A 112,236-nucleotide genomic window follows, 5' to 3' on the forward strand; every position below is an offset into this window, starting at 1 on the left:
CTTGAACTGCGTCGTGTACTTGCTCATGAAAAAGCCCCAAGAGTTGGATAGGTGTCCAACTTTTGGGGCGCACTTCAATTATCAGACGACTGATCCACCGCTATCGGGGGCAAGCCCCCTCCCACAGTGGATCGCGCGGCGGCAGCTTTGGGCCTAATCCGCTGGATACAACTTTTGGGCCTGAAGTAGTGTTCGAAAAAGCGCCACCGGCATAGAACACTGACTTGCAATGCAATCCCAATGTGGGAGGGGGCTTGCCCCCTCCCACAGTGGATCGCGCGGCGGCAGCTTTGGGCCCAATCTGCTGGATAAGACCTTTGGGCCTGAAGTGGTGTTCGAAAAAGCGCCACCGGCACAGAACACTGACTTGAAATGCAATCCCAATGTGGGAGGGGGCTTGCCCCCGATGACGGTGTGACAGTCATTTTTCAGACGACTGATCCACCGCCATCGGGGGCAAGCCCCCTTCCACAGTGAGTGACCTCAGTACACGTCGCGGCGATAGCGGCCTTGTTCGATCAAGCGCTCCACCGCCTCGCGGCCGAGGATATCCAGCAGCGCCTGGTCCACCCCGGCAGCCATGCCCTGCAAGCTCCCGCACACATAGATCGCCGCGCCATCGGCCAGCCATCTACGTAGCACGTCGGCCGATTCGCGCAGGCGATCCTGCACGTAGATCTTCTCCGCCTGATCGCGGGAGAACGCCAGGTCCAACAGCGCTAGATCGCCGCTGGCGAGCCAGCCTTGCAGCTCGTCCTGGCACAGGTAGTCGTGGGCGATATTGCGTTCGCCGAACAGCAACCAGTTACGTTGCTGGCCTTCGGCAATGCGCGCTTTCAGCAAGCTGCGCAGGCCGGCCAGGCCGGTGCCGTTGCCCAGCAGGATCAGCGGCACCGGCGCGTCCGGCAGGTGGAAGCTGCTGTTGCGCCGCAGACGCAGGCTGATCGCGCCGCCGAGAGCCGCGTGTTCGGTGAGCCAACCCGAGCCCAGGCCCAGGCGGCCGTCGGCGTGGCGTTCCTGGCGCACGATCAGTTGCAGCACGCCGTCGCTGGCAATCGAGGCGATGGAGTATTCGCGCATGCTCAGCGGCACCAGAGCATCCACCAGCGCTTGGGCGTGCAGGCCGACCAGATGCGCGCGGTTGTCCGGCAATTGGCGAGTGGTCAGGGCCTGATCGAGCGTCTGTGCCAGCCCTTCGATGAGTACGCCGTCGCTGCCTTGCAGGCCCAGGCCCGCCAGAAAGTGCTCGACTGCCGACGCGGGATTACGCGGCAGGATTTCCACCAGGTCGCCAGCGTCCCAGTGCTGCGGCGACGTCGATGTGAGGCCCAGCAGGTACACGCCTTCGCCTGCGCTGCCGGGGTTGAGCAGGGTGCGCTGGCTCAGTGTCCAGTGCTCGTACTGGGCGCTGGGCCAGGCGGCGGCGGGGGCGTGGCCGGTCAGTTCGCCCAATTGTTGCTGCCAGTGCAGTAGGGCTTGGGTATCGCCGCTGTCCACTTCCACCGGCGCGAACAGCGCCGTGCCGCCCTGGTTGGTCAGCCAGAAATGCAGGCGTCGGGCGAAGCCGCAAAAGTGCTGGTACTGACGATCCCCTAGGGCAAGCACCGCGTAGTTCAAATCGTTGAGCGACAGAGCCTGGCCAAGCACGCCGCGCTCGAAACCACGGGCGCTGTCGGGGGCTTCGCCGTCGCCGAAGGTGCTGACCACGAACAGCGCGTTGTGCGCTTGGCGCAGGTCGTCCGCATTGACGCTGCCCAGTGCCTGCACCTTCACCGGCAGGCCAGCCGCCTGCAATTGCCCGGCGGTCTGCCAGGCCAGTTGCTCGGCGAAACCGCTCTGGCTGGCAAAGCCGATCAGCCACGCCGGTGCGTCGCTGAGGTTGGCGCTGAGGCGCTGGCGGGCGTCGCGCACTTGGCGTTTTTTGCGACGGCGATCCAGGTACAGCAACCAGCCGGTGATAAAGAACAACGGCATCAACAGCGAACTGACGGTCAACACGATCCGCCCGATCAAGCCAAAGTAGCTGCCGGTGTGCAGGGCATAAATGCTGGTCAGTAACTGAGCCTTGAGGCTCTTGTCGGCGTAGCGATCGTGGGATTTGACCTCGCCGGAGGCCGGGTCCAGGTTGATCTGGTTGAGCGCGCGGTCATGGGGCGAGTCGCTCAGCAGGTAATACACGGTGGCCGGTTGCCCGGCAGCGCCTGGCATGCGGATGTTGTAGGCGCTCAGGTCCGGGCCGGCGTTGCTGTAGAGGCTGCTCCAGATCGCGTCGTAGTTGGCCACCGGTGCAGGGCCTGTCGGCGCTGGGCCGCGCGTGCGTACCCGTTCGTTCTGCGGGGCATCGGACAGCAGTTGGGTCAGCCCTCGGCTGTACCAATCGTAGGACCAGGACAACCCGGTGAGTGCCGCCAGCAGGTAAAACAGCAGGCACCAGGTGCCGAACACCGAATGCAGGTCCCAGTTGAAGCTGCGGCCCTTTTTGCGCCAGTCCAGGGTCAGCCAGGCGCGCCAACTCGCCACTTGGCGCGGCCAGCGCAGGTACAGGCCGGAGAGGCAGAAAAACACCAGGATCAGGGTGCAGGCGCCGGTGATCTGCCGGCCGGTTTCGCCTATGGCGAGGAAGCGGTGCAGTTGCAGGACAAAACCGAACACATCCTGGCCCATGGCGTCGCCCAGGTACTCGCCGGTGTACGGATCGAAGTAGCGCATCTGGCCACGTCGCTCACCCGGTGGCGGGGTAAAGGCCACGCGCGCGGCATTGCCGCTGTCACGTTCCACCCACAGCATCGCCACGGTTTTGCCTTCGGCGGCTTCGAGCTTGCGCACCAGTTCGGCCGGTGGCAGCACCCCGGCTTCGCGTTTTTCCACATGCAGGACGCTGGGGTTGAGGGCCCGCAGTATTTCATCTTGGAACGACACCGCCGCACCGGTGATCCCCATCAAGGCCAGCACCAGCCCGGCAGTAATGCCGAAAAACCAGTGCAACTGAAACAGGGTTTTCTTCAACACGTCGGACCGCCTCGCTCATCGGGATATAAATGCCACGGCGCGCATTATGCCGTGGGTTGTCGAGAAACTTTGTTGTTTAACACGCAAAAGCCCCACGCATTCGATGCGTGGGGCTTATGGGCCAGCGTTTAGAAGTGGAAGCTGGTGGTCAGCAGCGCCGTGCGACCGGCCGCCTGGTTGGCGAAGTGGGTCGAGAAGGCTTTGTCGTAGTAGACCTTATCGGTCAGGTTCTGCACGTTCATTTGCAGGTCGACGTTCTTGGTCAGCTTGTAGCTGGCCATGGCGTCGTAGCGGGTGTAGGACGGCACATACACGGTGTTGCCCACGTCGCCGTAAACCTGGTCGACATAGAACGCGCCGCCGCCAATGGTGAACTTGGGTGTAAGGGCATAGGTGGTCCACAGACTGAAGGTGTTCTTCGGCGTGTTGGGCATCTGGTTGCCTTCGTTGGAACCGGCGCTGATCACCCCGTTGCGACCGTTACGGCCAGCCTTGACCAGTTCGCTGTCCAGGTAGCTGTAGCCGGCGAACACTTGCCATTGCTCTGTGATTTTGCCGCTGGCGGACAATTCCAGACCATCGACCCGAGACTCGCCGGCGTTCTGGTAGGTGAGGGCATCCACCAGAATGCGCGTGTTTTTCTTCTCGGTGCGGAACACGGCGGCGGTCAGCGAGAGGCGGTCGTGGAACAGGTCCCACTTGGTGCCCAGCTCATAGTTGACGGTTTCTTCCGGTTGCAGATCGCTGGTGGCGGCGCCGGCGGACAGTGGGTTGCCGTCCGAACCTTCGCCGACCAGGCCGCCTGGCGGGGTGGCTGAGGTGGCATAGGAGGCATAGATGCTGCCGTTTTCCAGAGGCTTCCAGACCAGGCCGGCCTGCCAGTTGAAGAACTGGCTGTCGTCCTTAATTTTGCTGCGTGCCTTGACCGTCGCACTAGGCACCGCATTGGTGTTGGCTTCGGTGTCGAAAGTGTCGTAGCGCAGGCCGACGTTAAGCAGCCATTTCGGGTCCAGTTCGATGGTGTCGAACACGTACGCGGCGCGGCTGGTGGCTTTGGTGTTGGTGCCGTTGTAGTTGCGGGCGACGGAACCGGTCCAGGCATCGTCCGGGTTCGGGTTGCTCAGCGACGTGCATTGGCCGCCCAGGCCGCCTTTGGCCACGGTGCAGATCGGGTTGGCGTTCGGGCTCACGGTGTAGCTGCTGACGCGGGTTTCTTCACCGGTGAATTCCAGGCCGGTGGAGTAGGTGTTTTTGAAGCCCAGGGCCTGGAAGCTGCCGAACAGGTCGGTCTGGTTGGTGGTCGTGGTGGTGGTGGACACCCGCGAGTTGGCACGGCGCCACACGGTGCCGAATTTGTTTACGTTGAGTTTGCTGTCGTCCGGCTGGGTCAGTACGTAGTCCTGGCCAGTGCTGCCGTGGCGCAGGGTGTTTTTCAGGGTCATGTTGTCGTTCAGATCGTGCTCGATGGAGAACGTACTGATGTCGGCGCGGGTCTTGCGGAAATCGCGGCCTTTGAGGCCGTAGAAGTTATCGCTGTCGCCGCCGTCGTTGGGTTTGTCGTGGACGTGGGCGGTGGCGGTGGCCGAACCGTAGCCGTAGGGAATCCCCGAGTCTGGCAGGTCGTCGCTTTCCAGATGGTAGTAGCTGAGGTTGACGCGGGTGGGGGTGCCCAGGCCGAAGGTCAGCGAAGGCGCAACGCCCCAGCGGTCGTAGTTCACGGCATCGCGCCCGGCCACGTTCTGCTCGTGGCTCATCAAGTTCAGGCGGAATGCGGCGCTGTCGTCGAGGAACTGGCGGTTCACGTCGAGCACGTAGCGGCGGGTCTGGTCGGAACCGTAGGTGAAGCCGCCGTTGGTGAAGTCCCGTGCCTGTGGGGTCTTGCTCACCAGGTTGAGGCTGCCACCGGCCGAGCCACGCCCGCCGAAGGAGGAGTTCGGGCCTTTGCTGACTTCGATGGATTCGATGTCGAAAATCTCACGGCTCTGGCCGCCGGTGTCGCGCACGCCGTCCAGGTAGGTGTCGCCCTGGGCATCGAAACCGCGGATAAACGGACGGTCACCCTGAGGGTTACCGCCTTCACCGGCACCGAAGGTGATACCCGGTACGGTGCGCAGCGCATCCTGCAACGAGGTAGCGGCGGTGTCCTTGAGTACTTGCTGCGGCACCACAGTGACCGAGCGCGGTGTGTCCACCAGCGGTGCGGTGTATTTCTGCGAGGCAGCTTTTTCCACTTGGTAAGAGGTGTCGTCCTGTTCCTGGCCGGTAATGCTGGTGGCGCCCAGAGAGATGCTATTGCGCTCGCCTTTTTGTTCGGTGTCTTCAGCCGCTTGCGCCAAGTGGGCGGCAGAGCTGGCGCTCAGAGCGACGCCTATGGCCGAGGCCAGCATGCGTGGTGAACCGGCAGAGGTTTTTGTTGAAGTGCGCGACATGACGTGTCCTTTCCCCAAGGATGTGAGGCGGCGGAATATAGGGTGAACACGACTTTCTATCAATTGCGATACATTGCTAATTGCACTGAATTTACATTCTTTACACTTTTTGCTTACGGTTTTTACGATCTCATCCGTCCTTGGGTTTTACAGCGTGGATAAGAATCAATACCATTGGCGTCCCTCCGCACCCAGGTACTGCCCCATGCTGCTGCACATTCCCGGCCTGTTCTCCCGCGAGGAGGTGCAGCGCATCCGCCAGGCCTTGGAAAACGCCGATTGGGCCGACGGTAAAATTACCGCCGGGCACCAATCGGCCAAAGCCAAACACAACCTGCAATTGCCCGAAGGCCACCCCTTGGCCAAGGAAATCGGCACGGCGATGCTCGAACGCCTGTGGCAAAACCCGCTGTTCATGTCGGCGGCGTTACCGCACAAAGTGTTTCCGCCGCTGCTTAACTGCTACACCGCCGGCGGCAGTTTCGACTTTCATATCGATAACGCCGTGCGCCAACCCAAGGGCAGCCCTGAGCGGGTGCGCACCGATTTGTCGTCCACATTGTTTTTCAGCGACCCCGAGGACTACGACGGCGGCGAACTGGAGATCCAGGACACTTTCGGTGTGCAGCGGGTCAAGTTGCCGGCCGGCGATATGGTGCTGTACCCCGGGTCCAGCCTGCACAAAGTCAACCCGGTGACCCGGGGGGCGCGTTACGCCTCATTCTTCTGGACCCAGAGCCTGGTGCGCGAAGACAGCCAGCGCACATTGCTGTTCGAGATGGACGGCGCGATCCAGCAATTGACCCGGGATGTGCCCGATCACCCGGCGTTGATCCAGCTCACCGGCACTTATCACAACCTGCTACGTCGCTGGGTTGAGGTTTGATATGAGCTTTTTGTTGCGTCGCCAAGAGGTGCTCACGGTCGAGCAATTGCAGAGCATGCTTGATGACTCCCCGGTGCGCGCCGCCCAGGCGATCCTGGTCGCGGCGAAGGAAGGGGTGGTGGATGCCCAGGCGTTGCTGGGGCAGATTCTGCTGGACGGGCGCGGTATCGAACGCGATCAAGCGCTGGCGCTGCGGTGGTTTCGCATTGCGGCACAAGGCGGGCAGTTGATGGCGCGCAATATGCTCGGGCGTTGCCTGGAACACGGCTGGGGTTGCACCGTCGACGAAGCGGCGGCCGCGCGGGAATATCGCCAGGCTGCCGAGGCGGGGTTGGACTGGGGGTTGTACAACTACGCCAACCTGCTGGCCACCGGGCGTGGTGTTGCACAGGATCAAGCCCAGGCATTGGCGTGCTATCGCCAAGCGGCCGAGCGGGGTCATGCCAAGTCGATGAACTTGCTCGGGCGGTATCTGGAGGAAGGACAATTCTGCCCACGGGATCTGGAAGCCGCGCAGCAGTGGTATCGCCGTTCAGCCGAGGGCGGGGATTTTCGCGGGCAATTCAGTCATGCGGCGGTGCTGGCGGATAATGGCCAGATCGAAGCGGCGTTGGCATGGCTGCGCAAAGCGCTGGCGGGCGGGAATCTGAAGTTTCTGCGGGTGGCCCACACGGCGCTGGCGGCTACGGATGACCCGAGGATCCGGGCGATGGCGCAGGCTTATCAACAACGAGCCCGACAGTTGGAAAACCTATAGGAGCGAACCGCTCGCTCCTATAGGAAGCACGGCTTAGACGTAGTAGGACTTCAATGGCGGAAACCCATTGAACTCAACGGCGCTGTAGCTGGTGGTGTACGCACCGGTGGACAACCAGTACAAACGATCACCGATCGCCAGGTTCAGCGGCAGGCCGTACTTGTAGTTTTCGTACATGATGTCGGCGCTGTCGCAGGTCGGTCCAGCGATGACCACTTCTTCCATCTCACCTTTCTTCTCGGTCCAGATCGGAAACTTGATGGACTCGTCCATGGTTTCGATCAGGCCGGAGAATTTGCCCACATCCGTGTACACCCAACGCTCGACGGCGGTGCGGGATTTACGCGCCACCAGCACCACTTCGCTGACCAGAATGCCGGCGTTGGCGATCAACGAACGGCCGGGCTCCAGGATGATTTCCGGCAGATCGTCGCCGAAATCTTCCTTGAGGAAGCGGATGATTTCCTCGGCATAGGTTTCCAGGCTGTTGGTGCGGGTGATGTAGTTGGCCGGGAAGCCGCCGCCCATGTTGATCAGCTTGAGGTGGATGCCGTCTTCTTCTTTCAAGCGCTCGAAGATCACTTTGACCTTGGCGATAGCCGCGTCCCACACGCTGATATCGCGCTGTTGCGAGCCGACGTGGAACGAGATGCCGTACGGCACCAGGCCCAGGTCACGGGCTAGGATCAGCAGGTCCATGGCCATGTCGGTCTGGCAGCCGAATTTACGCGACAGCGGCCAGTCGGCTGTGGTGGAGCCTTCGGTGAGAATGCGCACATACACTTTCGAGCCCGGCGCGGCCTTGGCGATATTGCGCAGGTCGGCTTCGGAGTCGGTGGAGAACAGACGCACGCCCTTCTCGTAGAAGTAGCGGATGTCCTTGGATTTCTTGATGGTGTTGCCGTAGCTGATGCGGTCGGCGCTGACGCCACGGTCCATGACCTTGTCCAGCTCGTAGATCGAGGCGATGTCGAAGCTCGAACCTTTGTCTTTCAACAGGTCGATGATCTCGACGGCCGGGTTGGCCTTGACCGCGTAATAAACCTTGGCGAATTCGAAACCGGCGCGCAGGTCATCGTAGGCCTGGCTGATCATCGCGGTGTCGATCACCACGAATGGGGTTTCTTGCTTGTCGGCGAACGCCTTCATTTTGTCAAAAGTGGCGCGCGCGAAATAATCTTCGACGTTGATCGACATGCTGGGAACTCCTAAGGGCAAACTGTATTGATCAATGGGTACAACTGAACGTCCTCCGTATCCCCACTTTGGTTCGCCTACTTCCCAAGGCATGTCGCCGAAAGCAAAAAGGCCATGGGATAAGCTGCCCTTGGCCTTGCTGTCTCGTCGTCAGTACTTGAGCCGGATGGATCGTTTCCAGCATGGACGTTCGGCGCGAACTTTAGGGCGTGAGGGGCCATAGATCAACTAAAAATGTCGCGTTTTTGCACGCGTTCGTCGCGCTGCGTTGTGCAGCTACTTATGTAACCGACCGGTGTGACGGAATGATGTTCCCCGCATGGGGGTAATTGAAGGTATTTCCCTGACAGATCACGGACCCAATATGGGAGGGAGCAAGCCCCCTCCCACATAAGATCAGGCCAGGGCGGCCTCGGCAGGGGAGACGATGCTGGTCTTGCCCCCACGGGACTTACCGGAGCTCAGGTACTCGGCAATCGACTCTTGCGTCACTTCCCCCAAGAACACCCGCTCGGCATCCATCACTGGCAACCACGAGCGATTGAACTCGTACATGCGCGACAACAGGATGCGCAAGTGCTCGTCGTACGCCGCCGTGGCGTTGAACTCACGCAGGTACTGGCCGCAAGTGCCGGTCTGACGGTGCAGGTCGCGACGGCGCACATAGCCCAGTGCCTTGTTCTCGGCGCAGGTCACCACCACGTAGCGACGGTCGTGCTCGTCCATCAGTTCCAGCGCATCGGCCACCGGGGTTTCCGGGCTCACCGACGGGGCGTTGTCCGCCGCGTCTTCGGCCTTGACCAGCAGCAGGCGCTTGAGGGTGCTGTCCTGGCCCACAAAGTTGCTGACGAACTCGTCGGCCGGGTGTGCCAGCAATGTGTCCGGGTGGTCGATCTGCAACAGTTTGCCGGCGCGGAAAATCGCGATCTTGTCGCCCAGCTTGATGGCTTCGTCGATGTCGTGGCTGACCATAATCACCGTCTTGTTCAGCGCCCGCTGCATCTCGAAAAACTCGTTCTGGATCATCTCGCGGTTGATCGGGTCGACCGCGCCGAACGGCTCGTCCATCAGCAGCAACGGCGCATCCGCCGCCAAGGCGCGGATCACGCCGATCCGCTGCTGTTGGCCACCGGACAATTCACGCGGATAGCGATGCAGGTACTGCTTGGGCTCCAGCTTGATCATGCTCATCAACTCGCGGGCGCGGTCGTGGCATTTCTGTTTGTCCCAGCCGAGCAGTTTCGGCACGACCACGATGTTCTCTTCGATGGTCATATTGGGGAACAGGCCGATCTGCTGGATCACGTAGCCGATGTTACGGCGCAGGGTCACTTCGTCGAGGTCGGTGGTGTCTTCACCGTTGATCAGGATCTTGCCCGAGGTGGGTTTGATCAGGCGGTTGATCATCTTCAGCGTGGTGCTTTTGCCGCAGCCCGATGGCCCGAGGAATACACAGATCTCGCCTTCATTGACGGTCAGGCTGACATCGTTGACGGCGGTGACGGTTTTGCCGTTGCTTTGGAACGTCTTGGACAGGTTTTGAAGTTCGATCATTTGAGCAATCCTTTTGGAGTCAGCGAGCGTTGCAGCCATTGCAGAAGCAGGTCGGCGAAGATGGCCAGCAGGCTGACCAGCACGGCGCCGACGATCAGCATCGACATATCGCTGCGGCTGATGGAGGCCAGAATCAGTACACCCAAGCCACCGGCACCGATGGTGGCGGCGATGGTCATCACACCGATGTTCATCACCACGGCAGTGCGCACGCCGGCGAGGATCACCGGCACCGCGATGGGCAACTCGACCATGCGCAGGCGCTGGCCGAAGGTCATGCCGATGCCTTTGGCGGCTTCGCGAATGCCCGGCTCCACGCCGGTGAGGGCCAGGTAGGTGTTACGCATGATCGGCAGCAGGGAGTAGAGGAACACGGCGGTAATGGCCGGCATCGGCCCCAGGCCCTGACCGAATTTGGAGTAGAACGGCAACAGCAGGCCGAACAGGGCGATGGAAGGCACCGTCAGCAACACGGTGGCGCTGGCTTGCAGCGGGCCGGCCAGCGTCGGGAAGCGCGTCATCAGGATGCCCAGGGGCACACCGATAAATATCGCCAGGATCACCGCGATACCGACCAGGGTGATGTGCTGCCAGGTCAGGTGCAGGACTTGGGCCCAATCAAGATGGGAAAAGGCGTTCAGGAATTCCATGTCTTCTCCTCGTTAGTTGATCGGATGCTGGCGCAGAAAATCAGCGGCCACGACGGACGGGCTTTCGTGATCGACATCGACCCGCGCGTTGAGTTGGCGCATGGTTTCGTCGTCGAACAGCGCGGCCAGCGGCTTGAGGTCGGCGGCCAGTTGCGGGTGCGCGTCCAGGTAGGCCTGGCGCACTACCGGCGCGGCGGTGTAGTCCGGGAAGTAATGCTTGTCGTCCGCCAGCAGTTTTAATTTGAAGGCGTTCAAGCGACCGTCGGTGGTGTAGACCAGGCCGGCGAACACTTGGCTATTGCGCAGCGCGGTGTAGACCAGGCCAGCGTCCATTTGCCGGGTGTTTGCGCGGGTCAGGTTCATCTCATACAGCTTGACCATGCCGGCCAGACCGTCGGAGCGATTGGCGAACTCGGTGTCCAGCGCGACCAGGCGATGTTCCCGGGTGTTTTCCGCCATCGTCTGGGTGAGGTCGCTGATGCTGTTGATCTCGGGATGTTCCTGCGCGACCTTCTGTGGCAACGCCAGGGCATAGGTGTTGCTGAAGCGCGACGGCGCCAGCCAGATCAGGCCCTTTTTCGCGTCGAGTTCTTTGACCCGAGCGTAGGACCGTTCGCTGTCGAGTTTCTCGTCGATGTGGTTGTAGGCTACCAGCGACACACCGGTGTATTCCCATAACAGGTCCAGTTGCCCGCTTTCCTGGGCACTGCGCGCCAGGTTGCTGCCAAGGCCGCCGGTCACTTGAGGGGCATAGCCCTTGGTGCGCAAGTATTGGGAGGTTATCTCGGCGAGCAGGGTCTGTTCGGTGAACACCCGGGCGCCGATGCGGATTACCGGTTTTTCTGCGGCTTGTGCAAACCCTGCGCACAGCAGGACGCAGCTCAATATCAGTGTCAGCTTTTTCATGTGAATTCCTTTGCCAAGCCTTAAGACGGACGCAACCCGCGTTCCAGCCAGAGGCGGCTGGCCATGGTCACCAGACCGTCCAGCAACAAGGCCAGCAGTGCCGTGCATGCGGCGCCGAGCAACAGTTGCGGCTGATTGTTCAGGGCGATGCCGGGGAAGATCAGACTGCCCAGGCTGTTGGCGCCGATCAGAAACGCCAGGGGCGCGGTGCCCACATTGATCGCCAGCGCCACGCGCACGCCGCCGATGATGATCGGCACGGCATTGGGCAACTCCACGCGAAACAGCACCTGGCGCGGGGTCATGCCGATGCCGGTGGCGGCTTCTTTGAGCGAGCCTTGAACGTTTTTCAGGCCTTCGTAGGTGTTGCGCACGATAGGCAGGAGGGAGGCGAGGAACAGCGCGAAGATGGCCGGGCCGCTGCCGATGCCGAGGACGCCGAGGGCGATGGCCAGTACGGCCAGGGGAGGGACGGTATTACCGATGTTGAAGATCTGCATGAAGCGTTCTGCGCGCCCGACCATGTGCGGTCGACTGAGCAGGATACCGGCGGGGATGCCCACAACGAGGGCCGCCAGCATGGAGACTAGAACGAGAACTAAGTGAGCTTGCAGGTAAAACAACAAATCGTCGCGGTACAACTCGATCGTGTTGATGCCGATCCAGTGGATCAGCAGGGCCAGGAGCGCGACGACAACCGCGCCTCCTATCAGCCCTTTGCCATAGCGAATAGCCACAGGCGGACTCCTTTTTTCTTCTGTCGACGAACACATTCCTGCGTGGCATGCCATGGCTGGCTGTCAGCGAAAAGTGAACGCGAAATGCAGCTCGCCAATGCCGTCAAAAGCGGCATGAGTTCGAGCCATAAGCGCAGCCTCGTCAGGCTAACTTGCTGATTTTTCAGCCCCTGTTACGAGTGCGATAGCAGGGGAGTGGACGTCTCTACCTTTTAAAAGGTTCCACACTTGGCACCATTTAGCCACCCCTGATCGGGTGAACGGTGGTCCGTCACCTTGGGTTTGCGCTATACTCGCCGCCCTTTTTTGACTCACCTGCCAGGCGATTTCCCATGACCCACCAGGCCGCCGAAGTCGCGAAACGCCGCACTTTCGCCATTATTTCCCACCCCGATGCCGGTAAAACCACCATCACCGAGAAGCTCTTGCTGATGGGCAAGGCAATCGCAGTGGCCGGCACGGTGAAATCCCGCAAATCCGACCGCCATGCCACCTCCGACTGGATGGAAATGGAAAAACAACGGGGTATCTCCATTACCACGTCGGTCATGCAGTTCCCGTATCGCGATCACATGGTCAACCTGCTCGACACCCCGGGCCACGAAGACTTCTCCGAAGACACTTACCGCACCCTGACCGCGGTGGACTCGGCGTTGATGGTGTTGGACGGCGGTAAGGGCGTCGAGCCGCGCACCATCGCGCTGATGGACGTGTGCCGTCTGCGCGATACGCCCATCGTCAGCTTTATCAACAAACTCGACCGCGATATCCGCGACCCGATCGAGCTGCTCGACGAAATCGAAGCCGTATTGAAGATCAAGGCCGCGCCGATCACCTGGCCGATTGGTTGCTACCGCGACTTCAAAGGCGTGTACCACCTGGCCGACGATTACATCATCGTCTACACCGCCGGCCACGGGCATGAACGCACCGAAACCAAGATCATCGAAAAACTCGACTCCGACGAAGCCCGCGCCCACCTGGGTGACGAGTACGACCGCTTCGTCGATCAGTTGGAGCTGGTGCAGGGCGCCTGCCATGAATTCAACCAACAGGAATTCCTCGACGGCCAGCTGACCCCAGTGTTCTTCGGGACCGCCCTGGGCAACTTCGGCGTCGACCATGTGCTCGACGCCGTGGTGGACTGGGCCCCGCGCCCGCTGCCACGGGTGGCCAACGAACGTACCGTGGAACCGGTGGAAGAGAAATTCACCGGCTTCGTGTTCAAGATCCAGGCGAACATGGACCCCAAGCACCGCGACCGTATCGCGTTCATGCGCATCTGCTCCGGCAAATACGAAAAAGGCATGAAGATGCGCCACGTGCGCACCGGCAAGGATGTGCGCATCGGCGACGCCCTGACGTTCTTCTCCTCCGAGCGTGAACAGCTCGAAGAAGCCTACGCCGGCGACATCATCGGCCTGCACAACCACGGCACCATCCAGATCGGCGACACCTTCACCGAAGGTGAAGCGTTGGGCTTTACCGGTATCCCGCACTTCGCCCCGGAACTGTTCCGCCGCGTGCGCCTGCGCGATCCGCTCAAATCCAAGCAATTGCGCCAAGGCTTGCAGCAACTGGCGGAAGAGGGCGCCACCCAGGTGTTCTTCCCCGAGCGCAGCAACGACATCATCCTCGGCGCCGTGGGTGTGCTGCAGTTCGATGTGGTCGCCAGCCGCTTGAAAGAGGAATACAAGGTCGAATGCTCCTACGAGCCGATCACCGTGTACTCCGCACGCTGGATCGAATGCGCCGATAAGAAAAAGCTGGAAGAGTTCTCCAACAAAGCCGTGGAAAACCTCGCGCTCGACGGCGGCGGGCACCTGACCTACCTGGCCCCGACCCGCGTCAACCTGGCGCTGATGGAAGAGCGCTGGCCGGACGTGAAATTCCGCGCGACCCGCGAGCACCACTAAACAACATGTGGGAGGGGGCTTGCCCCCGATAGCAGTGTGTCAGCCCTGAATGTACTGGCTGACACACAGCTATCGGGGGCAAGACCCCTCCCACTTTTTTTACCGCGTTGTGTCTAACCGGAACTTGGATAGGCGGAAATTGGCTGTTGGCGGGCCAAATTGTGGCGAATTTGCCAGCACATCTTGGCCCAGATGTGGGAGGGGGCTTGCCCCCGATAGCAATGTGTCAGCCCTGAATGTACTGGCTGACGCACTGCCATCGGGGGCAAGCCCCCTCCCACTTTTTTTACCGCGTTGTGTCTGCCCGGAACTTGGATAGGCGGAAATTGGCGGTTAGCGGGCCAAGTTGTGGCGAATTTGCCAGCACATCTTGGCCCAGATGTGGGAGGGGGCAAGCCCCCTCCCACTTTTTTTGCCGCGTTGTGTCTAACCGGAACTTGGATAGGCGGAAATTGGCGGTTGACGGGCCAAATTGTGGCGAATTTGCCAGCACATCTTGGCCCAGATGTGGGAGGGGGCTTGCCCCCGATAGCAGTGTGTCAGCCCTGAATGTGCTAGCTGACACACAGCCATCGGGGGCAAGCCCCCTCCCACATTTTTTTCCACCAGGCGTTAGATTGGCGAGAACCCGGCATCCGGTCTAGCGTTTAACCACCGACTGCAAAGGAGACCACCGTGCGAAAGGCTCAACGCGCCATATCCCTGCTGTTGCTGGCCTGCCTGTGGCTGACGACCCTCCCGGCACTGGCTGACGCAGGCACGCCTCAGTGGAAAGACACCGGCCCGGTCACCAAGAAAAAGCAGAAAGAGGTCAATTCCGGCAGCTGGCAACCCCAGGCCCAACCGGCTCCCAAAGAGGACGCAGAAAACCCCTACAACGAAGGGGAAGACAGCGAAACCTATGACGATGGCGACCAATAGCCGCAAAAAGAAAGCCCCTCCCGCCAGGCTGATGCGCAACCTGATGGGAAGGGCTGTGAAACTCTGCTACTGATCGGTCCGGCGCGCTCAGGCGACGAATTGTTCCGCGTAGTGGCAAGCCACCTGACGGTTATCCAACGCTCGCAATTGCGGCTCCTCGGTGCTGCAACGCTCGGTGGCGTACGGGCAGCGCTTGTGGAACGCGCAACCCGGCGGCGGGTTCAAGGGGTTGGGCAACTCGCCGACGATTTTGATCTTCGGTTTGTTCGGATCCGGATGAATGGTCGGCGTGGCCGACAGCAGCGCCTGGGTGTAGGGGTGCAGCGGGCGCGCGTAAATGTCTTCCTTCGGGCCGACTTCCACCGGGCGACCGAGGTACATCACCATCACATCGTCGGCAACGTGTTGCACCACCGCCAGGTTGTGGGAAATGAACACGTAGGCCGTGTTGAATTCCTGCTGCAGATCCATGAACAGATTGAGCACCTGGGCCTGGATCGACACGTCGAGCGCCGAGGTCGGTTCATCCGCCACCAGCACTTTGGGTTGCAGCATCATCGCCCGAGCCAGTGCAATCCGCTGGCGCTGGCCGCCGGAGAACATGTGCGGGTAGCGCTGATAATGCTCGGGGCGCAGGCCCACTTGCTTCATCATTGCCTGCACTTTCTCGCGGCGTTCGGCGGCGGACAGGTTGGTGTTGATCAGCAGCGGTTCGCCCAGTTGGTCGCCGACTTTCTGCCGTGGGTTCAACGAGGCGTAAGGGCTTTGGAACACCATCTGCACGTCTTTGCGCAATTGCTTGCGCTGGGCCTTGTCGGCACCGGCGACTTCCTGGCCGGCGATTTTCAGCGAACCCGAAGACGGTTCTTCAATCAGCGTGAGTGCGCGGGCGAGGGTGGACTTGCCGCAACCCGACTCGCCGACTACGGCGAGGGTCTTGCCGGCTTCCAGTTCGAAGGACACACCATTGAGGGCCCGCACGGTGGCGTGGCCCTTGAACAGGCCACGGGACACTTCGTAGTGACGGGTCAGGTCGCGGGCGGTAAGAACGACGGCCATTACGCCACCTCCTGGTTCAAGGGGTAGAAGCAGCGCGCGAGGCTGTTGGTTTTAGGATCGAGGCCCGGGCGCTGGGCACGGCAGGATTCCTGCACATACGGGCAGCGCGGCGACAGCAGGCAACCCTGCGGGCGGTCGTAGCGGCCGGGCACGATGCCAGGCAACGTGGCCAGGCGGGTGGCGCCCAGGCTGTGCTCGGGGATCGCCTTGAGTAGCGCTTCGCTATAAGGGTGCGCGGGAATATCAAACAGTTGCGGCACCTGGCCAACTTCCACGGCTTGGCCGGCGTACATCACGCACACGCGCTGGGCGGTTTCGGCCACCACGGCGAGGTCGTGGGTGATCAGCACCAGGCCCATGTTCTGCTCTTTTTGCAGGGCCAGCAGCAGGTCCATGATCTGCGCCTGGATGGTCACGTCCAACGCGGTGGTCGGTTCGTCGGCGATCAGCAGTTTCGGCTCGCCGGCAATTGCCATGGCGATGGCTACGCGCTGGCTCATACCGCCGGACAGTTGGTGCGGATAGGCGTCCATACGGCTGGCGGCGCCTGGGATCTCGACTTTTTCCAACAATTCGATCGCGCGTTTGCGTGCCTGTTTGCCGGACATTTTCAGGTGCAGGCGCAGCACTTCTTCAATCTGGAAACCCACGGTGTAGCTGGGGTTCAGCGCGGTCATCGGGTCCTGGAACACCATCGCCAGGTCTTTGCCGACGATCTGGCGACGTTGACGGCTGCTCAGCTTGAGCATGTCCTTGCCGTCGAAGGTCAGCGCATCGGCGGTGACGATGCCGGGATGCTCGATCAGGCCCATCAGCGCCATCATGGTCACGGATTTCCCCGAACCCGACTCGCCCACGATGGCCAGTACTTCGCCCTTGTCCACGGACAGGTCGAGGCCGTCGACCACCGGCACGGCGGTTGCGTCGCCGAAGCGTACGTTGAGATTCTTGATTTCTAACAGTGACATGGGAATCTCCTCAGGCGGCGTTCTTGAGTTTCGGGTCCAGCGCATCGCGCAGGCCGTCACCCATCAAGTTGATTGCCAGCACGCTGAGCAAAATGGTCAAACCAGGCAGGCTCACCACCCACCAGGCGCGTTCGATGTAGTCACGGGCCGAAGCCAGCATGGTGCCCCACTCCGGGGTCGGCGGTTGTACGCCAAGGCCGAGGAAGCCCAGCGCCGCGGCATCGAGGATCGCCGAGGAGAAACTCAAGGTGGCCTGCACGATCAGCGGCGCCATGCAGTTGGGCAGCACAGTGATGAACATCAGGCGCGGCAGACCGGCACCGGCCAGGCGCGCGGCAGTCACGTAGTCACGGTTCAACTCGCCCATCACCGCAGCACGGGTCAGACGCACGTAGGACGGCAGCGACACGATGGCGATAGCGATCACGGTGTTGATCAGGCCAGGGCCGAGGATGGCAACGATGGCCACGGCCAGCAGCAGCGACGGCAGGGCCAGCATGATGTCCATCAGGCGCATGATGGTCGGGCCCAGCAGACGCGGGAAGAACCCGGCGAACAGACCCAGCAGGATGCCCGGGATCAGCGACATCACCACCGACGACAAACCGATCAGCAGCGACAGGCGCGAACCCTGGATCAGGCGCGAGAGCAGGTCACGGCCCAGTTCGTCGGTGCCCAACAGAAACTGCATCTGCCCGCCCTCCAGCCACGCCGGCGGGGTGAGCAGGAAGTCGCGGTATTGCTCGCTGGGGTTATGGGGCGCGACCCACGGGGCGAAGATCGCGCAGAACACGATCAGCAACATAAACAGCAGGCCGGCAACCGCGCCTTTGTTTTTGGAAAAGGCTTGCCAGAATTCTTTGTACGGGGACGGGTACAGCAGGCTTTGATCGACTGCTGACACTGGAGTAGGTGTGGTCATGGTCATGATCTCAGCGCTGGTGACGGATGCGTGGGTTGGCGAAGCCGTAGAGGATATCCACCACGAAGTTCACCAGGATCACCAGGCAGGCGATCAGCAGGATGCCGTTCTGCACCACCGGGTAGTCCCGCGCGCCAATGGCTTCGATCAGCCATTTACCGATGCCGGGCCAGGAGAAGATGGTTTCGGTCAGCACAGCGCCGGCCAGCAGGGTGCCGACTTGCAGGCCCACTACGGTCAATACCGGGATCAGCGCGTTGCGCAGGCCGTGCACGAACACCACGCGTGTCGGCGACAGGCCCTTGGCCTTGGCGGTGCGGATGTAGTCTTCGCGCAGCACTTCGAGCATCGACGAACGGGTCATCCGCGCGATCACCGCCAGCGGAATGGTGCCGAGCACGATGGCCGGCAGGATCAGGTGGTGCAGGGCGTCGAAGAACGCGTCCGGCTCGTCAGCCAGCAGCGTGTCGATCAGCATGAAGCCGGTGCGCGGCTCGATGTCGTAGAGCAGGTCGATGCGCCCGGAAACCGGGGTCCAGCCCAGGCTCACCGAGAAGAACATGATCAGGATCAGGCCCCACCAGAAGATCGGCATCGAATAGCCCGCCAGGGAGATGCCCATCACCCCGTGGTCGAACAGGGATCCTCGCTTGAGTGCCGCGATTACCCCGGCCAACAGGCCCAGGACGCCGGCGAACAACAGGGCGGCCATGGACAGTTCCAGGGTCGCGGGGAAGAGGGCGGTGAACTCGGTCCACACGCTGGTACGGGTGCGCAGGGACTCACCAAGATCGCCCTGGGCGAGCTTGCCGACATAGTCCAGGTATTGCGCATACAGCGGCTTGTTAAGGCCAAGGCGTTCCATTGCCTGTGCGTGCATCTCGGGGTCGACGCGGCGTTCGCCCATCATGACTTCTACGGGGTCGCCGGGAATCATGCGTATCAACGCAAACGTCAGCAACGTGATGCCGAAGAACGTGGGGATCAATAACCCCAGTCGGCGGGCAATAAAACTAAACATCTTGTGGTGTACCTCAATCAGCCGGTTAGGCAGGTTCGGCACCGCCCATGTCGACGGTGCCGAGCGTTTTTCTTATTTACTTCACCTGGGTGGTGGCGAAGTTATTAGTCGTCAGAGGGCTTTGGGTAAAGCCTTCGACGTTCTTGCGCATGGCGGTAAACATTTTCGGGTAGGCCATGGGAATCCACGGTTGGTCTTTCTCGAAAACATCCAGGGCTTGTTCATAGAGTGCAGCGCGCTCAGCGGGTTCAGCGTCAGCGCGGGCCTTGTCGATCAAAGCCTGAAACTCTTTGTTACACCAGCGGGCGTAGTTTTCGCCGTTTTTCGCAGCATCGCAACTCAGGTTCGGCGTGAGGAAGTTATCCGGGTCGCCGTTATCGCCGGCCCAGCCCGCGGACACCATGTCATGCTCGCCAGCTTTGGCGCGCTTGAGCATCTCGCCCCATTCCATGACTTTGATGTTCACTTTCAGGCCGATCTGCGCCAGGTCTGCCTGCATGCGCTGGGCGCCGAGCATCGGGTTGGGGTTGGTCGGGCCGCCGCCGTTACGGGTGAACAGGGTGAACTCGGTGCCTTCCGGTACGCCAGCTTCCTTGAGCAGGGCGCGGGCCTTGTCCAGGTCGCGCTCAGGGTTCTTCAACTTATTGTTGAAGCCCAGCAGGGTTGGTGGATACGGGCCGGTGGCGTCGATGGCGTTGCCTTTGCCATAGAGGGATTCGTTGTAGCCTTTCTTGTCGAACGCGATATTGATCGCGTGGCGCACCCGCGCGTCGCTCATGTACTTGTGGGTGGTGTTCAGGGCGGTGTACGCGGTGGTCATCGCCGCCAATTCCGCCACTTTCAGGTTTGGGTCGGCCTTCACGCTCGGCACGTCGTCGGGCTTGGGATACAGCGCGATCTGACATTCGTTGGCCTTGAGCTTTTGCAGGCGCACGTTGTTGTCGGTGGTGATCGCCAGGATCAGCGGATCGGCCGGCGGCTTGCCACGGAAGTACTCCGGGTTGGCCTTGAAGCGCACCTGGGCGTCCTTGGCGTAGCGGGTGAAGATGAACGGGCCGGTGCCGATCGGCTTGCTGTTCAGCTCATCGGTCTTGCCGGACTTGAGCAACTGGTCGGCGTATTCGGCGGAGTGAATCGAGGAGAACGCCATGGCCAGGTCGGCCAGGAATGGTGCTTCAGGACGGGTCAGGGTAAAGACGACGGTGTGATCGTCGGTTTTCTCTACGCTCTTGAGCAGTTCTTTGAAGCCCATGCTCTCGAAGTACGGGTAGCCCACGGTGGACTTGTTATGCCACGGGTGATTCGGGTCCAGCTGGCGCTTGAAGCTCCAGAGCACGTCGTCGGCATTCAGGTTGCGCGTGGGTTTGAAGTAATCGGTGGTGTGGAACTTGATGTCTTCACGCAGGTGGAAGGTGTAGGTCAGGCCATCGGCGCTGATTTCCGGCAGATCCTTGGCCAGCGCGGGAACCACTTCGGTAGTACCGGGCTTGAAATCCACCAGACGGTTGAACACGGTTTCGGCCGCGGCGTCCGCGGTGACGGCGGTGGTGTACAGGACCGGGTCAAAACCCTCCGGGCTGGCTTCGGTGCAGACCACCAGGGGTTTGGCCGATACGCCGATAGCTGCGCTCAATAGCGCGGCGGCAACGGCAGCTTGTAGCGGGAGCATTTTCATTCAGAGCCCTCTGCAATCGATGGGACCAGACAAGCGTAGACGGCAGGCTCTTCCTGAGCCTGCCGTCTGCCTGGTGCTAATTAAAGAATGTTGAATGGGATGGTGGTGACCAGACGGAACTCTTTGATGCTGCCGTCCGCCTGGAACTCGCTGCCACGGTGCTCCACATAAGTCGCGCGCACGGTCGTGGCTTTGAGTGGGCCGCTTTGCAGGGCGTAAGAGGCGCCTACACCGTATTCCTGATGCTTCTCGCCGTCTTGGGACTGGATGCCGTCGTAGGCGAACTTGGCCCGGCCGTTGTTGCCGGTGTAGTGAGTACCGTCGATACCCCAGCCGCGAGCCGAGTAGGCGTTGAATTTCAAGCCTGGTACACCGTACTCCGCCATGTTGATGGCGTAGGCGACCTGGAAGGACTTCTCGTTCGGGCCGTTGAAGTCCGAGGTCAGGGAGTTGGCCAGGTAGATGCCGTTGGTTTCGTGCAGGTAGTCGAAGTACTCGTTACCGTTCACTTGCTGGTAAGCGAAGGTCAGGCTGTGTGCCTGGTGAGTCAGGCCCAAGGACAGGGAGAAGGTATCGTTGTCGATTTCCCCCATCTCTTTTTTGCCTTCATCGACAGTCTTGTAGTAGTTGAAGCCGGTGGTCAGCCCCAGTTGCTGAGCGTCGCCCAATTCGTGGGTAGCGCCGAAGTAGTACTGGTTCCAGAAGTCTTTTACGTTGGCGGCGAAGAAGCTGGTTTTCAGGCTTTTCAGCGGCTGGTAGTTCACGCCCAGGGTCGATACTTTGTCGGTTTCCTGGGTGCCGTTGCCGTATTCGCTACGGAATTTCGACAGGCTTTGTTCGGTACGTGGCGAAACGCGATCGAAGATACCGCCCTGGAACGACAGGTTGCTGAACTCTTCGCTATTGAAGCTCACACCTTCGAAGCTCGATGGCAAAGCACGGTTGCCGATGGTGTCGACGATGCCGCTGCTGAAGTTCTGGCGACCTGCGGTCAAAGTGGTGTTGGACACGCGGAACTGCACGTTGGCCAGGCCCAGTTTGCTCCACTGATCTACGGCGTTGCCGTCGGAGTCGGCTAGGGTACGGTTGGAGCCGCCCTTGATGTCACGCTTGCTGCGATCCAAGACCAGCGCGTTGTAAACCGCTACTTCTGTCTTGACACCGACAGTGCCCTGGGTGAACCCCGAGCTAGCGTTAAGGATAGTGCCCTGCACCCAGTTGGTACGGTTGCGGTCGGTGCGAGTTTCGCCGTGTTTCTCGTAGGAGAAGGTGCCGCCACGGTATTTGCTTTCATGGGAGTACCAGTTACGCGTGGTGCCGCCCAGGCTGAAATCTTCGATAAAGCCTTTGGCTTCGCTTTGCGCGCTGGTGCCGGCCAATGTCGTCGGAACGAAGTCCTGGCTGGCCGGTTCTGCGTAGGCGGTGGCCGTGATGCTGCTGATGGCCATAGCCAGAAGCACTTTGCTGCTCAGTTTCATGGGTGGAGCTCCTTTGGTTCTCTTTTTTTATGCCGGTCTTTTTAGGTGAACCGGCTATTGGTGTGTAACTCGTTCAAGCTGTTGCAAACGTTTGCCGTAGGAAAAATCCCAATAAAAGGCTGCACGTTTGCAGCAGGGCAGCCTTCGCCCTGCGCAATCCGGTTATTTTCTTATGGGGTAATACTGACGCCCGAGAACACGTTGCGGCCGAAGGGGCTGACTTTGAACCCTTCGACTTTGACGCTTAACGGCTGGTTGACCGTCGAGTGGGCGACGGGCGTGATCGGCACCTGCTGCTTGAGCAGTTGCTGCGCCTGTTTGTAAAGAACAGTCCTTTGTTCACGGTCGGTTACGACCTTGGCTTGCTTGATCAGCTTGTCGTACGCCGGGTCACACCACATCGAGTAGTTGTTCCCACCGATGGCGTCGCAGCTGTAGAGGGTGCCCAGCCAGTTGTCCGGGTCACCATTGTCGCCGGTCCAGCCAATCAGGCTGACATCGTGCTCACCGTTCTTGGTGCGCTTGATGTATTCGCCCCACTCGTAGCTGACGATCTTGACCTTGAGGCCGATCTTGGCCCAGTCGCTTTGCAGCATCTCGGCCATCAGCTTGGCGTTGGGGTTGTACGGCCGTTGCACCGGCATCGCCCACAGGGTGATCTCGGTGCCTTCCTTCACGCCGGCGGCCTTGAGCAGTTCCTTGGCTTTTTCCGGGTTGTAGGCGGCGTCTTTGATGGTGTCGTCGTATGACCATTGGGTCGGCGGCATTGCGTTGACCGCCAGTTGCCCGGCGCCCTGGTACACGGCATTGAGGATGCTTTGCTTGTTCACCGCCATGTCCAGCGCCTGGCGCACTTCAAGCTGGTCGAAGGGCTTGTGACGCACGTTGTAGGCGATGTAACCGAGGTTGAAACCCGGTTTGGTCAGCAATTGAAGGTTCGGGTCGGCCTTGAGCGCATCGACGTCCGCCGGACGCGGGTGCAGGGTTACTTGGCATTCGCCGGCCTTGAGTTTTTGCACGCGCACCGAGGCATCGGTGTTGATGGCGAAAATCAACTGGTCGAGCTTCACGCGGCTCGGGTCCCAGTATTGTTTGTTGGCCACGTAACGGATCTGCGAGTCTTTCTGATAACGCTGGAATACGAACGGCCCGGTGCCGATCGGCTTCTGGTTGATGTCGCTGGGCTTGCCTTCCTTGAGCAATTGCTCGGCGTATTCGGCCGACAGAATCGAGGCGAAGCTCATGGCGATGTTTTGCACGAACGCAGCGTCCACCGTGTTCAGGGTCATCACTACGGTATACGGGTCGGTTTTCTCGACCTTGGCGATGTTCTTGTTCAGGCTCATCCCGTTGAAGTACGGAAACTCGGTGGGGTAGGCCTTGCGGAACGGATGATCCGGGTCAAGCATGCGGTTGAAGGTGAACAGCACGTCGTCGGCATTGAAGTCCCGCGTCGGCTTGAACTCCTTGTTGCTGTGAAATTTCACCCCTTCACGCAGATGGAAGGTGTAGGTCAGGCCATCTTCTGAAATATCCCACTTGGTCGCCAACCCAGGTACTACGTTGGTGGCGCCTTTCTCGAACTCGACCAAGCGGTTGTACAGCGGCTCGGCCGCGTCGTTGTCGGTGGCGGTGGTGTACTGCGCTGTATCGAACCCTGCGGGGCTGCCTTCGGAGCAGAACACCAGGCTCTTCTTGTCGGCGGCTTGGCCCATCGTGGCCACAGCCAGCAGGCTGGTGCCAAAAATTGCGGATAGAACGGTGGTATGGCGCATGACGATCCCGATCCTTGTTTGTAGTTGTCATCAGCGAGCAATCGCCCAGCCTTTCGGACTGGGAGACATCACTGATCCCACGCACAGCAAGTGCCTTTCCCATATAGCTACCGCTGCTGTCCTACGACGTTATGGGTCGCGGAGTTCGCAGTAAATGCGCCAAATCGGATTGACCTTGTAGGCAACGGAGTCGCGGACCGCAGTTCGTTGCTGTAGGACGCAACGGATGCGAGCGTGGTCTGTTTCCTACTGGTCTGGCGGATGCAATAACGGCGACGTTATGAAACGTCGCCGTCACTGGTCCTTACTTGCCGCTTACGCTCACGCCATAGAAGGAGTTCAAGCCAAACGGGCTGATCTTGAAGTCCTGTACGGTGTTACGCATGGGTTGATACACCGTCGAGTGCGCGATAGGTGTCATCGGGACTGCATCTTTGAGGATATGTTGCGCCTGCTTGTACAGCTCGGTGCGTTTAGCGACGTCGGAAGTGGCCTTGGCCTCTTTCACGATGCCGTCGAATTTCTTGTCACACCACTTGGAGAAGTTGTTACCGGCCAGCGAATCGCAGCCGAACAGCACGTTCAGCCAGTTGTCCGGGTCACCATTGTCGCCGCTCCAGCCAATGATCATGGCCTGGTTCTCGCCGCCTTTGGAGCGCTTGATGTACTCGCCCCACTCGTAGCTGGTGATCTTGACCTTCAGGCCGATCTTCGACCAATCGTTCTGCAGCATTTCTGCCATCAGTTTAGCGTTCGGGTTGTACGGACGCTGAACCGGCATGGCCCACAGCACGATCTCGGTCCCTTCCTTGACGCCGGCTTCCTTGAGCAGCGCCTTGGCTTTCTCAGGGTCGTACTTGGCGTCCTTGATGGTGGTGTCATAGGACCACTGGGTCGGCGGCATGGCGTTGACGGCCAGTTGGCCCGCGCCTTGGTAGACGGAGTCGATGATCTGCTGCTTGTTCACCGACATGTCCAGCGCCTGGCGTACGCGCAGGTCAGCCAGCGGGTTGGGCTGGTCGCTGCCTTTGACTTTGTCCATGACGTTGTAGGCCACGTAGCCCAGGTTGAAACCAGCCTGGTGCGGCAGTTTCAGGTCCTTGTCTTCGCCCAGCGCCTTGAGGTCGGCCGGACGTGGGAACAAGGTGATCTGGCATTCGTTTTTCTTGAGCTTCTGGATACGCACCGACGGGTCAGTGGTGATGGCGAAGATCAGGTTGTCGATCTTCACGTCTTCAGGCTTCCAGTAATCCTTGTTGCCGGTGTAACGGATGTTGGAGTCTTTCTGGTAGCTCTTGAACACGAACGGGCCAGTGCCGATCGGCTTCTGGTTGATGTCCGCTGGCTTGCCTTCTTTCAGCAGCTGGGCCGCGTATTCCGCCGACTGGATCGACGCGAAGCTCATGGCCAGGTTCTGGATGAATGCCGCGTCCACGGTGCCAAGGGTGAACTTGACGGTGTGGTCATCGACTTTCTCGATATTCTTGATGTTGGTGTCCATCCCCATGTCCGTGAAATACGGGAACTCGGTGGGGTAGGCCTTACGGAATGGATCGTCTTTGTTGATCATCCGATTGAAGGTGAACAGTACGTCGTCAGCCGAGAATTCACGAGTGGGCTTGAAGTACGGGGTGGTGTGGAACTTGACGCCTTCGCGCAGATGGAAGGTGTAGGTCAGGCCATCCGGGGAGACGTCCCAACTGGTGGCCAGGCCAGGTACCACGGCGGTGCCGCCGCGTTCGAACTGGCTCAGACGGTTGAACATGGTCTCGGCCGAAGCATCGAAGTCTGTTCCGGTGGTGTACTGGCCTGGATCGAAACCGGCCGGGCTCCCTTCGGAGCAGAACACCAGGTTAGTCGCCGCATGGGCGAATGGGGCCGCGGCCATAAGGCCCGCGCTCACTAATAACGGAAGGACTGCGTGTTTAAGCATGTTGGCCTCATGATTTGTTGTCATTTTTGGTGGTGAGGGCGACCTCGTGAGTCGGCCTGCCGATACTTATGCAGGCGCCATACCCAATGCAAGACGTTGAGCTGTTGCAAGACGCAAAGAGTGGTACGAGCGTACAGGAATGTCGCAATTATGAAAGTTTTGACATATTTGCGCCTGTTTTGAGGGTTTTTTCGGTGCGCGGCTTGCACCAAGAAAGGCCAACCGAGGCGTCTAGCGCACTCGATTGGGGCGTCACTGTTACTTCTCCAGACTCACGCCATAAAAGGGCGTGAGCCCAAAGGGGCTGATTTTGAAGTCTTTGACTTCCTTGCGCAGAGGTTGGAAAACCGTCGAGTTCGCAATAGGCGTTATAGGTACTTGTTCCTTAAGAATTTTTTGTGCCTGTTGATACCACTTGATGCGCTGCGCGCGGTCGTTGCTCACTTTGGCCTGCTGCACCAGTTTGTCGTACGCCGGGTTACACCATTTGGCGTAGTTGCTGCCCTTGACCGCGGCACAACTGTAGAGCACGCCGAGCCAGTTATCCGGGTCGCCGTTATCGCCGGTCCAGCCGTAAATCATCGCGTCGTGCTCGCCATTTTTGGCCCGTTTGATGTACTCGCCCCATTCGTAGCTGACGATATTGGCGTTGATGCCCACCTTGGCCCAATCCTGTTGAATCATCTGGGCCGACATGCGCGCGTTCGGGTTGGATGCGCGTTGTACGGTCATCGCCCACAGGTTGAGGGTGGTGCCGGGTGCAACCCCTGCTTCTTTTAGTAGCGCCTTGGCTTTGACCGGGTCGTAGGGCGCGTCCTTCAGCGATGGGTCATAAGACCACTGGGCCGGTGGCAGCGCGTTCTGCGCCAATTGTCCGGCACCTTGATACACCGCTTTGATAATCGCCTGCTTGTCGATGGCCATGTCCAGAGCCTGGCGCACTTTCAACTGATCCAATGGCGGATGCGTCACGTTGTAGGCCAGGAAGCCCAGGTTGAAACCGGCTTGTTGCAGCACGCGCAGGTTCGGGTCCTGTTTCATCACCTCAATGTCGGCAGGGCGCGGATAGCCGCTGACCTGGCATTCGCCGGCCTTGAGTTTTTGCAGGCGCGAAGCGGCGTCGGGGGTAATCGCGAAGACCAGGTTGTCGAGCTTCACATCCTCGGGTTTCCAATACTGTTTATTGGCCACGTAGCGAATCTGCGAGTCCTTCTGATAACGCTTGAACACGAACGGCCCGGTGCCCACCGGCTTCTGGTTGATATCTTCGGCCTTGCCGTCTTTCAACAACTGGCCCGCGTACTCGGCCGATTGCACGGAGGCAAAGCTCATGGCCAGGTTCTGCACGAACGCGGCGTCGACGTTGTTCAGGCTGAAGCGCACGGTGTGCTCGTCGAGTTTGTCGACGCTTTTGATCGTGGTGTTCAGACCCATGTCGGTGAAGTACGGCGACTCGGAAGGATAGGCCTTGCGGAACGGGGTTTCGGCGTCCAGCAGGCGGTTGAAGGTGAATAGCACGTCATCCGCGTTGAAATCACGAGTGGGTTTGAAGAAGTCAGTGGTGTGGAACTTGACGCCTTCTCGCAGGTGGAAGGTGTAGGTCAGGCCGTCGTTGGATACCTCCCAGCGGGTCGCTAACCCAGGCTCGACCTCAGTGCCGCCACGCTTGAACTGGGTCAGGCGATTGAACACGGTTTCGGCGGACGCATCAAAGTCGGTGCCACTGGTGTATTGGCTAGGGTCGAACCCGGCGGGGCTGGCTTCGGAGCAATAGACCAGAGTGCTGGCGGCCTGGACCATCGGCATAAAGGCCAGCAGGCCGGCGGCGAGGACGAGCGGTTTTAAGGCGATTTTTTCCATGTAGACCCCTGAAGTGGCAGGCGTATGAACGCTGCTCAAGCGTAACGGCGGTGACCGAGGTTACCGCCGTTCGGGGGATCAGGTAAGTGGGCTGTGTGGCGACACTTCGACTACCCGGCGACCGCTACTTCGATTTGAGTGGGCGCATCTTTGTCGATCGTGAACATACTATCCAGTTCATTGCCTTCCCGGATCGTGAAAGTTCTCTTGATGGTCACTTCCACCCCCGGAACGCGGTTGACATCGTTTTCCGGATTGGAGAGGTGCCCTTTGGACGTGATCTCGACTTTCGTTAGATTGTTGGACCGGTCGTGATAGATGTGAAACTGGGTGTCGTCAGCGCCAAAGTAGTAGCCATCCTGCAATACCGAACCGCCGTTCAACTCAATGGTGGCGGGGGCTATTGAGCCTTGATGGGCGACTTCGGAAATGCGTGCACGCAGGTCGTCATCCGGAATGGCGCTCTCAAACTGACTGAGCCGCGCTTGCCTGATACCTTCGGCCGAGTTCGCCGTGGCATCCAGTCGCAGGGTTTTGGTCAGTCCATTTTCTGTTGTGGTGACGGTGTAGGGGTTGCGGTTTATATCCAAAACAAAGTTGGGTGAGTATTCGTTGGGGCTGTGCTCCGTGGGCTGCGCCTTTTCACCCGCGCCAACGGAAAACTCAGTTTCGTCGACATTCCATAGAACCTTGAAGTTTGTTTTGGGCTGGCCTTCTTCAGCCTCAAAATTGGAAATGGCGAAGTCGTAGTGGGTTCCCGCGTTGGGTTTCAAGAATTCATCGACTCTTTCGGAACCTTTCATGGGGCTGCCTGTGTAATCGCGGAAATGACTGGCAAAGGAAGGTGGGGACTTCGGGTCATCGCTGGGGGTGGGTGACTGGTCGCGCGTCCAGGGCCAGCGGATGCCTCCGCTTCCTTTGGCCGGCGTCCATTCGCCATTGCCCGAAGAGTGGACGGTCATCACAGGCCGTCTGGTTTCGGGGTCAATAATCTGCACGTAATTGTTGCTCAGCTTGAAGTCCCCTCGGATCTCGTACACCTTTTTGATGCCTGTTGCGTCGGTGTAGCGGATCAACCAGCGGTCGGCGCCTGTGCTTGCATCCTTGATCTGATAAATGCCCTTGGCGTTGGGGACAGTGTTTTCAATCAAGTGCTCTCCATCCGGTACCGCGTGCTGGCTGATTTGTCCCGCTTGGCTGGGGCGCAGCCGGTTGCCGGGCGGTGTCTCATCCGGAACAACGATTTTACCGGTATTCGTTTTGGGCTTGGATGTGTAGACGAGTTCAAAGTCGTTTGTCTGCGGGTTTTTCTTCCATGCGTAATTTCTCGCGCTCGGAAGGCCACCGCCTTTGAGGACGTCACCCAGCCCGGCTTCTACAGCGACTGGAGCAATTTCATGGGCCAATTGCAGGCCTGAGAGGACCGCGGCCGCACCGCCTCCCACACGATCTTCTGCCGTCATCCCATCGAGGGCATCGTGGACGCCGAATACAATATTGCCGGTGTTACCAATGATGGGGACGTAGCCGAACGTATTGCCCCAAAAGTCTTTCGCGGACTTCCAGTCTTGCTGTGAGGAGCCGAATACTTCCGTCTGATCGGACCATAACGCATTCTTGGCATTGACCGCCTGATAGTGGGAGGCAACGCCGTTGTTCAAATTGCCAAACTTCAACTGGTAATCGCCACCGCGGGCGCGTGTGTAGTTGAATAGTTGCGCAGCCGGTATTTGCTCATCCGAGAGCAAGTTGTGGTATCCGGGGAAGTAAGCCTTTTCACCTGAGATCAGCGTATCGAGCACATACCTCGCACTGGGCCAGTGGGCATCCTTGCCGCTTTGCGTATCTCCGGTATTAAAACGATTCAGTAAAGTGGAGTAGTTGTCTTTGGCCCAACGCGCAAAGTCTGCATCGCCATGTAGCTCGCGGACGGAACCATTCTTGATATCGATCATTAATCCCTGGTTGGGCCGGTGTTCATAATTTCCATCGTAAGGAGTGTAGGGAATAAAGGCATACCCGGACATTGGATAACCATACACATTTGGAATGATGACCTGCGAGTTTTTATCCAGCGTACGCGCTACCGCTTGTTGTCCTGCAGGGCTCAGTTTTTGAAAGCTTTCCGTGTTATTGCGCAGGCTTTGCAAGGTGCCTTTTACAGCATAGGCATCCGCTTCTCCGGAGATGGCTGCCAAGGGGCCGGAAGGGTCGCGCATAGGTTTTGAAACTTCATTTTCCCAATGGTTTTGCAGGCTTCTACCCACCGTCTCCAGGTCGTTGATCTTGCTCTGATCCTTCGACGCTATTTCCATAAAGTTGAAGTTGATAGGACCGCCCCGTTGGACTCTATCGTGTGCTAAAGCACCCGCGGCAATTTCCCATGCGAAGTAGGTGCGCTGCGATGTGCTGATCAGGGTTTCCGGCTTTCCCTTTCCCGTATAGGCAGAGAACGTCACTGTGAATTGTTCGTGCGGGTCGTATCCGGCGGCCAATAAACCACCGCTGAAGTAGCCTGCGGGCTCCATGAACATGCGGGCGTTCTGGAACCTGACGCTGCTTTCACCTGGGCGAATACTGGGTATATTTCCAAGCAGCATCTGAACGCGAACGGAATAGTCTTTGATGCGCTGCTCGCGCTCTTTCAGGGTGTAGCCAGCCGAAGGCGCAGAGACAGCACTGAAGCCATAAATCACGTTTTCTTGCACGGTTGTTTCAGGATGACTGGCCGTGGCTGGACCTGGCGCTTGCGATGAGCGGCTTTTGTCTTGCTCGCTGGTCGTGCGTTGAGAGGACGGGGGGCTGATTGCAGGGGCATGAGGCCTGTGTACGGTCGGTGGACTCACAACTGACTGTATGTTCATTAAAGGCTCACTTTATTCGTGGGGGCGTGATGGCATCGGTGTGCCGGCTGCTTTATCAACTGCGAGTATCTTGAGGCTGGGTCAGATCACATGTTCTGTCGTCTTCATTGGATTCACTTTCGCAATCCCATCATCCCTATGAGCGCTCGAATAAAGTTGCCTCTATGCCTGTCTGTCAGACATAGACGTTGCACCGCTCTCCTGATGGTGCTTGGTGACCCTGTCCTTGGATTTAATTTCTTCACTGAAGTGTTTTGCGTTTGTGCTTCAGGTGCTCTGTGCTGGAATAGCGAGTGGCATGAAAAACTCCTTTGAGGGTGGTCGATCAACTGGCCGCTGAGTTGGATTCAGCCTCGCTTAACTATGTGGCGGCGCGTAGAGGAGTGGTTCAACTTTTATGGATGGGCAGTGATGTTAGCCTGACAATATAAGTAAAGGCCTACTGGGTTCTGGGTGTGAGCTGCGCTGCTCATCAGCTTGTTTAATAACGCTGAGTTTATTGACGGAGGGTTTGTCTGGCGTGTTCGCTGAACGATATGCCATGGATAAAACGGCAGGCCAAAAAAACGGCCCAGCTATCAGGCTGGGCCGTTTTTGTGGATTGCAACAGTTACTGCAAGACTTCGATCACTCCATCTGCGCTCATGTTGACCTGGCTGGTACCGGCCTCGACTTGCGGCGTCGGAGCCGAATCCATCGCCGCGGCTTTCATCATCATCCCGCCTCGTTCGTAGGGTTGTGGATAACCATTGGTGTTGAAGTTCAGGTTGACGATTTTGTAGCCCTTGCCACCTAGCGCATCGGTGACCAGTTGCGCGCGCGCTTTGAACGCCACGACCGCGTCCTTGAGCAGAGCGTCTTCGCTGGCCTTGCGGGTGGCGTCGGCGATGGCGAAGTTCATGCTGTCCATTTTCAGGGTGTTCAGCAACTCGCCCGTCAGTTTGGACAGCGCCGGGAAATCCGCACTTTCCAGGCGCAGCTCGGCGCGCTCGCGCCAGCCGGTGATTTTCTGGTTCTTGTCGTCGTAGATCGGGTAGCTGTTACGACTGCCTTGACGCAGAGTGACGGCCTTGACTTCGCGGGCTTGGCCCAACGCTGTGTTCAAGGTAGTGGTGATGTCGGCTGCGAGTTTGGCGGGGTCGGCGTTTTGAGCTTCGGTGTAAAGGGTCACGATCATCTTGTCGCGGGCTACTTCCTGGCTGGCCTCCGCGCGCAGGGAGATCTGGTTGTAGTGCAGTTCATCGGCCGCCATCGCCGAAAGGCTGGCCAGGGTGCTGGCGCTAAGGGTTAGAACGGCGGCGCTGCGAATGAAACGAGACATAAAAGCTCCTTGGGTTGATCCTGTGGATATGACTGTAGACGTTGATGTCGGGTTCTTCGGGTTTACACATTCCCTACAGGTTGTCGTGTGGGCGACGAACGGTCATTCAGTGTGCCTGCGTCAAAGAGCCACACACGCCGTGCCAGCCGGTCTGCTTCGTTTATACTCCTGCCGATCTGCCTGCAGCACTCATCGGGAGAGCTCATGCTCGCCGCCGTAAAACTGACTTCCGCCACTCGCCAGAACCTCTGGCGCCTGACGTTCATCCGCATCCTGGTACTGGCCGCTCAGGCCGGCTCGGTCGGGCTTGCCTATTGGTTCGATCTGCTGCCGCTGCCGTGGCTGCAACTGGGCGTGACGTTGGGTTTTTCCACCGTGCTCTGTGTGTTTACCGCCATCCGGCTGCGCACCACCTGGCCGGTGACCGAGCTGGAGTACGCCCTGCAACTGGCTTGCGACCTGTTTATCCACAGTGTGTTGCTTTACTTCTCCGGCGGTTCCACCAACCCCTTCGTTTCGTATTACCTGGTGCCTCTGACCATCGCCGCCGTGACCTTGCCGTGGCGCTACTCGGTGGTGCTGTCCGGGATCGCGCTGACCCTCTATACCCTGTTGCTGGCTCAGTTCTATCCGTTGCAGACGTTCCCTATCGCTCGGGAAAACCTGCAGATTTACGGGATGTGGCTGAGCTTTGCCCTGTCGGCCGCCGTGATCACTTTCTTTGCCGCGCGCATGGCCGAAGAACTGCGCCGGCAGGAAGAACTGCGCGCCATTCGCCGTGAAGAAGGCTTGCGCGACCAGCAATTGCTGGCCGTGGCCACTCAAGCGGCCGGCGCGGCTCACGAATTAGGTACGCCGCTGGCGACCATGAGCGTGCTGCTCAACGAGATGACCCAGGACCATCACGACCCGGCGCTGCAAGAGGATCTCGGCGTGCTGCGCGAACAGGTCAAGCAGTGCAAGCAAACCTTGCAGCAACTGGTACGCGCCGCCGAAGCCAACCGCCGCCTGGCGGTGGAGATGCAGGACGTGACCCAGTGGCTCGACGAAGCCCTGAACCGCTGGCACCTGATGCGCCCCGAGGCCAGTTACCGATTCCATCTACTGGGCCAGGGCCCGGTGCCGCGCATGGCGCCGCCGCCGGACTTGACCCAGGCGCTGCTCAACCTGTTGAACAATGCCGCTGATGCCTGCCCCGAAGGCCTCGAAGTGCAGTTGGACTGGGACACGGAAAACCTCACCATCAGCATTCGCGACCACGGCGCGGGCGTGCCGTTGGCCATTGCCGAGCAGATCGGCAAACCGTTTTTTACCACCAAGGGCAAGGGCTTCGGCCTCGGTCTGTTTTTGAGCAAGGCCAGCGTGACCCGCGCCGGCGGCTCAGTGAAGCTCTATAGTCATGAGGACGGCGGCACGCTCACCGAGCTGCGCCTGCCCCGTGTCGCACGAGGAGATATCGATGAGTGATGAGATCCAAGTCGAAGGCGAAGAACTGCCGCACCTGCTGCTGGTAGATGACGACGCCACATTTACCCGCGTGATGGCGCGCGCCATGAGCCGTCGCGGTTTTCGCGTAAGCACCGCCGGTTCCGCCGAAGAGGGCCTGACCATCGCCCAGGCCGACCTGCCGGACTACGCCGCGCTCGACCTGAAAATGGACGGCGACTCCGGCCTGGTGCTGCTGCCCAAATTGCTGGAATTGGACCCGGAAATGCGCGTGGTCATTCTCACCGGTTACTCCAGCATCGCCACGGCGGTCGAGGCTATCAAGCGCGGTGCCTGCAATTACCTGTGCAAGCCGGCGGACGCCGACGACGTGCTCGCCGCGTTACTGTCCGAACATGCCGACCTCGACACCCTGGTGCCGGAAAACCCGATGTCGGTGGACCGCTTGCAGTGGGAGCATATCCAGCGCGTACTCACCGAGCACGAAGGCAATATCTCCGCCACCGCCCGTGCTCTTGGCATGCATCGCCGGACGTTGCAGCGCAAGCTGCAGAAGCGTCCGGTACGGCGCTGAACCCCGACTGAACGAATCGCTTCAGCTTGTAGGACGTCCTGAACCGATCGCCTATGATCGGCTCAAACGCCTGTGATGTTTTTCCTACCGAGCCTGAACGATGAATCAGAACGCTGAGTACTCCGCGGTCAATGACGCGGTCCGTGGGCAATTCTTTCGCCGAACCTGGGCAATGATCACGCCCTATTGGCGCAGTGAAGAGAAGGGCAAGGCCTGGTTGTTGTTGGTGGCGGTGATCGGCCTTTCGCTGTTCAGCGTAGCGATCTCGGTGTGGATCAACCATTGGTACAAGGACTTCTACAACGCCCTCGAAAAGAAGGACACGGCCGCCTTTTGGCAATTGATCGGTTATTTCGGTGCGATTGCCGCCGTGGCGATCCTGGGCGCGGTGTATCGCTTGTACCTGACCCAGATGCTGACCATCCGCTGGCGCGCCTGGCTCACCGAAAAGCACTTTGCGCGCTGGCTTGCCCACAAAAACTACTACCAACTGGAGCAGGGCGGTTACACCGATAACCCGGACCAGCGGATTTCCGAAGACCTCAACAGTTTCACCACCGGCACCTTGAGCCTGGGGCTCGGGCTGTTGCGTAATGTCGTGAGCCTGGTGTCATTCTCGATCATCCTGTGGGGTGTTTCGGGCAGTATCGATGTGTTCGGCGTCACCATCCCTGGTTATATGTTCTGGTGTGCATTGTTGTATGCCGCCGTCGGCAGTTGGCTCACCCACCTGATCGGACGACGCTTGATCGGCTTGAGCAATCAGCAACAGCGCTTCGAGGCGGACCTGCGTTTTTCCATGGTGCGTGTGCGCGAGAATGCCGAGAGCATTGCCCTGTACAACGGCGAACCGAACGAGAATCAGCGTTTGAGCGAACGCTTCAGCAAGGTTTGGCATAACTTCTGGGACATTATGAAGGTGTCCAAGCGCTTGACGTTTTTCACCGCCGGCTACAGCCAGATCGCAATCATCTTTCCCTTCATCGTCGCCGCGCCGCGTTACTTCACCGGCAAGATCGAGCTAGGCGAGCTGATGCAAATCAATTCGGCGTTCGGCAACGTGCAGGATAACTTCAGCTGGTTTATCAGCGCGTACACCGAGCTGGCCAGCTGGCGCGCCACCAGCGATCGTCTGTTGAGCTTCCAGCAGGCCATGAGTGAAAACGAGCAGCGCCCGGCAGCCATTGACGTCAGCGCGGAGGGGGAGCGCCTTGTGGTGCAAGGGTTGGGCATGAACCTGGCGGACGGCCGCCATCTGCTGACCGATGCGAACATGGTGGTTGAACCGGGCCAGCGTGTGATGCTCAGCGGCCGCTCCGGCAGCGGTAAAAGTACCTTGCTGCGCGCGATGGGGCATTTGTGGCCGGCCGGCCACGGCAGCATTCGCCTGCCGGCCAAGCGTTACTTGTTCCTGCCGCAAAAGCCCTACCTGCCAATCGGCACGTTGAAGGCTGCGTTGAGTTACCCACAGGACGACGGCGTCTATTCGGCGCAACGTTATGCACAGGTCTTGCAAACCTGCCGTTTGCCGCATCTGGTGGACCGTCTGGATGAGCCCAACCACTGGCAGCGCATGCTTTCACCGGGCGAGCAGCAGCGCGTGGCCTTCGCCCGCGCGTTGCTGTATGCACCGCAATGGCTGTACATGGACGAAGCCACATCGGCGATGGACGAAGAGGATGAGGCCACGCTGTATCAAGCATTGATCGATGAACTGCCGGGGTTGAGCATCGTCAGCGTCGGCCATCGCAGCAGCCTCAAGCGCTTCCATGGCCGGCATGTGCGGATCGAAGGCGGTTGGCTTCAAGAACAACCCGTGGCCTGAAGCCCACTATTCCGAAAAACGAGGCCCAACAAAAAGCCCGGTTGATCATCGATCAACCGGGCTTTTTTGCGGCTTGAAAAGATTTACTTCTTCAAGCCGTAATGCTCATCCAGCATGCCGGGGGCATCCGCCGTTTTTGGCGCGTAGTCCCGTGGCGGTTCCTGATTTTCCCGGGGCGGGGTCAGGCGTTCCCGTGGTGTTTGCGGTGCATCGGAGTGCAGCGCGGCCAGCAGGCGCTGGCGGGTAATATCGTCGAGGGCCAGGCGGTTAGCGCCATCGGCGAGATGATCCTGTACTTCCTGGTAGCTCTGAGTGAGCTTCTTGACCAGGGTCGCAGTGCTATTGAAGTGGGTAACAACCTCGTTCTGATAACTGTCAAAACGTTCCTGGATGTCATCGAGCTGACGCTGCGTGCGGTTAGGCGCGGCATTCGGCAGCAGGCGAGCAACCAGGAATCCAATGGCGACACCGGCAACCAGGGCAAGAGTCGGCAACAACCAAACTAAGAGCGAGTGTTCCACGAGTCCTTCCTCTATAAACGGCTTTGCTTTACGTTAACGGCTCGGACCTGCGCTGTATACCGCGATTAAGCTCGCAATGATGTCATGCACAGATTTTTAGCTAGACGAGTCGACCCATTGAGAGGTCACGGAGTTCATTCCTTGCTCATGCGTGAAACCCCCGTTTTGATCGATGGCCCGGTAGGCCAGTTGGAAGCCTTGTACCTGGATCAGCCCGAAGCACGTGGCCTGGCGCTGATCTGCCACCCTAACCCGGTGCAGGGCGGGACCATGCTCAATAAAGTCGTGTCGACCCTGCAACGCACCGCCCGCGATGCCGGTTTGATCACGCTGCGTTTCAATTACCGTGGCGTCGGCGCCAGTGCCGGCACTCACGACATGAGTACTGGCGAAGTGGACGACGCCGAAGCGGCCGTCACCTGGCTGCGGGAAAAACACCCGGACCTGCCGATCACCTTGCTCGGGTTTTCCTTTGGTGGCTATGTGGCGGCGAGCCTCGGCGGGCGCCTGGAGGCCAAAGGCGAAAAACTTGCGCACCTGTTCATGGTCGCCGCTGCCGTGATGCGTCTGAGCGATAACGATGTGCTGCCCCAGAATTGCCCGTTGACCCTGATCCAGCCGGAAACCGACGAAGTAGTCGACCCGCAGTTGGTTTACGACTGGTCCGCCGCGTTGAAACGTCCCCATGAGCTGCTGAAAGTGGCAGAATGCGGGCACTTTTTTCACGGCAAGCTCACCGACCTCAAGGATCTGGTGCTGCCGCGTCTCTCGAATTGATAGCAGTCTGATAAGCGATTACCCATGACGACTCGTACCCGTATCCTCACCGGCATCACCACCACCGGCACGCCGCACTTGGGCAACTACGCCGGTGCGATTCGCCCGGCCATCCTCGCCAGCCAGGATGCCAATGCCGATTCCTTCTACTTTCTGGCCGACTACCACGCCCTGATCAAATGCGATGACCCGCAGCGCATCCAGCGCTCGCGCATGGAAATCGCCGCGACCTGGCTGGCCGGTGGCCTGGATGTGAACCGGGTGACGTTCTATCGCCAGTCCGACATCCCGGAAATTCCCGAGCTGACCTGGCTGCTGACCTGCGTCGCCGCCAAGGGCCTGCTCAACCGCGCTCACGCTTACAAAGCGTCGGTGGATAAGAACGTGGAAGCCGGCGAAGACCCGGATGCGGGCATCAGCATGGGGCTGTATAGCTACCCGGTGCTGATGGCGGCGGACATTCTGATGTTCAACGCGCACAAGGTGCCGGTGGGCCGCGACCAGATCCAACACGTGGAAATGGCCCGCGACATCGGCCAGCGTTTCAACCACCTGTTCGGCAACGGTAAAGAATTCTTCACCATGCCCGAGGCGTTGATCGAAGAAAGCGTCGCCACCTTGCCGGGCCTGGACGGCCGCAAGATGTCCAAGAGCTACGACAACACTATTCCGTTGTTCACCAGCGCCAAGGACATGAAAGACGCGATCTCGCGCATCGTGACCGACTCGCGTGCGCCGGGCGAAGCCAAGGACCCGGACAACTCGCACCTGTTCACGCTGTACCAGGCGTTTGCGACTAAAGCGCAAGAAGAAGAGTTCCGTGGCGAGCTGCTGCAAGGCCTGGGCTGGGGCGAGGCGAAGAATCGTCTGTTCCAACTGCTCGACGGCCAGTTGGGTGAGGCCCGCGAGCGTTATCACCAATTGATGTCACGCCCTTCGGACATGGAAGACCTGCTGCTGGTCGGCGCCAAAAAGGCTCGCGCCGTGGCCGCACCGTTCCTCGCCGAGTTGCGTGAAGCGGTAGGCTTGCGTTCGTTCGTCAATCAGGCGGCCGCGCCGGTCAGTGCCAAGAAGAAAGCCGCCAAGACGGCGCGCTTCGTCAGCTTTCGTGAAGACGACGGCAGTTTCCGTTTCCGCCTGCTGGCCGCCGATGGCGAGCAATTGCTGCTGTCACGCAACTTTGCCGATGGCAAGGCGGCGGGCGCGGTGACTAAACAACTGCAAAGCGGTCAAGCGTTGGACGTACGCACCGAAGGTCTGCGTTTCAGCGTATGGCTGGACGGCGCCGCGGTGGCCGACAGCGCTGAGTTTGCCGACCCTGCGTCGCTTGACGCGGCCGTCGAAGCCCTGCGCATCGCATTGACCCCCCTCGAGGATTAACCCGACCAAGGGTTGATTGCCATTATCCAGGGCCGTCGTTACAGTGACGGCCCGTTTTTGTTGCCTTGCTAACGAAATTATGACGCCCCTAGAACGATATCAAGCTGATCTGAAACGCCCTGAATTCTTCCATGATGCGGCCCAGGAAACGGCGGTGCGTCATTTGCAGCGCCTGTACGACGACCTGCTCGCGGCCTCGCAAAGCAAGCCGGGGATGCTCAGCAAGCTGTTTGGCAAGAAAGACCACACGCCGGTCAAAGGCCTGTACTTCTGGGGCGGCGTGGGCCGTGGCAAGACTTACCTGGTCGACACCTTCTTTGAAGCGCTGCCGTTCAAGGAAAAAGTCCGCACCCACTTCCACCGCTTCATGAAGCGTGTGCACGAAGAGATGAAGACCCTGCCGGGCGAGAAAAACCCGCTGACCATCATCGCCAAACGTTTTGCCCAGGAAGCCCGGGTGATCTGCTTCGATGAATTCTTCGTTTCCGACATCACCGACGCCATGATCCTCGGCACGTTGATGGAAGAACTGTTCAAGAACGGCGTGACCCTGGTCGCCACCTCGAACATCGTGCCCGACGGCCTGTACAAAGACGGCCTGCAACGTGCGCGCTTCCTGCCGGCGATTGCGCTGATCAAGCAACACACTGAAATCGTCAACGTCGACAGCGGCGTCGACTACCGCCTGCGTCATCTCGAACAAGCGGAGCTGTACCACTTCCCGTTGAACGAAGCCGCCCACGAAAGCTTGCGTAAGAGCTTCCGTGCGCTCACGCCGGAATGCACCCAGGCGGTGGAAAACGACAAGCTGGTGATCGAGAACCGCGAAATCATCGCCCTACGCACCTGCGACGACGTGGCCTGGTTCGAGTTCCGCCAGCTGTGCGACGGCCCACGCAGCCAGAACGACTACATCGAATTGGGCAAGATCTTCCATGCGGTGATCCTCAGCGGCGTGGAACAGATGAGCGTCACCACCGACGATATCGCGCGGCGCTTTATCAACATGGTTGACGAGTTCTATGACCGCAACGTCAAGCTGATCATCTCGGCGGAAGTCGAACTCAAAGACCTCTACACCGGCGGTCGTTTGAACTTCGAATTCCAGCGAACCTTGAGCCGCTTGCTGGAAATGCAGTCACACGAGTTCCTCTCGCGCGGCCACAAACCCTAAGTGTGAGAGGGGGCTTGCCCCCTCTCACATTGGTTTAAGCAGCCTGCTGGAACTGCTGGCGGTATTGGTTGGGCGACAACTCAGTGTGCTGCCTGAACAGCCGCGCAAAGAAACTCGCATCGTCGTAACCCACCTCATAACTGATGGTCTTGATGCTCTTGCGGCTGCCTGAGAGCAGGCCCTTTGCCGTCTCGATGCGCAACCGTTGCAGGTAATGCAGCGGCTTGTCACCGGTGGCGGTCTGGAATCGCCGCATGAAGTTGCGGATGCTCATGCCGTGTTCCCGGGCCACGTCTTCGAAGCGGAATTTGTCGGCGAAGTGTTCTTCGAGCCAGTGCTGGATCTGCAGGATGATCACGTCCTGGTGTAACTTCTGCCCGCCAAAGCCAATACGTCCAGGCGAATAGCTGCGCTGCACTTCATAGAGAATGTCCCGGGCCACGGCCTGGGCAATGTTGGCGCCGCAGAAGCGTTCGATCAGATAGATATAGAGGTCGCACGCCGAGGTGGTGCCGCCGGCGCAGTAGAGGTTGTCGGCGTCGGTGAGGTGCTTGTCCTGATTGAGTTGCACCTTGGGGAAGCGTTCGCTGAAGGCGTTGAAGAAACGCCAGTACGTAGTGGCTTCCTTGCCATCGAGCAGGCCGGCTTCAGCCAGCCAGAACACCCCGGTGGCTTCGCCGCACAGCACGGCGCCGCGTGCGTGTTGCGCGCGCAGCCAAGGCAGCACTTGGGGGTAGCGGCCGCACAGGGCGTCGAAATCATCCCAGAAGGCCGGCAACACGATGATATCGGCGTCTTCCAGCCCGCCGTCCACCGGCATGATCACATCGCTGAAGCTGCGCACCGATTGCCCGTCGGGGCTGACCAGGCGCGTTTCGAACGCGGGTGTCAGGCCCAGGCCTTGTTGCTTGCCATAGCGCAGGCTGGCGAGGTGGAAGAAATCCTTGGCTTGCATGAGGGTTGAAGCGAATACCCGATCAATGGCCAAAATGCTGACGCGCCGCAATGGCGTGGAGATTTGGTTAGACATAATTTCAATTATTCTTATAGGGGAAAGTGGTCACCAGACGGCTGGATCGTCTTATTTTTTGTCGCATGTGTCCAGTGTCCCGTGATGCTTTGGCGGCATAGGCTCTGTGGGCTCGTCCTTGTCCGACAATCCAAACAGGTGCGCCATGATCCCGAGAACCTTGTTCAGCCCCGACCACGAACTCTTTCGTGAGAGCGTGCGCACTTTTCTGGAAAAAGAAGCCGTGCCGTTCCATGGGCAGTGGGAAAAGCAGGGCTATATCGATCGCGACCTGTGGCGCAAGGCGGGAGAGGCCGGCATGTTGTGCTCCCACTTGCCGGACGCTTATGGCGGCTTGGACGCTGACTTTCTCTACAGCGCCGTGGTGATCGAGGAGATCGGCCGGCTGGGGCTGACCGGCATTGGTTTCTCCCTGCATTCGGACATTGTTGCGCCTTACATCCTGCACTACGGCAGTGAGGCGCTGAAGCATAAATACCTGCCGAAATTGATCTCTGGGGAGATGGTCACCGCCATCGCGATGACCGAGCCCGGCGCAGGCTCCGACCTGCAAGGGGTCAAGACTACCGCCGTGCTGGATGGCGATGAGTATGTGATCAACGGCTCCAAGACCTTTATCACTAACGGCTATCTCGCCGATCTGGTGATCGTGGTGGCCAAGACCGATCCCAAGGCCGGCGCCAAGGGCACCAGCCTGTTTCTGGTGGAGGCCGATACGCCGGGCTTTGCCAAGGGCAAGCGTCTGGAGAAGGTTGGCATGAAGGCGCAGGACACCTCGGAACTGTTCTTCCAGGATGTGCGAGTGCCCAAGGAGAACATCTTGGGCCAGGCGGGGATGGGCTTTGCCTATCTGATGCAGGAGTTACCGCAGGAGCGTTTGACGGTGGCGATCGGCGCGCTGTCGTCCGCCGAGGCGGCGTTGGCGTGGACCCTGGAATACACCCGCGAGCGCAAGGCGTTCGGCAAGGCGATTGCCGATTTCCAGAACACCCGTTTCAAGCTGGCGGAGATGGCCACTGAAATTCAGGTCGGTCGGGTGTTTGTCGATCAGTGCATGGCGCTGCACCTTGAAGGGAAACTTGACGTGCCCACCGCCGCAATGGCCAAGTACTGGGCCACCGACCTGCAATGCAAAGTGCTCGACGAGTGCGTGCAACTGCACGGTGGCTACGGCTTTATGTGGGAATACCCGATTGCCCGCGCCTGGGCGGATGCTCGGGTGCAGCGGATCTATGCGGGGACCAATGAGATCATGAAGGAAATCATTGCGCGGTCGCTTTGATTTTTGCTGATTTTGAATGCGTCATCGGGGGCAAGCCCCCTCCCACATTGGAATGCATTTCAATGTGGGAGGGGTGGTGCGACGATTGGACTTGCCCCCGATAGCGGTCTACATGCCAATTAAGGCGCCGGGTTCGGATGATCCTTCTGAATCGCCTCAATCCCTTCCAGTACTTCCTTCGATAGCTTCAGATCAGCACTGGCAATGTTGCTGTCCAGTTGCTTCAGGCTGGTGGCACCGATGATATTGCTGGTCACGAATGGCTGTTGCGTCACGAAGGCCAAGGCCATCTGCGCCGGGTCCAGGCCGTGCTCGCGCGCCAGTGCCACATAGCGGCTGCACGCCGCCTCCGACTGCGGGTTGAAGTAGCGGCTGAAGCGGCTGTATTCGGTCAGGCGCGCCTTGGCTGGGCGAGCACCGTTTTCGTATTTGCCGCTGAGCATGCCGAATGCCAGGGGCGAGTAGGCCAGTAGCCCGCACTGTTCGCGAATCGCGACTTCCGCCAGGCCCACTTCAAAGCTGCGGTTGAGCAGGTTGTACGGGTTCTGGATCGATACCGCGCGCCTCCAGCCGCGGGCTTCGGCCAGGGCCAGGAATTTCATGGTGCCCCACGGGGTTTCGTTGGACAGACCGATGTGGCGGATCTTGCCGGCCTTGACCTGTTCGTCCAGCGCTTCGAGGGTTTCCTCCAGCGGCGTGAGGTCGTCTTCGTCCTTGTGCTTGTAGCTCAGTTGGCCGAAGAAGTTGGTACTGCGCTCCGGCCAGTGCAATTGATACAGGTCGATCCAATCGGTTTGCAGGCGCTTGAGGCTGGCATCCAGCGCTTGGACGATGTGCTTGCGGTTGTGGCGCAGATGGCCGTCGCGAATGTAGTCGATGGTGTTGCCGGGGCCGGCGATCTTGCTTGCCAGAATCCAATCGGCACGGTCGCCGCGGCTTTTGAAGTAATTGCCGATGTAGCGTTCGGTGGTGGCGTAGGTATTGGCTTTGGGCGGCACGGGGTACATTTCAGCGGTGTCGAGAAAGTTGATCCCCGCGGCCTTGGCTCGCTCGATCTGTGCGAAGGCCTCTGCCTCGCTGTTCTGCTCGCCCCAGGTCATGGTGCCCAAGGCTATCGCGCTCACGTTCAGATCCGTACGGCCCAGCTGTCGATAATCCATCGGGTGCTCCTTCGGGAAAACAATCATAAAAGCAGGTTGAATTTTTTTTCGCAATCTGCATAATTGCCCACCTCTTTCTGCAGTGGAAGTGATGCGCCGCCTGCCGAAGAATCTTGCCGTTGAACGGACGCGCCGACCCGAGCCCCCGATAGCGTCTGTATCCGGCTGCCTTTGACTTGTCAAAGTACGCACTATTCAGTAAGATCCGCCGTCTAATTTACAGGGCGGCCCCTGAGGCTATTAAAGAATGACAACTTTTACTGCAAAACCGGAAACAGTTCAGCGCGACTGGTTTGTCGTCGACGCCGCTGGTCAGACCCTGGGTCGTCTGGCCACTGAAGTCGCCAGCCGTCTGCGTGGCAAGCACAAGCCTGAGTACACCCCTCACGTCGATACCGGTGACTACATCGTGATCATCAACGCTGAGCAGGTTCGTGTAACCGGCAACAAAGCAAGCGACAAAATGTACTACCGTCACTCCGGTTTCCCAGGCGGTATCAAGTCTTCCAACTTCGAAGGCCTGATTGCCAAGAAGCCTGAAGCCCCGATCGAAATCGCGGTCAAAGGCATGCTGCCGAAGGGCCCACTGGGTCGCGATATGTTTCGCAAGCTGAAAGTCTATGCGGGCGCTGTCCACCCTCATGCTGCTCAGCAGCCCCAAGAACTGAAGTTTTAACGGAATAGTTCATTATGTCGGCGACTCAAAATTACGGCACTGGCCGTCGCAAAACCGCAACCGCTCGCGTTTTCCTGCGTCCGGGTACTGGTAACATCTCGATCAACAACCGCTCCCTGGACAACTTCTTCGGTCGCGAAACTGCCCGCATGGTAGTTCGTCAGCCGCTGGAACTGACCGAGACCGTTGAAAAGTTCGACATCTACGTCACCGTTATCGGTGGCGGTGTAAGTGGTCAAGCTGGCGCAATCCGCCACGGCATCACTCGCGCTCTGATGAGCTACGACGAAACCCTGCGTAGCGCTCTGCGCAAAGCTGGCTTCGTGACTCGCGATGCTCGTGAAGTTGAACGTAAGAAAGTCGGTCTGCGTAAAGCGCGTAAGCGTCCGCAGTACTCGAAGCGTTAATTCGCTTTACGTTCCAGAAGAACGCCCAGCCTCCTTGCGGAGCTGGGCGTTTTTTATTGCCTGCGATTTATGCATAAAAATTGGCGTGACAACTTGCCACATCCGTAGACCCCCTATACTACAAGGCCTGGAGCCGGAGCTCCGGGTAATTCCCTTGTCAGAGGTGGGGCTTTTCATTACCATTCGGCAAAATTTTTATAAGTTCAGATTTAATACTTAGTAGACGCCTGATTTAACAGGCCAAAAAGCTGATGGGAGAGGACTGAATGAGCAATGACGGCGTGAATGCAGGCCGGCGTCGCTTCTTGGTAGCAGCCACATCCGTGGTGGGTGCTGCAGGAGCGGTGGGGGCTGCGGTCCCGTTCGTGGGGTCATGGTTTCCCAGTGCCAAGGCGAAAGCCGCAGGTGCACCGGTGAAAGTGAATGTCAGCAAGATCGAGCCAGGCCAGCAGATGATTGCTGAGTGGCGCGGTCAGCCGGTATTCATTGTTCGTCGTACCGAGGAAATCCTGGGAAATCTGAAAAAGATCGAAGGTCAGCTGTCTGACCCGAAATCCGAGAAATCCGACCAACCCGCCTACGCCAAAAACGAAGCACGTTCGATCAAACCAGAGATTCTTCTGCTGGTCGGGCTGTGTACCCACTTAGGTTGCTCGCCTACCTTCCGCCCGGAAGTAGCCCCTGTCGATCTGGGCAAGGACTGGGTCGGCGGTTATTTCTGCCCGTGCCACGGTTCTCACTATGACCTCGCTGGCCGTGTCTACAAGTCTCAGCCTGCTCCATTGAACCTGCCCGTGCCACCGCATACCTACGAAACTGACGACCTTATTGTCATTGGCCTCGATAAGGAGAACGCGTGATGAGCAAGTTCATGGATTGGGTGGATGCGCGTTTCCCCGCCACTAAAATGTGGGAAGACCATCTCAGCAAGTACTACGCTCCAAAAAACTTCAACTTCTTCTATTTCTTCGGCTCCTTGGCGTTGCTGGTGCTGGTCAACCAGATTGTCACCGGCGTGTGGCTGACCATGAGCTACAACCCTTCGGCGGAAGAGGCATTCGCCTCCGTCGAATACATCATGCGCGACGTCGAGTACGGCTCGATCCTGCGACTGTTGCACTCCACCGGCGCTTCGGCGTTCTTTATCGTGGTCTATCTGCATATGTTCCGTGGTCTGCTCTACGGGTCCTATCAGAAGCCGCGTGAACTGGTGTGGGTCTTCGGCATGCTGATCTACCTGGCGCTGATGGCCGAAGCCTTTATGGGCTACCTGCTGCCGTGGGGCCAGATGTCGTACTGGGGGGCCCAGGTGATCATCTCGCTGTTCGGCGCTATCCCCGTGATCGGCAATGACCTGACCCAGTGGATTCGGGGTGACTACCTGATCTCCGGCATCACTCTGAACCGCTTCTTCGCCCTGCATGTGGTGGCGTTGCCCATCGTGATCCTGGGATTGGTGGTGCTGCATATCCTCGCTCTGCACGAAGTGGGTTCGAACAACCCGGATGGCGTGGACATCAAAAAGCACAAGGACGAGAACGGCATCCCGCTGGATGGCATTCCCTTCCATCCGTACTACACCGTCAAAGACATTGTCGGCGTAGTGGTGTTCTTGTTCGTGTTCTGCTCGATCGTGTTCTTTTTCCCGGAGATGGGTGGCTACTTCCTGGAGAAGCCTAACTTCGAACAGGCCAACGCCTTCAAGACACCTGAACACATCGCTCCCGTTTGGTACTTCACGCCGTTCTACGCGATCTTGCGGGCCATCCCAGACAAGCTTATGGGCGTGATCGCCATGGGCGCGGCCATCGCGGTGCTGTTCGTACTGCCCTGGCTCGACCGAAGCCCGGTCAAGTCCATGCGTTACAAGGGCTGGTTGAGCAAGATCTGGTTGTGGGTGTTCTGCATTGCTTTCGTGATCCTGGGCGTATTGGGCGTACTGGCGCCAACCCCAGAGCGTACGTTGCTGTCGCAGGTCTGCACCTTCCTGTACTTCGCCTACTTCATTCTGATGCCGTTCTATACCCGGCTAGAGAAGACCAAACCGGTTCCGGAAAGGGTGACTGGCTGATGAAAAAATTATTCGTTGCATTGATGCTTGCGGCACTGCCGCTGCTGTCCTTCGCTGCCGAACATGGCGGGCCGGAACTGGAAAAAGTCGATATTGACGTATCCGACAAAGCCGCCATGCAGGACGGTGCGCGTACGTTCGCCAACTACTGCATGGGTTGCCACAGCGCCAAATTCCAACGCTATGAGCGCGTTGCCGATGACCTGGGCATCCCTCATGAAATGATGCTGGAAAAGTTGGTCTTCACTGGCGCCAAGATCGGCGACCACATGAACATCGGCATGCAGCCGGCGGACGCCAAGGCCTGGTTCGGTGCTGCACCGCCTGATCTGACCCTGGTCGCTCGTGTGCGTGGCACCGATTGGCTGTACAGCTATCTGAAGTCGTTCTACGAAGATCCGACACGCCCCTGGGGTGTGAACAACAAAGTGTTCCCGAACGTCGGCATGCCTAACGTGCTGGTCGGCCTGCAGGGGCGCCAAGTGGTAGGATGCAAGCAGGTTCAGGTCGTTGAGAACGGTAAGAAGCAATATGATCCGTTGACCGGCACGCCTCTGACCCATGAGGCCTGCGATCAATTGACCATCGTGCCTAAGACCGGTGCACTGAATGAAGAGCAGTTCGACGAGAAGGTCAAGAACCTGGTGACCTTCCTGGCCTACTCGGCTAACCCGGTCAAACTGCAACACCAGCGTATCGGTACCTATGTATTGCTGTACCTGGCCTTCTTCTTCGTATTCGCCTATCTGCTCAAACGCGAATACTGGAAGGATGTGCATTGATCCAACCGTAAGCAATTGCTGTTAATCTTGCGCGCCCAGCGGCATCTCTGAACCGTAGCGACCTGGTCATCAGGTACTACAGAGATGCTCTCTGGGCGCGCTCGTTTTTGAGCTTTCGATAATTTCAACAAGCGAGGAGGACCGCCATGGGCGTGACCAATCGGTTGGCCTGTTACTCCGACCCCGCCGACCACTATTCCCACCGAGTACGCATCGTGCTCGCAGAGAAGGGTGTCAGCGCCGAGATCATCAGTGTGGAGGCGGGCCGTCAGCCGCCGAAGCTGATCGAAGTGAACCCTTACGGCAGCTTGCCCACCCTGGTCGATCGTGACCTGGCGTTGTGGGAGTCGACCGTGGTGATGGAATACTTGGATGAGCGTTATCCTCATCCGCCTCTGCTGCCGGTGTACCCGGTGGCGCGTGCCAACAGCCGGCTGCTGATCCATCGGATCCAGCGTGACTGGTGCGGGTTGGTGGATGTGATTCTGGATTCGCGTACAAAAGAGCCCGCTCGGGTGCAGGCGCGTAAGGAATTGCGCGAAAGCCTGACCGGCGTTTCGCCGTTGTTCGCCGATAAACCTTTTTTCCTCAGCGAGGAACAAAGCTTGGTGGATTGCTGCCTATTACCCATACTCTGGCGCTTGCCGATTCTGGGCATTGAACTGCCTCGGCCTGCCAAGCCGTTGCTTGATTACATGGAGCGCCAGTTTGCGCGTGAGGCTTTCCAGGCGAGTCTGTCTGGTGTCGAACGCGATATGCGCTAAGGCTTAAGGAGCCGTTGATGAACTCCAGTCGACCCTACCTGGTCCGCGCGCTCTATGAGTGGATTGTGGACAACGATTGCACCCCGCACATGCTGGTCAATTCCGAATTTCCTGCGGTTCAGGTACCGCAGGGGTTTGCCAGTGATGGACAGATCGTGCTGAACATCTCGCCCAGTGCCGTGCGTCATCTGCACATGGACAACGAAGCGGTGAGCTTCGAAGGGCGTTTTGGCGGTGTGCCCCATACGCTGTATGTGCCGATTGGCGCCATTCTCGGGATCTATGCCCGTGAGAATGGGCAAGGCATGGTGTTTGATCTGGAGTCGCCCTTCGAGGATGACGAAACGATCGACAGCGAAGAGGGCGACGATATGCCGCCACCGGACACTGAGCCTCCGCGTCCCAGCGGTCGTCCTAGTCTGAAAGTGGTGAAGTGACAAAACGGCGTCGTTCGCACGTCGGTTGAAAAATGCCTCGGTCTTGCCGGGGCATTTTTTTGTCAAAAACTGCCTACGGCCTCGGTGCCGGCACCGGTGGTCAACGAGTTGTCGGGGTCCTTTTGCCAATAGGCTTGGTTGGCGTTGCTGAGGCTGCGGATCACACATTTCCATTTGATGGCTTGCTGGGTCGGCCATACCACGGCGCCGCTCCACCGCTGCGGCGCCGTGGGCTTCAGTGCGATGGCGTGGGCCGGATCCCAGGCGCCCAGTTCAACCGGCGAACCCACGGCGTACACTGCCTGCCCATTGCCAGGGTTTGCATTGTCGCAGTGTAGTGTCGTCGTGGTGTCTTCCGGTGCCGAGCGAGTTTGCCAGGCTCGAATACGCTCTGCGTCCGCGAACAGTGCCTGGGTAAAACCCTCCGGGATCATGCTGAGGTCCGCGTCCAGGGCGATCAATAAGCGCTGGCGACTGCCATTGATCGTAGCCACCAATCCTGAATAGTGGCTCTGAAAGCGGATGGGCGAGTCGGCTCGAATGCCAGCGTCCTTGCGCAGTTTGATCAGCGTGCGAATCAGATCGCCACGGCCCCAGTCGTACATGTCGGGCCAATACACCGTGGGTATGCCGGGGCTCAGCAGAATGTAAGCGTAGGCGATCTTGCGCTTGTCTTCGGGCACAGGCCAGTGGTGCTGCCCGCCGTATTGTCCCGGAGAATAGCCGGTGTCGTGGTTGTCGACGAACGTCACCGCGATCTGCCGCCAGGCTGGGTCCGGGTTGCCATTGAGCCCGTGCCGCCATTCGGCGAGGCTGCCATTTTGCAGGCGCTCCTTGAGCGCGAAATCGAAGACTGCGCAACGCGATCTGTCCGACCAGTCCTTGAGAATGTCCTGCCAACTGGCTTTATTGCGCCAGTCGCTGGCGGGAAACTCGCCAGGGCTTTTCCACAGTTCGCCAACGCAGAACGCTTGGTCGCCAAAATCTTTCATCCACAGGTTGACCCGCTCCGGCGTATAGCCGCGCACAAAATCGAAGCGCAAGCCCTTGGCGCCGTAGTTATCCCGCAGGTTCCTGAACTCCTGCATCATGCGTGACGAAACCTCCGGACTGCTGGTGTTGAGGTCGGCCTTGCCGCTATCAAACGGGTCGCCTTCGCCGCAGCTTGACGCAGGGGTGGGGGGGATGCAGTCAGTGCGCCACAGCTTGAGGCGCCGAAGAAAGCGCACCTGGGTGCCGGGGAGGTTGTCGTTCATATGGTTAGGCACTACGTCGTACACCGCTTGCACGCCAGCACTCGATAAGGCGTCAACCGCTTGTTTGAGCTGGGGTTCGCTGCCGTAATTGCTGTTTTTGTCAAAGTCGTGCCAGAAGTAACCCTCCCCGCCGCCGGAAGTCCCTGAGTTCGCGTCGACCCAGCTGGATTTATCGACCCAGGCGGGAGGCAACCAGATTTTGGTGAAGCCATCGCGCCCGATGGTGGGGGCCATTTGTGTCAGTATTTCGTACCACGTTTGCGGGGTCGTGCGACTGGAGTTCCAGTGGAGCCCCTGCAATATGACGTCCTCGCCCCCGCCGTTGCGTACGCCCGGGGCAGCCAGAACGAGGCTGGTCAGCAGCCAGCTTAAGGCTGCGCATAACAAACTAAGGCGTTTCATGGGCGCTCACCTGGGTGTCGGAACAGGCTTGACTCTGCGACGGTCTGGTGAGGTTGTCTGCTGTCATATCTGACAGGGGCAGGAGAACGTTTCGCACTTATTGCCGCGGCTGAAGTAACCGGTGGGTCTATCCGAACACGGGTAGGTACGGCGGCGATATGTACTACGCGTGCGAAAGCCGATGAAAGTGCAGCGCGAGCGGTGATCATACAACCGTCATGGGCTATGATGCCCCTTCAGTTCACCGACAAAGATGACCCCACATGGAAAACGCCAACACCGCCCCTCGTCTTCCCCGCAAGCGCCGCAGCCTTGCTCAGGAATTGGTCACGGTGTTATCCGAGCAAATCCGCGATGGTCAGCTCAAACGTGGCGATAAGCTGCCCACCGAGTCGGCGATCATGGAAGCTCATGGGGTCAGTCGCACGGTGGTGCGTGAAGCCATCTCACGTTTGCAGGCCGCAGGCCAGGTAGAGACCCGGCACGGCATCGGCACTTTCGTGCTGGATACACCAAGCCCCAGCGGCTTTCGTATCGACCCCGCCACCGTGGTGACCTTGCGCGATGTGTTGGCGATTCTGGAGCTGCGGATCAGCCTGGAAGTGGAGTCGGCCGGCCTCGCCGCGTTGCGTCGCAGCGATGAGCAATTGGCGGCCATGCGCGCGGCACTCGACGCGCTGAACGAAAGCGCCGCGCACGCGGGGGATGCGGTTGCTTCAGACTTCGCGTTCCATCTGGAAATCGCATTGTCCACCGGCAACCGTTACTTCACTGACATCATGACCCACCTGGGTACCAGCATCATTCCTCGAACCCGCCTGAACTCCGCACGCTTGGCCCATGATGACCAACAGCATTACATGGACCGCCTGAGCCGCGAGCACGAAGAAATCTACGAAGCGATTGCCCGCCAGGATTCGGACGCGGCGCGCGCGGCCATGCGTTTGCACCTGACCAACAGTCGCGAGCGGCTGCGCCATGCCCATGAAGAGGCGCAGGCGCAGCGCGGGTGAGTCTCAGGGTTTGATCATCGACGGGGCAACGGTTGTGATCAGACCGGTGTATTGGGTTTGTAGTCCTTGAGCAACAAGTACGTACTCCATCCCCACCAATCATTCGTCCACTGCTTGTCGTTCAAGTCATTTACGTCCTTGCGCCGCAGCACCTTGTCGCCCTCCCTCTTGAACAACGGCGAAAAGTTGTTTGCCGGGTTTTGAGCGGCATTCAGGTCCGGCACGTACAGCGGCGCCTTAAAGGTGGCCGGGGAGGGCGCGGTGCCGCTGAGGAAAGTGTCGAAGATTTCGTCCGCCGAGGCTTGCACCGCGCGTTTGACTTGGGTCCGATTGGCCGCATCGGTGCTGTCGAAGTAGCGTTTATCCCCGTAGGCATGCCATTCGTCACCCATGGCATTGCGCACCTTGAGCCCGAATTTACTGTCTTCGTCGTGCATGAAACGGCTGATCAGCGAGCCGAGTTCTCCGGGGGTAACCACGGCGGCCAGTTGCTTGCGTGGCACGCGCAGGTGGCCGGCGGAAAACAGATCGGTCAAAAAATGATCGGCAAAACTGTTCATGGCATAGGCCAGTTCCAGCGCCGGGTCGGTGCCGGTCTGATGAGCTACCACTGCCTGTTGCAGGGCTGCGGTATGCCCGGCGAGGTAGGCCGACAGCGCCCACTCGCCGAAGTGGTCGGCGTTGTCCGCCGCCAGTTTCAAGTAACGTCCCAGCGGAATCAGCGCCGACACCGCGCTGCCGCCACCGGTGATGCGGTTCCACTCCTCGGACAAGCTATCGCCCAAGGCGTCGTACGCCTCATGAGGCTGTTTGCCTTCCTTGATTGCCTGGTTGACCGCGTTGATCTCCTTTTGCATCACCGCAAGGATGTTGCGTGCTTCTTCCCGTGACGCCGGCAACACGGCCAGGGAATTGAACGCGGCCGTGAAGCGTTGCACACGCTCGGCGGGGGAGGCGCCATCGCTGATCGGTTGGCCGGGGATGCCATAGAAGTCGCCGCCCAGGGCGATCACTTGGCCGTAAGTCAGTGCCAGCCCGTTGGGCAGATGCAGCTCAACTTCTCGCGCAGGTATCGGCGCGGCGTCTTTGGCGAAGCGCAGCAGCGTATCGTCGCCAATCGCCGTATGTTCGCCGCCTTCGAAGCGTAGGGTCGGTGGGTTTTTTTCGGGTAATACGAGTTCAGGACCTGACATGTTAGCTCCTTGCTAAGTCGTAGGAATCTTCCTTGATTGCTGTATGTATATACAGCTACGGCGAGCATAGAGCATAAATTTCTTACGTCAAGAATGCGTGTTTCAACACTCTTTGCTGGGAGGTTGATGAATTGCAGTTGACGAATACTTTTATAGTTGTACGATGACGTACGACATTATCAAAACCAACAACAAACCTTTCGACAGAAAGTCTTTACCCAGGGTGTTCGAATAATGAATCCACAAGAACTGAAGTCCATCCTTTCCCACGGTCTGCTGTCTTTCCCCGTGACCGATTTCAACGCGCAGGGTGATTTCCACCAGGCGGGTTACATCAAGCGCCTGGAGTGGCTGGCCCCGTACGGCGCCACAGCCTTGTTCGCCGCCGGCGGCACCGGTGAGTTTTTCTCCCTGGCCGCCAGCGAATATTCTCAAGTGGTAAAGACTGCTGTTGATACCTGCGCCACCAGCGTGCCGATCCTCGCCGGTGTCGGCGGTTCGACGCGTCAGGCTATCGAATATGCTCAGGAAGCCGAGCGTCTGGGTGCCAAGGGTCTGTTGTTGCTGCCGCACTACCTCACCGAAGCCAGCCAGGATGGGGTTGCCGCCCACGTTGAAGCCGTGTGCAAATCGGTCAAGATTGGCGTGGTGGTCTACAACCGCAACGTCTGCCGTCTGACTGCGCCGCTGTTGGAGCGCCTGGCTGAGCGCTGCCCGAACCTCATCGGCTACAAGGACGGCCTGGGTGACATCGAACTGATGGTGTCGATCCGCCGTCGCCTCGGTGATCGTTTCAGCTACCTGGGCGGCCTGCCGACCGCAGAAGTCTACGCCGCTGCTTACAAGGCTTTGGGCGTACCGGTGTACTCCTCGGCGGTGTTCAACTTCATCCCGAAAACCGCGATGGACTTCTACCACGCGATTGCCAAGGATGATCACGCCACCGTCAGCAAGATCATCGACAACTTCTTCCTGCCTTACCTGGACATCCGTAATCGCAAGGCCGGTTATGCCGTGAGCATCGTCAAGGCCGGCGCAAAAATCGCCGGTTATGACGCCGGCCCAGTGCGCACACCGCTGACCGACCTGCTGCCGGAAGAGTACGAAGCCCTCGCCGCGCTGATCGATAAGCAAGGCCCGCAATAAGACATTTACAAGGCCGCTGAGCAATCAGCGGCCTTTTGCGTCAGGAGAAGATTTGTGTCCCAAGCCAAACGTTTTGAAAACTACATCAATGGCCAGTGGGTGGCCGGTGCGGACTATTGCACCAATATCAACCCGTCGGAGTTGTCCGATGTCATCGGCGAATACGCCAAGGCTGATGTTGCTCAAGTCAACGCCGCCATCGACGCCGCACGCGCCGCGTTCCCGGCCTGGTCCACCTCGGGCATTCAGGCCCGTCACGATGCGCTGGATAAAGTCGGCAGCGAAATCCTCGCCCGCCGCGAAGAACTCGGCACCCTGCTGGCCCGTGAAGAGGGCAAGACCCTGCCCGAAGCCATCGGTGAAGTGACCCGCGCCGGCAATATCTTCAAATTCTTTGCTGGCGAATGCCTGCGCTTGTCCGGCGACTACGTGCCGTCGGTGCGTCCTGGCGTCAACGTCGAAGTTACCCGCGAAGCCCTTGGTGTGGTTGGCTTGATCACTCCGTGGAACTTCCCGATTGCCATCCCCGCATGGAAAATCGCCCCGGCCCTGGCGTACGGCAACTGCGTGGTAATCAAACCCGCCGAGCTGGTGCCGGGTTGCGCCTGGGCCCTCGCGGAAATCATCTCCCGCGCCGGTTTCCCGGACGGTGTGTTCAACCTGGTAATGGGCAGCGGCCGTGTGGTCGGTGATGTGCTGGTCAACAGTCCGAAAGTCGATGGCATCAGCTTCACCGGTTCCGTCGGCGTCGGCCGTCAGATCGCCGTCAGCTGTGTGTCGCGCCAGGCCAAAGTGCAGTTGGAAATGGGCGGCAAGAACCCGCAGATCATTCTCGACGACGCCGACCTCAAACAGGCGGTCGAGCTGGCGGTACAGAGCGCGTTCTACTCCACTGGGCAACGTTGCACGGCGTCCAGCCGTTTGATCGTGACCGCCGGCATCCACGACCAGTTTGTCGCGGCCATGGCCGAGCGCATGAAGTCGATCAAGGTCGGCCATGCCCTCAAGAGCGGCACCGATATCGGCCCCGTCGTGTCCCAGGCCCAACTGGATCAGGACATGAAATACATCGATATCGGCCAAAGCGAAGGCGCGCGGTTGGTCAGCGGTGGCAGCCTGGTGACGTGCGACACCGAGGGTTACTTCCTCGCGCCGACTTTGTTCGCCGACAGCGAAGCGGCCATGCGCATCAGCCGTGAAGAAATCTTCGGGCCGGTGGCCAACGTGGTGCGCGTGGCGGACTACGAGGCAGCCCTGGCCATGGCCAACGACACCGAGTTCGGCTTGTCGGCCGGTATCGCCACCACGTCGCTGAAGTACGCCAATCACTTCAAGCGCCACTCCCAGGCCGGGATGGTGATGGTCAACCTGCCGACCGCCGGCGTGGATTATCACGTTCCGTTCGGTGGGCGTAAGGGCTCATCCTATGGTTCGCGTGAGCAGGGTCGCTATGCGCAAGAGTTCTACACCGTGGTGAAAACCAGCTACATCGGTTCGTAAGACGCAATACCCCGTGGGGCCGGACGCCTGCCGGTCCCACGATCAAAACAGAAAACCATTACCCGCAAAAAAAATAATTAGTGGGAGTACTTCTACATGCAAGCGACCAAGCCGACCCACGTCCGCTATTTGATCCTGCTCATGCTCTTTGTGGTGACCACGATCAACTACGCCGACCGGGCCACCATCGCCATCGCGGGCTCCAGCCTGCAAAAAGACCTCGGCATCGACGCGGTCACTCTCGGTTACATCTTCTCCGCATTCGGTTGGGCCTATGTGGCCGGGCAAATTCCCGGTGGCTGGCTGCTGGACCGGTTCGGCTCGAAAAAAGTCTATGCCCTGAGCATCTTCACCTGGTCCCTGTTCACCGTGCTGCAAGGCTATGTGGGTGAGTTCGGTGTTTCCACCGCCGTGGTCGCGCTGTTTATGCTGCGCTTCCTGGTGGGCCTGGCCGAGGCACCTTCCTTCCCGGGTAACGCACGCATCGTCGCGGCCTGGTTCCCGACCGCTGAACGGGGCACCGCCTCGGCGATATTTAACTCGGCGCAGTACTTCGCCACGGTGCTGTTCGCGCCCCTGATGGGTTGGATCGTCTACCGCTTCGGCTGGCAGCACGTGTTTATCGTGATGGGCGTGATCGGCATCGTGTTCTCGCTGATCTGGCTGAAAGTGATCCACAGCCCCCGCCAGCACCCAATGATCAACGAGGCCGAGCTCAATCACATCGCCGCCAATGGCGCGATGGTCGATATGGATCAGGACAAGGCCAAGGGTAAGAAAACCGACGGGCCGAAGTGGGATTACATCCGTCAGTTGCTCACCAACCGCATGATGCTCGGGGTGTACCTGGGCCAGTACTGCATCAACGGCATCACCTACTTCTTCCTGACCTGGTTCCCGGTGTATCTGGTGCAGGACCGTGGCATGACCATCCTCAAGGCCGGTTTCATCGCCTCGTTGCCGGCGATCTGCGGCTTTATCGGCGGCGTGCTCGGCGGGGTGATTTCCGATTACCTGCTGCGCAAAGGCCACTCGCTGACCTTCGCCCGCAAGGCGCCGATCATCGCCGGCCTGCTGGTGTCCAGCAGCATCATTGCGTGCAACTACGTGGATGTGGAGTGGATGGTGGTGGGCTTCATGGCCTTGGCCTTCTTCGGCAAGGGCGTTGGAGCACTGGGCTGGGCGGTGGTGTCCGACACTTCGCCGAAACAAATCGCCGGCCTCAGTGGTGGCTTGTTCAACACCTTCGGTAACCTGGCGTCGATCACCACACCGATTGTCATCGGCTACATCATCAGCACCACCGGTTCTTTCAAATGGGCTCTGGTGTTTGTCGGCGCCAACGCGCTGGTGGCGGTGTTCAGCTACCTGGTGATCGTCGGTCCGATCAAGCGCGTGGTGCTCAAAGAGCCACCCGCCCAGGGGCCTGAAGTGACCCACCTTACCCAAGCGCATTCCTGAGGTTCGTGTAATGCAGTTGATTGAACATGCCGACTCGCCGCGCTCGATTCGTTTGCACGAGCGCGACAACGTAGTGATCGTGGTCAACGACCAGGGCGTACCGGCCGGGACCGAGTTCCCGGACGGCCTGGTGACCGTAGACTTCATCCCCCAGAGCCACAAAGTGACCCTGGAAGATATTCCCGAGGGCGGTCAGATTATTCGTTACGGCCAGACCATCGGGTATGCCTTGGCGCCGATTCCGCGTGGCAGTTGGGTCCAGGAAGATCAACTGCGCATGCCCACCGCGCCACCGCTGGATAGCCTGCCGCTGTCTACCGAAGTGCCCGAGGGCCAGGCGCCGCTGGAGGGCTATACGTTCGAGGGCTACCGCAATGCCGACGGCACCGTCGGCACGCGCAATATCCTGGGCATCACCACCACGGTGCAGTGCGTGACCGGCGTGCTGGACCACGCGGTCAAGCGCATCAAGGAAGAGTTGCTGCCAAAGTACCCCAATGTCGATGACGTGGTGGCGCTGACTCACAGCTACGGCTGCGGGGTGGCGATCACCGCGACGGATGCCTACATCCCGATCCGTACCGTGCGCAACCTGGCGCGCAACCCGAACCTGGGGGGCGAAGCCCTGGTGATCAGCCTGGGCTGTGAGAAATTACAGGCCGGCCAGGTGATGCACGACAACGACAGTTCCGTCGACTTGAGCGAGCCGTGGCTGTATCGGCTGCAGGACTCCAGCCACGGTTTCACCGAGATGATCGAGCAGATCATGGAACTGGCCGAAGTGCGCTTGAAGAAGCTCGACCAGCGCCGCCGGGAAACCGTGCCGGCGTCCGAGCTGATCCTGGGCATGCAGTGCGGCGGCAGCGATGCGTTTTCCGGTATCACCGCCAACCCGGCCCTGGGCTACGCCTCGGACTTGTTGCTGCGGGCCGGCGCGACGGTGATGTTTTCCGAAGTCACCGAAGTGCGTGATGCCATCTACCTGTTGACCTCTCGCGCACAGACGAAGGAAGTGGCCGAAGAGTTGGTTAGAGAAATGGACTGGTACGACCGTTACCTGGCCAAAGGCGAGGCAGATCGCAGTGCCAACACCACGCCGGGCAACAAGAAAGGCGGGTTGTCGAACATTGTCGAGAAGTCGTTGGGCTCCATCGTCAAGTCCGGCAGCAGCGCAATCAACGGCGTGCTCGGCCCTGGCGAGCGCTTCAAGGGCAAGGGCCTGATCTTCTGCGCCACTCCAGCCAGCGACTTCGTGTGCGGCACGTTGCAACTGGCCGCGGGGATGAACCTGCATGTGTTCACCACCGGTCGTGGTACGCCTTATGGGCTGGCGATGGCGCCGGTGGTTAAGGTCTCGACGCGTACGGAGCTGGCGCAACGCTGGCCGGACCTCATCGACATCGACGCCGGGCGTATCGCCACTGGTCGCGCAAGCATCGAGGAGCTGGGCTGGGAGTTGTTTCACTTTTACCTGGACGTGGCCAGCGGCAAGAAGAAAACGTGGGCCGAGCATCATAAGCTGCACAACGACATCACGTTGTTTAACCCGGCGCCGATTACCTGAGACCGAGGCGACTGCATCGGGGGCAAGCCCCCTCCCACATTTGAAGGTATTCACAATTCAAACTGTGGGAGGGGGCTTGCCCCCGATAGCGGTCTAACAGGCACCCCTGAGCTGTATGGCTTATCATTAGCCACCTAACGACGCTCACCAAGGTTCTCCCCGGCATGCTGGCTATCTTCCTCACCACCCTCACGATCACCGCGCCGGTGTTTGCCATGCTGTTTCTGGGAGTGCTGCTCAAGCGCATCAACTGGATCAACGACAACTTTATCCACACTGCATCGTCCCTGGTGTTCAACGTCACCATGCCGGCGCTGTTGTTCCTTGGCATCCTGCATGCCGACCTGCACTCGGCGCTCAAGCCGGGCCTGCTGATCTACTTTTGCGTCGCCACGCTGGTGAGCTTTGCCCTGGCTTGGGGGTGGGCGATCTTTCGTTGCCCCAAGGAAGATCGCGGCATCTACGCCCAAGGCGCGTTTCGCGGTAATAACGGCGTGATCGGCCTGGCACTGGCGGCGAGCATGTATGGCGACTACGGCATCTCCCTCGGCGCAATCCTCGCGGCGTTGGTGATCCTGTTTTACAACACGCTGTCGACCATCGTGCTGGCGGTGTACAGCCCAGTGATCAAGTCCGACCCGTGGAGCATCTTCAAAAGCGTGGTCGCCAACCCGCTGATCATCAGCGTGATCACGGCTGCGCCGTTCGCTTACTTTCAGATCGGTTTACCGGGTTGGCTGGAAAAGTCCGCGCAGTACCTGGCGGACACCACCTTGCCACTGGCCTTGATCTGCATCGGCGGCACCTTGTCCCTGGCGGCGCTGCGCAAGAGTGGCAGCATGGCGTTGAGCGCGAGCCTGATGAAAATGATCTGGCTGCCGCTGCTCGCCACGCTCGGCGCCTGGCTGCTGGGCTTTCGTGGGGCGGAACTGGGAATTCTGTTCTTGTACTTCGGTGCGCCGACCGCAGCTGCCAGCTTTGTGATGGCCCGGGCGGCCGAGGGCAATCATGAGCTGGCGGCGGCGATTATCGTGATCACCACGCTAATGGCGGCGGTGACCACGAATATCGGTATTTTCGTGTTGCAGGCCGGGGGCTGGATCTAGGCGTCTTTCTGGTAGCTGTCGATCACTTCCTGCGCCGCTCGAAACGCATCGATGGCGGCCGGCACCCCGGCGTACACCGCGCAGTGCAGCAGCGCCTCGCGGATCTCTTCTACGCTACAGCCATTGTTCAATGCACCACGGACGTGGCCTTTGAGTTCTTGCGGGCACTTGAGCGCGGTCAGGGCGGCGAGGGTGATTAGGCTGCGGGTCTTGAGGGGCAAACCGTCGCGGTTCCACACGGCGCCCCAGGCGTGCTCGTTAACGAAGTCTTGCAGCGGCTGGGTGAAGTCCGTGGCGTTGCCCAGTGCGCGGTCGACAAACGCGTCGCCCATCACCTGGCGACGCATCTCAACTCCAGGTGTTTTCTGCTCGGTCATGACGATTCCCTCTTGTGTTGGCGGCGCCAGGCTCGCAGCGTGCTGAACAACAGAAACGCCACCAGCACTGGCAGGATGTAATACACCATCAAGTGTTCAAGTTTGTTGGCCAGGGGCATGCCGGTGGTGAACGACATCACATGCAGCCCATACGCCAGGTACAAGCCCAGCAGCACCAAACCTTCGGCACGGGTCACGCGGTAGCCGGTATAGAACACCGGCAGGCACAGCACCACTACGCCGAGCATCACCGGCAAATCGAAAACCAACGCGTTGGGCGAGACCGACAGCGGCGACGGCGCCAGCACGGCTGTCAGGCCCAGCACACCCAGCAGATTGAACAGATTGCTGCCGATCACGTTGCCCACGGCGATTTCCCGCTGCCCACGCAGGGCGGCGATCAGGGAAGTGGCCATGCACGGCAGCGAAGTGCCGACGCCGATCAGCGTCAGGCCGATGATGCGTTCCGACAGGCCCAGGTCGCTCGCCACATCCACCGCCGCACCGAGCAACACGTGCCCGGCCAGCACCAGCACCAGCAAACCGCCGAACATCAGCAGCACGCTGCTCAGCCACGGTGCCTGCGCCACGGTGTCGAGGGTGCGCGGCCGCCGTGAGTGGCGGGTCTGGTAGTGCAGCACACCGAGGTAGGCGATCAGCGCCACCAGCAGCAGCGCGCCATCGACCGGCGTGAGTTCCTCGTTGGCGGCCAGGGTAAATACCAGCAGCCCGGCGAGGATCATCACCGGAATATCCAGGCGTACCAGTTGTCGCGAAACGCGCAGCGGGATGATCAGCGCAGAAAGGCCCAGGGTCACCAGGATGTTGAAGATGCTGCTGCCGATCACACTGCCCACGGCAATGTCGGTATTGCCGGCCAAGGTGGCTTGCAGGCTGACCGTCATCTGCGGTGCGCTGCTGCCGAAGGCGACGATCGTCAGGCCGATGATCAATGGCCGCACCTTGAGGCTGGCGGCCAGGCGCACCGCGGCGCGTACCAGAATTTCGGCGCCGATGATTAGCAGCAACAGGCCGCTGATCAGTTCCAGCAGGCTCCAGGGGGAGAGGGCGGTTAATCCGAAAATGGCCAGGGCTCCTTTGCGTTGTGGTTCAGTTGCTCAGGGCCTGCACGCGAACCCGTGCGGTGCCGCTGCTCAGCATGCCCAGTTGCTCGGCTGCCTTGCGTGAGAGGTCGATCAGTCGCCCACGGGTATGCGGGCCGCGATCATTGATGCGCACCACCACGGAGCGGTCGTTGTTCAGGTTGGTCACCTTGACCTGGGTGCCGAAAGGCAGTTGCCGATGGGCGGCGGTCAGGGCGTTCTGGTTGAAGGGTTCACCGCTGGCGGTCTTCTTGCCGTGGTGTCTGGCGCCGTAATAGGAAGCGGTGCCAGTTTCGTCGTAGCCGTTGGGGTCGATGATGCCGCTGGCGCAACCGCCTAAAAGAGAGAACAGGGCCAGGAGGCCGAGTAGACGCTTCATTTCCACGTTACCCCATTACAAATGTGGGAGGGGGCTTGCCCCCCGATAGCTGAGTGTCAGCCGCCACTGGGTTGACTGAATCACCGCTATCGGGGGCAAGCCCCCTCCCACAGGGAGTCCGAGTTAAGCGTGAAGTCTCACTCGGACCATTCATCGTTGTCAGCCTTCGAGCTTGCTTTTGAGCAGTTCGTTTACCTGTTGCGGGTTGGCCTTGCCCTTGGAGGCTTTCATGGCCTGGCCGACAAAGAAGCCGAACATCTTGCCGCGCTTGGCTTCGTCCGCCGCACGGTACTGCTCGACCTGCTCGGCATTGGCCGCCAGCATTTCATCGAGAACGGCCGAGATGGCGCCGCTGTCGGTGACTTGCTTGAGGCCGCGCTTTTCGATGATCTCATCGGCACTGCCTTCGCCGCTGGCCATGGCTTCGAACACGGTCTTGGCGATTTTGCCGGAGATGGTGTTGTCCTTGATGCGCAGCAGCATGCCGCCCAGTTGCTCGGCGGTGACCGGTGCTTCGTCGATTTCCAGGCCCTGCTTGTTCAGCAGGCTGCCCAGCTCGACCATCACCCAGTTGGCCGCCAGTTTGGCGTCGCCGGCAATGCTCACGACTTTTTCGAAGTAGTTCGCTTGCTCGCGGCTGGAGGCCAGCACGCTGGCGTCATAGACCGACAGGCCGAACTGCGCCTGGAAGCGCTCGCGTTTTTGCTGCGGCAATTCCGGCAGGGTGGCGCGGATGTCATTGAGGAACGAGTCCTCCAGCACCACCGGCAACAGGTCCGGGTCGGGGAAGTAACGGTAGTCGTTGGCTTCCTCTTTGCTGCGCATGGCGCGGGTTTCGTCTTTGTTCGGGTCGTACAGACGCGTCTGCTGGATGACCTTGCCGCCGTCTTCGATCAGTTCGATCTGACGACGCACTTCGCTGTTGATCGCTTTCTCGATGAAGCGGAACGAGTTGACGTTCTTGATCTCGCAGCGGGTGCCGAACTCGACCTGGCCCTTTGGCCGAATCGACACGTTGCAGTCGCAACGCAGCGAGCCTTCGGCCATGTTGCCGTCGCAGATGCCCAGGTAGCGCACCAGGGCGTGGATGGTCTTGACGTAGGCCACGGCTTCCTTGGCGCTGCGCATGTCCGGCTCGGAGACGATTTCCAGCAGCGGCGTACCGGCGCGGTTCAGGTCGATACCAGTGGCGCCGGGGAATTCCTCGTGCAGGCTTTTGCCGGCGTCTTCCTCAAGGTGCGCGCGGGTCACGCCGACACGTTTGATGGTGCCGTCTTCCAGCGGGATATCCAGGTGGCCCTTGCCGACGATCGGCAACTCCATCTGGCTGATCTGGTAGCCCTTGGGCAGGTCCGGGTAGAAGTAGTTCTTGCGCGCAAATACGTTGTGCTGGCCGATTTCGGCGTCAATCGCCAGGCCGAACATCACCGCCATGCGCACCGCTTCTTCGTTCAGCACCGGCAACACGCCGGGCATGCCCAGGTCCACCAGGCTGGCCTGGGTGTTGGGCTCGGCGCCGAAAGTGGTGGCGCTACCGGAGAAAATCTTCGATTGGGTGGCGAGCTGGGTATGAATCTCCAGCCCGATCACGACTTCCCATTGCATAGTGTTCTCCTCAGAAGCCGGTAGGGGTGCGAGTGTGCCAGTCAGTCTGTAACTGGTACTGGTGCGCCACATTGAGCAGGCGGCCTTCCTGGAAATACGGGGCGAGCAATTGCACGCCTACCGGCAGACCGTCGACGAAACCGGCCGGCATGGACAAGCCTGGCAAGCCCGCGAGGTTGGCGGTGATGGTGTAGAGGTCTTCCAGGTACTCGGCGATCGGGTCGCCGGTCTTGGCGCCGATCTTCCAGGCCGGGTTCGGCGTGGTCGGGCCGAGGATCACGTCGACTTCTTCGAAGGCGGCCATGAAGTCGTTCTTGATCAAACGACGGATTTTCTGCGCCTTGAGGTAGTACGCGTCGTAGTAGCCGGCCGACAGGGCATAGGCGCCGACCATGATGCGGCGCTGCACTTCGGCACCGAAGCCTTCGCCACGGGAGCGTTTGTACAGGTCGGTCAGATCCTTTGGGTTCTCGCAGCGATAGCCGAAGCGCACGCCGTCGAAACGCGACAGGTTGGAGGAGGCTTCCGCGGGCGCGATCACATAATAGGCAGGAATCGCGTGCTGGTTGTTCGGCAGGCTGATTTCCTTGATCACGGCGCCGAGTTTTTCCAGCTCCTTGATGCTGTTGTTTACCAGCTCGGCGATGCGCGGGTCGAGGCCGGCGCTGAAGTATTCCTTCGGCACGCCGATGCGCAGGCCCTTGATCGAAGTGTTGAGGCTGGCGCTGTAGTCCGGCACCGGTTCATTGATGCTGGTGGAGTCCTGCGGGTCGAAGCCGGCCATGCCTTGCAGCAACAGCGCACAGTCTTCGGCGGTGCGTGCCAGCGGGCCGCCCTGATCGAGGCTGGAGGCGTAAGCGATCATGCCCCAGCGGGAAACGCGACCGTAGGTGGGCTTCAAACCGGTGAGGTTGGTGAACGCCGCCGGCTGGCGAATCGAGCCACCGGTGTCGGTGGCGGTGGCGGCCGGCAGGAAACGTGCGGCAACGGCGGCTGCCGAACCGCCGGAGGAGCCGCCCGGCACATGTTCCAGGTTCCACGGGTTTTTTACCGCGCCGAAGTAACTGGACTCGTTGGCCGACCCCATGGCGAATTCGTCCATGTTGGTCTTGCCCAGGGTCACGGCTCCGGCTGTCGCCAGCTTGGACACCACGGTGGCGTCATAAGGCGCCTTGAAGTTGTCGAGCATCTTCGAGCCGCAGCTGGTGCGAATGCCCTGGGTGCAGAACAGGTCTTTGTGGGCGATCGGGGCGCCCAGCAGCACGCCGGTCTCACCGCTGGCGCGACGGGTGTCGGCGGCCTTGGCCTGGCTCAGGGCCAGTTCTTCGGTGAGGCTGATGAAGCTGTTGACCTTGGGGTCCAGCTCGGCGATACGCGCCAGCAGGGTCTTGGTCAGCTCTTCGGAGGAAAACTTTTTATCGGCGAGACCGCGGGCGATCTCGGCCAGAGTCATGTGATGCATGAAAGGCTCTTTCCCTTTAGTCGATGACTTTCGGAACCAGGTACAGGCCGTTTTCGACCGCTGGCGCGATGGACTGGTAGGCCTCGCGATTATTGCGCTCGGTCACCACGTCTGCGCGCAGGCGCTGGCTGGCTTCCAGCGGGTGAGCCAGGGGCTCGATGCCGTCGGTGTTTACGGCCTGCATTTGGTCAACCAGCCCGAGAATGCTGTTCAGGGCTGCGGTGGTCTGTGGAAGATCGGCTTCATTCAGGCCAAGCGAGGCCAGATGAGCGATTTTTTCCACGTCGGAGCGTTCAAGCGCCATGGGAATCTCCTGTGGAAAACAGAACGGAGGCTGTCCGTGTGTTAGATTGTCGGAACACTACCGCATTTCTACGGTCTTACGGCCGCGATTGTGGGGGTTGGTGCATAGAAAGTCGGCCAATTTAGCACATTGGCGCCTTGCCCAAAATCCCTGTCGTTGTTAGAGTTTGCCGCACTTTTTTACCCACGCGTTGCCTAGGGTCCCTTTCCCATGTTCAAGAAACTGCGTGGCATGTTTTCCAGCGATCTTTCCATTGACCTGGGCACTGCCAACACCCTTATTTACGTGCGCGAGCGCGGTATCGTTCTGAATGAGCCATCGGTTGTGGCCATTCGGACCCATGGTAATCAGAAAAGTGTCGTTGCCGTCGGCACCGAGGCCAAGCGCATGCTCGGCCGGACACCCGGCAATATTGCCGCCATTCGTCCGATGAAGGACGGCGTGATCGCCGACTTCAGTGTCTGCGAAAAGATGCTGCAGTACTTCATCAACAAAGTTCACGAAAACAGTTTTTTGCAGCCCAGCCCTCGTGTGCTGATCTGTGTGCCTTGCAAGTCCACCCAGGTGGAGCGTCGTGCCATCCGTGAATCGGCCCTCGGCGCCGGTGCCCGCGAAGTGTTCCTGATCGAAGAGCCTATGGCTGCCGCCATCGGTGCCGGCCTGCCGGTTGAGGAAGCGCGCGGTTCGATGGTGGTGGATATCGGTGGTGGTACTACCGAAATCGCCCTGATTTCCCTGAACGGTGTGGTGTATGCCGAATCCGTCCGCGTGGGCGGCGACCGTTTCGACGAAGCGATCATCACCTATGTGCGTCGTAACTACGGCAGCCTGATCGGCGAATCCACCGCCGAGCGCATCAAGCAGGAAATCGGTACGGCCTACCCGGGCGGCGAAGTGCGTGAAGTCGACGTTCGCGGTCGCAACCTGGCCGAAGGTGTTCCTCGTGCCTTTACCCTGAACTCCAATGAAGTGCTGGAAGCTCTGCAAGAGTCCCTGGCTACCATCGTTCAGGCGGTGAAAAGCGCCCTGGAGCAATCGCCGCCGGAATTGGCGTCCGATATCGCCGAGCGCGGCCTGGTCCTGACGGGTGGTGGCGCTTTGCTGCGCGACCTCGACAAGTTGCTGGCCCAGGAAACCGGCCTGCCGGTGATCGTTGCCGAAGACCCGCTGACCTGCGTTGCCCGGGGCGGTGGTCGTGCACTGGAAATGATGGATAAACACACCATGGACCTGCTCTCCAGCGAATAAGACATTGCTGGTTTGCCCATGCGTCGCCCGCAGGCAGCACTTTGCAGTGCTGCCTGTTGGCGTTTATCTTCTTCAATCTGCATCCAGGCCGGTTTGATGCCGTATGAATAAAGAGAATATTTGCCTGGGAGGAGCGGCCTATTAAACCGCTTTTCGCCAAAGGCCCCTCATTGGGCGTGCGCTTATTGGTGCTGGTCGTGCTTTCGGTCGCGCTGATGGTGGTGGATGCGCGCTTCGCACTGCTTAAGCCGGTGCGCAGTCAGATGTCGCTGGTGTTGATGCAGACTTACTGGATCACCGACCTGCCGCAACGTCTCTACCAAGGCGTGGCCAGCCAATTCGGCAGCCGCACCGAGCTGGTCGCCGAGAACGAAAAACTCAAGACTGAAAACCTGCTGCTGCAGGGGCGCATGCAAAAGCTCGCGGCCCTGACCGAGCAGAACGTTCGGCTGCGCGAGTTGCTCAATTCTTCTGCGCTGGTCAACGAAAAGGTCGAAGTGGCCGAGTTGATCGGCATGGACCCAAACCCCTTTACCCATCGCATCATCATCAACAAGGGTGAGCGCGACGGCGTGGTCCTGGGCCAGCCGGTGCTGGACGCGCGTGGCCTGATGGGCCAGGTGGTGGAGCTGATGCCCTACACCTCGCGGGTACTGTTGCTGACGGACACCACCCACAGCATCCCTGTGCAGGTCAACCGTAACGGGCTGCGCGCGATTGCCAGCGGCACCGGCAACCCCGAGCGTCTGGAGCTGCGTCATGTGGCCGATACCGCCGACATCAAGGAAGGCGACCTGCTGGTCAGTTCCGGCCTGGGTCAGCGCTTTCCGGCGGGTTACCCGGTGGCGACGGTCAAGGAAGTGATCCACGATTCCGGCCAGCCCTTCGCCATCGTGCGCGCCGTGCCTACCGCTGCCTTGAATCGCAGTCGCTATCTGTTGCTGGTATTCAGCGATAACCGCACCCCGGAAGAGCGCGCCAATGAAGCTGCGCAGGCTCAGGAAGCGGAAGACAAAAAGAACGGCACTGCGCCGATTATTCCCGCGACCGTGCCCAAGCCCGCTCCGGCAAGCCCAGTGACTCCAGCAGCAGCCCCGGCAGCGACTGCCCCTGTGGCCACGCCGGCCAAGCCTGCGGCCCATAGCGCGCATCCAGTCAAACCCGCCGCTACTAAGCCGCCAGCAACCACAGCACCTGCCGCCAAGCCTCCTGCGGTTGCGGCGCCGGCCACCACGCGGCAGAGAGAGGAATAATGGCCAGTACCCATTCGCGAAATGGCTGGATCGTCTGGCTAAGCTTTGCCATCGGCTTGCTACTCAGCGTGTCACCGCTGCCTCAGTTCATGGAGATCCTGCGTCCGCTCTGGCTGGCGTTGTTGCTGGCGTTCTGGTCCCTGAACCTGCCGCATAAAGTCGGCATGGTCACCGCCATGTTCCTGGGCTTGGCGGAGGACGTACTCTATGGCACCTTGCTGGGCCAGAACGCGTTGATCCTGACCCTTATTACGTTCCTGGTGTTGTCGTTGCAGCAGCGTCTGCGCATGTTTCCGATGTGGCAGCAATGCCTGGTGATTCTGGTGATTTTCGGCCTGGCGCAGTTGGTGCAGCTGTGGCTCAGTGCCCTCACCGGTAACCGTCAGCCAACCCTGGCGCTGGTATTGCCCGCGCTGGTCAGTGCCTTACTGTGGCCGTGGATCAGCTTCGGTCTGCGTGGGTTATGTCGTCGCTACAAGATCAATTGAACGGATTGCGAGGCTCTGCCTGGTTATCGAACCCTACAGGGAGAGTCTGCAATGAATACCCTTTATCTGGCCTCCGGTTCTCCCCGGCGGCGTGAACTGCTGACTCAGATCGGTGTGCCTTTCACCGTCGTCAGTGCCGCTATCGATGAAACTCCTCTTGCCAATGAATCCGCTGTTGCCTACGTCGAACGTCTCGCGCGCGGCAAGGCCATGGCCGGTTTCGCCGCGCTTGGGCAAGCCTCGGCGGCCTGTGTGTTGGGCGCCGATACCGCTGTGATCGTGGATGGCCTGATCCTCGGCAAACCCGTGGATCAGGCCGACGCTTTGGCCATGTTGATGGCCTTAGCAGGGCGTGAACATGAGGTTCTGACCGCGATTGCTCTGACTGACGGCCAGCGTTGTGAAACGCAATGTGTCAGCAGCCTGGTACGTTTTCGCGCAATTAGCGTGGAGGAGGCGACCGCCTATTGGCGCAGTGGCGAGCCCCAGGACAAGGCGGGCGGCTATGCTATTCAAGGGCTTGGCTCGATTTTCGTTACCGGGCTCAACGGCAGTTATTCCGCCGTGGTTGGCCTGCCGGTGTGCGAAACCGCACAACTGCTCGCGCAATTCGGCATACCCTGTTGGCAAAACCTTACCGTGCGCTGAATGCCTGACTCCAGCGCCCAGCCTTAAGCGATCGGTCACTATTGTGAAAACGCCTGAACGAGACCCAGCCATGAGTGAAGAGATTCTGATCAATATCACGCCGATGGAATCGCGCGTGGCGGTGGTAGAGAACGGTGTTCTGCAAGAAGTGCACGTCGAGCGTACTCAGAAACGCGGGATCGTAGGCAATATCTACAAAGGCAAAGTCGTGCGGGTATTGCCGGGGATGCAGGCGGCATTCGTCGACATCGGCCTGGACCGTGCCGCGTTCATCCATGCCTCGGAGATCTCGCTGCGCGAGGGCCCGGCGGTCGAAAGCATCAGTGCCCTGGTGCACGAAGGGCAGAGCCTGGTGGTGCAAGTCACCAAGGACCCCATCGGCTCCAAAGGCGCACGCCTGACCACGCAACTGTCGATTCCGTCGCGCTACCTGGTATATATGCCGCGTACCGCGCATGTCGGCATATCCCTGAAGATCGAAGACGAAGCCGAGCGCGAGCGCCTGAAAAAAGTGGTCAGCGACTGCGTGGCCGCCGAGGGCATCAAGGAAGCAGGTGGTTTTATCCTGCGCACCGCCGCCGAAGGGGCCGGCGCTGACGAGATCCTTATGGACATCCGTTATCTGCGGCGGTTGTGGGACCAGATCGGCGCACAGATCAAGACTATCGGCGCGCCCAGCGTGATCTATGAAGACTTGGGCCTGGCCCTGCGTACTCTGCGCGATTTGGTCAGCCCAAAAATTGAGAAGATTCGCATCGACTCGCGGGAAACCTTCCAGCGCACCACGCAATTCGTTGCAGAGCTGATGCCGGAAATCGCTGACCGCCTGGAACACTACCCCGGTGAACGGCCGATTTTCGACCTGTATGGCGTCGAGGACGAAATCCAGAAAGCCTTGGAGCGCAAGGTGCCGCTCAAGTCCGGCGGCTATCTGGTGGTGGACCCGGCGGAGGCCATGACTACCATCGACGTCAACACCGGTGCGTTCGTCGGCCATCGCAACCTTGAAGAAACCATTTTCAAGACCAACCTCGAAGCGGCCACGGCTATCGCCCGCCAACTGCGCCTGCGCAACCTGGGCGGCATCATCATCATCGACTTCATCGACATGGAAGATGAAGAGCATCAGCGTCAGGTGTTGCGCACACTCGAAAAACAGCTGGAACGCGATCACGCCAAGACCAATATCATCGGCATCACCGAGCTGGGTTTGGTGCAGATGACCCGCAAGCGCACCCGTGAGAGCCTGGAACAAGTGCTGTGCGAACCGTGCAGCAGTTGCCAGGGACGTGGAAAGCTGAAAACCCCGGAAACGGTTTGCTATGAGATTTTCCGGGAAATCTTACGAGAGGCGCGGGCTTACCAGGCCGAAGGTTATAGAGTGCTTGCCAATCAAAAAGTGGTCGACCGTTTGCTGGATGAAGAGTCCGGTAACGTCGCCGAACTTGAGGGGTTTATCGGTCGCACGATTCGCTTTCAGGTCGAAACCATGTATTCCCAGGAACAATACGACGTGGTGCTGCTCTGATCCCGCAATCGCTTCTTTTTAATGAGACCGGCGGCACTGACTTGCCGCCCGACTACTGCCTTGAGGGTCGCCTGACATGGAGCGTCTGACACGCTTTTTTGCCGCCTTGACCCGTTGGGGCCTGGGCCTGTGCGCCTTGCTGCTGGTGTTGGCGGCGGTGTACGTAAGCCTTGGACGTGAATTGACCCCGCTGGTGGCCGAGTATCGTGCCGAGGTCCAGGCCAAGGCGGAGGCCGCGCTAGGCATGCCCATGCACATCGGCAGCCTTGAAGGCCGCTGGAGCGGCTTCGCGCCCGTGCTGCTCGCCCATGACGTGATGGTGGGCGAGGGCAGCAGTGCCTTGCGCCTGGATCAGGTTGAAGTGGTGCCGGATATCTGGGCCAGCCTGACCGCCCGTGAAGTGCGCATCGCCCACCTGCAGCTCAGCGGGCTGCAACTGAGTGCCAAGGAAGACAAGGACGGCCGCTGGGCCTTGCAGGGCTTGCCGTTACAGGACGATCAGCCCCTCGACCCGCAGCAACTGCTTACCCGCATGCAGATGGTCAAGCGTGTGTCGCTGCTCGACAGCCAGGTAACCTTGCAGCCGTTCGATCAGCCGCCGCTGACCCTGACTTACGTGGGACTGAGCCTACACACCGGCATGACCCGCCAGCGTCTCGACGCGCGCCTGACCCTGCCCGACGGCCAGCCGCTGGCCATGAGCCTGCGCAGCCGCATCCGCGCCAGCCAATGGAGGGATGCCGAGATCCAGGCTTACCTGAGCCTGCCTCAGAGCGACTGGGCCAAGTGGATTCCGGCTCGACTGACGCAGCAGTGGAAACTCACGCAATTGAAGGCCGGTGGCGAGTTCTGGCTGAACTGGGGCAACGGCACCGTGCAAAGCGCCGTGGCGCGCCTCAATTCGCCTCAGGTCAAAGGCAGCTACGCCGAGCGCAAGCCCGTACATATCGAAAACCTTGCCCTTACCGCGTATCTGCAACGTAGCGAGACAGGCCTCAAAGTACTGTTCGATTCGCTGGCGATGAGCCTGGGGGAAACCCGCTGGGAATCGCGCCTGCAATTGCAGCAGACCTTGGCCACCGATAAGGACCAGGAAGTCTGGAAACTACAGGCCGATCGGCTGGACCTGACCCCCATTACCCCGTTGCTCAACGCGCTGGCGCCGCTGCCGGAGGGTTTCGCCAAAACCGTCGAGCATCTCAAGGCGACGGGCTTGCTGCGTAATGTGCTGGTGGACTTCCGCCCCCAGGACAGCACCGATGAAAAAGTCAGTTTCGCCGCCAACCTCGAACGCGTGGGTTTCGATGCCTATTTCGGCGCGCCGGCCGCGCGCAATGTATCCGGCAGCATCAGCGGGAACCTGGGCCATGGCGAGCTACGCATGGACAGCAAGGATTTTTCCCTGCACCTGGACCCGATTTTCGCCAAGCCCTGGCAATACATTCAGGCCAATGCGCGCCTCACGTGGACCTTGGACAAGCAAGGCTTCACCCTGATTGCGCCTTACATCAAGGTGCTGGGGGAGGAAGGCAAGATCGCCGCCGACTTCCTGATCCGCCTGCATTTCGACCACAGCCAGGAAGACTACATGGACCTGCGCGTCGGCCTGGTGGACGGTGATGGACGCTTTACCCCGAAATACCTGCCGGCGGTGTTGAGCCCGGCCCTAGATGAATGGCTGCGCACGGCGATTCTCAAGGGGGCGGTGGACGAAGGCTTCTTCCAGTACCAAGGCTCGCTGAACCACGATGCGGTGCGAGCGGCGCGCAATATCAGCCTGTTTTTCAAAGTGCATGACGCCGAGCTGGCCTTCCAGCCGGGCTGGCCTCATGTGAGCAAGGTCGATGGTGAGGTGTTCGTCGAGGAGAGCGGCGTGCGCATTCTGGCCAGCAAGGGCCAGTTGCTCGACACTCAGGTCAAGGACATCTACGTCAACATTCCCCACGCTCCGGCGGGCAAAGACAGCCATCTGCTGCTCACCGGCAATTTCGCCGGCGGCCTGGGCGACGGTTTGAAAATCCTGCAAGAGGCCCCGATCGGCACGGCGTCGACATTCGCCGGCTGGAAGGGCGAGGGCGATCTGCAAGGTAAGCTCGACCTGGACATCCCCCTGGCCAAAGGCACCGAGCCCAAGATCGTGGTGGATTTCCAGACCGATAAGGCCCGCCTGCAGTTGGCCGAGCCAACCCTGGACCTGACGCAGCTCAAGGGCGATTTCCGTTTCGACAGCGCCAAGGGGCTCAGTGGCCAGAACATCTCCGCCCAGGTGTTCGAGCGACCGGTCACGGCGCAGATCTTCGCCGATGGCAAACCGGGCAATATCAGCACCCGCGTGGTTGCTAAGGGCCAGGTCACGGTCAAGCGGCTGACCGACTGGTTGAAAATCACTCAGCCGTTGCCCGTGTCCGGCGATATCCCCTACCAGTTGCAACTCAATCTGGACGGAGCCGACAGCCAACTGATGGTCAGTTCCAACCTCAAAGGGGTGGCGGTGGATTTGCCGGCACCGTTCGGCATGCCGGCCAGTCAGGGGCGTGACAGCACATTCCGCATGACCTTGCAGGGCGCCGAGCGGCGTTACTGGTTCGACTACGGCGAGCTGGCGAATTTCACCTTCGCTGCGCCGCCGGACAAATTCAATGAGGGCCGCGGTGAGCTGTTCCTCGGTGACGGTGACGCGGTGCTGCCGGGTGGCAAGGGGTTACGGGTTCGTGGCGTGCTCTCGGAGCTAGATATCGACCCTTGGAAAAAACTGGTTAATCAGTACGCCGGCAACGATCCTGGCGGCAGCGCCAAGCAACTGCTGAGCAGTGCCGATTTCAAAATCGGCAAGCTTACCGGCCTGGGCACCCAGTTCGATCAGGTCAGTTTGCAATTGGACCGCAAGCCCGCAGCCTGGGCCATGCAGCTCGACAGCCAGCAGGCCAAGGGCCGCGTGAGCCTGCCGGACGCCAAGGGCGCGCCGATTGTGGTCGACCTGCAGTACGTAAAACTGCCGGCCGTGGATCCGACCGTCCAGGCGGATGAAAATGCGCCGGACCCGTTGGCGAGCGTCGATCCCAAGGATATTCCGGCGCTGGATATCAGCATCGATCAGTTGTTCCAGGGGCCTGACCTGATAGGGGCCTGGTCGCTGAAGATCCGGCCTACCGCCAAAGGCTTGGCCTTCAACAATCTGGATCTGGGCCTCAAGGGCATGCAGCTCAAAGGGGCAGGTGGTTGGGAAGGTGCGCCGGGCGATAGCAGCAGTTGGTACAAAGGTCGCCTGGACGGCAAAAACATTGCCGACGTGCTCAAGGGCTGGGGCTTTGCACCAACCGTGACCAGCGAGGACTTCCATCTGGATGTAGACGGTCGCTGGCCGGGCTCGCCGGCCTGGGTGGGGCCGAAACGCTTCTCCGGCAGCCTGGACGCTGCATTCCGCAAAGGCCAGTTCGTCGAAGTGGAAGGCGGAGCTCAGGCCCTGCGGGTGTTTGGCCTGCTCAACTTCAACTCCATCGGCCGTCGACTGCGTCTGGACTTCTCCGACCTGCTCGGCAAGGGATTGAGCTATGACCGCGTCAAAGGCCTGCTGGCGGCCAGCAATGGAGTATTCGTCACCCGTGAGCCGATCACCCTGACTGGGCCGTCGAGTAACCTGGAACTCAATGGCACGCTGGACCTGGTAGCCGATCGCGTCGATGCGAAGCTGCTGGTGACGTTACCGGTCACCAATAACCTTCCGATTGCCGCATTGATTGTCGGTGCGCCAGCGGTGGGTGGTGCCCTGTTCCTGATCGACAAGCTGATCGGCGACCGTGTGTCACGTTTCGCCAGCGTGCAATACAAGGTGGAAGGGCCCTGGAAGGACCCCAAAATCACCTTTGACAAGCCATTCGAAAAACCAAACTGAGTGCCTGCGCGGTAGCATGGGGGCTCTTTTTTCCTGGTGCATGTCCATTGCGGAGTAGGCCCCATGTCCTTTGCGGTAATTCAAATGGTCAGCCAGAGCGACGTGCTGGCCAACCTGGCGCAGGCTCGGCGCCTGCTTGAGCAAGCGGCGGCGGGCGGGGCGAAACTGGCGGTGTTGCCGGAAAACTTCGCTGCCATGGACCGTCGCGATGTGGCGGACATCGGTCGCGCCGAGGCACTGGACGAGGGCCCGATCCTGCCATGGTTGAAACAAGCCGCCCGCGACCTCACCTTATGGATAGTGGCTGGTACGTTGCCGTTGCCGCCAGAGGGCCAACCGCAGGCCAAGTCCAACGCCTGCTCGCTATTGATCGATGACCATGGCGAAATCGTTGCCCGTTACGACAAGCTGCATCTGTTCGATGTGGACGTTGCCGATGCGCGAGGTCGCTATCGCGAGTCCGACGACTATGCTTTTGGAAGCAACGTGGTGGTGGCGGACACGCCGGTGGGGCGCTTGGGCTTGTCGGTGTGTTATGACCTGCGCTTCCCGGAGCTGTACAGCGAATTGCGTGCAGCGGGGGCCGAACTGATTACCGCGCCGTCGGCGTTTACCGCAGTGACCGGCGCTGCGCATTGGGATGTGCTGATTAGGGCACGGGCCATCGAGACCCAATGCTACCTGCTCGCGGCGGCTCAGGGCGGTGTGCATCCGGGGCCACGGGAAACCTACGGCCACGCGGCGATTGTCGACCCGTGGGGACGGGTGCTGGCACAACAGGATCAAGGCGAAGCGGTGCTGTTAGCTGCTCGCGACAGCAGTGAACAAGCGTCGATTCGGGCGCGCATGCCGGTGGTCAACCACCGGCGCTTTTTCTCGCAGGGCGCACAGCGGCCTGCTTCGGAACGATGAATTTAAGGCCAAATCTATGAGCGAGTTGTTGTCCTCAGTCAGTGAACACCTCCTGGCACCCGGTGGCGTGACCATCGAAAACTTGCAAACGGTGCTGGGTGATCTGGCCGGGCCGGGCATCGACGCGGCCGACCTGTATTTCCAGGGGCAGATTTCCGAGTCCTGGTCCCTGGAAGACGGCATCGTCAAGGAAGGCAGTTTCAACCTTGACCAAGGCGTGGGCGTGCGTGCGCAGTCCGGTGAAAAAACCGGCTTTGCCTACAGCAACGCCATTACTCTGGAAGCCCTGGGGCTGGCGGCTCGCGCGGCGCGCTCGATTTCCCGCGCCGGCCAGCATGGCACGGTGCAGGCGTTCAGCAGCCAGGACGTGGCCCAGCTATACGCACCGGATAATCCTTTGGAAGTGATCAGCCGTGCCGAGAAGGTCGAGCTGCTCAAGCGTGTCGACGCCGCCACTCGCGCCCTCGACCCGCGTATCCAGCAGGTCAGCGTCAGCATGGCCGGTGTGTGGGAGCGCATCTTGGTGGCATCCACCGATGGCAGCCTGGCGGCGGATGTGCGGCCGCTGGTGCGCTTCAACGTCAGCGTGATCGTCGAGCAGAACGGCCGTCGCGAGCGCGGCGGCCATGGCGGTGGCGGGCGAACCGATTACCGTTATTTCCTCAGTGAGGATCGTGCCATGGGCTATGCCCGTGAAGCACTGCGTCAGGCATTGGTGAATCTGGAAGCCATTCCGGCGCCAGCGGGCACGTTGCCCGTAGTGCTGGGGTCGGGTTGGTCCGGGGTGTTGCTTCACGAAGCAGTGGGCCACGGCCTGGAAGGTGACTTCAACCGCAAGGGCAGCTCGGCCTACAGCGGGCGCATGGGCGAGCGCGTGGCGTCCTCACTGTGCACCATCGTCGACGACGGTACCCTCGCCGGTCGCCGTGGTTCGCTGAGCGTGGACGACGAAGGCACCCCTACCGAGTGCACCACCCTGATCGAAAACGGCGTGCTCAAGGGCTATATGCAGGACAAGCTCAACGCGCGTCTGATGGGTGTGGCACGCACCGGTAACGGTCGGCGCGAATCCTATGCGCACCTGCCGATGCCGCGCATGACCAACACCTACATGCTCGCTGGCGAAAGCGACCCGGCGGAAATCATCGCCTCGGTCAAACGCGGCATCTACTGTGCCAACCTCGGCGGCGGCCAGGTGGATATCACCAGCGGTAAGTTCGTGTTTTCCACCAGCGAGGCGTATTTGATCGAGGACGGCAAAATCACCGCGCCGGTCAAAGGCGCCACGTTGATCGGCAACGGGCCGGAAGCCATGAGCAAGGTGTCCATGGTGGGTAACGATCTGTCCCTGGACAGCGGCGTGGGTACTTGCGGTAAAGATGGGCAGTCGGTGCCGGTGGGTGTCGGCCAGCCAACGCTGAAGATTGATGCGATCACCGTGGGGGGCACGGGCTCGTAAGCACGGGAGCTACGGGTGGCGAAGGCCGCCACCCGGGGAAGAGGATCAGCGCAGGCCGCGTTGAGTCTCGTCCAGCTCACGGATGTACTTGAAGATTTTACGGCTGGTGGCCGGCGCCTTGTTATGCGCCAGCTCGTGCTGGGCCTGACGGATCAGGGAGCGCAGTTGTTGGCGGTCCGCGTCCGGGTAGTCCAGCACGAATTTCTCCAGCACCGCGTCATCGCCCGAGATCAGGCGGTCACGCCAACGCTCCAGGTTATGGAAGCGTTCGTTGTACTGGCGAGTGGAGGCATCGGTTTGATCGAGCAAGGTGAGAATGGCGTCAATGTCCTGATCGCGCATCAGCTTGCCGATAAACGAGATATGCCGTTTGCGCGCGATATTCGAGGTGTGCTTGGGCGCATCCGCAAGCGCCCGGCGCATTTCGTCGGTCAGTGGCAGTTTGGCAATCAAGTCTTTTTTGAGCGTTGTAAGGCGCTCGCCGAGGTCAACCAGAGCATGCAGCTCACGTTTGACCTGGGATTTGCTTTTCTCCCCATCGAGGGAGTCGTCGTAAGAATCAACCATGGTGGCAGTCCGCAAAGAAACGCCGCCATGATAACCAGTCGGGGGCCGCTTGTCCGGCCCGGTCGCTCGATGGCCTTAACCGAAAGCAGAATTTGAGTGGAGAAAACCATGAGTGCAGCCCAAAGCGTCGGTCCGCAAGCGTTACCGGCACTGCAGGAACAAGTCGAGCAGATTCTTGCCGAGGCCAAGCGCCAGGGGGCCAGTGCCTGTGAAGTCGCGGTGTCGCTGGAGCAGGGGCTGTCGACGTCGGTGCGTCAGCGTGAAGTGGAAACTGTTGAGTTCAATCGCGACCAGGGGTTTGGCATCACCTTGTATGTGGGGCAGCGCAAAGGTTCGGCGAGTACCTCGGCCAGTGGCGCGGAGGCGATCCGCGAGACGGTTGCCGCTGCATTGGCGATCGCCAAGCACACTTCCGAGGATGAAAGTTCGGGTCTGGCCGATAAAGCCCTGATGGCCAAGGATGTAAAGGACTTTGATCTTTTCCATGCCTGGGACATCACCCCGGAACAGGCCATCGAGCAGGCGCTGGTCTGTGAGGCCGCAGCATTTGACGCCGATTCTCGGATCAAGAACGCCGATGGCACCACGCTCAATACCCACCAAGGCTGCCGTGTATACGGCAACAGCCACGGTTTTATCGGCGGTTACGCGTCCACTCGCCATAGTTTGAGCTGCGTGATGATCGCCGAGGCCAATGGCCAGATGCAGCGGGATTACTGGTATGACGTGAACCGTCAGGGCGAACTCCTGGCTGACCCTGTCAGCATCGGCCAGAAGGCCGCGCAGCGTGCCGCGAGCCGCCTGGGCGCGCGTCCGGTGCCGACCTGCGAAGTGCCGGTCCTGTTTTCTGCGGAACTGGCCGGCGGTTTGTTCGGCAGTTTCCTCGGGGCGATTTCCGGCGGCAATCTGTATCGCAAATCCTCGTTCCTGGAAGGGGCAATCGGCCAAACGCTGTTTCCAGAATGGCTGACCATCGATGAACGCCCGCACTTGATGCGTGCCATGGGCAGCACCTCGTTCGACGGTGATGGCTTGGCGACCTATGCCAAGCCGTTCGTCGAGAAAGGCGAGTTGGTGTCCTATGTGTTGGGTACTTATTCCGGTCGCAAGCTCGGGTTGCCCAGCACCGCGAATGCGGGGGGCGTGCATAACCTGTTCGTGACCCACGGCGATGAAGATCAGGCAGCGCTGTTGCGGCGTATGGGCCGTGGCCTGCTGGTCACCGAGTTGATGGGCCATGGCCTGAACATGGTCACCGGTGACTATTCGCGCGGCGCGGCGGGGTTCTGGGTGGAGAACGGCGAGATTCAGTTTGCCGTCCAGGAAGTCACCATTGCTGGCAATATGCGTGACATGTTCAAGCAAATCATTGCGGTGGGAAATGACGTAGAGCGGCGCAGCAACATCCACACCGGTTCGGTATTGATTGAGCGGATGACGGTCGCCGGCAGCTGATCCTTCCGACTGACGGCTCACAAAAAAGGCGCGCCATCTTAGAGATGGCGCGCCTTTTTTGTGGGCGGCTGAAAAGTCGACTTAACGCCTATGCTTGTTTTGATTCTCAATATCATTTAATAATAAATATCATTACCGAGCGAGTGTGGATCATGAATTCTGTCCTGCACGAGGATCCTTACCTGGAAAGTTGGCGCTGGATGAGCCGTCAGATCCGCTGCGGTCTGGACCCCAACGAACCGCGGCTGATCGAACATTACCTCAGCGAGGGTCGATACCTGGCGTGCTGCACCGCAACGCACCCGTGGACCATCGCTGAAACCTCGTTTCGCCTGTTGATCGACACCGCCAGTGATATCGCCTTGCCCTGGCACTGGCGATCACTGTGTCTGGATCAAGCCTGGCGCCCGTTGCGCGACCTGGAAAAACTCTCTCATTGCGCCTGTCGCCTCAAGCGCTGGCAGGCCTTTGCCTGGCAGTTGGCAACGTGCCAGTTGCTGCCGTCCCTTTCTGTTTCTGACCTGGTGCAAGGATCTTCCGATGAGTAACACCCGTATCGAACGCGACAGCATGGGCGAACTGCATGTTCCCGCCGATGCCCTGTATGGCGCCCAGACCCAACGCGCGGTAAACAATTTCCCGATCAGCCATCAGCCGATGCCCGCACAGTTCATTCGCGCGCTGATCCTGGCCAAAGCGGCGGCCGCCAAAGTGAACGTGGAGCTCAAGCAAATCAGCGAAGGGCAGGGCAAGGCCATCGTCGATGCCGCCCAGGGCTTGCTGGAAGGCGATTACATGCGCCATTTCCCGGTGGATATCTTCCAGACCGGCTCCGGCACCAGCTCCAATATGAATGCCAATGAAGTGATTGCAACCTTGGCCAGCCGTTTGCTGGGTGAGGCGGTCAACCCCAATGACCATGTGAACTGCGGCCAGAGCAGCAACGACATCATTCCCACCACTATCCATGTGAGTGCCGCACTGGTCCTGCATGAGCAAGCGCTGCCGGCTCTGCTGCATCTGGTGCAGGTGATCGAACACAAGGCTGAAGAGGTTCACCCCTTTATCAAGACCGGCCGTACGCACCTGATGGACGCCATGCCCGTGCGCATGAGCCAGGTACTCAACGGTTGGGCGCAGCAACTCAAGGCCAATATCGGCCACTTGCAGGATTTGCTGCCCAGCCTGCAAGCCTTGGCCCAAGGCGGGACTGCGGTGGGCACTGGCATCAACGCACATCCGCAATTCGCGGCGCGCTTCAGCCAGCAACTCAGCAGCCTGACCGGCGTTAAGTTCACGCCGGGCAAGGACCTGTTTGCATTGATTGGCTCTCAGGACACCGCCGTCGCCGTTTCAGGCCAGTTGAAAGCCACTGCGGTGTCGCTGATGAAAATCGCCAATGACCTGCGCTGGATGAACTCCGGTCCGCTGGCAGGTCTGGGTGAGATCGAGTTGGAGGGGCTGCAACCGGGCTCGTCGATAATGCCGGGCAAGGTCAATCCGGTGATTCCGGAAGCAACCGCCATGGTCGCAGCGCAGGTGATCGGCAATGACACGGTAATCACCGTCGCCGGTCAGTCCGGCAATTTTGAGCTAAACGTGATGCTGCCGGTCATCGCCCAGAACTTGCTCAGCAGCCTGGAGCTGCTAGCCAGCTCCAGCCGCCTGCTGGCCGATAAAGCCATCGCCAGCTTCAAGGTCAACGAAGCCAAGCTCAACGAGGCGTTATCGCGCAATCCGATTCTGGTGACAGCGCTCAACCCGATCATCGGTTACCAGAAAGCCGCTGAAATCGCCAAGAAGGCCTATCAGCAGGGGCGTCCGGTGCTCGATGTGGCGCTTGAACACACCGATTTGCCGCACAGCCAATTGGAAACGCTGTTGGACCCGGAAAAACTCACCGCCGGCGGCGTGTAATCACCCCACCCTGCTTTGGAGGCTCACCATGGAGCACTGGAAACGCACGATCGAACGGGCTAATCGATGCTTCATGCAGGGCGAATGGGTGGACGCGCGCGAGGCGTATCTGCAGGCCCTTGCCCTGGCCCAGGTGCTGTTCGAACGCTGGGCGGATGCCGACGAGGCCGTGGCAGCCTGCGTGATTTCCCATCACAACCTCGCGGACCTGCACCTGCGCCTCAACCAGCCGGAAGAAAGCGCGGAGTATCTGTGCGCCATTCACCAACGCTTGCTGCAGACCATGCAGGACCCACGCCTCACCCCGCAACTGCGTGACGCCGCAGCGCGCCAGAGCAGCAAAACCTACGTTGAACTGTTGAATTTCATCAGCGAGCACGGCGAGTACCCGCGTACCCATCGCTTGCTCGGAGGTGCCGCAGCCCAACCGACCACGCCTCACTACGGAGCACACTGATATGGCTTACACCTTGCCTGCTTTGCCTTATGCCTACGATGCCCTGGAGCCGCACATTGATGCGCAAACCATGGAAATTCACTACACCAAGCACCATCAGACATACATCAATAACCTCAACGCAGCGGTGCAAAGCACTGAGTTCGCTGAATGGCCGGTAGAAAAACTGGTCGCCAGCGTACAACAACTGCCGGAAAAACTGCGTGCGGCTGTGATCAACCAAGGAGGCGGGCACGCCAACCATTCTTTGTTCTGGGAAGTGATGTCGCCCCAGGGCGGCGGCAAACCGGAGGGCGTGCTGGGTCAGGCAATTGACCAGCAGTTGGGCGGTTTCGAGAGTTTCAAAGAGGCGTTTACCAAAGCGGCGTTGACCCGCTTCGGCAGTGGCTGGGCCTGGTTGAGCGTCACCCCGCAGAAGACACTGGTGGTGGAAAGCAGCGGCAATCAGGACAGCCCGTTGATGAATGGCAATACGCCGATCCTTGGACTGGACGTCTGGGAGCACGCGTATTACCTGCGCTATCAGAACCGCCGCCCGGAATACATCAATGCCTTCTACAGTGTTATCAACTGGCCAGAAGTCGCCGCCCGCTATCAGGCTGCCATGGCTTGATGCGTCTCTCCATGACAAGCACTAAGGCCGACTATGGGCACTGAAACTCTGGCGATCGGCAGCGTGCGATTGTTTCGTTATGCATTTGGCTCGCTGCTGCTGTTGGCAGGTACTGCATTGCTGGTGGCCCATGGTCTGGCCTGGCTCGACTTGGAACCGCGCATCCTGCGGGCGCTGCAGGGTGGTTCGATTTGCGCCCTGGGCACTGCACTGGGCGCGGTGCCGGTATTGGTGATAAAACGCATGCCGGCTGCCTTGAACGATACGTTGCTAGGCTTCGGGGCGGGTGTGATGCTGGCTGCCACCGCGTTTTCGCTGGTGGTGCCGGGCATCGCGGCAGCTGAAAGCCTTGGGCTTTCGCCCTGGGGGGCCAGTGGCCTGGTCAGCTTCGGCATCATGTTGGGGGCGTTCGGGCTTTATTTGGTTGACCGCAAGGTCTCAGGCGCCAGCCCGGAAATGCTGGTGGGTACGCCGGAGCACCCGGTGATTGCGCCACGCATCTGGCTGTTTGTGTTTGCGATCATTGCCCACAACATTCCGGAAGGCATGGCGGTGGGCGTATCGGCGGGGGGCGGAATGCCGGATGCCGATAGCCTGGCCATGGGCATTGCTTTGCAGGATGTGCCCGAAGGCCTGGTGATTGCGTTGGTGCTGGCGGGTGCGGGCATGTCGCGGGTCAAGGCCTTCATGATCGGCGCCGCGTCGGGGTTGGTCGAACCCGTATTTGCCGTGCTCTGCGCCTGGCTGGTAAGCCTGGCGGAAATGCTGCTGCCCCTTGGGCTGGCGCTGGCCGCTGGGGCGATGCTGCTGGTGGTCACTCACGAAGTGATCCCGGAGTCGCGGCGCAATGGCCACGAAAAGCTAGCCAGCCTGGGCCTATGTATCGGGTTTTGCGTGATGATGGCGATGGATACCGCGTTGGGATAAAGCGCCGAGGTTATTCCCCTTCGTCGAAGAAGTTGTTGATCAACTCCACCAAGGCGTCCATTGCCTCTTTTTCTTGATCGCCTTCGGTCTCCAGGTGAATCGTAGTGCCCTTGCCGGCCGCCAGCATCATCATCGCCATGATGCTTTTGCCATCAACCATCGACTCCGGCGTGCGTCCTGCGCGGATTTTGCAGGGGTATTTTCCAGCAACGCCGACAAATTTTGCCGAGGCCCGGGCGTGGAGGCCCAGCTTGTTGATGATTTCAATTTCACGAGCGGGCATCGCGTGAGTGTTCCTTTCAGCTGAGGTCGCGGTGGCGAACCTGGACGTTCTTGAGGGTTTGTTGCAGCACCTGACCCAGGCGCTCCGTCAGGTAAACCGAGCGGTGATGGCCGCCGGTGCAGCCGATGGCGATGGTCACATAGGCTCGGTTGCTTGCGGCAAAACGTGGCAGCCACTTGAGCAGGTAAGTGGAGATGTCCTGGAACATCTCCTCCACATCCGGTTGCGCCGCCAGGTAATCAGCGACCGGCTGATCCAGCCCGGACTGGTCACGCAATTCCGGCTTCCAGTAAGGGTTAGGCAGGCAGCGCACATCGAACACCAGATCGGCGTCTACCGGCATGCCGCGCTTGAACCCAAAGGACTCCACGAGAAAGGCCGTGCCAGGCTCCGGCTGGTTCAGCAGCCGCAGCTTGATAGCATCGCGCAGTTGATACAGGTTGAGGCTGGTGGTATTGATCTTCAGGTCGGCCAGATCGATGATCGGCCCCAGCAGCTTGGTCTCGTCCTCAATCGCTTCGGCAAGGGAGCGATGGGGGCTGCTGAGCGGGTGGCGCCGCCGGGTTTCGGAGAAGCGCTTGAGCAGGGTCTCCTCGTCGGCATCCAGGTACAGCACATCGCAGTGAATATGCTTGGCGCGCACTTCCTCCAACAGCTCAGGGAACCGGGAAAGGTGGCTGGGCAAGTTGCGGGCATCGATCGACACGGCAACCAGCGGCTGCGCTAGCTCAGTGTGGATCAGCGCGCGTTCGGCCAGTTCCGGCAGCAACCCGGCGGGCAGGTTGTCGATGCAATAAAAGCCACTGTCCTCCAGAACATTCAGGGCAGTACTTTTACCAGAGCCGGAGCGGCCACTGACGATGATCAAACGCATGATTACTTCTCGTTTTGTTCATCCAGAACAACCTGATAGAGCGCTTCATTGCTGCTGGCGCTGCGTAGTCTGTTACGTACTTCCTTGCGATCAAGCATGCTGGCGATCTGCCGAAGCAGTTCCAGATGCGCATCGGTAGCAGCTTCCGGGACCAGCAGGACAAACAGCAGGTCGACCGGTGCGCCGTCGATGGCGTCGAAATCGATGGGGGCTTCCAGGTGTATCAGAGCGCTTATCGGATCTGCGCACCCTTTGAGGCGGCAGTGTGGAATCGCGATGCCGTTACCAAAACCGGTGGAACCCAGTTTTTCACGGGCGACGAGCGCCTCGAAGACATCTTGCATCTCCAGATCCGGCACTTCGCGAGCGATCAGGTTGGCAATTTGTTCGAGGGCTTTTTTCTTGCTGCCGCCCGGCACGTTCACGAGGGAACGGCCGGGGGTCAGGATAGTTTCAAGTCGGATCATGGGGGGGAGAGTTAGCGACCTGTACCTTGCATCAGGTGCAGATTCTTTTCCTTATGCTTTATGAGTTGGCGGTCAAGCTTTTCGTACAGCGAGTCAATCGCGGCATACATGTCGTCATGTTCGGCATTGGCGACGACTTTGGCATTCGGTATGTGCAGGGTGGCCTCGATTTTCTGCTTGAGCTTATCGACCTCCATGATGACCTGCACATTGGTAATTTTGTCGAAGTGCCCCGCAAGCTTGTTCAGCTTGCTCTCGGTGTACTCACGCAGGGGCTTGGTGACTTCCAGCTGGTGTCCACTGATGTTGACTTGCATACAGCTTCTCCTTCGTTGCCAGTGCATAAAGCGGCAGGCCGGGATGCCTGCCACTGGAACGCTATGGCCCGCCCGTCACATCAAACGCTTACGCTCGCTGGAAGGCGCGATCCCAAGGGACTCGCGATATTTGGCGACGGTTCGACGGGCGACCTGAATGCCTTGTGCCTCCAGTAAACCAGCGATCTTGCTGTCACTCAACGGCTTTTTCTGATTTTCCGCGGCAACCAGTTTTTTGATGATCGCGCGGATCGCCGTGGACGAGCATTCGCCGCCTTCGGAAGTGCTGACATGGCTGGAGAAAAAGTATTTCAGCTCATAAATACCCCGTGGGGTATGCATGAATTTCTGCGTGGTCACCCGTGAAATTGTCGACTCGTGCATGCCGACCGCCTCGGCGATGTCATGCAGCACCAGCGGTTTCATCGCTTCGTCGCCGTATTCCAGGAAGCCGCGCTGATGCTCGACGATCTGGGTGGCGACTTTCATCAGGGTTTCATTGCGGCTTTGCAGGCTCTTGATGAACCAGCGCGCTTCTTGCAGCTGATTGCGCATGAAGGTGTTATCGGCGCTGGTATCGGCGCGGCGCACGAACCCGGCATATTGCGGGTTGACGCGCAGGCGTGGCACCGATTCCTGATTCAGCTCCACCAGCCAGCGCTCGTTGTCCTTGCGTACGATAACGTCTGGGACAACGTATTCGGCTTCGCTGGACTCGATCTGCGAGCCTGGGCGAGGGTTGAGGCTTTGCACCAACTCGATGACCTGCCGCAGCTCGTCTTCCTTGAGCTTCATGCGTCGCATCAGTTGGCTGTAGTCGCGGCTGCCCAGCAGATCAATGTAATCGGTGACCAAACGCTGGGCTTCGCTGAGCCAAGGGGTCTTGGCGGGCAACTGACGCAATTGCAGTAGCAGGCACTCGCTGAGGCTGCGGGCGCCAATGCCGGCAGGCTCGAACTGCTGGATGCGGTGCAGGACGGCTTCGATTTCGTCCAGCTCAATATCCAGTTCCGGGTCGAAGGCCTCAAGGATCTCCTCAAGGGTTTCGTCCAGATAGCCCTGGTTGTTGATGCAGTCGATCAGGGTCACGGCGATCAACCGATCGGTGTCCGACATCGGCGCCAGGTTCAACTGCCACAACAGGTGGCTTTGCAAGCTTTCGCCGGCGGACGTCCGGGTGGTGAAATCCCACTCGTCATCGTCGCTGCTGGGCAGGCTGCTGGCGCTGGTCTGGTAGACGTCTTCCCAGGCAGTGTCCACGGGAAGCTCGTTGGGAATACGTTCGTTCCATTCACCTTCCTCCAGGTTATCCACCGTCGGGGCGGTTTCCTGATAGGAGGGTTCCTGCACATCGGAGTTGGGTTTTTGCTCGATGTTGTCAGCCAACGGATCTGCATTATCGAAGTCGTCGCCTTCTTCCTGGCGTTCGAGCATCGGATTGGACTCCAGAGCCTCCTGGATCTCCTGTTGCAGGTCCAAGGTCGACAATTGGAGCAGGCGGATGGCCTGTTGCAGCTGCGGTGTCATCGTCAGCTGCTGGCCCATTCTCAGGACTAGCGATGGTTTCATGGCAGGGGCTTAACACCTTATTCGCCGGCGCAATGCGCCATCCACGACAGGGCGCGTGAGCGCCAAACATAAGCAAATTATATGCCTGATATCGGGGGCTTTGCCTAGAGCGCGGTAACAATAAAAATCCAGAGGCTTTCATTGCATCCGCGCACCAGGCTAACGTCCTGCCAACGCCTTGCTAAAGGCTGTTTACAGGCGGAACTCGTGGCCCAGGTATACTTCCTTGACCAGTTCGTTGGCCAGGATGGTGGCGGCATCGCCTTCGGCGATCAGTTGACCATCGTTGACGATATAGGCGGTTTCGCAGATATCGAGGGTCTCACGTACGTTATGGTCGGTAATCAATACCCCGATGCCCTTGGCCTTGAGGTGATGGATGATCTGTTTGATATCGCCAACCGAAATCGGGTCGACGCCGGCAAACGGTTCGTCCAGCAAGATGAACTTGGGCGCGGTGGCCAGTGCGCGAGCAATTTCCACACGACGACGCTCGCCACCGGACAGGCTCATGCCAAGGTTGTCGCGAATGTGGTTGATGTGGAACTCCTGCAGCAGGTTTTCCAACTCCGCGCGACGGCCATCCCGGTCAAGCTCCTTGCGAGTCTCCAGGATCGCCATGATGTTGTCGGCGACCGAGAGTTTGCGGAAGATCGACGCTTCTTGCGGAAGATAGCCGATACCGGCGCGGGCGCGACCGTGCATCGGTTGGTGGCTGACGTCTAGATCGTCAATCAGCACGCGGCCTTGGTCCGCTTGAACCAGGCCGACGATCATGTAGAAACAGGTGGTCTTGCCGGCACCGTTGGGGCCGAGCAAGCCGACGATCTGGCCGCTGTCAATCGACAGGCTGACATCGCGCACGACCTGACGGCTTTTATAGGCCTTGGCCAGATGCTGGGCTTTCAGGGTTGCCATTACTCGGCCTTCTTCTTCGGCTGGATAACCATGTCGATGCGTGGGCGCGGTGCGCTGACCTTGGTACCGTTGGCGCGGCCCGCCTGGGCGACCTGAGTCTTGGTGTTGTACACGATCTTCTCGCCTTCGGTGGAGTTACCGTCGGCGCTCAGCACCTTGGCCTGATCGATCAGCACAATGCGGTTCTGCTGCGCATGATACTGGATGGTCTTGCCATAGCCCTTCATCGGGCCTGGATCTTCTGCCTTTTGCTTCTGTTCGAAGTAGGCAAGGTTGCCCACCGACGTCACCACGTCGATGTCGCCTGCCGGGGTGCGCGTCAGAGTTACCGTGTTGCCGGTGATCTTCATCGAACCCTGGATAATGATCACGTCGCCCTTGTAAGTGGCAACGCCTTGCTTGTCATCCAGCTGAGCATCGTCAGCCTGGATGCGGATAGGCTGCTCGCTATCGTTCGGCAGAGCCCAGGCGCTCACGCTTCCCAGTGCTGCGCCAAGACCGAGCAAAATCGGGAGAGTTTTAACGAGCCTCATACTGTCCTCTTACGTTCGATAGCAGGTGTATCCTGCTTTCTTTCAAATACGCTTTCATTCCCTTGCCAGTCGATACACCGCCAGCGCCGTCGATTCTAACGTCTTGCTCGGTCTGCGCATATTGCTTCTGTGGGAATACGGTCATGCGACTGCTGGTAATAATGGTGTCGCGGTTCTGCGCATCGGTACGCGCGACGCGCACTGAGTCGATCAGTTCGACTTCGGTGCCATCGGGGTTCACCTCGCCACGCTTGCTAGTCACGTGCCACGGAAACTCCGTGCCGCGATACAGGTTCAAGTCCGGGTTGGTCAGCAGGGTCACCTCGCTGGCCTTCAAATGCTCGACTTTGTCCGAGGTCATTTCGTATTGCACCTTGCCATCGGGCAGGAACTGCACGCTGTAGGCGTTGGTGGCGTAATAGTCGATAGCCCCATCGTCGACCTGCGCCACAGGTCGGTCGAGAAACCGCTCCGGGCTGATATTCCAGTAGCCCACCGCCAGGAACAGCGCGGCGATGACTCCGAATAACAGGAAGTTGCGAATCTTTTTGCTCAGCATAAAACGCTCTATAGGTAGGCGGCGTGGGCCGCTTCAAGACGGTCTTGGGCGCGCAGTATCAGCTCGCAGAATTCGCGGGCGGCACCTTCGCCGCCACGGGCAGTGGTGATGCCATGGGCGTGCTCGCGAACGAACGCCGCCGCGTTAGCCACCGCCATGCCCAGCCCGACCCGGCGGATCACCGGCAAGTCGGGCAGGTCGTCACCGAGGTAGGCGACCTGTTCATAGCTTAGGTTGAGTTGGCCCAATAGTTCGTCCAGAACTACCAGTTTATCCTCGCGGCCCTGATACAGGTGAGGAATCCCCAGGTTTTGCGCGCGACGTTCCACCACTGGCGTCTTGCGACCGCTGATAATGGCGGTCTGTACCCCTGCGGCCATCAGCATCTTGATGCCTTGGCCGTCCAGTGTGTTGAATGTTTTAAATTCGCTGCCATCTTCGAGGAAATACAAGCGGCCGTCGGTCAGCACGCCGTCAACGTCGAAGACGGCCAATTTGATGCGCTTGCCGCGTTGTAACAGGTCGTTGCTCAATTACATCACTCCCGCACGCAGCAAATCGTGCATGTTCAAGGCGCCAATCGGGCGGTCATCGCTATTGACCACTACCAGCGCACCGATTTTATGGTCTTCCATGATCTTCAGCGCTTCGGCTGCCAGCATGTCAGGACGCGCGGTCTTGCCATGGGGCGTCATCACCGCATCGATGGTGGCGGTATGGATATCGATGGTGCGGTCCAGAGTCCGACGCAAGTCACCGTCGGTGAATACGCCGGCCAGGCGGCCATCAGCTTCGAGGATCACCGTCATGCCCAGGCCCTTGCGGGTCATTTCCATCAATGCGTCCTTGAGCAGAGTGCCGCGTTGGACGTGAGGCAGCTCATCGCCCGAATGCATGACGTTCTCCACCTTCAACAGCAAACGACGGCCCAGCGCACCGCCCGGGTGGGAAAACGCGAAGTCTTCCGCTGTGAACCCGCGAGCTTCCAGCAGCGCCACGGCCAGGGCATCTCCCATGACCAGCGCGGCGGTAGTGGAGGAGGTCGGGGCCAGATTCAGTGGGCAGGCTTCGTGGGCCACATGCACGTTCAGATTGACTTCAGCAGCCTTGGCCAGTGTCGATTCCGGGTTGCCGGTGATGCTGATCATCTGGATGCCTAGGCGTTTGATCAACGGCAGCAGCGTCACGATTTCGTTGGTGGTGCCGGAATTGGATAGGGCCAGGATGATGTCATCCTTGGTGATCATGCCCATGTCACCGTGGCTGGCTTCGGCCGGATGCACGAAAAACGCTGTGGTGCCGGTGCTGGCCAGGGTGGCGGCGATCTTGTTGCCTATATGGCCGGATTTACCCATGCCGACCACGACAACGCGACCCTTGCTGGCCAGGATCATCTCGCAGGCGCGTACGAAATCTGCGTCGATATGGGCCAGCAAACCTTCTACGGCTTCAAGCTCGAGGCGGATAGTGCGTTGTGCGGATTGAATAAGGTCGCTGGATTGGCTCATGTCTGAAATCGTATAGCCTGACGAAAAGTCGGCGATTATAGCGGTAATGTTCAATTCCCTCACGCAAGTTCGTCAGGGTTTATTCGGTAGTCGCCTGAGATTCATGCTCAGCAACGTTTTTTCCTGGCCCCGAAACTGAACTGGCGTTGTTCCGGCCTTGGGGGCGTTGTACCAGCAGTGATATAGTTCGCGGCCAGTTCGGTCCGCTCAGTCCCTGTGGCTATCTATATTGCGCAGCCGTTGCAAACGTTTGTCGCATAGATGGTGTCTGAGTGAGAAGCTGCATCCCAAGGAGTTTAGATGAGTGCCGATAACGCCTACGCGGTCGAGCTGAAGGGACTGACCTTCAAGCGCGGGACGCGCAGCATCTTCAATAACGTCGATATTCGCATTCCCCGCGGCAAGGTCACCGGCATCATGGGGCCTTCCGGTTGCGGCAAGACCACCCTGTTGCGTTTGATGGGCATGCAATTGCGCCCGAACGCTGGTGAGGTGTGGGTCAACGGCCAGAACCTGCCGACGCTGTCGCGCAGCGATCTGTTCGATGCGCGCAAGCACATGGGCGTGTTGTTCCAGAGTGGGGCACTGTTCACCGACCTCGATGTTTTCGAGAACGTGGCGTTTCCGCTGCGGGTGCATACGCAACTGTCCGATGAAATGATTCGTGACATTGTTCTGTTGAAGCTCCAGGCCGTGGGCCTGCGCGGCGCCATCGACCTGATGCCTGACGAGCTGTCCGGCGGTATGAAGCGTCGCGTCGCCCTGGCGCGCGCCATTGCCCTTGATCCCCAGATCCTTATGTACGACGAGCCCTTTGTTGGTCAGGACCCGATCGCCATGGGGGTGCTGGTGCGCCTGATCCGTCTGCTCAACGATGCATTGGGGATCACCAGTATCGTGGTCTCCCACGACCTGGCGGAAACCGCGAGCATCGCCGACTACCTGTACGTCGTCGGCGATGGTCAGGTGTTGGGGCAGGGCACGCCTGAGGAATTGATGAATGCCGACAACCCGCGCATTCGCCAATTCATGACCGGCGATCCCGACGGCCCCGTGCCTTTTCACTTTCCGGCGGCGGACTACCGCGCAGATCTTCTGGGGAAGCGCTGATGCGCAAGACATCTCTTATCGAAAAGGTTCGCCTTTTCGGTCGCTCGGGCATCGACATCGTCGAAGTGCTGGGTCGTTCGACGATTTTTCTATTTCACGCGTTACTAGGCCGCGGCGGCATTGGTGGCGGCTTTGGTCTGTTGATCAAGCAGTTGCACGCAGTGGGTGTGATGTCCCTGGTGATTATCGTGGTCTCCGGCGTCTTCATTGGCATGGTACTGGCGTTGCAAGGCTTCAATATCCTGTCCAGTTACGGTTCGGAGCAGGCGGTGGGGCAGATGGTGGCCCTGACGCTGTTACGCGAGCTGGGGCCGGTGGTGACTGCATTGTTGTTCGCTGGGCGCGCGGGTTCCGCGCTGACCGCCGAAATCGGCAATATGAAGTCCACCGAGCAGTTGTCCAGCCTGGAAATGATTGGCGTGGACCCGCTCAAATACATTGTTGCCCCGCGCCTGTGGGCTGGCTTCATTTCTCTTCCATTGCTGGCGATGATCTTCAGTGTGGTGGGTATCTGGGGTGGTTCTTGGGTCGCGGTAGACTGGCTGGGCGTCTACGACGGCTCCTACTGGGCCAACATGCAGAACAGCGTGACCTTCAACGGTGACGTGCTCAACGGCGTTATAAAGAGCATCGTCTTTGCCTTTGTAGTGACCTGGATCGCCGTATTCCAAGGCTATGACTGTGAGCCCACTTCAGAAGGGATCAGTCGCGCCACCACCAAGACCGTTGTGTACGCCTCGCTGGCGGTACTGGGCCTTGACTTCATTTTGACCGCCTTGATGTTTGGAGATTTCTGATGCAAAACCGCACTGTGGAAATCGGTGTCGGCCTTTTCTTGCTGGCTGGCATCCTGGCTTTACTGTTGCTGGCCCTTCGGGTCAGTGGCCTGTCGGCCAGCCCCACCGCCGACACTTATAAACTTTACGCGTACTTCGACAATATCGCCGGTTTGACTGTCAGAGCCAAAGTGACCATGGCCGGCGTGACGATCGGCAAGGTCACGGCAATCGATCTGGATCGCGATAGCTTCACGGGTCGAGTGACGATGCAGCTGAACAAGAAGGTCGACAACCTGCCGACCGACTCCACTGCGTCTATCCTCACCGCGGGTCTGCTGGGCGAGAAGTACATTGGTATCAGCGTGGGCGGGGAAACAGCCTTGCTCAAGGATGGTTCGACCATCCACGACACGCAGTCGTCGCTGGTGCTTGAAGACCTGATCGGTAAATTCCTGCTCAATACGGTCAATAAAGACGCTAAATGAGGAATCTGTACATGATCTCTACCTTACGACGTGGCCTTCTAGTACTGCTTGCAGCGCTGCCGTTGTTGGCTAACGCGGCGGGTTCTGCGCACGATCTGGTGCAGGACACGACCAACAAAATGTTGGCTGACCTGACGGCTAACAAAGAACAGTACAAGCAAGACCCGAGTAAGTTTTACGACGCGCTCAATACCATTGTCGGGCCGGTGGTCGATGCCGAAGGCATTTCCCGCAGCATCATGACGGTCAAGTATTCGCGTAAGGCGACGCCTGAGCAGATGCAGCGCTTCCAGGAAAATTTCAAGCGCGGCCTGTTTCAGTTCTATGGCAACGCATTGCTTGAGTACAACAACCAGGGCATTACCGTTGCGCCAGCCGGCGACGAATCGGGTAATCGCACCAGCGTCAACATGAGCGTCAAAGGCAACAACGGCGCGATCTACCCGGTGCAATACACCCTGGAGAAGATCCAAGGCGAGTGGAAGCTGCGTAACGTGATCATCAACGGCATCAATATCGGCAAGCTGTTCCGTGATCAGTTCGCCGATGCGATGCAGCGCAATGGCAACGACCTGGACAAGACCATCAACGGCTGGGCCGGGGAAGTCGCCAAGGCCAAGGAAACATCCGACAAAGAAGCCGGGAAGTCTGCGCAATGATCGAGTCGGCTGTTCGTCTTGGCGATGCCGGCGAGCTGTTTCTCAGCGGCGTGCTGGATTACCGTACCGGGCCTGACCTGCGCAAGCAGGGCCAGGCACTGATCAAGACCAGTACCGCGCCCGCGCTGGTGCTGGATTGCTCGGCGGTGACCAAGTCCAGCAGCGTCGGATTATCGTTATTGCTGTGCTTCATGCGCGATGCCGAGGCGGCCAAGAAGTCGGTCAGCATCCGTGCGTTACCCGACGACATGCGCGAAATTGCCGAGGTTTCCGGTCTGACCGAGCTGTTGGCGCATCCTTAATACACATATTCAAGCAAGCCCCCCGTCAGAGTCCTGCTATGCGGGGTTCGCAGGCGCGGGGCTTTTTTGTATGATGTGCGACCCGCGCGCACTGGGCGCCGATAGAGGTTGAGCATGCAGGCCCTAGAAGTTAAGAGCTTCCTTGAAGGAAAGCTGCCGAATACTGAGGTTGTAGTTGAAGGCGAAGGCTGCAATTTCCAGCTGAACGTGATTAGCGATGAACTGGCGGCATTGAGCCCGGTCAAGCGTCAGCAGCAGATCTATGCCCATTTGAACCCGTGGATCACCGATGGCAGCATCCATGCGGTCACTATGAAATTTTTCAGCCGCGCGGCCTGGGCCGAGCGCACCTGAGCCCCCAAGGCGTCGAGATTCTTATGGATAAATTGATTATTACCGGCGGTGCCCGCCTTGATGGCGAGATCCGCATCTCCGGTGCGAAAAACTCCGCCTTGCCGATTCTGGCTGCGACCCTGCTGTGCGATGGCCCGGTGACCGTGGCCAACCTGCCGCACCTGCACGACATCACCACCATGATCGAGCTGTTCGGTCGCATGGGCATCGAGCCGGTGATTGACGAGAAACTGGCTGTCGAAATCGACCCACGTACCATCAAAACCCTGATCGCTCCGTACGAATTGGTGAAAACCATGCGTGCATCGATCCTGGTGCTGGGCCCGATGGTTGCCCGTTTCGGCGAAGCTGAAGTGGCACTGCCTGGCGGTTGCGCCATTGGCTCGCGTCCGGTGGACCTGCATATCCGTGGTCTGGAAGCGATGGGCGCGATCATCGACGTCGAAGGCGGCTACATCAAGGCCAAGGCACCGGAAGGCGGCCTGCGGGGCGCGAACTTCTTCTTCGATACCGTCAGCGTGACCGGTACCGAGAACATCATGATGGCCGCTGCCCTGGCCAACGGCCGCAGCGTACTGCAAAACGCCGCCCGCGAGCCGGAAGTAGTCGACCTGGCTAACTTCCTGAACGCCATGGGGGCGAAGGTTTCCGGCGCTGGCACCGACACCATCACCATTGATGGCGTAGAGCGTCTGCACACCGCAACCTACAAGGTTATGCCCGACCGGATCGAGACCGGCACCTACTTGGTCGCCGCCGCCGTCACCGGTGGTCGCGTCAAGGTCAAGGATACCGATCCGACCATCTTGGAAGCGGTCCTGGAAAAACTCCGTGAAGCCGGTGCCGAAATCACCTGCGGCGAAGACTGGATCGAACTGGACATGCACGGCAAGCGGCCAAAAGCCGTCAACGTGCGTACCGCGCCGTACCCGGCGTTCCCGACCGACATGCAGGCGCAGTTCATTTCCTTGAACGCGATTGCAGAAGGCACCGGTGCCGTGATCGAGACCATCTTCGAAAACCGCTTCATGCACGTATACGAGCTGCACCGCATGGGCGCGAAGATCCAGGTTGAAGGCAACACTGCCATCGTGACCGGGATCGACAAGCTCAAGGGCGCGCCAGTAATGGCCACCGACCTGCGTGCCTCGGCCAGCCTGGTAATCTCCGCGTTGTGTGCGGACGGTGACACCTTGATCGACCGCATCTACCACATAGACCGCGGTTACGAGTGCATCGAAGAAAAACTGCAGATGCTCGGCGCAAAAATTCGCCGCGTACCGGGCTAGTCCTGGAACTGAAAACACCGCCACTGTGGTGAGCGGGCTTGCTGTGGTGAGTGGGCTTGCTGTGGTGAGCGGGCTTGCCCCGCGCTGGACTGCGCAGCAGTCCCCGCTTTGGGGTCGCTACGCAACCCCGCGCCTGGCAAGCCCGCTCACCACACACGGTGTCAGTTCGCGGTATGCTGAATGTGTTCCAAATCGAGGCTGTCATGGCCTCGATCTGTGTCTGGCGCCGTTTGCGACCGGACAGCAATAGCCTGATGAAGGATTGACGTTTCCCATGTTGACCATCGCACTGTCCAAGGGCCGTATCCTTGACGACACTTTGCCGCTTCTGGCTGAAGCGGGCATCGTGCCGACCGAGAATCCGGACAAGAGCCGCAAGCTGATCATCCCCACGACCCAGGACGACGTTCGTCTGTTGATCGTAAGGGCTACTGACGTGCCGACCTATGTTGAGCATGGCGCGGCCGACCTCGGCGTCGCCGGCAAGGACGTGCTGATGGAATATGGCGGTCAGGGCCTGTATGAGCCGCTGGACCTGCGCATTGCGCTGTGCAAGCTGATGACCGCCGGTCGCGTCGGTGACGTTGAACCCAAGGGCCGCCTGCGCGTGGCCACCAAGTTCGTCAACGTCGCCAAGCGCTACTACGCCGAACAAGGTCGTCAGGTCGATATCATCAAGCTCTACGGCTCGATGGAGCTGGCGCCGCTGATCGGCCTGGCCGACAAGATCATCGACGTGGTCGATACCGGCAATACCCTGCGTGCCAACGGTCTCGAACCACAGGAATTTATCGCTGACATCAGCTCCCGTCTGATCGTCAACAAGGCATCGATGAAGATGCAGCACGCCCGTATCCAGGCGTTGATCGACACCCTGCGCAAGGCAGTGGAGTCTCGACACCGCGGTTGACCCACACGCGCGGCCTTAGGCTGCGCCCGTCTATCCGCCTCATAGCCAGAATTCTCAGGTGCCCAAGCGGAGCGAACGGTAGTTTAGGGCGCCTGAGTTTTTTGCCAATCCTATGAGGCCCTCGCTATGACCACGTCCACTGCAATTGCCCGACTCAACGCTGCCGATCCGGATTTCGCCCATCATCTGGATCATCTGCTGAGCTGGGAAAGCGTGTCCGACGATTCGGTCAACCAGCGGGTGCTCGACATCATCAAGGCGGTGCGCGAGCGTGGCGACGCCGCACTGGTGGACTTCACCCGTCAGTTCGACGGTTTGGACGTCCAGTCCATGTCCGATCTGATCCTGCCTCGCGAGCGCCTGGAGCTGGCCCTGACCCGCATCACCGCCCCCCAGCGCGAAGCCCTGGAAGTGGCGGCGGCAAGGGTTCGCAGTTACCACGAAAAACAGAAGCAGGATTCCTGGAGCTACACCGAAGCAGATGGCACGGTGCTGGGCCAGAAGGTCACGCCGCTCGACCGTGCAGGCCTGTACGTGCCGGGCGGCAAAGCGTCGTACCCGTCGTCGGTTCTGATGAATGCTATCCCGGCCAAAGTTGCCGGTGTGGCTGAAGTGGTCATGGTGGTGCCGACCCCGCGCGGTGAAATCAACGAATTGGTGCTAGCCGCCGCGTGCATCGCCGGTGTCGACCGCGTTTTCACCATCGGTGGCGCCCAGGCCGTGGCGGCCCTGGCCTATGGCACCGAGAGCGTGCCAAAGGTCGACAAGGTGGTCGGCCCCGGCAATATTTACGTGGCTACCGCCAAGCGCCACGTCTTTGGCCAGGTCGGTATCGACATGATCGCCGGCCCGTCGGAGATCCTGGTGGTGTGCGACGGCCAGACCGATCCGGACTGGATCGCCATGGATTTGTTCTCCCAAGCCGAGCATGACGAAGACGCTCAGGCGATCCTGGTCAGCCCGGATGCCGAGTTCCTCGATAAGGTCGCGGCCAGCATCAATAAGCTGCTGCCGACCATGGAGCGTGCCGAGATCATCGAGAAGTCGATCAATGGCCGCGGTGCGTTGATCCTGGTGCGTGATATGGAGCAAGCCATCGAAGTGGCCAACCGCATCGCGCCCGAGCACTTGGAGCTGTCCGTGGCTGACCCACAGGCTTGGCTGCCGTCGATTCGCCACGCCGGTGCGATCTTCATGGGGCGCCACACCAGCGAAGCCCTGGGCGATTACTGCGCCGGCCCCAACCACGTACTGCCCACCTCCGGCACCGCGCGCTTCTCGTCGCCGCTGGGGGTGTATGACTTCCAGAAGCGTTCTTCGATCATCTTCTGCTCGCCACAGGGCGCGTCCGAGCTGGGCAAGACCGCTTCGGTGCTGGCCCGTGGTGAATCGCTGAGCGCCCACGCGCGCAGCGCCGAATATCGCATCGCCAAGGGAGAGTAAGACATGAGCAAATTCTGGAGCCCTTTCGTCAAGAACCTCGTGCCTTACGTGCCCGGCGAGCAACCGAAAATGACCAAACTGGTCAAGCTCAACACCAACGAGAATCCCTACGGTCCATCGCCCAAGGCGTTGGCTGCGATGCAGGCCGAGTTGAACGACAACTTGCGCCTGTATCCGGACCCGAACAGCGACCTGCTCAAGCAGGCGGTGGCCACGTATTACGGGATCGACGCCGGCAAAGTATTCCTCGGCAACGGTTCCGATGAGGTGTTGGCGCACATTTTCCACGGCCTGTTCCAGCACGAGCTGCCGCTGCTGTTTCCGGATATCAGCTACAGCTTCTACCCGGTCTACTGCGGCCTCTACGGCATCCAGTCGGCGCCGGTGCCATTGGACGAGCAGTTCCAGATCCGCGTGGAAGACTACGCCAAGCCTAACGGCGGGATCATTTTTCCCAACCCTAACGCGCCAACCGGCTGCGTCCTGGCGCTGGACGCCGTGGAACAGATCCTCAAGGCCAGCCCGGATTCAGTGGTGGTGGTCGATGAAGCCTATATCGACTTCGGCGGCGAAACGGCCATCAGCCTGGTGGACCGCTACCCGAACCTGCTGGTGACCCAGACCCTGTCCAAATCGCGCTCACTGGCCGGTTTGCGCGTGGGCCTGGCGGTGGGCCACCCGGACTTGATCGAGGCGCTGGAGCGGGTCAAGAACAGCTTCAACTCCTACCCTCTGGATCGCCTGGCGATTGTCGGCGCGGCGGCCGCGTTCGAGGACCGTGAATACTTCGAGAAGACCTGCCGACAGGTGATAGACAGCCGCAACCAGTTGGTCGCGCAGTTGGAGGATAAGGGCTTTGAGGTGTTGCCGTCGGCGGCCAACTTTATCTTTGCCCGCCACCCACGGCACGACGCGGCTGGTCTGGCGGCGAAGTTGCGCGAGCAGGGCGTGATCGTGCGGCACTTCAAGCAGGAGCGGATTGCCCAGTTCCTGCGGATCAGCATTGGTACGCCGGAGCAGAATCAGGCGTTGATCGATGGCTTGGGTGACCTCTAACACTCAGTGAAATCAAATGTGGGAGGGGGCAACCCCCTCCCACATTGGTTGGTGCTTTGGCCGTCAGATCAATGGCTCATCTGGCTTCTTATTCTTCCAGCCATCATTGCCCGGCAGCAGCAGGTTCAACCCGATCGCTACCACGGCGCACAGGGCGATGCCCTTGAGACCGAAATCATCCGGGCCGGTGCCGGTTCCCACCAGCACGCCGCCAATGCCGAACACCAAGGTCACCGACACAATCACCAGATTGCGCGCTTCGCCCAGGTCGATCTTGTGGCGAATCAACGTGTTCATCCCCACAGCAGCAATCGAACCGAACAACAGGCATAGAATTCCGCCCATCACCGGCACTGGAATGCTTTGCAGCAGCGCGCCGAATTTGCCGATAAACGCCAGGCTAATGGCAAAGATAGCCGCCCAGGTCATGATTTTCGGGTTGTAGTTCTTGGTCAGCATCACCGCGCCGGTCACTTCGGCGTAAGTGGTGTTCGGCGGGCCGCCAAACAGGCCGGCGGCCGTGGTGGCAATGCCGTCACCCAGCAAGGTGCGATGCAGGCCAGGTTTTTTCAGGTAGTCGCGCCCGGTCACGCTGCCCACCGCAATCACACCGCCGATGTGTTCGATCGCCGGGGCCAGGGCCACCGGGACGATAAACAGGATCGCCTGCCAGTTGAATTCCGGCGCGGTGAAGTGGGGCAGGGCGAACCACGGGGCGGCCGCGATCTTGGCCGTGTCGACCACTCCAAAGTAGAACGACATGGCAAAGCCCACCAGCACGCCGGAGATAATCGGCACCAGGCGGAAAATGCCTTTGCCGAATACCGCCACGATCAGCGTGGTCAGCAGCGCCGGCATCGAGATCATCATCGCCGTCTGGTAATGAATCAGCTCGGCACCGTCGCCGGACTTGCCCATGGCCATGTTCGCGGCAATCGGCGCCATGGCCAGGCCGATGGAAATGATCACCGGGCCTATCACCACCGGCGGCAGCAAGCGGTCGATAAAACCGGTGCCCTTGATCTTCACCGCCAGGCCCAGGAACGTATAAACGAAACCGGCCGCCATCACGCCGCCCATGGTCGCCGCGAGGCCGAACTGGCCCTTGGCGAGGATGATCGGGGTGATGAAGGCGAAGCTCGATGCCAGGAATACCGGCACCTGACGCCCGGTCACCACCTGGAACAGCAAGGTGCCTAGACCTGCGGTGAACAGCGCAACGTTTGGATCAAGACCTGTGATCAGCGGCATCAACACCAGCGCGCCAAATGCCACGAAGAGCATTTGTGCGCCAGACAGGATCTGGCGCCAAAGCGGGTCGTTGAATTCATCCTGCATGCTCACGCGTCCTTCTGCTTGGTGCCGAAGATCTTGTCACCGGCATCGCCCAGGCCTGGGATGATGTAGCCGTGTTCGTTCAAGCGTTCATCGATGGAGGCGGTGTAGATCTGCACGTCCGGGTGTGCGCTCTCGACGGCGGCGATGCCCTCCGGCGCGGCTACCAGCACCATGGCGCGGATGTCCTTGCAACCGGCCTTCTTCAGCAGGTCGATGGTGGCGACCATGGAGCTGCCGGTGGCGAGCATCGGGTCGATGATCATTGCCAGGCGCTCGTCGATTTCCGGAACGAGTTTTTCCAGGTAAGTGTGGGCTTGCAGTGTCTCTTCATTACGGGCCACGCCCACGGCGCTGACCTTGGCGCCCGGGATCAGGCTGAGTACGCCTTCGAGCATGCCGATGCCGGCGCGAAGGATCGGCACCACGGTGATTTTCTTACCGGCGATTTTCTCGACCTGGACAGGACCGGCCCAACCGGGGATCTCATAATTCTCCAGGGGTAAATCCTTGGTGGCTTCGTAAGTGAGCAGCGCTCCGACTTCCTGAGCAAGCTCACGGAAGTTCTTCGTGCTGATGTCGGCGCGGCGCATAAGGCCGAGTTTGTGTCGGATCAGCGGGTGGCGGATCTCGCGAGTGGGCATGGGAAAGGCTCCGGCGGCGGGCAAAAAAACCGGCCTAGATTAATCTATCCGAGGGTGTTGTCCTATAGACATGTAGCACGTTAGTCCATAAAGGCTTGCCCGGAGCGCATGAGAAGCGTACCTTCGCCCGCTTTTCTTGCCACAGCACCCCTTGGAGAGCGCCATGTCCGCTGATCTCGAGCATATCCGTCAAATCATGCGCGAGGCTGACTGCCTGTACACCGAAGCGCAAGTCGAAGAAGCGATCGCCAAGGTCGGCGCCCACATCACCCGCGAAATGGCCGATACCAACCCGGTGGTGTTCTGTGTGATGAACGGTGGTCTGATCTTCGCTGGCAAATTGTTGACTCACCTGCAATTCCCGCTGGAAGCGTCTTACCTGCACGCCACTCGCTATCGCAATGAAACCAGCGGCGGCGACCTGTTCTGGAAGGCCAAGCCGGAAGTCTCGTTTATTGACCGTGACGTGCTGATCATCGACGACATCCTCGATGAAGGTCACACCCTGGGCGCAATCATCGACTTCTGCAAACACGCCGGCGCACGCAAAGTGCACACTGCCGTGCTGATCGACAAAGACCACGACCGCAAGGCTCGCCCTGAGCTGAAAGCCGATTTCGTCGGTCTGCCGTGCATCGACCGTTACATCTTCGGTTACGGCATGGATTACAAGGGTTACTGGCGCAACGCCAATGGCATCTACGCCGTCAAAGGGATGTGATACGTGGCGCGCTTTCTGGATCAGACACTGTTTACCGAGCTGGCCGAGAAAGCGAACGCCAGCACCCGTGGGCGGCATCATCACAATTTCCATGAGATGGACGAGCCGTGTCATCGCATGGCAGTGGGCCTGCAACCGAGCACCTACGTGCCCCCACATCGCCACCTCAGTGCGGACAAGGCGGAAACCTTGCTCGTGCTCAAGGGCCGTCTGGGCCTGCTGGTGTTCAATGACCGCGGCGAGGTAATCGCCAAGCGCGTGATGCAGGCTGGCGGCGAGTGCGCCGGCGTCGATCTGCCGCCGGGCGTGTTCCATGGCCTGGTGGTGCTGCAGCCCGATACGGTGATGTTCGAATGCAAGGCAGGGCCTTATCGGCCGGTTGGCGAGGGCGAACTGGCCGAGTGGGCTCCGCGCGAAGGCGACGCCGGCGTGGCGGCGTATCAACGCTGGATGCTAGCGCAGTTCGATTGAGCTACAGTGCTGGGCCCCTTGCCGTGGAGTGGCTCATGAGCCGGTTGATACGCAGTTGCGCCATGCTGGCGTTGTCCTTCAGTTTGCCCTTGGCCGCAGCGCCCGCGCCGATGCACGGCCAATTCCTGCCGCCGGATGACCTTGCCCTGCGTGCCGAAGCTCCTGATCAGCAGCAATTGCTGCAGGTCACCGAGTACGCGGTGGTGGTGGGCAATCAGCGTCAGTCCAATCAACAGCCGATCCCGGTTACGTCACCGCTGATGATCCGCCTCAAGGGCAAGCCCCTGAACAAAGGCGCGACCATCGCCCAAGTGATGCTCAACTTCGATGCCGAAAGCAAAAGCCTGAAAAAGCCGGTATTCGATGAGAAAACCCGTACGCTTACCTTGTCGTACCCGGTGGCTCAATACCGTGTAATCGTCGATCTGCTGCGCAATGACACGGTGTATGTGCAGTTCCTCAGTTATGCCAACGGTCATATCTGGGCGGATTTGCATACCGGCACGGTCAAGTCCAGATAGGCCGGCGCCTACACAAGGCCGTGCCCCGCAGGTAGACTTCAAGCCCCGTGTAAATGTCTGCAGGCTGGAGTCGGTAATGCGTAAAGATAAGAAACAGGTGATTGGCGACGAGATCGGCGACGATCAGATCAAGTTGTTCCTGGACTTCGAGCCAGTCGACGCAACTTCACCGTCCCTGCACAAACTGATCAAGGCTTACCGTGGCCTGCGTATCGACGACTTCGAGCGCTTCCTGGGTTTTTTCAAGGCAGCCGGTTTGGACCTGGATGGCAAGGATGAGCACGGCCAGACCTTCGTCGACCTGATCAAAGACCAGCGTAACGCCGCCGAATACATCGAGCTGATCGACAACGCCCGCGGCTGATTACTCCAGGCAAAAAAACGCCCCGTTCTCCTCGTGAGAGCGGGGCGTTTTTTATTGCAGCAAGGCCTTAGGCGAAGCTCTCGGCCTCGTTGCTCTGCTCAACCAATTGCAGACTGATGTTGTTCTGGGCGTTGATCTTGCGATACAGCTCGGCATCGGTCTCCAGCACTTTTTCCCGCGCCGGGAAGATTTCATGCAGCTTAGCCGCCCACTCCCCACTGGCCTTGTCCGGGAAGCAGCGCTCGATCAGTTCCAGCATGATCGAGACGGTCACCGAAGCGCCTGGCGAGGCGCCCAGCAGGGCCGCCAGCGATCCGTCCTTGGCTGCGACCAGCTCGGTACCGAATTGCAGCACGCCGCCTTTCTTCGGGTCTTTCTTGATGATCTGCACCCGCTGACCGGCCACTTCCAGGCGCCAGTCCTCGGCTTTCGCCTCCGGGTAGAAGCGGCGCAGGGATTCCAGGCGCTGTTCCATGGACTGCATCACTTCGCTGACCAAGTACTTGGTCAGGTCCATGTTGTCGCGAGCCACGGCCAGCATCGGGCCGATGTTGCCGGCGCGAACCGACAGCGGCAGGTCGAGGAACGAACCGTGCTTGAGGAACTTGGTGGTGAACCCGGCATAAGGCCCGAACAGCAGAGATTTCTTGCCATCCACCACGCGGGTATCCAGGTGCGGCACCGACATTGGCGGCGAACCCACGGCGGCCTGGCTGTAGACCTTGGCCTGGTGATGCTTGACCACTTCAGGGTTATCGCAGCGCAGCCACTGGCCGCTGACCGGGAAACCGCCGAAGCCTTTGCTTTCTTCGATGCCCGAGGCTTGCAACAGCGGCAGGGCCGCGCCGCCAGCACCGAGGAACACGAACTTGGCATCCACTTCACGGCTGTTGCCGCTGTTGACGTCCTTGATGCTCACGGTCCAGCCGGCGCCGTTGCGCTTGAGGCCGGTGACGCGCTTGCAATACTTGACCTGGGCGTCGGCCGAGCTGGTCAGGTGGTTGAGCAGTTGATTGGTCAGGGCGCCAAAGTTGACGTCGGTGCCGTTCATGACGCGGGTGGCGGCGATTTTTTCGTCGAGCGGGCGGCCCGGCATCATCAGCGGCATCCATTCGGCCATCTCGCTGCGGTCTTCGGTGTAGTGCATGTCCGAAAACGCGTGGTGCTGGCTCAGGGTCTCAAAGCGCTTCTTGAGGAACTCCACGCCTTTGTCGCCTTGCACGAAGCTCAGGTGCGGTACCGGGCTGATAAAGGATCTGGACGAGCCAAAGGTGCCCTTTTTGGTCAAGTACGCCCAGAACTGCTTCGACACCTCGAACTGGGTGTTGATGTGCACGGCTTTCTTGATGTCGATGGAGCCATCGGCGGCCTGAGGTGTGTAATTCAGCTCACACAGGCCGGCGTGACCGGTACCGGCGTTGTTCCACGGGTTGGAACTTTCCGCGGCACCCGAGTCCATCAGCTCAACGACTTCCAGCTTGAGGCCGGGGTCGAGCTCTTTGAGTAGTACGGCCAGGGTGGCACTCATGATGCCGGCCCCTACCAGTACTACATCGACTGCTTCGTTATGCGCCATTTAACGCGTCTCCAAAATCTGCAGCACCAAATTGACGGCATGGCTGCCAGGAGTGACGGGGCGTTCACGTATTGCCCCAGGTTACCCATGGCCAGGATCGCCATGTCCGTTTCGCAATTCTTTGCAACTCAGCACACGCTTGCTGCCTGGCCTGATCTGCCTATGAACGCATTCATGGGCGGCTGTGGCAATTCGACTTATGGTCAAAGCGTGCGATGCGTGCAATCAATCCGTAGCGGACAGGCTCAAGCTCCAGTGGTTGATGGGTGCTCGGTCCTGTGCGGTTGGGCTGTTCCAGACGCTGATGGTGCTTGTACAAACGCCAAACTATTCATTTGCTCGCCACACTCTTGTGAAGTTGTGAAAACCCGTTTTTTCACGCTCTTTTGAAGACGTGAACCTCAAAAAAGGGCTGCCCCAGCCTGGCACCTGGCCCGTAAACCTCTGCCGATAGGCAGCAAAACGGGCAAACAACTCAAGTGGCCGAGCGCAATGGCAGCTCTGGCAGATTCGGTAAAGGCGGGTGGTTTGCAAAGGAACAGCAAGCGCGCCGGCTTCACTCGATCTGTGTGGGCGGCTCTCTGTGGGCGATTCTTGGGGGTTAATACCGAGGCATTAACGATGCTGCGAGGCCCGATCAGGAGACGTCCTTATAATCGGGGGGAGATTGTAGCGAAGAACGTCAGGGAAATGGGCGTGTTTTATGACTTTTATTAGGCGTTTGGTCAGGCGGCCAACACCGGGTGGCGCGATGACCGTGTCGCGCGTGGGCTGACACGGGCCCGGGCCGGCAGCGGTCGATGCATCCAGCTCAAGCGGATTTCCTCGATTTCCACCCAGCCTTGGCCCACCGGCGGCTGGCGGCATTCTTTGAAGGCTTGGCAGCGGCCCTGGGAATCGAGCAAGGCAAACTGACGAAGCGCGGGCTTGCGAGTAAATAACGACCAGAGATATTGCATGGCGATCAACCTCCTGTGAATGAGGCCAAGCATGCCGATGCGGGATGACGCGGCGATGTATCGGCTGTGACACATCGGTGACAGCGAACCGCGCACAGTGTCGTGAGTCATAGGTTGTAACTGATGCTGGTTCCCGGCGATGGCGCCCCGTTATACTGCCGGCCTGTCGGTACCTGATTTCTGGAGAGAAGCGCATGTTGCAACGCCTGTTGTTCGGTTTGATCACTGTGACCACGTTGTCCCTGGTTGGCTGCGCCAACAGCCCGCAACAACTCAGCCCGCAACCGAAGCTCACCACGCAGTTGGCCCCGGTAGGCCATGGTCAGCCGGTGTCGGTGCGTGTGGTGGATGGCCGTCCTTCGCCGACCTTGGGTTCCCGTGGGGGCCTGTATCCGGAGACCGCGCTGATTTCGGTCAACGCCCAGGATGTGCTGCCCAAGCTGCAGGCCCAAGCCGAGGCGGCCGTGCGTCTGCTGGGCTTTACTCCCTCCAACTCGCCGGGCGTGCCGCAGTTGACGGTCACCCTGGCTGAGCTGAAATACCAGTCGCCGAAGGAAGGTCTGTATGTGACCGAGGCGTCAATCGGCGCGACCTTCAAGTCCGACGTCAACGCCGGCACCCGCCGCTACAGTGGCCGCTACGCTGCATCCCTGAATCAGCGCTTTGGCATGTCGCCGAACCAGGAGACCAACACCAAGCTGGTCAGCGACGTCCTGAGCGATGCCTTGACCCGTCTGTTCAAAGACCCGAGCATCGGCCAGTTGCTTAGCTCGCAATAACCGCTCCACAAAAAACCGGGCTCGCAAGGCCCGGTTTTTTTACGTCTTCAGTTTCATGCCGCCGTGTCGATACAGAAGTCCAGCAGGCTGATCCCGGTCAGCAGATCGGTTTCCGGCAAGTCCGCATGGGAATGCCCGCCCAGGGCGCAATACACCAGCCAATGCCGGTCTTGAACGTTGAACGCCAGGCTGTCTATCAGCGCCTCCTGTTCATCGCTTTGAGCGATCAGATACAGCCGATCCTGGTTTTGTGCATGCAGCATGACAAGCTCCCGAACGTCCGAAGGGCCACAGAGTGGACTGTTAAGGTGACGTTCAGGTGACGCGGTAAATTACTGGATAGATTAGCCGTCCATGGGGAGGAAACGTTCACGCGCAGCAGAGGTAGTGCGCGTGCGGTTGTGTCCAAACTGTTACCCAGGCACCGTTTTACCGAGGTTTGCGATGGCACTGCTCGCACTAATGATTAACGTTGTCGCGCTGGCAATCGCCTGCCCAGGCGCCGCGCTGCTGTATGTCACCCGCCTGCGCGAGCAGCGCGCCATGACCAAGCTCGCCGCTCAAAGCGAAGAACGCGCAATCGATCAGCCGATGCTGTTTCTGGATGTGCGCCTTGTACGGGCGCACCGGGTGGCTTACCGCATCGGGTTCGCCTGCCTTGGAATGGCGCTACTGACCTCGTGGGTCAGCACTCACCTTTAAGAACACTGCAAAGCGAACGTGGGAGCTGCAAGCCCCCACATTTTTCGCCCGGTGTTTAGAGCGGGATCCCAGCCTTGACCCGATACTGATTGCGCACCGGCGTTGCATATTGCACCACCAGGAATGGCCGGTGTTCCGCCGGGCATTCGCTCAAGCGCCGCTCCCACTCGGCCTTCGCCTTGGCCAACTCGTCGGCGGGGAACAGCTCCTCGGCCTTGGGCACCTGCAATTGCGGCTCGGCGTCACTCCATTGGGCATAAGCCAGGTAGTGCACCGGAAACAAGCGGTAGCCGCCGAGAATCTGCCGGTCCATTTCCACCGCCAGCACCTTGGTGTCTTCGAAGCGCTCGGTAATCGGCGGGGCGAAGTTGATATGCACCCGGCCCTTGTAGCCGGTGATGCCCAGGGCAATGCTCACGTCGTCCTCGCCCGATGCCTTGGTGTAGGTGCCGGTGGTGGCGCGGATATACAGTTCGCGCGCCTTGGCCGCATCGCAGGGGTCGTATTCGTAGCTGATGGACACGGGCGTCAGGTTCAGCGACTGGATCACTTCTGCGAACGGTTCGTCCTTGCGGCTGACGTGGAACATCTTGAGGATCGCCGATTCGGTGCGATCGTCGCCGTCCTTGGCGCGGCCTTCGGCCTGGGCGATCCAGATCGATTGGCCGTCATTGAGGATCGAATGGTTGATGTAGGCAGACAGCAGGTTGAACGCCGCCATTTTTTCCTTCCGCCCGGTGATCGAGCGGTGCACGATGAAGCTCTTGTTCAGGCGCATCAGATCGCTGACGAACGGCTTTTGCAGCAGGTTGTCGCCAATGGCGATGCGCGGCGTCGGCAGGCCGGCGTGGTACACGGCGTAGTTGACGAAGGCCGGGTCCATCACGATATCGCGGTGGTTGGCCAGAAAGAGGTAGGCGGTGCCCGATTTGAGCTGCTCGACCCCGGTGTAGGTGACACCGTCGGTCGCCCGGTCGATGGTGTGGTCGACGTAATACTCGACTTTGTCCTGCAGCGTCGCCACGGTGGTGACGCCGGCGAATTCGCGGCGCAATTTGCGGGCGATCATGGGCTTGAGCAGCCAGCCAAGGGTGCCGGCGAAGCGGGGGAAGCGGAAGTGGGTCAGGATGTCCAGAAAGGCCTTGTCACTGAACAGCCGCGCCAGCACCGCCGGGACTTCGCTGTCGTTGTAAGGTCGGATGGTATCGAATTCGCCCATCATGCTCTCTTGTTAGAAACGGCTAGGGTAAGTAGAAGAAATACCAGGGTTCGGCCCGAGTCATTGGCTCAGCCGGGGTATAACCCTGTAAATAGACCGGCGATTATACGCACAAGTCACCTGGGAGACTGCGATGCTGGAACCTGCGCTGTACGATTGTCCTTATTGTGGCGAGTCGGTTGAAACATCGGTGGATTTGTCTGGCGGTGACCAGATTTACATTGAAGACTGCCAGGTGTGTTGCAGACCGATCATTTTCAATCTGCAGGTGCATGGCGACGAGTGGATGCTCGACACCCGCAGCGAGAACGAATAACAGGTACGCCTATGCAGCGAATCTACGAACCGGAAAACCTGATGGAAGGCGAGCTGCTGCAGCAGATGCTCGCCAGCGAGGGTATCGAGGCGCACCTGGTGGGCCGCCATTTGCTCGGCGGCACCGGCGAATTGCCGATCTTCGGCCTGCTTGGCCTGGAAGTGGACAACGACCGCGCACTCGACGCCCGTGAACTCATCACCGCCTATATCGGCGCGCAACCGCTGCCCGGCGATGAACCCGACAGCTTCCCCGACGTGTTGGTCTGTTAGGCTGTCGGCCGGTTTATCCAAGAGTCGTGTTGCCCCATGTGTGGACGTTATGCCCTGTTTCGCTGGAACCCCACCTTTGCTGCCTTGCCGGGCTTTCCGGCCGATCAGCAGGCGCAGTGGAACATTTCGCCGAATGATTCGGTGCTGATCCAGCGCCTGGAAGGCGAGCAGCTCACCCTGGCCCGCGCTCGCTGGGGGCTGACGCCGCCCTGGCTCACCGACCTGTCCCGCACCCCGGCCCATGCCCGCGCCGAAACCCTGGCCGAGCAACCGATGTTTCGCGAGGCGTTTCGCCAACGCCGCTGCCTTTTGCCAGCCAACGGTTTCTACGAATGGCGCGGAACCCAGCGCAAACGCCCGTACTGGCTGACGCCGGGGGAGGGCTCCTCGTTGTTTTTTGCCGCGATCTGGGAAGCCTACCCCGTGCAGGAACAGGTGTGGCTGAGCACGGCCGTGGTGACGCAGGCCGCGCAAAGTCAGCGACGGCCGTTGATCCTGGATGCGGCAGGGCAAGCGGCCTGGCTCAACCCCGACACGCCGCTGCCGGCGTTGCAGGCATTGCTGGCCAGTGAACCGAGCGCGTTGCGCGAGCGGGTCCTGGCCAACCTGGTCAACGATCCCAAGCTCAATGGGCCGGAGTGCCTGACCCCGGCGTGAGCCTGTCGGCGCGCCCTACACCTTGAACTGATTGATCAGCCGCCGCTGCTGCTCCGCCAGCTTGGTCAAGTCCGCACTGGCCGCGCTGGATTCGTCCGCGCCTCCCGCCACTTCATTGGCCACCTGGCCGATATTAATCACGTTGCGATTGATGTCCTCGGCCACTGCGCTCTGCTCCTCGGCCGCACTGGCAATCTGAGTGTTCATGTCGTTGATCACCGACACTGCCTGAGTAATAGTCTGCAGCGCTTCAGCCGCCTTGGCCGCGTGTTGTACGCTTTCGTCGGTGCGGTGCTGACTGTCTTCCATCACCCGTACCACGTCCCGTGTGCCTTGTTGCAACTGCTGGATCATGGCCTGGATTTCTTCGGTGGCCTGCTGGGTTTTTTGCGCCAGGTTGCGCACTTCGTCGGCGACCACGGCAAACCCGCGACCTTGTTCGCCGGCGCGCGCGGCTTCGATGGCAGCGTTCAGCGCCAGCAGGTTGGTCTGTTCGGCAATCCCGCGAATGGCAGTCAGGATCGCGTTGATGTTTTCACTGTCCTTGGCCAGCGTTTGCACCACCGCAACCGCTTTGCCGATTTCCTCGGCCAGCACACCGATGGAGGCCGAGGTGTCGCGCACAATGCGCATGCCCTGATTCGCGGCCTGATCGGCGTGGCTGGCGGCTTGCGCGGCCTGGGTGGCATTGCGCGCCACGTCCTGGGCGGTGGCGGTCATCTCATGCACGGCAGTGGCGACCTGGTCGATTTCCACCATCTGCTTATGCACGCCCTGGTTGGTGCGGATCGCAATATCGGCGGTGTGCTCCGACGAATCGCTAACCTTCTGCACCGAGCTCACCACTTGGGTAATCATGCCCTGCAATTTGATCAGGAAGGTGTTGAAACCGCTGGCGATTGCGCCCAACTCGTCGGCTCGGTCGCTGGTCAGGCGGCGTGTCAGGTCGCCTTCGCCTTGGGCGATGTCATTGAGCATGGCCACCATCTGTTTGAGCGGGCGGGCGATCCCATGGCCAACCAGCCAGATCACCAGCAGGCCGAGCCCGGCCACCACCAGGCCGGCGATCGCCATGCCGACGGTATCGGTTTTGCGCTGGGCTTGCAGGTCGCTTTGCAGTTTCTGCGAGTCGGCCATCACCGCCGCCAATGGCAATTGCATCATCAAGGTCCAGCGTGCGTCGGTCTGGCCGATGCCGAAGGGCAGGAACAACTCGATATGGCCGTGCTCGCGGTCGATGTCGTAGCGCACTTCGCCGGGCTTGAGCTGGTTGAGGCTGGCCAGTTCGCTGGCGTCGAGCAGGTCGCTGGCCTTTTCGCCGAGTTTGCTGGCGTCCTTGGTGTAGGCCACCAGGCGGCCGTTGCTGGAGATCAGCGCCAGTTCGCCGGCGCCGTTATAGAGCTTCTGGTCGGCACTGGTGAGCATGTCCTGAATGAAGTTCACCGACAGATCGGCCCCCACAATGCCCTGGAACTTGCCATCGACCATGATCGGCTCGATGAACGAGGCCAGCATCACCATGACGTCGCCGACTTTATACGGGGCGGGGTCTATGGCGCAGGGCTTCTGGTTTTCCTTGGAGCACAGGTAGTACTCGCTGGCGCGCACGCCGGTGGAGAGCATTTTCTGGTCGGCCACGTCGGCGAGCTTATCCAGGCCCAGGCTGCCGTCCGCGTTGCGATACCACCACGGGATAAAGCGGCCGTCGGCGCCCATGCCGATGATGGGGCTGTTCACGTAGGCGGCGTCGTTATGATCGATTGCGTTGGGTTCCCAGCCGATGTAGGCACCGAGGATTTTCGGGTTGCGCACCACGCTTTCACGCAGCAGGTTGATCAGTTGCTCACGGCCGATCTGCAGCGCGGGCTCGCCCTTGGCGTCCTTCATGGCAAGTAAGGCGTTGGCGGTGGCCAAACCTTTGGCGGTCACCAGTGGCGCCTCCAGCTCACGCTGGATCTGGGTGGCCTGGGTTTGCGCCAGGGACGTCAGGCGCTGCTCGATGATCTGCTCGAACTGCGCCTGAGTGCGTTGCTGGACCATCTCTTGGGTGCGCGCGCTGGCGAACACCGCGTAGAGCACCAGCACCGCGACCACGGTCAGCACAATGGCCCCGGCCAATGCGGCGACGGAAAACTGAATCGACTTGAATTTCATGAACGCTCCACGCGCAGGAGAGATGGGCTGCCTGATGTATCGGCTGGAGACGGGCAGGTCATGAGCGGTGGGCGATCAAAAGCCGGCCGCTTGTCGCAAATGGGACAGCCGTCGCCGCAGCGGGAGGTGTGAGATGTATCCGAAATTCAGCGGTTACACGTCTGGTGTATCTGGCGTCGATACAGTCGAACGCCTACGATACGCGCCATGTTTTCAGGGCGTCTTTTCAGGGAGAGTGTATTGATGAAGAAATCACTGGCGGTAAGTGTATTGGCGGCAGCGGTCCTGCTGGCCGGGTGTCAATCGGTCAACACCACCAGCGGCGGCGCCGTTGGGGTAGAGCGCAAGCAGTACATGTTCAGCATGCTGTCGAGCCAGGAAGTCGACCAGATGTATGCCCAGTCCTACCAGCAGACCCTGGGTGAGGCCAGCGGCAAAGGCTTGGTGGATAAAACCAGTGCCAACGCCAAGCGGGTGCAGGCCATCGCCAAGCGTCTGATCGCCCAGGCACCGACCTTCCGTGCGGATGCGGCGCAGTGGAACTGGGAAGTGAACCTGATCAAAAGCGATGAGATGAACGCCAACTGCGGGCCTGGCGGCAAGATCTTCGTGTACAGCGCGCTGATCGACAACCTCAAGCTCACCGATGACGAATTGGCCGCGGTAATGGGCCATGAGATCGCCCATGCCCTGCGTGAGCATGGTCGCGAAGCCATGTCCAAGGCTTACGGCATCGAAATGGCCAAGCAGGGCGCCGGCGCGTTGTTTGGCCTGGGTCAGGACAGCCTGGCGCTGGCCGACACCGTAGCCAACTACGGCATGACCTTGCCCAACAGTCGCAGCAATGAAAACGAAGCGGACCTGATCGGCCTGGAACTGTCCGCCCGTGCCGGCTACAACCCGAACGCCGCGATCACGTTGTGGAACAAGATGGCCAAGGCGTCCGAGGGCGCGCCGCCGGAGTTCATGAGCACGCACCCGGCGTCTGACAGCCGCATCGCCTCGCTGCAGGCGGCCATTCCAAAGGTCATGCCGCTCTATCAGCAGGCCAAAAAATCTTGACCCTGTGACGATCCAACGGTGGGAGAGGGGTTGCCCCCCTCCCACGTTGAATTGGGTTTGCAGGCTGAGACTCTTAGATCCAGCCACTGCTCTGCATGGCTTTGTACACCGCCACGATCGCCAGGATGAAAAACGCTGAGGCGGCCAGGCGGCGAATCAACGTCAGCGGCAGTTTCTCTGCGGCGAAATTCCCCGCCAATACCACCGGCACGTTGGCAATCAGCATGCCCAGGGTGGTACCGATGATCACCAGCCACAGTTCCGGATATTGCGCGGCGAGCATCACCGTGGCGATTTGCGTCTTGTCACCGATTTCCGCGAGGAAAAACGCAATCAGCGTGGTTAGGAAAGGCCCGAACTTGCGCGTGGTGCTGGCTTCGTCATCGTCGAGTTTGTCCGGCACCAAGGTCCACAGCGCGGTGGCGCAGAAGCTGGCCGCGAGGATCCAGTGCAGCACCGCATCCGAGAAGAAACTGCCGAACCAGGCGCCCACGGCACCGGCGGCGGCGTGGTTGGCCAGGGTGGCGGCGACGATACCGGCGATGATCGGCCAGGGTTTGCGAAAGCGGGCGGCCAGGATGAGGGCGAGCAGTTGCGTCTTGTCGCCGATTTCGGCCAAGGCAACGATTGCGGTGGGAACGAGCAATGAATCCAGCATCAGGTAGGTTTCCAGGGGCGGGTCGACACGGCTATGACACGTACAGCCTTCCCGCCCCGGGTAAGGTGTGCGTGTCATAGGTCTTGTCAAACCCCGGTCCGTCTGTGCGGACTCCTGGGTCGCATACGCCATGGTCTGCTGACCAAGTATGTTGACGTATGCCGGACGAGCGTGGTGCTCGTGGGAGACTACTCCCCTAGGACGGAGCGGATTCTGCCTAGGCAAATTCCATTCGGCAAGCGTTCTTTTCTAAACCTCGATCAGCCGCGCTTGGCGCGGTAGATACGAAAACCGTTGCCTTCAGCCTTGATCGCACACACGCCCAGATGCTCTTCGATCAGCGGCTGGTACTTCAGGAAACTGTTGGCCACCAAGCGCAGTTCGCCGCCTTTTGCCAGATGTTTGGCCGCTTTTCGCAGCAAGTTCTCGGTGGCGAAATAGTCTGTGTGCACGCCAACATGGAAAGGTGGATTGCTCAGAATCGCATTCAACCCCATCGGCGCGGCGTCGATGCCATCACCGGTCAGCACCTCGGCTTCCAGGCCGTTGGCGGCCAGGGTCAGGCGGCTGCTGGCGGCTGCGAAGGCGTCCACGTCGAGCAGCGTGACAGTGTTATGCGGGTAGCGACGTTTGATTGCGGCTCCCAATACGCCAGCCCCACAGCCAAAGTCCAGCAGATGACCGCTCGGCAGTTTATCCAGATGCGCCAGCAACAACTCGGTGCCGCGATCCAGGCGACCGTGGCTGAACACGCCCGGCAGGCTCACCACCTTCAACGGCCCTTCGGCCAGCGGTACGTCGAACGTCTGTGCCAGGCTCTCCAACGCCACCGCCTGCGGGGCATTGGCCACGGTGACTTGCCACAGCTGGCAATGCCGCGCGTTGTCGAGCTTGCGCGGCTTGCCCAAGGGGGTCATTTGCTTGGCGGCGCTTTCGATACCGGCTTTTTTTTCGCCCACCAGGAACAGCTCGGCGCCGGGAAGGCGTGCGGCCACGGCCTTGAGCAGGTAGTCGGTCAGGTCCTTGGACTTG

107 protein-coding genes, 1 pseudogene and 1 riboswitch (1 of these 109 only partly in view) are annotated in these 112,236 nt (G+C 59.9%); of the genes and pseudogenes, 58 read left to right on the plus strand and 50 right to left on the minus strand.

Features of this window, described 5'->3' with window-relative positions:
- Window positions 1-483: 483 nt before the first annotated feature.
- Together ACFZPT_RS07485 and ACFZPT_RS07490 are read right to left on the minus strand one after the other, a co-directional pair.
- On the minus strand, window positions 484-3,009 hold the full coding sequence (locus ACFZPT_RS07485) for a sulfite reductase flavoprotein subunit alpha (RefSeq protein ID WP_099312839.1): 2,526 nt from the start codon (window positions 3,007-3,009) through the stop codon (window positions 484-486).
- Between the two features lie 128 nt (window positions 3,010-3,137).
- Window positions 3,138-5,438 (minus strand): TonB-dependent siderophore receptor, encoded by a 2,301-nt coding sequence (locus ACFZPT_RS07490; RefSeq protein ID WP_184336207.1) that lies wholly within the window; start codon window positions 5,436-5,438, stop codon window positions 3,138-3,140.
- Between the two features lie 205 nt (window positions 5,439-5,643).
- Here ACFZPT_RS07490 and ACFZPT_RS07495 point away from each other — a divergent pair, with 205 nt between their 5' ends.
- A complete protein-coding gene (locus ACFZPT_RS07495; RefSeq protein WP_034095852.1) occupies window positions 5,644-6,324 on the plus strand; it encodes a Fe2+-dependent dioxygenase in 681 nt (226 codons plus the stop codon).
- A 1-nt stretch (window position 6,325) separates the two neighbouring features.
- Window positions 6,326-7,081 (plus strand): tetratricopeptide repeat protein, encoded by a 756-nt coding sequence (locus tag ACFZPT_RS07500; protein ID WP_099312837.1) that lies wholly within the window; start codon window positions 6,326-6,328, stop codon window positions 7,079-7,081.
- 33 nt (window positions 7,082-7,114) lie between these two features.
- Here ACFZPT_RS07500 and ACFZPT_RS07505 read toward each other — a convergent pair whose 3' ends face one another.
- The 5 genes from ACFZPT_RS07505 to ACFZPT_RS07525 form a co-directional block, all read right to left on the minus strand.
- The gene (locus tag ACFZPT_RS07505) at window positions 7,115-8,278 is read right to left on the minus strand and encodes a type III PLP-dependent enzyme (RefSeq protein ID WP_034095854.1); all 1,164 of its coding nucleotides are present in this window, start codon (window positions 8,276-8,278) and stop codon (window positions 7,115-7,117) included.
- A gap of 396 nt (window positions 8,279-8,674) precedes the next feature.
- Window positions 8,675-9,832, minus strand: a complete 1,158-nt coding sequence (locus tag ACFZPT_RS07510; protein WP_034136951.1) for a betaine/proline/choline family ABC transporter ATP-binding protein — start codon at window positions 9,830-9,832, stop codon at window positions 8,675-8,677.
- Window positions 9,829-10,482 (minus strand): ABC transporter permease, encoded by a 654-nt coding sequence (locus tag ACFZPT_RS07515; RefSeq protein ID WP_005784720.1) that lies wholly within the window; start codon window positions 10,480-10,482, stop codon window positions 9,829-9,831. Before ACFZPT_RS07515 ends, ACFZPT_RS07510 begins: the two co-directional genes overlap by 4 nt.
- Before the next feature lie 12 nt (window positions 10,483-10,494).
- On the minus strand, window positions 10,495-11,388 hold the full coding sequence (locus ACFZPT_RS07520; protein WP_099312836.1) for a glycine betaine ABC transporter substrate-binding protein: 894 nt from the start codon (window positions 11,386-11,388) through the stop codon (window positions 10,495-10,497).
- A 20-nt stretch (window positions 11,389-11,408) separates the two neighbouring features.
- A complete protein-coding gene (locus ACFZPT_RS07525) occupies window positions 11,409-12,161 on the minus strand; it encodes an ABC transporter permease (protein ID WP_232925194.1) in 753 nt (250 codons plus the stop codon).
- A gap of 296 nt (window positions 12,162-12,457) precedes the next feature.
- Here ACFZPT_RS07525 and ACFZPT_RS07530 point away from each other — a divergent pair, with 296 nt between their 5' ends.
- Window positions 12,458-14,041: a peptide chain release factor 3 gene (locus ACFZPT_RS07530; RefSeq protein ID WP_034111736.1), complete on the plus strand. Its 1,584-nt coding sequence runs from the start codon at window positions 12,458-12,460 to the stop codon at window positions 14,039-14,041.
- A 675-nt stretch (window positions 14,042-14,716) separates the two neighbouring features.
- Complete coding sequence (locus ACFZPT_RS07535) at window positions 14,717-14,962, plus strand: hypothetical protein (protein WP_034095858.1); 246 nt, start codon at window positions 14,717-14,719, stop codon at window positions 14,960-14,962.
- A gap of 87 nt (window positions 14,963-15,049) precedes the next feature.
- On the opposite strand, the gene ACFZPT_RS07540 is transcribed toward ACFZPT_RS07535, so the two are convergent.
- From ACFZPT_RS07540 to ACFZPT_RS07590, 11 genes are all read right to left on the minus strand, one after another.
- On the minus strand, window positions 15,050-16,021 hold the full coding sequence (locus ACFZPT_RS07540; RefSeq protein WP_034095859.1) for a peptide ABC transporter ATP-binding protein: 972 nt from the start codon (window positions 16,019-16,021) through the stop codon (window positions 15,050-15,052).
- Complete coding sequence (locus ACFZPT_RS07545; RefSeq protein ID WP_034095860.1) at window positions 16,021-16,989, minus strand: ABC transporter ATP-binding protein; 969 nt, start codon at window positions 16,987-16,989, stop codon at window positions 16,021-16,023. The genes ACFZPT_RS07540 and ACFZPT_RS07545 overlap by 1 nt, the downstream gene beginning before the upstream one ends.
- Before the next feature lie 10 nt (window positions 16,990-16,999).
- On the minus strand, window positions 17,000-17,911 hold the full coding sequence (locus tag ACFZPT_RS07550; RefSeq protein ID WP_010213191.1) for an ABC transporter permease subunit: 912 nt from the start codon (window positions 17,909-17,911) through the stop codon (window positions 17,000-17,002).
- 10 nt (window positions 17,912-17,921) lie between these two features.
- Window positions 17,922-18,932: an ABC transporter permease subunit gene (locus tag ACFZPT_RS07555; protein WP_034095861.1), complete on the minus strand. Its 1,011-nt coding sequence runs from the start codon at window positions 18,930-18,932 to the stop codon at window positions 17,922-17,924.
- Window positions 18,933-19,008: 76 nt separating this feature from the next.
- Window positions 19,009-20,607, minus strand: a complete 1,599-nt coding sequence (locus ACFZPT_RS07560) for an ABC transporter substrate-binding protein (protein WP_034136955.1) — start codon at window positions 20,605-20,607, stop codon at window positions 19,009-19,011.
- Between the two features lie 80 nt (window positions 20,608-20,687).
- Window positions 20,688-22,085 (minus strand): OprD family outer membrane porin, encoded by a 1,398-nt coding sequence (locus tag ACFZPT_RS07565; RefSeq protein WP_034095863.1) that lies wholly within the window; start codon window positions 22,083-22,085, stop codon window positions 20,688-20,690.
- A 170-nt stretch (window positions 22,086-22,255) separates the two neighbouring features.
- Window positions 22,256-23,800 (minus strand): ABC transporter substrate-binding protein, encoded by a 1,545-nt coding sequence (locus ACFZPT_RS07570; RefSeq protein ID WP_371918485.1) that lies wholly within the window; start codon window positions 23,798-23,800, stop codon window positions 22,256-22,258.
- Between the two features lie 364 nt (window positions 23,801-24,164).
- Entirely contained in the window at window positions 24,165-25,793 is a 1,629-nt protein-coding gene (locus tag ACFZPT_RS07575) for an ABC transporter substrate-binding protein (RefSeq protein WP_034095865.1), read from the minus strand.
- A 258-nt stretch (window positions 25,794-26,051) separates the two neighbouring features.
- Window positions 26,052-27,653: an ABC transporter substrate-binding protein gene (locus ACFZPT_RS07580; RefSeq protein WP_099312835.1), complete on the minus strand. Its 1,602-nt coding sequence runs from the start codon at window positions 27,651-27,653 to the stop codon at window positions 26,052-26,054.
- Window positions 27,654-27,763: 110 nt separating this feature from the next.
- Complete coding sequence (locus ACFZPT_RS07585; protein WP_256593242.1) at window positions 27,764-30,361, minus strand: hypothetical protein; 2,598 nt, start codon at window positions 30,359-30,361, stop codon at window positions 27,764-27,766.
- A gap of 766 nt (window positions 30,362-31,127) precedes the next feature.
- Window positions 31,128-31,838: an SIMPL domain-containing protein gene (locus ACFZPT_RS07590; RefSeq protein ID WP_034111744.1), complete on the minus strand. Its 711-nt coding sequence runs from the start codon at window positions 31,836-31,838 to the stop codon at window positions 31,128-31,130.
- A 204-nt stretch (window positions 31,839-32,042) separates the two neighbouring features.
- Here ACFZPT_RS07590 and ACFZPT_RS07595 point away from each other — a divergent pair, with 204 nt between their 5' ends.
- The 3 genes from ACFZPT_RS07595 (at window position 32,043) to ACFZPT_RS07605 (ending at window position 35,683) form a co-directional block, all read left to right on the plus strand.
- Window positions 32,043-33,305: an ATP-binding protein gene (locus tag ACFZPT_RS07595; protein ID WP_034095868.1), complete on the plus strand. Its 1,263-nt coding sequence runs from the start codon at window positions 32,043-32,045 to the stop codon at window positions 33,303-33,305.
- Complete coding sequence (locus ACFZPT_RS07600; protein ID WP_003171731.1) at window positions 33,298-33,858, plus strand: response regulator transcription factor; 561 nt, start codon at window positions 33,298-33,300, stop codon at window positions 33,856-33,858. Before ACFZPT_RS07595 ends, ACFZPT_RS07600 begins: the two co-directional genes overlap by 8 nt.
- Window positions 33,859-33,958: 100 nt before the next feature.
- On the plus strand, window positions 33,959-35,683 hold the full coding sequence (locus tag ACFZPT_RS07605; RefSeq protein WP_034111746.1) for an ABC transporter ATP-binding protein/permease: 1,725 nt from the start codon (window positions 33,959-33,961) through the stop codon (window positions 35,681-35,683).
- Window positions 35,684-35,766: 83 nt separating this feature from the next.
- Here the strand turns inward: ACFZPT_RS07605 and ACFZPT_RS07610 are convergent, their stop codons facing one another.
- Window positions 35,767-36,204: a YhcB family protein gene (locus ACFZPT_RS07610; protein WP_034095870.1), complete on the minus strand. Its 438-nt coding sequence runs from the start codon at window positions 36,202-36,204 to the stop codon at window positions 35,767-35,769.
- 147 nt (window positions 36,205-36,351) lie between these two features.
- Here ACFZPT_RS07610 and ACFZPT_RS07615 point away from each other — a divergent pair, with 147 nt between their 5' ends.
- The 3 genes from ACFZPT_RS07615 (at window position 36,352) to zapE (ending at window position 39,535) form a co-directional block, all read left to right on the plus strand.
- Window positions 36,352-36,981, plus strand: a complete 630-nt coding sequence (locus ACFZPT_RS07615) for an alpha/beta hydrolase (RefSeq protein WP_034111748.1) — start codon at window positions 36,352-36,354, stop codon at window positions 36,979-36,981.
- Window positions 36,982-37,005: 24 nt separating this feature from the next.
- Window positions 37,006-38,361, plus strand: coding sequence for a tryptophan--tRNA ligase (locus ACFZPT_RS07620; protein WP_034111750.1), 1,356 nt, complete (start codon window positions 37,006-37,008; stop codon window positions 38,359-38,361).
- A 79-nt stretch (window positions 38,362-38,440) separates the two neighbouring features.
- The gene (gene zapE / locus ACFZPT_RS07625; protein ID WP_034095873.1) at window positions 38,441-39,535 is read left to right on the plus strand and encodes a cell division protein ZapE; all 1,095 of its coding nucleotides are present in this window, start codon (window positions 38,441-38,443) and stop codon (window positions 39,533-39,535) included.
- 34 nt (window positions 39,536-39,569) lie between these two features.
- On the opposite strand, the gene ACFZPT_RS07630 is transcribed toward zapE, so the two are convergent.
- Window positions 39,570-40,490: a GlxA family transcriptional regulator gene (locus ACFZPT_RS07630; RefSeq protein ID WP_169868007.1), complete on the minus strand. Its 921-nt coding sequence runs from the start codon at window positions 40,488-40,490 to the stop codon at window positions 39,570-39,572.
- A gap of 220 nt (window positions 40,491-40,710) precedes the next feature.
- Here ACFZPT_RS07630 and ACFZPT_RS07635 point away from each other — a divergent pair, with 220 nt between their 5' ends.
- Window positions 40,711-41,847 (plus strand): acyl-CoA dehydrogenase family protein, encoded by a 1,137-nt coding sequence (locus tag ACFZPT_RS07635; RefSeq protein ID WP_034095875.1) that lies wholly within the window; start codon window positions 40,711-40,713, stop codon window positions 41,845-41,847.
- Between the two features lie 119 nt (window positions 41,848-41,966).
- Here the strand turns inward: ACFZPT_RS07635 and ACFZPT_RS07640 are convergent, their stop codons facing one another.
- Entirely contained in the window at window positions 41,967-43,007 is a 1,041-nt protein-coding gene (locus tag ACFZPT_RS07640; RefSeq protein ID WP_099312834.1) for an NADP(H)-dependent aldo-keto reductase, read from the minus strand.
- Window positions 43,008-43,254: 247 nt separating this feature from the next.
- Between ACFZPT_RS07640 and rplM the strand changes: the two genes are divergently transcribed.
- The 7 genes from rplM to ACFZPT_RS07675 all read left to right on the plus strand — a co-directional run bounded on the left by rplM (window position 43,255) and on the right by ACFZPT_RS07675 (window position 48,144).
- Window positions 43,255-43,683 (plus strand): 50S ribosomal protein L13, encoded by a 429-nt coding sequence (gene rplM, locus ACFZPT_RS07645; RefSeq protein WP_003188508.1) that lies wholly within the window; start codon window positions 43,255-43,257, stop codon window positions 43,681-43,683.
- Between the two features lie 14 nt (window positions 43,684-43,697).
- Window positions 43,698-44,090, plus strand: a complete 393-nt coding sequence (gene rpsI / locus ACFZPT_RS07650; protein ID WP_016971570.1) for a 30S ribosomal protein S9 — start codon at window positions 43,698-43,700, stop codon at window positions 44,088-44,090.
- A 266-nt stretch (window positions 44,091-44,356) separates the two neighbouring features.
- On the plus strand, window positions 44,357-44,950 hold the full coding sequence (gene petA / locus ACFZPT_RS07655) for a ubiquinol-cytochrome c reductase iron-sulfur subunit (protein ID WP_034095877.1): 594 nt from the start codon (window positions 44,357-44,359) through the stop codon (window positions 44,948-44,950).
- Window positions 44,950-46,161, plus strand: coding sequence for a cytochrome bc complex cytochrome b subunit (locus ACFZPT_RS07660; RefSeq protein WP_034095878.1), 1,212 nt, complete (start codon window positions 44,950-44,952; stop codon window positions 46,159-46,161). Before petA ends, ACFZPT_RS07660 begins: the two co-directional genes overlap by 1 nt.
- Window positions 46,161-46,943 carry a cytochrome c1 gene (locus ACFZPT_RS07665; RefSeq protein ID WP_034095879.1) on the plus strand — a complete coding sequence of 261 codons (783 nt, stop codon included), beginning with the start codon at window positions 46,161-46,163 and terminating at the stop codon, window positions 46,941-46,943. The genes ACFZPT_RS07660 and ACFZPT_RS07665 overlap by 1 nt, the downstream gene beginning before the upstream one ends.
- Before the next feature lie 146 nt (window positions 46,944-47,089).
- Window positions 47,090-47,707: a glutathione S-transferase N-terminal domain-containing protein gene (locus tag ACFZPT_RS07670; RefSeq protein WP_034136968.1), complete on the plus strand. Its 618-nt coding sequence runs from the start codon at window positions 47,090-47,092 to the stop codon at window positions 47,705-47,707.
- Between the two features lie 17 nt (window positions 47,708-47,724).
- Complete coding sequence (locus ACFZPT_RS07675) at window positions 47,725-48,144, plus strand: ClpXP protease specificity-enhancing factor (RefSeq protein WP_034111756.1); 420 nt, start codon at window positions 47,725-47,727, stop codon at window positions 48,142-48,144.
- 62 nt (window positions 48,145-48,206) lie between these two features.
- On the opposite strand, the gene ACFZPT_RS07680 is transcribed toward ACFZPT_RS07675, so the two are convergent.
- A complete protein-coding gene (locus tag ACFZPT_RS07680) occupies window positions 48,207-49,802 on the minus strand; it encodes a glucan 1,4-alpha-maltotetraohydrolase domain-containing protein (protein WP_099312833.1) in 1,596 nt (531 codons plus the stop codon).
- 263 nt (window positions 49,803-50,065) lie between these two features.
- On the opposite strand from ACFZPT_RS07680, the gene ACFZPT_RS07685 reads away from it, so the two are divergent.
- On the plus strand, window positions 50,066-50,815 hold the full coding sequence (locus ACFZPT_RS07685) for a FadR/GntR family transcriptional regulator (RefSeq protein WP_034095883.1): 750 nt from the start codon (window positions 50,066-50,068) through the stop codon (window positions 50,813-50,815).
- Between the two features lie 38 nt (window positions 50,816-50,853).
- On the opposite strand, the gene ACFZPT_RS07690 is transcribed toward ACFZPT_RS07685, so the two are convergent.
- Window positions 50,854-52,008 carry a phospholipase gene (locus ACFZPT_RS07690; RefSeq protein WP_099312832.1) on the minus strand — a complete coding sequence of 385 codons (1,155 nt, stop codon included), beginning with the start codon at window positions 52,006-52,008 and terminating at the stop codon, window positions 50,854-50,856.
- A gap of 234 nt (window positions 52,009-52,242) precedes the next feature.
- Between ACFZPT_RS07690 and kdgD the strand changes: the two genes are divergently transcribed.
- The 5 genes from kdgD to ACFZPT_RS07715 all read left to right on the plus strand — a co-directional run bounded on the left by kdgD (window position 52,243) and on the right by ACFZPT_RS07715 (window position 58,785).
- On the plus strand, window positions 52,243-53,154 hold the full coding sequence (gene kdgD / locus ACFZPT_RS07695; protein ID WP_034095885.1) for a 5-dehydro-4-deoxyglucarate dehydratase: 912 nt from the start codon (window positions 52,243-52,245) through the stop codon (window positions 53,152-53,154).
- A 54-nt stretch (window positions 53,155-53,208) separates the two neighbouring features.
- Window positions 53,209-54,654, plus strand: coding sequence for an aldehyde dehydrogenase family protein (locus tag ACFZPT_RS07700; protein WP_034095886.1), 1,446 nt, complete (start codon window positions 53,209-53,211; stop codon window positions 54,652-54,654).
- Between the two features lie 96 nt (window positions 54,655-54,750).
- Window positions 54,751-56,115: an MFS transporter gene (locus tag ACFZPT_RS07705; RefSeq protein ID WP_034136973.1), complete on the plus strand. Its 1,365-nt coding sequence runs from the start codon at window positions 54,751-54,753 to the stop codon at window positions 56,113-56,115.
- 10 nt (window positions 56,116-56,125) lie between these two features.
- Window positions 56,126-57,679 (plus strand): galactarate dehydratase, encoded by a 1,554-nt coding sequence (gene garD, locus ACFZPT_RS07710; protein ID WP_034111764.1) that lies wholly within the window; start codon window positions 56,126-56,128, stop codon window positions 57,677-57,679.
- Window positions 57,680-57,843: 164 nt separating this feature from the next.
- Complete coding sequence (locus tag ACFZPT_RS07715) at window positions 57,844-58,785, plus strand: AEC family transporter (protein WP_034095889.1); 942 nt, start codon at window positions 57,844-57,846, stop codon at window positions 58,783-58,785.
- On the opposite strand, the gene ACFZPT_RS07720 is transcribed toward ACFZPT_RS07715, so the two are convergent.
- The 6 genes from ACFZPT_RS07720 to gatC all read right to left on the minus strand — a co-directional run bounded on the left by ACFZPT_RS07720 (window position 58,782) and on the right by gatC (window position 64,015).
- The gene (locus tag ACFZPT_RS07720) at window positions 58,782-59,162 is read right to left on the minus strand and encodes a carboxymuconolactone decarboxylase family protein (RefSeq protein ID WP_034095890.1); all 381 of its coding nucleotides are present in this window, start codon (window positions 59,160-59,162) and stop codon (window positions 58,782-58,784) included. The two genes, ACFZPT_RS07715 and ACFZPT_RS07720, sit on opposite strands and share 4 nt — an antisense overlap.
- Window positions 59,159-60,205 (minus strand): calcium/sodium antiporter, encoded by a 1,047-nt coding sequence (locus ACFZPT_RS07725; RefSeq protein ID WP_034095891.1) that lies wholly within the window; start codon window positions 60,203-60,205, stop codon window positions 59,159-59,161. The genes ACFZPT_RS07720 and ACFZPT_RS07725 overlap by 4 nt, the downstream gene beginning before the upstream one ends.
- A gap of 67 nt (window positions 60,206-60,272) precedes the next feature.
- Entirely contained in the window at window positions 60,273-60,644 is a 372-nt protein-coding gene (locus tag ACFZPT_RS07730) for a septal ring lytic transglycosylase RlpA family protein (RefSeq protein WP_034095892.1), read from the minus strand.
- Between the two features lie 159 nt (window positions 60,645-60,803).
- Complete coding sequence (gene gatB / locus ACFZPT_RS07735; RefSeq protein WP_034095893.1) at window positions 60,804-62,249, minus strand: Asp-tRNA(Asn)/Glu-tRNA(Gln) amidotransferase subunit GatB; 1,446 nt, start codon at window positions 62,247-62,249, stop codon at window positions 60,804-60,806.
- A 10-nt stretch (window positions 62,250-62,259) separates the two neighbouring features.
- Window positions 62,260-63,711, minus strand: a complete 1,452-nt coding sequence (gene gatA / locus ACFZPT_RS07740; RefSeq protein ID WP_034095894.1) for an Asp-tRNA(Asn)/Glu-tRNA(Gln) amidotransferase subunit GatA — start codon at window positions 63,709-63,711, stop codon at window positions 62,260-62,262.
- Window positions 63,712-63,727: 16 nt separating this feature from the next.
- A complete protein-coding gene (gatC, locus tag ACFZPT_RS07745) occupies window positions 63,728-64,015 on the minus strand; it encodes an Asp-tRNA(Asn)/Glu-tRNA(Gln) amidotransferase subunit GatC (protein WP_003171764.1) in 288 nt (95 codons plus the stop codon).
- A gap of 210 nt (window positions 64,016-64,225) precedes the next feature.
- Between gatC and mreB the strand changes: the two genes are divergently transcribed.
- The 8 genes from mreB to tldD all read left to right on the plus strand — a co-directional run bounded on the left by mreB (window position 64,226) and on the right by tldD (window position 75,443).
- The gene (mreB, locus tag ACFZPT_RS07750; RefSeq protein WP_002555108.1) at window positions 64,226-65,263 is read left to right on the plus strand and encodes a rod shape-determining protein MreB; all 1,038 of its coding nucleotides are present in this window, start codon (window positions 64,226-64,228) and stop codon (window positions 65,261-65,263) included.
- A 140-nt stretch (window positions 65,264-65,403) separates the two neighbouring features.
- Entirely contained in the window at window positions 65,404-66,516 is a 1,113-nt protein-coding gene (gene mreC, locus ACFZPT_RS07755) for a rod shape-determining protein MreC (protein WP_080758674.1), read from the plus strand.
- Window positions 66,516-67,004, plus strand: a complete 489-nt coding sequence (gene mreD, locus ACFZPT_RS07760) for a rod shape-determining protein MreD (RefSeq protein WP_034095896.1) — start codon at window positions 66,516-66,518, stop codon at window positions 67,002-67,004. Before mreC ends, mreD begins: the two co-directional genes overlap by 1 nt.
- A 51-nt stretch (window positions 67,005-67,055) precedes the next feature.
- The gene (locus ACFZPT_RS07765) at window positions 67,056-67,652 is read left to right on the plus strand and encodes a nucleoside triphosphate pyrophosphatase (RefSeq protein WP_034111768.1); all 597 of its coding nucleotides are present in this window, start codon (window positions 67,056-67,058) and stop codon (window positions 67,650-67,652) included.
- A gap of 70 nt (window positions 67,653-67,722) precedes the next feature.
- A complete protein-coding gene (gene rng / locus ACFZPT_RS07770) occupies window positions 67,723-69,180 on the plus strand; it encodes a ribonuclease G (RefSeq protein WP_010213134.1) in 1,458 nt (485 codons plus the stop codon).
- A gap of 76 nt (window positions 69,181-69,256) precedes the next feature.
- Window positions 69,257-73,072 (plus strand): YhdP family protein, encoded by a 3,816-nt coding sequence (locus ACFZPT_RS07775; RefSeq protein WP_099312831.1) that lies wholly within the window; start codon window positions 69,257-69,259, stop codon window positions 73,070-73,072.
- Between the two features lie 63 nt (window positions 73,073-73,135).
- Window positions 73,136-73,984 (plus strand): carbon-nitrogen hydrolase family protein, encoded by an 849-nt coding sequence (locus tag ACFZPT_RS07780; RefSeq protein ID WP_099312830.1) that lies wholly within the window; start codon window positions 73,136-73,138, stop codon window positions 73,982-73,984.
- A gap of 16 nt (window positions 73,985-74,000) precedes the next feature.
- Complete coding sequence (tldD, locus tag ACFZPT_RS07785) at window positions 74,001-75,443, plus strand: metalloprotease TldD (protein WP_034095901.1); 1,443 nt, start codon at window positions 74,001-74,003, stop codon at window positions 75,441-75,443.
- 45 nt (window positions 75,444-75,488) lie between these two features.
- Here tldD and yjgA read toward each other — a convergent pair whose 3' ends face one another.
- Window positions 75,489-76,010, minus strand: a complete 522-nt coding sequence (gene yjgA / locus ACFZPT_RS07790; RefSeq protein WP_034111774.1) for a ribosome biogenesis factor YjgA — start codon at window positions 76,008-76,010, stop codon at window positions 75,489-75,491.
- Window positions 76,011-76,118: 108 nt separating this feature from the next.
- On the opposite strand from yjgA, the gene pmbA reads away from it, so the two are divergent.
- The 6 genes from pmbA (at window position 76,119) to ACFZPT_RS07820 (ending at window position 81,379) form a co-directional block, all read left to right on the plus strand.
- The gene (pmbA, locus tag ACFZPT_RS07795) at window positions 76,119-77,465 is read left to right on the plus strand and encodes a metalloprotease PmbA (protein WP_034095903.1); all 1,347 of its coding nucleotides are present in this window, start codon (window positions 76,119-76,121) and stop codon (window positions 77,463-77,465) included.
- Window positions 77,466-77,617: 152 nt separating this feature from the next.
- Window positions 77,618-78,013, plus strand: a complete 396-nt coding sequence (locus ACFZPT_RS07800; RefSeq protein WP_034095904.1) for a hypothetical protein — start codon at window positions 77,618-77,620, stop codon at window positions 78,011-78,013.
- On the plus strand, window positions 78,006-79,382 hold the full coding sequence (locus tag ACFZPT_RS07805; RefSeq protein ID WP_379555167.1) for a class II fumarate hydratase: 1,377 nt from the start codon (window positions 78,006-78,008) through the stop codon (window positions 79,380-79,382). Before ACFZPT_RS07800 ends, ACFZPT_RS07805 begins: the two co-directional genes overlap by 8 nt.
- 28 nt (window positions 79,383-79,410) lie before the next feature.
- A complete protein-coding gene (locus tag ACFZPT_RS07810; RefSeq protein WP_034095906.1) occupies window positions 79,411-79,839 on the plus strand; it encodes a hypothetical protein in 429 nt (142 codons plus the stop codon).
- 1 nt (window position 79,840) lies between these two features.
- Window positions 79,841-80,452, plus strand: a complete 612-nt coding sequence (locus tag ACFZPT_RS07815; RefSeq protein WP_034095907.1) for a superoxide dismutase — start codon at window positions 79,841-79,843, stop codon at window positions 80,450-80,452.
- 33 nt (window positions 80,453-80,485) lie between these two features.
- The gene (locus ACFZPT_RS07820; protein WP_034095908.1) at window positions 80,486-81,379 is read left to right on the plus strand and encodes a ZIP family metal transporter; all 894 of its coding nucleotides are present in this window, start codon (window positions 80,486-80,488) and stop codon (window positions 81,377-81,379) included.
- 10 nt (window positions 81,380-81,389) lie between these two features.
- Here ACFZPT_RS07820 and ACFZPT_RS07825 read toward each other — a convergent pair whose 3' ends face one another.
- The 10 genes from ACFZPT_RS07825 to ACFZPT_RS07870 form a co-directional block, all read right to left on the minus strand.
- The gene (locus ACFZPT_RS07825; RefSeq protein ID WP_034095909.1) at window positions 81,390-81,662 is read right to left on the minus strand and encodes an HPr family phosphocarrier protein; all 273 of its coding nucleotides are present in this window, start codon (window positions 81,660-81,662) and stop codon (window positions 81,390-81,392) included.
- A 16-nt stretch (window positions 81,663-81,678) separates the two neighbouring features.
- A complete protein-coding gene (rapZ, locus tag ACFZPT_RS07830; RefSeq protein ID WP_034095910.1) occupies window positions 81,679-82,536 on the minus strand; it encodes an RNase adapter RapZ in 858 nt (285 codons plus the stop codon).
- A 2-nt stretch (window positions 82,537-82,538) separates the two neighbouring features.
- A complete protein-coding gene (gene ptsN / locus ACFZPT_RS07835; RefSeq protein ID WP_034095911.1) occupies window positions 82,539-83,003 on the minus strand; it encodes a PTS IIA-like nitrogen regulatory protein PtsN in 465 nt (154 codons plus the stop codon).
- Window positions 83,004-83,014: 11 nt separating this feature from the next.
- Window positions 83,015-83,320 carry a ribosome hibernation-promoting factor, HPF/YfiA family gene (gene hpf, locus ACFZPT_RS07840; RefSeq protein WP_034095912.1) on the minus strand — a complete coding sequence of 102 codons (306 nt, stop codon included), beginning with the start codon at window positions 83,318-83,320 and terminating at the stop codon, window positions 83,015-83,017.
- 75 nt (window positions 83,321-83,395) lie between these two features.
- Window positions 83,396-84,889 carry an RNA polymerase factor sigma-54 gene (locus ACFZPT_RS07845; protein WP_034111779.1) on the minus strand — a complete coding sequence of 498 codons (1,494 nt, stop codon included), beginning with the start codon at window positions 84,887-84,889 and terminating at the stop codon, window positions 83,396-83,398.
- Window positions 84,890-85,081: 192 nt separating this feature from the next.
- Window positions 85,082-85,807, minus strand: coding sequence for an LPS export ABC transporter ATP-binding protein (gene lptB / locus ACFZPT_RS07850; RefSeq protein WP_034095914.1), 726 nt, complete (start codon window positions 85,805-85,807; stop codon window positions 85,082-85,084).
- A complete protein-coding gene (lptA, locus tag ACFZPT_RS07855) occupies window positions 85,807-86,340 on the minus strand; it encodes a lipopolysaccharide transport periplasmic protein LptA (protein ID WP_034095915.1) in 534 nt (177 codons plus the stop codon). Before lptA ends, lptB begins: the two co-directional genes overlap by 1 nt.
- Window positions 86,327-86,899 carry an LPS export ABC transporter periplasmic protein LptC gene (gene lptC / locus ACFZPT_RS07860; protein ID WP_034095916.1) on the minus strand — a complete coding sequence of 191 codons (573 nt, stop codon included), beginning with the start codon at window positions 86,897-86,899 and terminating at the stop codon, window positions 86,327-86,329. The genes lptA and lptC overlap by 14 nt, the downstream gene beginning before the upstream one ends.
- Before the next feature lie 8 nt (window positions 86,900-86,907).
- Window positions 86,908-87,432 (minus strand): HAD family hydrolase, encoded by a 525-nt coding sequence (locus ACFZPT_RS07865; RefSeq protein ID WP_034095917.1) that lies wholly within the window; start codon window positions 87,430-87,432, stop codon window positions 86,908-86,910.
- Complete coding sequence (locus ACFZPT_RS07870; protein WP_034095918.1) at window positions 87,433-88,407, minus strand: KpsF/GutQ family sugar-phosphate isomerase; 975 nt, start codon at window positions 88,405-88,407, stop codon at window positions 87,433-87,435.
- Window positions 88,408-88,707: 300 nt separating this feature from the next.
- On the opposite strand from ACFZPT_RS07870, the gene ACFZPT_RS07875 reads away from it, so the two are divergent.
- The 10 genes from ACFZPT_RS07875 to hisC all read left to right on the plus strand — a co-directional run bounded on the left by ACFZPT_RS07875 (window position 88,708) and on the right by hisC (window position 96,794).
- Window positions 88,708-89,517, plus strand: coding sequence for an ATP-binding cassette domain-containing protein (locus ACFZPT_RS07875; protein ID WP_034095919.1), 810 nt, complete (start codon window positions 88,708-88,710; stop codon window positions 89,515-89,517).
- Window positions 89,517-90,314, plus strand: coding sequence for a lipid asymmetry maintenance ABC transporter permease subunit MlaE (gene mlaE, locus ACFZPT_RS07880; RefSeq protein WP_034095920.1), 798 nt, complete (start codon window positions 89,517-89,519; stop codon window positions 90,312-90,314). The genes ACFZPT_RS07875 and mlaE overlap by 1 nt, the downstream gene beginning before the upstream one ends.
- Window positions 90,314-90,781: an outer membrane lipid asymmetry maintenance protein MlaD gene (gene mlaD, locus ACFZPT_RS07885; RefSeq protein WP_034095921.1), complete on the plus strand. Its 468-nt coding sequence runs from the start codon at window positions 90,314-90,316 to the stop codon at window positions 90,779-90,781. The genes mlaE and mlaD overlap by 1 nt, the downstream gene beginning before the upstream one ends.
- Window positions 90,782-90,792: 11 nt before the next feature.
- Window positions 90,793-91,440, plus strand: coding sequence for a phospholipid-binding protein MlaC (locus ACFZPT_RS07890; protein ID WP_034095922.1), 648 nt, complete (start codon window positions 90,793-90,795; stop codon window positions 91,438-91,440).
- Window positions 91,437-91,742 carry a lipid asymmetry maintenance protein MlaB gene (locus ACFZPT_RS07895; protein ID WP_034095923.1) on the plus strand — a complete coding sequence of 102 codons (306 nt, stop codon included), beginning with the start codon at window positions 91,437-91,439 and terminating at the stop codon, window positions 91,740-91,742. The genes ACFZPT_RS07890 and ACFZPT_RS07895 overlap by 4 nt, the downstream gene beginning before the upstream one ends.
- Before the next feature lie 114 nt (window positions 91,743-91,856).
- Window positions 91,857-92,096: a BolA family protein gene (locus ACFZPT_RS07900; protein WP_034095924.1), complete on the plus strand. Its 240-nt coding sequence runs from the start codon at window positions 91,857-91,859 to the stop codon at window positions 92,094-92,096.
- A gap of 23 nt (window positions 92,097-92,119) precedes the next feature.
- Window positions 92,120-93,385 (plus strand): UDP-N-acetylglucosamine 1-carboxyvinyltransferase, encoded by a 1,266-nt coding sequence (murA, locus tag ACFZPT_RS07905; RefSeq protein ID WP_034095925.1) that lies wholly within the window; start codon window positions 92,120-92,122, stop codon window positions 93,383-93,385.
- A gap of 274 nt (window positions 93,386-93,659) precedes the next feature.
- Window positions 93,660-94,295 carry an ATP phosphoribosyltransferase gene (gene hisG / locus ACFZPT_RS07910; protein WP_010213102.1) on the plus strand — a complete coding sequence of 212 codons (636 nt, stop codon included), beginning with the start codon at window positions 93,660-93,662 and terminating at the stop codon, window positions 94,293-94,295.
- 126 nt (window positions 94,296-94,421) lie between these two features.
- Window positions 94,422-95,738, plus strand: a complete 1,317-nt coding sequence (gene hisD / locus ACFZPT_RS07915; RefSeq protein ID WP_034111781.1) for a histidinol dehydrogenase — start codon at window positions 94,422-94,424, stop codon at window positions 95,736-95,738.
- 3 nt (window positions 95,739-95,741) lie between these two features.
- Window positions 95,742-96,794 carry a histidinol-phosphate transaminase gene (gene hisC / locus ACFZPT_RS07920; RefSeq protein ID WP_034095927.1) on the plus strand — a complete coding sequence of 351 codons (1,053 nt, stop codon included), beginning with the start codon at window positions 95,742-95,744 and terminating at the stop codon, window positions 96,792-96,794.
- Window positions 96,795-96,857: 63 nt separating this feature from the next.
- On the opposite strand, the gene ACFZPT_RS07925 is transcribed toward hisC, so the two are convergent.
- Entirely contained in the window at window positions 96,858-98,132 is a 1,275-nt protein-coding gene (locus tag ACFZPT_RS07925; protein WP_034095928.1) for a uracil-xanthine permease family protein, read from the minus strand.
- A 2-nt stretch (window positions 98,133-98,134) separates the two neighbouring features.
- Window positions 98,135-98,773: a uracil phosphoribosyltransferase gene (gene upp / locus ACFZPT_RS07930; RefSeq protein WP_034095929.1), complete on the minus strand. Its 639-nt coding sequence runs from the start codon at window positions 98,771-98,773 to the stop codon at window positions 98,135-98,137.
- A gap of 163 nt (window positions 98,774-98,936) precedes the next feature.
- On the opposite strand from upp, the gene ACFZPT_RS07935 reads away from it, so the two are divergent.
- The 4 genes from ACFZPT_RS07935 (at window position 98,937) to ACFZPT_RS07950 (ending at window position 100,850) form a co-directional block, all read left to right on the plus strand.
- A complete protein-coding gene (locus ACFZPT_RS07935; protein WP_012722254.1) occupies window positions 98,937-99,494 on the plus strand; it encodes a hypoxanthine-guanine phosphoribosyltransferase in 558 nt (185 codons plus the stop codon).
- Between the two features lie 3 nt (window positions 99,495-99,497).
- Window positions 99,498-99,965, plus strand: a complete 468-nt coding sequence (locus ACFZPT_RS07940) for a WbuC family cupin fold metalloprotein (RefSeq protein WP_034095930.1) — start codon at window positions 99,498-99,500, stop codon at window positions 99,963-99,965.
- A 35-nt stretch (window positions 99,966-100,000) separates the two neighbouring features.
- Window positions 100,001-100,486, plus strand: coding sequence for a hypothetical protein (locus ACFZPT_RS07945; protein WP_034111783.1), 486 nt, complete (start codon window positions 100,001-100,003; stop codon window positions 100,484-100,486).
- Window positions 100,487-100,562: 76 nt separating this feature from the next.
- Entirely contained in the window at window positions 100,563-100,850 is a 288-nt protein-coding gene (locus tag ACFZPT_RS07950; protein ID WP_017845962.1) for a PA4642 family protein, read from the plus strand.
- Window positions 100,851-100,917: 67 nt separating this feature from the next.
- On the opposite strand, the gene mqo is transcribed toward ACFZPT_RS07950, so the two are convergent.
- Complete coding sequence (mqo, locus tag ACFZPT_RS07955) at window positions 100,918-102,426, minus strand: malate dehydrogenase (quinone) (RefSeq protein ID WP_034095932.1); 1,509 nt, start codon at window positions 102,424-102,426, stop codon at window positions 100,918-100,920.
- A 725-nt stretch (window positions 102,427-103,151) separates the two neighbouring features.
- The gene (locus ACFZPT_RS07960; protein ID WP_099312829.1) at window positions 103,152-103,385 is read right to left on the minus strand and encodes a hypothetical protein; all 234 of its coding nucleotides are present in this window, start codon (window positions 103,383-103,385) and stop codon (window positions 103,152-103,154) included.
- A 194-nt stretch (window positions 103,386-103,579) separates the two neighbouring features.
- Between ACFZPT_RS07960 and ACFZPT_RS07965 the strand changes: the two genes are divergently transcribed.
- Window positions 103,580-104,164 carry a YajG family lipoprotein gene (locus tag ACFZPT_RS07965; RefSeq protein WP_034111785.1) on the plus strand — a complete coding sequence of 195 codons (585 nt, stop codon included), beginning with the start codon at window positions 103,580-103,582 and terminating at the stop codon, window positions 104,162-104,164.
- A 53-nt stretch (window positions 104,165-104,217) separates the two neighbouring features.
- Here ACFZPT_RS07965 and ACFZPT_RS07970 read toward each other — a convergent pair whose 3' ends face one another.
- Window positions 104,218-104,427 (minus strand): hypothetical protein, encoded by a 210-nt coding sequence (locus ACFZPT_RS07970; protein WP_034095935.1) that lies wholly within the window; start codon window positions 104,425-104,427, stop codon window positions 104,218-104,220.
- 181 nt (window positions 104,428-104,608) lie between these two features.
- Here ACFZPT_RS07970 and ACFZPT_RS07975 point away from each other — a divergent pair, with 181 nt between their 5' ends.
- Entirely contained in the window at window positions 104,609-104,866 is a 258-nt protein-coding gene (locus ACFZPT_RS07975; RefSeq protein WP_099312828.1) for a hypothetical protein, read from the plus strand.
- Between the two features lie 55 nt (window positions 104,867-104,921).
- Here the strand turns inward: ACFZPT_RS07975 and ACFZPT_RS07980 are convergent, their stop codons facing one another.
- A complete protein-coding gene (locus ACFZPT_RS07980; protein ID WP_177449829.1) occupies window positions 104,922-106,085 on the minus strand; it encodes a 1-acyl-sn-glycerol-3-phosphate acyltransferase in 1,164 nt (387 codons plus the stop codon).
- Window positions 106,086-106,218: 133 nt separating this feature from the next.
- Here ACFZPT_RS07980 and ACFZPT_RS07985 point away from each other — a divergent pair, with 133 nt between their 5' ends.
- Genes ACFZPT_RS07985 through ACFZPT_RS07995 form a run of 3 tightly spaced genes read left to right on the plus strand, consistent with a single transcriptional unit; the run spans window position 106,219 to window position 107,330 of the window.
- Window positions 106,219-106,401 (plus strand): CPXCG motif-containing cysteine-rich protein, encoded by a 183-nt coding sequence (locus ACFZPT_RS07985; RefSeq protein ID WP_034095938.1) that lies wholly within the window; start codon window positions 106,219-106,221, stop codon window positions 106,399-106,401.
- An 11-nt stretch (window positions 106,402-106,412) separates the two neighbouring features.
- Window positions 106,413-106,673 carry a putative signal transducing protein gene (locus ACFZPT_RS07990; RefSeq protein WP_034095939.1) on the plus strand — a complete coding sequence of 87 codons (261 nt, stop codon included), beginning with the start codon at window positions 106,413-106,415 and terminating at the stop codon, window positions 106,671-106,673.
- A gap of 36 nt (window positions 106,674-106,709) precedes the next feature.
- A complete protein-coding gene (locus tag ACFZPT_RS07995; protein ID WP_034095940.1) occupies window positions 106,710-107,330 on the plus strand; it encodes an SOS response-associated peptidase in 621 nt (206 codons plus the stop codon).
- 15 nt (window positions 107,331-107,345) lie between these two features.
- On the opposite strand, the gene ACFZPT_RS08000 is transcribed toward ACFZPT_RS07995, so the two are convergent.
- Window positions 107,346-108,188 (minus strand): methyl-accepting chemotaxis protein, encoded by an 843-nt coding sequence (locus ACFZPT_RS08000; RefSeq protein ID WP_376697614.1) that lies wholly within the window; start codon window positions 108,186-108,188, stop codon window positions 107,346-107,348.
- A 15-nt stretch (window positions 108,189-108,203) separates the two neighbouring features.
- Window positions 108,204-109,484, minus strand: a pseudogene (locus ACFZPT_RS08005) (HAMP domain-containing protein); the annotation flags it as partial.
- Window positions 109,485-109,727: 243 nt separating this feature from the next.
- Between ACFZPT_RS08005 and ACFZPT_RS08010 the strand changes: the two are divergent.
- Entirely contained in the window at window positions 109,728-110,546 is an 819-nt protein-coding gene (locus ACFZPT_RS08010; protein ID WP_034095942.1) for a M48 family metallopeptidase, read from the plus strand.
- A gap of 73 nt (window positions 110,547-110,619) precedes the next feature.
- On the opposite strand, the gene ACFZPT_RS08015 is transcribed toward ACFZPT_RS08010, so the two are convergent.
- Both ACFZPT_RS08015 and ACFZPT_RS08020 read right to left on the minus strand, forming a co-directional pair.
- Window positions 110,620-111,204: a TMEM165/GDT1 family protein gene (locus tag ACFZPT_RS08015; protein WP_016978300.1), complete on the minus strand. Its 585-nt coding sequence runs from the start codon at window positions 111,202-111,204 to the stop codon at window positions 110,620-110,622.
- A gap of 89 nt (window positions 111,205-111,293) precedes the next feature.
- A riboswitch (yybP-ykoY riboswitch) is annotated at window positions 111,294-111,413 on the minus strand.
- A 51-nt stretch (window positions 111,414-111,464) separates the two neighbouring features.
- Window positions 111,465-112,236 carry the 3' portion of a class I SAM-dependent methyltransferase gene (locus ACFZPT_RS08020; protein ID WP_099312825.1) on the minus strand. It continues 227 nt past the right edge of the window, so the window shows 772 of its 999 coding nt (coding positions 228-999); its start codon lies beyond the right edge, outside the window; its stop codon occupies window positions 111,465-111,467.

It is taken from the genome of Pseudomonas sp. MD330_10 (assembly GCF_042610415.1).
In the GTDB taxonomy this organism is placed as follows: domain Bacteria; phylum Pseudomonadota; class Gammaproteobacteria; order Pseudomonadales; family Pseudomonadaceae; genus Aquipseudomonas; species Aquipseudomonas rhodesiae.

Coding starts and splice junctions, on each gene's coding strand:
- ACFZPT_RS07490 (WP_184336207.1), bottom strand. CDS start 5,438: ATGTCGCGCACTTCAACAAAAACCTCTGCCGGTTCACCACGCATGCTG.
- ACFZPT_RS07495 (WP_034095852.1), top strand. CDS start 5,644: ATGCTGCTGCACATTCCCGGCCTGTTCTCCCGCGAGGAGGTGCAGCGC.
- ACFZPT_RS07500 (WP_099312837.1), top strand. CDS start 6,326: ATGAGCTTTTTGTTGCGTCGCCAAGAGGTGCTCACGGTCGAGCAATTG.
- ACFZPT_RS07505 (WP_034095854.1), bottom strand. CDS start 8,278: ATGTCGATCAACGTCGAAGATTATTTCGCGCGCGCCACTTTTGACAAA.
- ACFZPT_RS07510 (WP_034136951.1), bottom strand. CDS start 9,832: ATGATCGAACTTCAAAACCTGTCCAAGACGTTCCAAAGCAACGGCAAA.
- ACFZPT_RS07515 (WP_005784720.1), bottom strand. CDS start 10,482: ATGGAATTCCTGAACGCCTTTTCCCATCTTGATTGGGCCCAAGTCCTG.
- ACFZPT_RS07520 (WP_099312836.1), bottom strand. CDS start 11,388: ATGAAAAAGCTGACACTGATATTGAGCTGCGTCCTGCTGTGCGCAGGG.
- ACFZPT_RS07525 (WP_232925194.1), bottom strand. CDS start 12,161: ATGTGTTCGTCGACAGAAGAAAAAAGGAGTCCGCCTGTGGCTATTCGC.
- ACFZPT_RS07530 (WP_034111736.1), top strand. CDS start 12,458: ATGACCCACCAGGCCGCCGAAGTCGCGAAACGCCGCACTTTCGCCATT.
- ACFZPT_RS07540 (WP_034095859.1), bottom strand. CDS start 16,021: ATGGCCGTCGTTCTTACCGCCCGCGACCTGACCCGTCACTACGAAGTG.
- ACFZPT_RS07545 (WP_034095860.1), bottom strand. CDS start 16,989: ATGTCACTGTTAGAAATCAAGAATCTCAACGTACGCTTCGGCGACGCA.
- ACFZPT_RS07550 (WP_010213191.1), bottom strand. CDS start 17,911: ATGACCACACCTACTCCAGTGTCAGCAGTCGATCAAAGCCTGCTGTAC.
- ACFZPT_RS07555 (WP_034095861.1), bottom strand. CDS start 18,932: ATGTTTAGTTTTATTGCCCGCCGACTGGGGTTATTGATCCCCACGTTC.
- ACFZPT_RS07560 (WP_034136955.1), bottom strand. CDS start 20,607: ATGAAAATGCTCCCGCTACAAGCTGCCGTTGCCGCCGCGCTATTGAGC.
- ACFZPT_RS07565 (WP_034095863.1), bottom strand. CDS start 22,085: ATGAAACTGAGCAGCAAAGTGCTTCTGGCTATGGCCATCAGCAGCATC.
- ACFZPT_RS07570 (WP_371918485.1), bottom strand. CDS start 23,800: ATGGGCCAAGCCGCCGACAAGAAGAGCCTGGTGTTCTGCTCCGAAGGC.
- ACFZPT_RS07575 (WP_034095865.1), bottom strand. CDS start 25,793: ATGCTTAAACACGCAGTCCTTCCGTTATTAGTGAGCGCGGGCCTTATG.
- ACFZPT_RS07580 (WP_099312835.1), bottom strand. CDS start 27,653: ATGGAAAAAATCGCCTTAAAACCGCTCGTCCTCGCCGCCGGCCTGCTG.
- ACFZPT_RS07590 (WP_034111744.1), bottom strand. CDS start 31,838: ATGTCTCGTTTCATTCGCAGCGCCGCCGTTCTAACCCTTAGCGCCAGC.
- ACFZPT_RS07595 (WP_034095868.1), top strand. CDS start 32,043: ATGCTCGCCGCCGTAAAACTGACTTCCGCCACTCGCCAGAACCTCTGG.
- ACFZPT_RS07600 (WP_003171731.1), top strand. CDS start 33,298: ATGAGTGATGAGATCCAAGTCGAAGGCGAAGAACTGCCGCACCTGCTG.
- ACFZPT_RS07605 (WP_034111746.1), top strand. CDS start 33,959: ATGAATCAGAACGCTGAGTACTCCGCGGTCAATGACGCGGTCCGTGGG.
- ACFZPT_RS07615 (WP_034111748.1), top strand. CDS start 36,352: ATGCGTGAAACCCCCGTTTTGATCGATGGCCCGGTAGGCCAGTTGGAA.
- ACFZPT_RS07620 (WP_034111750.1), top strand. CDS start 37,006: ATGACGACTCGTACCCGTATCCTCACCGGCATCACCACCACCGGCACG.
- zapE (WP_034095873.1), top strand. CDS start 38,441: ATGACGCCCCTAGAACGATATCAAGCTGATCTGAAACGCCCTGAATTC.
- ACFZPT_RS07630 (WP_169868007.1), bottom strand. CDS start 40,490: ATGCAAGCCAAGGATTTCTTCCACCTCGCCAGCCTGCGCTATGGCAAG.
- ACFZPT_RS07635 (WP_034095875.1), top strand. CDS start 40,711: ATGATCCCGAGAACCTTGTTCAGCCCCGACCACGAACTCTTTCGTGAG.
- ACFZPT_RS07640 (WP_099312834.1), bottom strand. CDS start 43,007: ATGGATTATCGACAGCTGGGCCGTACGGATCTGAACGTGAGCGCGATA.
- rplM (WP_003188508.1), top strand. CDS start 43,255: ATGACAACTTTTACTGCAAAACCGGAAACAGTTCAGCGCGACTGGTTT.
- rpsI (WP_016971570.1), top strand. CDS start 43,698: ATGTCGGCGACTCAAAATTACGGCACTGGCCGTCGCAAAACCGCAACC.
- petA (WP_034095877.1), top strand. CDS start 44,357: ATGAGCAATGACGGCGTGAATGCAGGCCGGCGTCGCTTCTTGGTAGCA.
- ACFZPT_RS07660 (WP_034095878.1), top strand. CDS start 44,950: ATGAGCAAGTTCATGGATTGGGTGGATGCGCGTTTCCCCGCCACTAAA.
- ACFZPT_RS07665 (WP_034095879.1), top strand. CDS start 46,161: ATGAAAAAATTATTCGTTGCATTGATGCTTGCGGCACTGCCGCTGCTG.
- ACFZPT_RS07670 (WP_034136968.1), top strand. CDS start 47,090: ATGGGCGTGACCAATCGGTTGGCCTGTTACTCCGACCCCGCCGACCAC.
- ACFZPT_RS07675 (WP_034111756.1), top strand. CDS start 47,725: ATGAACTCCAGTCGACCCTACCTGGTCCGCGCGCTCTATGAGTGGATT.
- ACFZPT_RS07680 (WP_099312833.1), bottom strand. CDS start 49,802: ATGAAACGCCTTAGTTTGTTATGCGCAGCCTTAAGCTGGCTGCTGACC.
- ACFZPT_RS07685 (WP_034095883.1), top strand. CDS start 50,066: ATGGAAAACGCCAACACCGCCCCTCGTCTTCCCCGCAAGCGCCGCAGC.
- ACFZPT_RS07690 (WP_099312832.1), bottom strand. CDS start 52,008: ATGTCAGGTCCTGAACTCGTATTACCCGAAAAAAACCCACCGACCCTA.
- kdgD (WP_034095885.1), top strand. CDS start 52,243: ATGAATCCACAAGAACTGAAGTCCATCCTTTCCCACGGTCTGCTGTCT.
- ACFZPT_RS07705 (WP_034136973.1), top strand. CDS start 54,751: ATGCAAGCGACCAAGCCGACCCACGTCCGCTATTTGATCCTGCTCATG.
- garD (WP_034111764.1), top strand. CDS start 56,126: ATGCAGTTGATTGAACATGCCGACTCGCCGCGCTCGATTCGTTTGCAC.
- ACFZPT_RS07715 (WP_034095889.1), top strand. CDS start 57,844: ATGCTGGCTATCTTCCTCACCACCCTCACGATCACCGCGCCGGTGTTT.
- ACFZPT_RS07720 (WP_034095890.1), bottom strand. CDS start 59,162: ATGACCGAGCAGAAAACACCTGGAGTTGAGATGCGTCGCCAGGTGATG.
- ACFZPT_RS07730 (WP_034095892.1), bottom strand. CDS start 60,644: ATGAAGCGTCTACTCGGCCTCCTGGCCCTGTTCTCTCTTTTAGGCGGT.
- gatB (WP_034095893.1), bottom strand. CDS start 62,249: ATGCAATGGGAAGTCGTGATCGGGCTGGAGATTCATACCCAGCTCGCC.
- gatA (WP_034095894.1), bottom strand. CDS start 63,711: ATGCATCACATGACTCTGGCCGAGATCGCCCGCGGTCTCGCCGATAAA.
- gatC (WP_003171764.1), bottom strand. CDS start 64,015: ATGGCGCTTGAACGCTCCGACGTGGAAAAAATCGCTCATCTGGCCTCG.
- mreB (WP_002555108.1), top strand. CDS start 64,226: ATGTTCAAGAAACTGCGTGGCATGTTTTCCAGCGATCTTTCCATTGAC.
- mreD (WP_034095896.1), top strand. CDS start 66,516: ATGGCCAGTACCCATTCGCGAAATGGCTGGATCGTCTGGCTAAGCTTT.
- ACFZPT_RS07765 (WP_034111768.1), top strand. CDS start 67,056: ATGAATACCCTTTATCTGGCCTCCGGTTCTCCCCGGCGGCGTGAACTG.
- rng (WP_010213134.1), top strand. CDS start 67,723: ATGAGTGAAGAGATTCTGATCAATATCACGCCGATGGAATCGCGCGTG.
- ACFZPT_RS07775 (WP_099312831.1), top strand. CDS start 69,257: ATGGAGCGTCTGACACGCTTTTTTGCCGCCTTGACCCGTTGGGGCCTG.
- ACFZPT_RS07780 (WP_099312830.1), top strand. CDS start 73,136: ATGTCCTTTGCGGTAATTCAAATGGTCAGCCAGAGCGACGTGCTGGCC.
- tldD (WP_034095901.1), top strand. CDS start 74,001: ATGAGCGAGTTGTTGTCCTCAGTCAGTGAACACCTCCTGGCACCCGGT.
- yjgA (WP_034111774.1), bottom strand. CDS start 76,010: ATGGTTGATTCTTACGACGACTCCCTCGATGGGGAGAAAAGCAAATCC.
- pmbA (WP_034095903.1), top strand. CDS start 76,119: ATGAGTGCAGCCCAAAGCGTCGGTCCGCAAGCGTTACCGGCACTGCAG.
- ACFZPT_RS07800 (WP_034095904.1), top strand. CDS start 77,618: ATGAATTCTGTCCTGCACGAGGATCCTTACCTGGAAAGTTGGCGCTGG.
- ACFZPT_RS07805 (WP_379555167.1), top strand. CDS start 78,006: ATGAGTAACACCCGTATCGAACGCGACAGCATGGGCGAACTGCATGTT.
- ACFZPT_RS07810 (WP_034095906.1), top strand. CDS start 79,411: ATGGAGCACTGGAAACGCACGATCGAACGGGCTAATCGATGCTTCATG.
- ACFZPT_RS07815 (WP_034095907.1), top strand. CDS start 79,841: ATGGCTTACACCTTGCCTGCTTTGCCTTATGCCTACGATGCCCTGGAG.
- ACFZPT_RS07820 (WP_034095908.1), top strand. CDS start 80,486: ATGGGCACTGAAACTCTGGCGATCGGCAGCGTGCGATTGTTTCGTTAT.
- ACFZPT_RS07825 (WP_034095909.1), bottom strand. CDS start 81,662: ATGCCCGCTCGTGAAATTGAAATCATCAACAAGCTGGGCCTCCACGCC.
- rapZ (WP_034095910.1), bottom strand. CDS start 82,536: ATGCGTTTGATCATCGTCAGTGGCCGCTCCGGCTCTGGTAAAAGTACT.
- ptsN (WP_034095911.1), bottom strand. CDS start 83,003: ATGATCCGACTTGAAACTATCCTGACCCCCGGCCGTTCCCTCGTGAAC.
- hpf (WP_034095912.1), bottom strand. CDS start 83,320: ATGCAAGTCAACATCAGTGGACACCAGCTGGAAGTCACCAAGCCCCTG.
- ACFZPT_RS07845 (WP_034111779.1), bottom strand. CDS start 84,889: ATGAAACCATCGCTAGTCCTGAGAATGGGCCAGCAGCTGACGATGACA.
- lptB (WP_034095914.1), bottom strand. CDS start 85,807: ATGGCAACCCTGAAAGCCCAGCATCTGGCCAAGGCCTATAAAAGCCGT.
- lptA (WP_034095915.1), bottom strand. CDS start 86,340: ATGAGGCTCGTTAAAACTCTCCCGATTTTGCTCGGTCTTGGCGCAGCA.
- lptC (WP_034095916.1), bottom strand. CDS start 86,899: ATGCTGAGCAAAAAGATTCGCAACTTCCTGTTATTCGGAGTCATCGCC.
- ACFZPT_RS07870 (WP_034095918.1), bottom strand. CDS start 88,407: ATGAGCCAATCCAGCGACCTTATTCAATCCGCACAACGCACTATCCGC.
- ACFZPT_RS07875 (WP_034095919.1), top strand. CDS start 88,708: ATGAGTGCCGATAACGCCTACGCGGTCGAGCTGAAGGGACTGACCTTC.
- mlaE (WP_034095920.1), top strand. CDS start 89,517: ATGCGCAAGACATCTCTTATCGAAAAGGTTCGCCTTTTCGGTCGCTCG.
- mlaD (WP_034095921.1), top strand. CDS start 90,314: ATGCAAAACCGCACTGTGGAAATCGGTGTCGGCCTTTTCTTGCTGGCT.
- ACFZPT_RS07890 (WP_034095922.1), top strand. CDS start 90,793: ATGATCTCTACCTTACGACGTGGCCTTCTAGTACTGCTTGCAGCGCTG.
- ACFZPT_RS07895 (WP_034095923.1), top strand. CDS start 91,437: ATGATCGAGTCGGCTGTTCGTCTTGGCGATGCCGGCGAGCTGTTTCTC.
- ACFZPT_RS07900 (WP_034095924.1), top strand. CDS start 91,857: ATGCAGGCCCTAGAAGTTAAGAGCTTCCTTGAAGGAAAGCTGCCGAAT.
- murA (WP_034095925.1), top strand. CDS start 92,120: ATGGATAAATTGATTATTACCGGCGGTGCCCGCCTTGATGGCGAGATC.
- hisG (WP_010213102.1), top strand. CDS start 93,660: ATGTTGACCATCGCACTGTCCAAGGGCCGTATCCTTGACGACACTTTG.
- hisD (WP_034111781.1), top strand. CDS start 94,422: ATGACCACGTCCACTGCAATTGCCCGACTCAACGCTGCCGATCCGGAT.
- hisC (WP_034095927.1), top strand. CDS start 95,742: ATGAGCAAATTCTGGAGCCCTTTCGTCAAGAACCTCGTGCCTTACGTG.
- ACFZPT_RS07925 (WP_034095928.1), bottom strand. CDS start 98,132: ATGCAGGATGAATTCAACGACCCGCTTTGGCGCCAGATCCTGTCTGGC.
- upp (WP_034095929.1), bottom strand. CDS start 98,773: ATGCCCACTCGCGAGATCCGCCACCCGCTGATCCGACACAAACTCGGC.
- ACFZPT_RS07935 (WP_012722254.1), top strand. CDS start 98,937: ATGTCCGCTGATCTCGAGCATATCCGTCAAATCATGCGCGAGGCTGAC.
- ACFZPT_RS07945 (WP_034111783.1), top strand. CDS start 100,001: ATGAGCCGGTTGATACGCAGTTGCGCCATGCTGGCGTTGTCCTTCAGT.
- ACFZPT_RS07950 (WP_017845962.1), top strand. CDS start 100,563: ATGCGTAAAGATAAGAAACAGGTGATTGGCGACGAGATCGGCGACGAT.
- mqo (WP_034095932.1), bottom strand. CDS start 102,426: ATGGCGCATAACGAAGCAGTCGATGTAGTACTGGTAGGGGCCGGCATC.
- ACFZPT_RS07960 (WP_099312829.1), bottom strand. CDS start 103,385: ATGCAATATCTCTGGTCGTTATTTACTCGCAAGCCCGCGCTTCGTCAG.
- ACFZPT_RS07965 (WP_034111785.1), top strand. CDS start 103,580: ATGTTGCAACGCCTGTTGTTCGGTTTGATCACTGTGACCACGTTGTCC.
- ACFZPT_RS07970 (WP_034095935.1), bottom strand. CDS start 104,427: ATGCTGCATGCACAAAACCAGGATCGGCTGTATCTGATCGCTCAAAGC.
- ACFZPT_RS07975 (WP_099312828.1), top strand. CDS start 104,609: ATGGCACTGCTCGCACTAATGATTAACGTTGTCGCGCTGGCAATCGCC.
- ACFZPT_RS07980 (WP_177449829.1), bottom strand. CDS start 106,085: ATGGGCGAATTCGATACCATCCGACCTTACAACGACAGCGAAGTCCCG.
- ACFZPT_RS07985 (WP_034095938.1), top strand. CDS start 106,219: ATGCTGGAACCTGCGCTGTACGATTGTCCTTATTGTGGCGAGTCGGTT.
- ACFZPT_RS07990 (WP_034095939.1), top strand. CDS start 106,413: ATGCAGCGAATCTACGAACCGGAAAACCTGATGGAAGGCGAGCTGCTG.
- ACFZPT_RS07995 (WP_034095940.1), top strand. CDS start 106,710: ATGTGTGGACGTTATGCCCTGTTTCGCTGGAACCCCACCTTTGCTGCC.
- ACFZPT_RS08000 (WP_376697614.1), bottom strand. CDS start 108,188: ATGATTACCCAAGTGGTGAGCTCGGTGCAGAAGGTTAGCGATTCGTCG.
- ACFZPT_RS08010 (WP_034095942.1), top strand. CDS start 109,728: ATGAAGAAATCACTGGCGGTAAGTGTATTGGCGGCAGCGGTCCTGCTG.
- ACFZPT_RS08015 (WP_016978300.1), bottom strand. CDS start 111,204: ATGCTGGATTCATTGCTCGTTCCCACCGCAATCGTTGCCTTGGCCGAA.